Source organism: Halomonas sp. DP5Y7-2 (genome assembly GCF_019802025.1).
GTDB classification, from domain to species: Bacteria; Pseudomonadota; Gammaproteobacteria; order Pseudomonadales; family Halomonadaceae; genus Halomonas; species Halomonas litopenaei_A.
The window spans coordinates 170,659-280,803 of the sequence record NZ_JAHVHY010000008.1 but is presented as its reverse complement, the minus strand read 5'-3'; the positions used below and the strand labels follow the sequence as shown (position 1 = coordinate 280,803).

Annotated in this window: 117 protein-coding genes and 3 tRNA genes (2 of these 120 cut by a window edge); 51 read left to right on the top strand and 69 right to left on the bottom strand. The window is 62.2% G+C overall.

Annotated features, from left to right (window positions below):
• The 6 genes from KUW18_RS16825 to KUW18_RS16800 form a co-directional block, all read left to right on the top strand.
• A protein-coding gene (locus KUW18_RS16825) for an AsmA family protein (protein WP_222561947.1) crosses the window boundary here: on the top strand, positions 1-692 show its 3' end. It extends 1,657 nt beyond the left edge of the window; only the last 692 of its 2,349 coding nucleotides appear in the window; its start codon lies beyond the left edge, outside the window; the stop codon is at positions 690-692.
• 90 nt (positions 693-782) lie between these two features.
• Positions 783-1,934 carry an A/G-specific adenine glycosylase gene (mutY, locus tag KUW18_RS16820; RefSeq protein WP_222163907.1) on the top strand — a complete coding sequence of 384 codons (1,152 nt, stop codon included), beginning with the start codon at positions 783-785 and terminating at the stop codon, positions 1,932-1,934.
• A gap of 93 nt (positions 1,935-2,027) precedes the next feature.
• On the top strand, positions 2,028-2,300 hold the full coding sequence (locus KUW18_RS16815) for an oxidative damage protection protein (RefSeq protein WP_206940742.1): 273 nt from the start codon (positions 2,028-2,030) through the stop codon (positions 2,298-2,300).
• Between the two features lie 95 nt (positions 2,301-2,395).
• Positions 2,396-2,471, top strand: a tRNA-Phe gene (locus tag KUW18_RS16810).
• A gap of 7 nt (positions 2,472-2,478) precedes the next feature.
• Positions 2,479-2,553 (top strand) — tRNA-Gln (locus KUW18_RS16805).
• Positions 2,554-2,626: 73 nt separating this feature from the next.
• Positions 2,627-2,702: transfer RNA gene (locus KUW18_RS16800), tRNA-Thr, on the top strand.
• Between the two features lie 101 nt (positions 2,703-2,803).
• Here the strand turns inward: KUW18_RS16800 and xerC are convergent.
• The 15 genes from xerC to KUW18_RS16725 form a co-directional block, all read right to left on the bottom strand.
• On the bottom strand, positions 2,804-3,970 hold the full coding sequence (gene xerC / locus KUW18_RS19825) for a tyrosine recombinase XerC (protein WP_261396751.1): 1,167 nt from the start codon (positions 3,968-3,970) through the stop codon (positions 2,804-2,806).
• Positions 3,967-4,179: a DUF4224 domain-containing protein gene (locus KUW18_RS16790; protein WP_222561946.1), complete on the bottom strand. Its 213-nt coding sequence runs from the start codon at positions 4,177-4,179 to the stop codon at positions 3,967-3,969. The genes xerC and KUW18_RS16790 overlap by 4 nt, the downstream gene beginning before the upstream one ends.
• Before the next feature lie 271 nt (positions 4,180-4,450).
• Positions 4,451-4,603, bottom strand: coding sequence for a hypothetical protein (locus KUW18_RS16785; RefSeq protein ID WP_222561945.1), 153 nt, complete (start codon positions 4,601-4,603; stop codon positions 4,451-4,453).
• Positions 4,600-4,830, bottom strand: a complete 231-nt coding sequence (locus KUW18_RS16780) for a hypothetical protein (RefSeq protein ID WP_222561944.1) — start codon at positions 4,828-4,830, stop codon at positions 4,600-4,602. The genes KUW18_RS16785 and KUW18_RS16780 overlap by 4 nt, the downstream gene beginning before the upstream one ends.
• The gene (locus tag KUW18_RS16775; RefSeq protein ID WP_222561943.1) at positions 4,820-5,041 is read right to left on the bottom strand and encodes a TraR/DksA family transcriptional regulator; all 222 of its coding nucleotides are present in this window, start codon (positions 5,039-5,041) and stop codon (positions 4,820-4,822) included. The genes KUW18_RS16780 and KUW18_RS16775 overlap by 11 nt, the downstream gene beginning before the upstream one ends.
• A complete protein-coding gene (locus tag KUW18_RS16770; RefSeq protein ID WP_222561942.1) occupies positions 5,034-5,255 on the bottom strand; it encodes a hypothetical protein in 222 nt (73 codons plus the stop codon). The genes KUW18_RS16775 and KUW18_RS16770 overlap by 8 nt, the downstream gene beginning before the upstream one ends.
• Positions 5,248-5,460, bottom strand: coding sequence for a hypothetical protein (locus tag KUW18_RS16765; RefSeq protein ID WP_222561941.1), 213 nt, complete (start codon positions 5,458-5,460; stop codon positions 5,248-5,250). Before KUW18_RS16765 ends, KUW18_RS16770 begins: the two co-directional genes overlap by 8 nt.
• A gap of 23 nt (positions 5,461-5,483) precedes the next feature.
• Positions 5,484-7,805, bottom strand: a complete 2,322-nt coding sequence (locus tag KUW18_RS16760) for a replication endonuclease (RefSeq protein WP_222561940.1) — start codon at positions 7,803-7,805, stop codon at positions 5,484-5,486.
• On the bottom strand, positions 7,802-8,008 hold the full coding sequence (locus KUW18_RS16755) for a hypothetical protein (protein WP_222561939.1): 207 nt from the start codon (positions 8,006-8,008) through the stop codon (positions 7,802-7,804). The genes KUW18_RS16760 and KUW18_RS16755 overlap by 4 nt, the downstream gene beginning before the upstream one ends.
• Positions 8,008-8,430, bottom strand: a complete 423-nt coding sequence (locus KUW18_RS16750) for a hypothetical protein (protein WP_222561938.1) — start codon at positions 8,428-8,430, stop codon at positions 8,008-8,010. Before KUW18_RS16750 ends, KUW18_RS16755 begins: the two co-directional genes overlap by 1 nt.
• Before the next feature lie 32 nt (positions 8,431-8,462).
• Complete coding sequence (locus KUW18_RS16745; protein WP_222561937.1) at positions 8,463-8,858, bottom strand: hypothetical protein; 396 nt, start codon at positions 8,856-8,858, stop codon at positions 8,463-8,465.
• 41 nt (positions 8,859-8,899) lie between these two features.
• The gene (locus tag KUW18_RS16740) at positions 8,900-9,145 is read right to left on the bottom strand and encodes an ogr/Delta-like zinc finger family protein (RefSeq protein WP_222561936.1); all 246 of its coding nucleotides are present in this window, start codon (positions 9,143-9,145) and stop codon (positions 8,900-8,902) included.
• Positions 9,142-9,330, bottom strand: coding sequence for a hypothetical protein (locus tag KUW18_RS16735; protein WP_222561935.1), 189 nt, complete (start codon positions 9,328-9,330; stop codon positions 9,142-9,144). Before KUW18_RS16735 ends, KUW18_RS16740 begins: the two co-directional genes overlap by 4 nt.
• 40 nt (positions 9,331-9,370) lie before the next feature.
• Complete coding sequence (locus KUW18_RS16730) at positions 9,371-9,574, bottom strand: hypothetical protein (protein ID WP_222561934.1); 204 nt, start codon at positions 9,572-9,574, stop codon at positions 9,371-9,373.
• Positions 9,575-9,594: 20 nt separating this feature from the next.
• On the bottom strand, positions 9,595-9,801 hold the full coding sequence (locus KUW18_RS16725) for a hypothetical protein (protein ID WP_222561933.1): 207 nt from the start codon (positions 9,799-9,801) through the stop codon (positions 9,595-9,597).
• A 135-nt stretch (positions 9,802-9,936) separates the two neighbouring features.
• On the opposite strand from KUW18_RS16725, the gene KUW18_RS16720 reads away from it, so the two are divergent.
• From KUW18_RS16720 to KUW18_RS16700, 5 genes are all read left to right on the top strand, one after another.
• Positions 9,937-10,650 carry an XRE family transcriptional regulator gene (locus tag KUW18_RS16720; RefSeq protein ID WP_222561932.1) on the top strand — a complete coding sequence of 238 codons (714 nt, stop codon included), beginning with the start codon at positions 9,937-9,939 and terminating at the stop codon, positions 10,648-10,650.
• Between the two features lie 66 nt (positions 10,651-10,716).
• A complete protein-coding gene (locus KUW18_RS16715; protein ID WP_222561931.1) occupies positions 10,717-11,094 on the top strand; it encodes a hypothetical protein in 378 nt (125 codons plus the stop codon).
• A gap of 18 nt (positions 11,095-11,112) precedes the next feature.
• On the top strand, positions 11,113-11,430 hold the full coding sequence (locus KUW18_RS16710) for a hypothetical protein (protein ID WP_222561930.1): 318 nt from the start codon (positions 11,113-11,115) through the stop codon (positions 11,428-11,430).
• A 9-nt stretch (positions 11,431-11,439) separates the two neighbouring features.
• Positions 11,440-11,796 carry a hypothetical protein gene (locus KUW18_RS16705; RefSeq protein WP_222561929.1) on the top strand — a complete coding sequence of 119 codons (357 nt, stop codon included), beginning with the start codon at positions 11,440-11,442 and terminating at the stop codon, positions 11,794-11,796.
• 31 nt (positions 11,797-11,827) lie between these two features.
• Entirely contained in the window at positions 11,828-12,820 is a 993-nt protein-coding gene (locus KUW18_RS16700; protein WP_222561928.1) for a hypothetical protein, read from the top strand.
• Between the two features lie 504 nt (positions 12,821-13,324).
• On the opposite strand, the gene KUW18_RS16695 is transcribed toward KUW18_RS16700, so the two are convergent.
• From KUW18_RS16695 to KUW18_RS16580, 24 genes are all read right to left on the bottom strand, one after another.
• A complete protein-coding gene (locus tag KUW18_RS16695; RefSeq protein ID WP_222561927.1) occupies positions 13,325-14,353 on the bottom strand; it encodes a phage late control D family protein in 1,029 nt (342 codons plus the stop codon).
• On the bottom strand, positions 14,350-14,799 hold the full coding sequence (locus KUW18_RS16690; protein WP_222561926.1) for a phage tail protein: 450 nt from the start codon (positions 14,797-14,799) through the stop codon (positions 14,350-14,352). The genes KUW18_RS16695 and KUW18_RS16690 overlap by 4 nt, the downstream gene beginning before the upstream one ends.
• Positions 14,800-14,832: 33 nt before the next feature.
• Positions 14,833-17,574 carry a phage tail tape measure protein gene (locus tag KUW18_RS16685; RefSeq protein WP_222561925.1) on the bottom strand — a complete coding sequence of 914 codons (2,742 nt, stop codon included), beginning with the start codon at positions 17,572-17,574 and terminating at the stop codon, positions 14,833-14,835.
• 53 nt (positions 17,575-17,627) lie between these two features.
• Positions 17,628-17,747 (bottom strand): GpE family phage tail protein, encoded by a 120-nt coding sequence (locus KUW18_RS16680; RefSeq protein ID WP_222561924.1) that lies wholly within the window; start codon positions 17,745-17,747, stop codon positions 17,628-17,630.
• A 26-nt stretch (positions 17,748-17,773) separates the two neighbouring features.
• Entirely contained in the window at positions 17,774-18,094 is a 321-nt protein-coding gene (locus KUW18_RS16675) for a phage tail assembly protein (RefSeq protein ID WP_222561923.1), read from the bottom strand.
• Positions 18,095-18,153: 59 nt separating this feature from the next.
• Complete coding sequence (locus KUW18_RS16670) at positions 18,154-18,663, bottom strand: phage major tail tube protein (RefSeq protein ID WP_108449103.1); 510 nt, start codon at positions 18,661-18,663, stop codon at positions 18,154-18,156.
• A gap of 38 nt (positions 18,664-18,701) precedes the next feature.
• Positions 18,702-19,844, bottom strand: a complete 1,143-nt coding sequence (locus tag KUW18_RS16665; RefSeq protein WP_222561966.1) for a phage tail sheath protein — start codon at positions 19,842-19,844, stop codon at positions 18,702-18,704.
• A gap of 544 nt (positions 19,845-20,388) precedes the next feature.
• Complete coding sequence (locus KUW18_RS16660; RefSeq protein WP_222561922.1) at positions 20,389-20,682, bottom strand: hypothetical protein; 294 nt, start codon at positions 20,680-20,682, stop codon at positions 20,389-20,391.
• Between the two features lie 278 nt (positions 20,683-20,960).
• Positions 20,961-22,052, bottom strand: a complete 1,092-nt coding sequence (locus KUW18_RS16655) for a phage tail protein (RefSeq protein WP_222561921.1) — start codon at positions 22,050-22,052, stop codon at positions 20,961-20,963.
• Between the two features lie 24 nt (positions 22,053-22,076).
• Positions 22,077-22,709 carry a phage tail protein I gene (locus KUW18_RS16650; RefSeq protein ID WP_222561920.1) on the bottom strand — a complete coding sequence of 211 codons (633 nt, stop codon included), beginning with the start codon at positions 22,707-22,709 and terminating at the stop codon, positions 22,077-22,079.
• Positions 22,702-23,610, bottom strand: a complete 909-nt coding sequence (locus KUW18_RS16645; protein WP_222561919.1) for a baseplate assembly protein — start codon at positions 23,608-23,610, stop codon at positions 22,702-22,704. Before KUW18_RS16645 ends, KUW18_RS16650 begins: the two co-directional genes overlap by 8 nt.
• Positions 23,607-23,945 (bottom strand): GPW/gp25 family protein, encoded by a 339-nt coding sequence (locus KUW18_RS16640; RefSeq protein ID WP_222561918.1) that lies wholly within the window; start codon positions 23,943-23,945, stop codon positions 23,607-23,609. The genes KUW18_RS16645 and KUW18_RS16640 overlap by 4 nt, the downstream gene beginning before the upstream one ends.
• Positions 23,942-24,514: a phage baseplate assembly protein V gene (locus KUW18_RS16635; RefSeq protein WP_222561917.1), complete on the bottom strand. Its 573-nt coding sequence runs from the start codon at positions 24,512-24,514 to the stop codon at positions 23,942-23,944. The genes KUW18_RS16640 and KUW18_RS16635 overlap by 4 nt, the downstream gene beginning before the upstream one ends.
• 68 nt (positions 24,515-24,582) lie before the next feature.
• On the bottom strand, positions 24,583-25,038 hold the full coding sequence (locus KUW18_RS16630) for a phage virion morphogenesis protein (RefSeq protein WP_222561916.1): 456 nt from the start codon (positions 25,036-25,038) through the stop codon (positions 24,583-24,585).
• 11 nt (positions 25,039-25,049) lie between these two features.
• Entirely contained in the window at positions 25,050-25,532 is a 483-nt protein-coding gene (locus tag KUW18_RS16625) for a phage tail protein (RefSeq protein WP_222561915.1), read from the bottom strand.
• Entirely contained in the window at positions 25,529-25,966 is a 438-nt protein-coding gene (locus tag KUW18_RS16620; protein ID WP_222561914.1) for a 3TM-type holin, read from the bottom strand. Before KUW18_RS16620 ends, KUW18_RS16625 begins: the two co-directional genes overlap by 4 nt.
• The gene (locus KUW18_RS16615) at positions 25,963-26,763 is read right to left on the bottom strand and encodes an N-acetylmuramidase domain-containing protein (protein ID WP_222561913.1); all 801 of its coding nucleotides are present in this window, start codon (positions 26,761-26,763) and stop codon (positions 25,963-25,965) included. The genes KUW18_RS16620 and KUW18_RS16615 overlap by 4 nt, the downstream gene beginning before the upstream one ends.
• Entirely contained in the window at positions 26,763-27,035 is a 273-nt protein-coding gene (locus KUW18_RS16610; RefSeq protein ID WP_222561912.1) for a phage holin family protein, read from the bottom strand. The genes KUW18_RS16615 and KUW18_RS16610 overlap by 1 nt, the downstream gene beginning before the upstream one ends.
• The gene (locus KUW18_RS16605) at positions 27,032-27,376 is read right to left on the bottom strand and encodes a putative holin (RefSeq protein WP_222561911.1); all 345 of its coding nucleotides are present in this window, start codon (positions 27,374-27,376) and stop codon (positions 27,032-27,034) included. Before KUW18_RS16605 ends, KUW18_RS16610 begins: the two co-directional genes overlap by 4 nt.
• A 16-nt stretch (positions 27,377-27,392) precedes the next feature.
• A complete protein-coding gene (locus tag KUW18_RS16600; RefSeq protein WP_222561910.1) occupies positions 27,393-27,605 on the bottom strand; it encodes a tail protein X in 213 nt (70 codons plus the stop codon).
• Positions 27,605-28,075 (bottom strand): head completion/stabilization protein, encoded by a 471-nt coding sequence (locus tag KUW18_RS16595; RefSeq protein WP_222561909.1) that lies wholly within the window; start codon positions 28,073-28,075, stop codon positions 27,605-27,607. Before KUW18_RS16595 ends, KUW18_RS16600 begins: the two co-directional genes overlap by 1 nt.
• Before the next feature lie 111 nt (positions 28,076-28,186).
• Positions 28,187-28,960 (bottom strand): phage terminase small subunit, encoded by a 774-nt coding sequence (gene gpM / locus KUW18_RS16590; protein ID WP_222561908.1) that lies wholly within the window; start codon positions 28,958-28,960, stop codon positions 28,187-28,189.
• A 10-nt stretch (positions 28,961-28,970) separates the two neighbouring features.
• Positions 28,971-29,981, bottom strand: coding sequence for a phage major capsid protein, P2 family (locus KUW18_RS16585; protein WP_222561907.1), 1,011 nt, complete (start codon positions 29,979-29,981; stop codon positions 28,971-28,973).
• 15 nt (positions 29,982-29,996) lie between these two features.
• On the bottom strand, positions 29,997-30,818 hold the full coding sequence (locus KUW18_RS16580; RefSeq protein ID WP_222561906.1) for a GPO family capsid scaffolding protein: 822 nt from the start codon (positions 30,816-30,818) through the stop codon (positions 29,997-29,999).
• 140 nt (positions 30,819-30,958) lie between these two features.
• On the opposite strand from KUW18_RS16580, the gene KUW18_RS16575 reads away from it, so the two are divergent.
• The 5 genes from KUW18_RS16575 to KUW18_RS16555 all read left to right on the top strand — a co-directional run bounded on the left by KUW18_RS16575 (position 30,959) and on the right by KUW18_RS16555 (position 38,027).
• Entirely contained in the window at positions 30,959-32,731 is a 1,773-nt protein-coding gene (locus tag KUW18_RS16575; protein WP_222561905.1) for a terminase large subunit domain-containing protein, read from the top strand.
• Positions 32,728-33,807: a phage portal protein gene (locus tag KUW18_RS16570; protein WP_222561904.1), complete on the top strand. Its 1,080-nt coding sequence runs from the start codon at positions 32,728-32,730 to the stop codon at positions 33,805-33,807. The genes KUW18_RS16575 and KUW18_RS16570 overlap by 4 nt, the downstream gene beginning before the upstream one ends.
• 630 nt (positions 33,808-34,437) lie before the next feature.
• The gene (locus KUW18_RS16565) at positions 34,438-35,418 is read left to right on the top strand and encodes a DUF4747 family protein (protein ID WP_222561903.1); all 981 of its coding nucleotides are present in this window, start codon (positions 34,438-34,440) and stop codon (positions 35,416-35,418) included.
• Positions 35,408-35,956: a hypothetical protein gene (locus tag KUW18_RS16560; RefSeq protein WP_222561902.1), complete on the top strand. Its 549-nt coding sequence runs from the start codon at positions 35,408-35,410 to the stop codon at positions 35,954-35,956. The genes KUW18_RS16565 and KUW18_RS16560 overlap by 11 nt, the downstream gene beginning before the upstream one ends.
• Before the next feature lie 1,012 nt (positions 35,957-36,968).
• Positions 36,969-38,027: a hypothetical protein gene (locus KUW18_RS16555; RefSeq protein WP_222561901.1), complete on the top strand. Its 1,059-nt coding sequence runs from the start codon at positions 36,969-36,971 to the stop codon at positions 38,025-38,027.
• Between the two features lie 299 nt (positions 38,028-38,326).
• On the opposite strand, the gene KUW18_RS16550 is transcribed toward KUW18_RS16555, so the two are convergent.
• The 5 genes from KUW18_RS16550 to KUW18_RS16530 form a co-directional block, all read right to left on the bottom strand.
• Positions 38,327-39,307 carry an MDR family oxidoreductase gene (locus KUW18_RS16550; RefSeq protein ID WP_222561900.1) on the bottom strand — a complete coding sequence of 327 codons (981 nt, stop codon included), beginning with the start codon at positions 39,305-39,307 and terminating at the stop codon, positions 38,327-38,329.
• Between the two features lie 93 nt (positions 39,308-39,400).
• Positions 39,401-40,057, bottom strand: a complete 657-nt coding sequence (locus KUW18_RS16545; RefSeq protein ID WP_222561899.1) for a TetR/AcrR family transcriptional regulator — start codon at positions 40,055-40,057, stop codon at positions 39,401-39,403.
• Positions 40,058-40,280: 223 nt separating this feature from the next.
• Complete coding sequence (locus KUW18_RS16540; RefSeq protein ID WP_242520714.1) at positions 40,281-41,756, bottom strand: sodium:solute symporter; 1,476 nt, start codon at positions 41,754-41,756, stop codon at positions 40,281-40,283.
• Positions 41,749-41,973: a DUF3311 domain-containing protein gene (locus KUW18_RS16535; protein ID WP_222561898.1), complete on the bottom strand. Its 225-nt coding sequence runs from the start codon at positions 41,971-41,973 to the stop codon at positions 41,749-41,751. Before KUW18_RS16535 ends, KUW18_RS16540 begins: the two co-directional genes overlap by 8 nt.
• 106 nt (positions 41,974-42,079) lie before the next feature.
• Positions 42,080-43,276, bottom strand: coding sequence for a M20 aminoacylase family protein (locus KUW18_RS16530; RefSeq protein WP_222561897.1), 1,197 nt, complete (start codon positions 43,274-43,276; stop codon positions 42,080-42,082).
• A 165-nt stretch (positions 43,277-43,441) separates the two neighbouring features.
• Here KUW18_RS16530 and KUW18_RS16525 point away from each other — a divergent pair, with 165 nt between their 5' ends.
• Positions 43,442-44,335: a LysR family transcriptional regulator gene (locus KUW18_RS16525; RefSeq protein ID WP_206940734.1), complete on the top strand. Its 894-nt coding sequence runs from the start codon at positions 43,442-43,444 to the stop codon at positions 44,333-44,335.
• Between the two features lie 127 nt (positions 44,336-44,462).
• On the opposite strand, the gene KUW18_RS16520 is transcribed toward KUW18_RS16525, so the two are convergent.
• The 3 genes from KUW18_RS16520 to KUW18_RS16510 form a co-directional block, all read right to left on the bottom strand.
• Positions 44,463-45,923, bottom strand: coding sequence for a Na+/H+ antiporter family protein (locus tag KUW18_RS16520; protein WP_261396747.1), 1,461 nt, complete (start codon positions 45,921-45,923; stop codon positions 44,463-44,465).
• 293 nt (positions 45,924-46,216) lie between these two features.
• Positions 46,217-46,423 (bottom strand): hypothetical protein, encoded by a 207-nt coding sequence (locus tag KUW18_RS16515; protein ID WP_206940733.1) that lies wholly within the window; start codon positions 46,421-46,423, stop codon positions 46,217-46,219.
• Complete coding sequence (locus KUW18_RS16510) at positions 46,420-46,704, bottom strand: hypothetical protein (protein ID WP_206940731.1); 285 nt, start codon at positions 46,702-46,704, stop codon at positions 46,420-46,422. The genes KUW18_RS16515 and KUW18_RS16510 overlap by 4 nt, the downstream gene beginning before the upstream one ends.
• Positions 46,705-47,213: 509 nt before the next feature.
• Here KUW18_RS16510 and KUW18_RS16505 point away from each other — a divergent pair.
• Positions 47,214-47,699 (top strand): fasciclin domain-containing protein, encoded by a 486-nt coding sequence (locus KUW18_RS16505; protein WP_222561896.1) that lies wholly within the window; start codon positions 47,214-47,216, stop codon positions 47,697-47,699.
• A 218-nt stretch (positions 47,700-47,917) separates the two neighbouring features.
• On the opposite strand, the gene KUW18_RS16500 is transcribed toward KUW18_RS16505, so the two are convergent.
• Positions 47,918-48,400, bottom strand: coding sequence for a phosphatidylglycerophosphatase A (locus tag KUW18_RS16500; protein WP_206940727.1), 483 nt, complete (start codon positions 48,398-48,400; stop codon positions 47,918-47,920).
• 144 nt (positions 48,401-48,544) lie between these two features.
• A complete protein-coding gene (locus tag KUW18_RS16495; RefSeq protein ID WP_206940725.1) occupies positions 48,545-49,486 on the bottom strand; it encodes a transglutaminase domain-containing protein in 942 nt (313 codons plus the stop codon).
• A 724-nt stretch (positions 49,487-50,210) separates the two neighbouring features.
• Here KUW18_RS16495 and KUW18_RS16490 point away from each other — a divergent pair.
• Both KUW18_RS16490 and KUW18_RS16485 read left to right on the top strand, forming a co-directional pair.
• Positions 50,211-51,668: a circularly permuted type 2 ATP-grasp protein gene (locus tag KUW18_RS16490; protein WP_206940723.1), complete on the top strand. Its 1,458-nt coding sequence runs from the start codon at positions 50,211-50,213 to the stop codon at positions 51,666-51,668.
• A 4-nt stretch (positions 51,669-51,672) separates the two neighbouring features.
• Positions 51,673-52,659 carry an alpha-E domain-containing protein gene (locus KUW18_RS16485; RefSeq protein ID WP_242520712.1) on the top strand — a complete coding sequence of 329 codons (987 nt, stop codon included), beginning with the start codon at positions 51,673-51,675 and terminating at the stop codon, positions 52,657-52,659.
• Between the two features lie 141 nt (positions 52,660-52,800).
• Here KUW18_RS16485 and KUW18_RS16480 read toward each other — a convergent pair whose 3' ends face one another.
• From KUW18_RS16480 to KUW18_RS16470, 3 genes are all read right to left on the bottom strand, one after another.
• Positions 52,801-53,883 (bottom strand): putative zinc-binding metallopeptidase, encoded by a 1,083-nt coding sequence (locus KUW18_RS16480; protein WP_222561895.1) that lies wholly within the window; start codon positions 53,881-53,883, stop codon positions 52,801-52,803.
• A gap of 132 nt (positions 53,884-54,015) precedes the next feature.
• Positions 54,016-54,951 carry an alpha/beta hydrolase gene (locus KUW18_RS16475; protein ID WP_222561894.1) on the bottom strand — a complete coding sequence of 312 codons (936 nt, stop codon included), beginning with the start codon at positions 54,949-54,951 and terminating at the stop codon, positions 54,016-54,018.
• A complete protein-coding gene (locus KUW18_RS16470) occupies positions 54,948-55,469 on the bottom strand; it encodes a GNAT family N-acetyltransferase (protein WP_222561893.1) in 522 nt (173 codons plus the stop codon). The genes KUW18_RS16475 and KUW18_RS16470 overlap by 4 nt, the downstream gene beginning before the upstream one ends.
• 356 nt (positions 55,470-55,825) lie before the next feature.
• Here KUW18_RS16470 and KUW18_RS16465 point away from each other — a divergent pair, with 356 nt between their 5' ends.
• The 5 genes from KUW18_RS16465 to KUW18_RS16445 all read left to right on the top strand — a co-directional run bounded on the left by KUW18_RS16465 (position 55,826) and on the right by KUW18_RS16445 (position 60,951).
• Positions 55,826-56,662, top strand: a complete 837-nt coding sequence (locus KUW18_RS16465; RefSeq protein ID WP_222163928.1) for a glycosyltransferase family 2 protein — start codon at positions 55,826-55,828, stop codon at positions 56,660-56,662.
• Positions 56,659-56,946, top strand: coding sequence for a lipid-A-disaccharide synthase N-terminal domain-containing protein (locus KUW18_RS16460; RefSeq protein WP_222485089.1), 288 nt, complete (start codon positions 56,659-56,661; stop codon positions 56,944-56,946). Before KUW18_RS16465 ends, KUW18_RS16460 begins: the two co-directional genes overlap by 4 nt.
• Before the next feature lie 81 nt (positions 56,947-57,027).
• Positions 57,028-58,788 (top strand): ArnT family glycosyltransferase, encoded by a 1,761-nt coding sequence (locus KUW18_RS16455; RefSeq protein ID WP_222561892.1) that lies wholly within the window; start codon positions 57,028-57,030, stop codon positions 58,786-58,788.
• Between the two features lie 459 nt (positions 58,789-59,247).
• Positions 59,248-60,099 carry an ectoine hydroxylase gene (gene thpD, locus KUW18_RS16450; RefSeq protein ID WP_222561964.1) on the top strand — a complete coding sequence of 284 codons (852 nt, stop codon included), beginning with the start codon at positions 59,248-59,250 and terminating at the stop codon, positions 60,097-60,099.
• Between the two features lie 174 nt (positions 60,100-60,273).
• Positions 60,274-60,951, top strand: coding sequence for a fumarylacetoacetate hydrolase family protein (locus KUW18_RS16445; RefSeq protein ID WP_222238799.1), 678 nt, complete (start codon positions 60,274-60,276; stop codon positions 60,949-60,951).
• A gap of 137 nt (positions 60,952-61,088) precedes the next feature.
• Here the strand turns inward: KUW18_RS16445 and KUW18_RS16440 are convergent, their stop codons facing one another.
• The 4 genes from KUW18_RS16440 to KUW18_RS16425 all read right to left on the bottom strand — a co-directional run bounded on the left by KUW18_RS16440 (position 61,089) and on the right by KUW18_RS16425 (position 65,836).
• The gene (locus tag KUW18_RS16440; protein WP_261396745.1) at positions 61,089-62,303 is read right to left on the bottom strand and encodes an alcohol dehydrogenase family protein; all 1,215 of its coding nucleotides are present in this window, start codon (positions 62,301-62,303) and stop codon (positions 61,089-61,091) included.
• Between the two features lie 136 nt (positions 62,304-62,439).
• Complete coding sequence (gene speA / locus KUW18_RS16435; protein ID WP_222561891.1) at positions 62,440-64,359, bottom strand: biosynthetic arginine decarboxylase; 1,920 nt, start codon at positions 64,357-64,359, stop codon at positions 62,440-62,442.
• Entirely contained in the window at positions 64,356-65,324 is a 969-nt protein-coding gene (locus tag KUW18_RS16430) for a homoserine kinase (protein WP_206940706.1), read from the bottom strand. Before KUW18_RS16430 ends, speA begins: the two co-directional genes overlap by 4 nt.
• A 242-nt stretch (positions 65,325-65,566) precedes the next feature.
• Complete coding sequence (locus tag KUW18_RS16425) at positions 65,567-65,836, bottom strand: DUF2782 domain-containing protein (RefSeq protein ID WP_222163933.1); 270 nt, start codon at positions 65,834-65,836, stop codon at positions 65,567-65,569.
• A 244-nt stretch (positions 65,837-66,080) separates the two neighbouring features.
• Between KUW18_RS16425 and polA the strand changes: the two genes are divergently transcribed.
• Positions 66,081-68,867 (top strand): DNA polymerase I, encoded by a 2,787-nt coding sequence (polA, locus tag KUW18_RS16420; RefSeq protein ID WP_222561890.1) that lies wholly within the window; start codon positions 66,081-66,083, stop codon positions 68,865-68,867.
• A gap of 36 nt (positions 68,868-68,903) precedes the next feature.
• Here polA and KUW18_RS16415 read toward each other — a convergent pair whose 3' ends face one another.
• A complete protein-coding gene (locus KUW18_RS16415; protein ID WP_222561889.1) occupies positions 68,904-69,650 on the bottom strand; it encodes an NAD(P)H-dependent oxidoreductase in 747 nt (248 codons plus the stop codon).
• A gap of 89 nt (positions 69,651-69,739) precedes the next feature.
• On the opposite strand from KUW18_RS16415, the gene KUW18_RS16410 reads away from it, so the two are divergent.
• The 3 genes from KUW18_RS16410 (at position 69,740) to KUW18_RS16400 (ending at position 72,290) form a co-directional block, all read left to right on the top strand.
• Positions 69,740-70,621, top strand: coding sequence for a LysR family transcriptional regulator (locus tag KUW18_RS16410; protein WP_222561888.1), 882 nt, complete (start codon positions 69,740-69,742; stop codon positions 70,619-70,621).
• Positions 70,622-70,858: 237 nt separating this feature from the next.
• Positions 70,859-71,581, top strand: coding sequence for a haloacid dehalogenase type II (locus tag KUW18_RS16405; protein ID WP_222561887.1), 723 nt, complete (start codon positions 70,859-70,861; stop codon positions 71,579-71,581).
• A 196-nt stretch (positions 71,582-71,777) separates the two neighbouring features.
• Complete coding sequence (locus tag KUW18_RS16400) at positions 71,778-72,290, top strand: hypothetical protein (protein ID WP_222163936.1); 513 nt, start codon at positions 71,778-71,780, stop codon at positions 72,288-72,290.
• 135 nt (positions 72,291-72,425) lie between these two features.
• Here KUW18_RS16400 and KUW18_RS16395 read toward each other — a convergent pair whose 3' ends face one another.
• Positions 72,426-73,445 (bottom strand): Fe(3+) ABC transporter substrate-binding protein, encoded by a 1,020-nt coding sequence (locus tag KUW18_RS16395; RefSeq protein ID WP_206940683.1) that lies wholly within the window; start codon positions 73,443-73,445, stop codon positions 72,426-72,428.
• Between the two features lie 423 nt (positions 73,446-73,868).
• On the opposite strand from KUW18_RS16395, the gene KUW18_RS16390 reads away from it, so the two are divergent.
• Positions 73,869-74,984, top strand: a complete 1,116-nt coding sequence (locus KUW18_RS16390; RefSeq protein ID WP_206940681.1) for an ABC transporter ATP-binding protein — start codon at positions 73,869-73,871, stop codon at positions 74,982-74,984.
• A 71-nt stretch (positions 74,985-75,055) separates the two neighbouring features.
• Here KUW18_RS16390 and KUW18_RS16385 read toward each other — a convergent pair whose 3' ends face one another.
• Positions 75,056-76,711 (bottom strand): ABC transporter permease, encoded by a 1,656-nt coding sequence (locus tag KUW18_RS16385; protein ID WP_206940870.1) that lies wholly within the window; start codon positions 76,709-76,711, stop codon positions 75,056-75,058.
• A 218-nt stretch (positions 76,712-76,929) separates the two neighbouring features.
• Here KUW18_RS16385 and KUW18_RS16380 point away from each other — a divergent pair, with 218 nt between their 5' ends.
• The 3 genes from KUW18_RS16380 (at position 76,930) to KUW18_RS16370 (ending at position 81,850) form a co-directional block, all read left to right on the top strand.
• Positions 76,930-77,532 (top strand): TetR/AcrR family transcriptional regulator, encoded by a 603-nt coding sequence (locus KUW18_RS16380; protein ID WP_315900685.1) that lies wholly within the window; start codon positions 76,930-76,932, stop codon positions 77,530-77,532.
• A gap of 118 nt (positions 77,533-77,650) precedes the next feature.
• Positions 77,651-78,799: an efflux RND transporter periplasmic adaptor subunit gene (locus KUW18_RS16375; protein ID WP_206940677.1), complete on the top strand. Its 1,149-nt coding sequence runs from the start codon at positions 77,651-77,653 to the stop codon at positions 78,797-78,799.
• 3 nt (positions 78,800-78,802) lie between these two features.
• Entirely contained in the window at positions 78,803-81,850 is a 3,048-nt protein-coding gene (locus KUW18_RS16370; RefSeq protein WP_222561885.1) for an efflux RND transporter permease subunit, read from the top strand.
• Between the two features lie 28 nt (positions 81,851-81,878).
• Here KUW18_RS16370 and KUW18_RS16365 read toward each other — a convergent pair whose 3' ends face one another.
• The 4 genes from KUW18_RS16365 to dctP all read right to left on the bottom strand — a co-directional run bounded on the left by KUW18_RS16365 (position 81,879) and on the right by dctP (position 86,061).
• The gene (locus KUW18_RS16365; RefSeq protein ID WP_222163939.1) at positions 81,879-82,823 is read right to left on the bottom strand and encodes an alpha/beta fold hydrolase; all 945 of its coding nucleotides are present in this window, start codon (positions 82,821-82,823) and stop codon (positions 81,879-81,881) included.
• A 219-nt stretch (positions 82,824-83,042) separates the two neighbouring features.
• Positions 83,043-84,368 (bottom strand): TRAP transporter large permease subunit, encoded by a 1,326-nt coding sequence (locus KUW18_RS16360; protein ID WP_222561884.1) that lies wholly within the window; start codon positions 84,366-84,368, stop codon positions 83,043-83,045.
• On the bottom strand, positions 84,365-84,877 hold the full coding sequence (locus tag KUW18_RS16355; protein WP_206940667.1) for a TRAP transporter small permease subunit: 513 nt from the start codon (positions 84,875-84,877) through the stop codon (positions 84,365-84,367). The genes KUW18_RS16360 and KUW18_RS16355 overlap by 4 nt, the downstream gene beginning before the upstream one ends.
• 77 nt (positions 84,878-84,954) lie before the next feature.
• Entirely contained in the window at positions 84,955-86,061 is a 1,107-nt protein-coding gene (gene dctP, locus KUW18_RS16350; protein ID WP_206940665.1) for a TRAP transporter substrate-binding protein DctP, read from the bottom strand.
• Between the two features lie 358 nt (positions 86,062-86,419).
• Here dctP and KUW18_RS16345 point away from each other — a divergent pair, with 358 nt between their 5' ends.
• From KUW18_RS16345 to rmuC, 3 genes are read left to right on the top strand one after another with little or no spacing between them, the layout of a single operon-like run.
• Positions 86,420-88,714: a tRNA(Met) cytidine acetyltransferase TmcA gene (locus KUW18_RS16345; RefSeq protein WP_222561883.1), complete on the top strand. Its 2,295-nt coding sequence runs from the start codon at positions 86,420-86,422 to the stop codon at positions 88,712-88,714.
• Between the two features lie 35 nt (positions 88,715-88,749).
• Positions 88,750-90,216, top strand: a complete 1,467-nt coding sequence (locus KUW18_RS16340) for an aminoacyl-histidine dipeptidase (RefSeq protein ID WP_222561882.1) — start codon at positions 88,750-88,752, stop codon at positions 90,214-90,216.
• A gap of 1 nt (position 90,217) precedes the next feature.
• On the top strand, positions 90,218-91,657 hold the full coding sequence (rmuC, locus tag KUW18_RS16335) for a DNA recombination protein RmuC (protein WP_242520709.1): 1,440 nt from the start codon (positions 90,218-90,220) through the stop codon (positions 91,655-91,657).
• A gap of 167 nt (positions 91,658-91,824) precedes the next feature.
• Here rmuC and KUW18_RS16330 read toward each other — a convergent pair whose 3' ends face one another.
• Together KUW18_RS16330 and KUW18_RS16325 are read right to left on the bottom strand one after the other, a co-directional pair.
• Positions 91,825-92,298 carry a Dps family protein gene (locus KUW18_RS16330; RefSeq protein WP_222163943.1) on the bottom strand — a complete coding sequence of 158 codons (474 nt, stop codon included), beginning with the start codon at positions 92,296-92,298 and terminating at the stop codon, positions 91,825-91,827.
• Between the two features lie 208 nt (positions 92,299-92,506).
• A complete protein-coding gene (locus KUW18_RS16325; RefSeq protein WP_222561881.1) occupies positions 92,507-93,646 on the bottom strand; it encodes a glycerate kinase in 1,140 nt (379 codons plus the stop codon).
• A gap of 167 nt (positions 93,647-93,813) precedes the next feature.
• Here KUW18_RS16325 and KUW18_RS16320 point away from each other — a divergent pair, with 167 nt between their 5' ends.
• From KUW18_RS16320 to KUW18_RS16305, 4 genes are all read left to right on the top strand, one after another.
• Positions 93,814-94,407 (top strand): hypothetical protein, encoded by a 594-nt coding sequence (locus tag KUW18_RS16320; protein ID WP_222561880.1) that lies wholly within the window; start codon positions 93,814-93,816, stop codon positions 94,405-94,407.
• Positions 94,404-94,760: a hypothetical protein gene (locus KUW18_RS16315; protein ID WP_222561879.1), complete on the top strand. Its 357-nt coding sequence runs from the start codon at positions 94,404-94,406 to the stop codon at positions 94,758-94,760. Before KUW18_RS16320 ends, KUW18_RS16315 begins: the two co-directional genes overlap by 4 nt.
• 98 nt (positions 94,761-94,858) lie before the next feature.
• A complete protein-coding gene (locus tag KUW18_RS16310; RefSeq protein WP_222561878.1) occupies positions 94,859-95,494 on the top strand; it encodes a DUF1007 family protein in 636 nt (211 codons plus the stop codon).
• Positions 95,488-96,555: a nickel/cobalt transporter gene (locus KUW18_RS16305; RefSeq protein ID WP_222561877.1), complete on the top strand. Its 1,068-nt coding sequence runs from the start codon at positions 95,488-95,490 to the stop codon at positions 96,553-96,555. Before KUW18_RS16310 ends, KUW18_RS16305 begins: the two co-directional genes overlap by 7 nt.
• Before the next feature lie 7 nt (positions 96,556-96,562).
• Here the strand turns inward: KUW18_RS16305 and KUW18_RS16300 are convergent, their stop codons facing one another.
• Positions 96,563-96,988: an HIT domain-containing protein gene (locus KUW18_RS16300; protein ID WP_222163947.1), complete on the bottom strand. Its 426-nt coding sequence runs from the start codon at positions 96,986-96,988 to the stop codon at positions 96,563-96,565.
• Between the two features lie 136 nt (positions 96,989-97,124).
• Between KUW18_RS16300 and KUW18_RS16295 the strand changes: the two genes are divergently transcribed.
• The 3 genes from KUW18_RS16295 (at position 97,125) to KUW18_RS16285 (ending at position 98,814) form a co-directional block, all read left to right on the top strand.
• Positions 97,125-97,871, top strand: a complete 747-nt coding sequence (locus tag KUW18_RS16295; RefSeq protein WP_206940646.1) for a sulfite exporter TauE/SafE family protein — start codon at positions 97,125-97,127, stop codon at positions 97,869-97,871.
• 117 nt (positions 97,872-97,988) lie between these two features.
• Entirely contained in the window at positions 97,989-98,120 is a 132-nt protein-coding gene (locus KUW18_RS16290; protein ID WP_222561876.1) for an entericidin A/B family lipoprotein, read from the top strand.
• A gap of 379 nt (positions 98,121-98,499) precedes the next feature.
• Positions 98,500-98,814, top strand: coding sequence for an I78 family peptidase inhibitor (locus KUW18_RS16285; protein WP_224852130.1), 315 nt, complete (start codon positions 98,500-98,502; stop codon positions 98,812-98,814).
• A gap of 149 nt (positions 98,815-98,963) precedes the next feature.
• Here the strand turns inward: KUW18_RS16285 and KUW18_RS16280 are convergent, their stop codons facing one another.
• From KUW18_RS16280 to KUW18_RS16270, 3 genes are all read right to left on the bottom strand, one after another.
• The gene (locus tag KUW18_RS16280) at positions 98,964-99,467 is read right to left on the bottom strand and encodes an acyl-CoA thioesterase (protein WP_206940639.1); all 504 of its coding nucleotides are present in this window, start codon (positions 99,465-99,467) and stop codon (positions 98,964-98,966) included.
• A gap of 168 nt (positions 99,468-99,635) precedes the next feature.
• Entirely contained in the window at positions 99,636-100,943 is a 1,308-nt protein-coding gene (locus tag KUW18_RS16275) for a short-chain fatty acid transporter (RefSeq protein ID WP_206940637.1), read from the bottom strand.
• A gap of 163 nt (positions 100,944-101,106) precedes the next feature.
• A complete protein-coding gene (locus KUW18_RS16270) occupies positions 101,107-102,462 on the bottom strand; it encodes an MATE family efflux transporter (protein ID WP_315900683.1) in 1,356 nt (451 codons plus the stop codon).
• Positions 102,463-103,268: 806 nt separating this feature from the next.
• On the opposite strand from KUW18_RS16270, the gene cpaB reads away from it, so the two are divergent.
• The 8 genes from cpaB to KUW18_RS16225 all read left to right on the top strand — a co-directional run.
• On the top strand, positions 103,269-104,183 hold the full coding sequence (cpaB, locus tag KUW18_RS16260; RefSeq protein WP_222561874.1) for a Flp pilus assembly protein CpaB: 915 nt from the start codon (positions 103,269-103,271) through the stop codon (positions 104,181-104,183).
• A gap of 128 nt (positions 104,184-104,311) precedes the next feature.
• Positions 104,312-105,688 carry a type II and III secretion system protein family protein gene (locus KUW18_RS16255; RefSeq protein WP_222561873.1) on the top strand — a complete coding sequence of 459 codons (1,377 nt, stop codon included), beginning with the start codon at positions 104,312-104,314 and terminating at the stop codon, positions 105,686-105,688.
• Positions 105,689-105,722: 34 nt separating this feature from the next.
• Complete coding sequence (locus tag KUW18_RS16250; protein ID WP_222561872.1) at positions 105,723-107,018, top strand: CpaF family protein; 1,296 nt, start codon at positions 105,723-105,725, stop codon at positions 107,016-107,018.
• Positions 107,015-107,896 (top strand): type II secretion system F family protein, encoded by an 882-nt coding sequence (locus KUW18_RS16245; protein WP_222561871.1) that lies wholly within the window; start codon positions 107,015-107,017, stop codon positions 107,894-107,896. Before KUW18_RS16250 ends, KUW18_RS16245 begins: the two co-directional genes overlap by 4 nt.
• 70 nt (positions 107,897-107,966) lie before the next feature.
• Positions 107,967-108,845 carry a type II secretion system F family protein gene (locus KUW18_RS16240; protein WP_222485115.1) on the top strand — a complete coding sequence of 293 codons (879 nt, stop codon included), beginning with the start codon at positions 107,967-107,969 and terminating at the stop codon, positions 108,843-108,845.
• Between the two features lie 38 nt (positions 108,846-108,883).
• Positions 108,884-109,690 (top strand): tetratricopeptide repeat protein, encoded by an 807-nt coding sequence (locus tag KUW18_RS16235; protein ID WP_222561870.1) that lies wholly within the window; start codon positions 108,884-108,886, stop codon positions 109,688-109,690.
• Between the two features lie 44 nt (positions 109,691-109,734).
• Positions 109,735-110,070: a DUF3613 domain-containing protein gene (locus tag KUW18_RS16230; RefSeq protein ID WP_222561869.1), complete on the top strand. Its 336-nt coding sequence runs from the start codon at positions 109,735-109,737 to the stop codon at positions 110,068-110,070.
• 25 nt (positions 110,071-110,095) lie between these two features.
• Positions 110,096-110,145, top strand: partial view of a pilus assembly protein TadG-related protein gene (locus tag KUW18_RS16225; protein WP_222561868.1) — the 5' portion only. It continues 1,618 nt past the right edge of the window; 50 of the gene's 1,668 nt are visible here — the first part of the coding sequence; it begins with the start codon at positions 110,096-110,098; the stop codon falls past the right edge of the window.

Below are 110,145 nucleotides of genomic sequence, written 5' to 3'. Positions count from 1 at the left end.
AGAGCGTGCGTCTGGAATCGTTGTTGACCTCGCTCGGCCAGCAGCCGGCGCCGGTCAGTGGCTCCCTGGTCGCCAGCGGTGAGCTGACCACCCGGGGGAATGCGCGCCATGAGCTGACCCGCCACCTCAACGGCACGCTGGATACGCGGATCAACGACGGCAGCATTCCACGCGCCAATGTGTCGCGTCAGCTGTGTACCGCAGTGGCCCGTCTCGAAGGTGAGCAGACCACCCGTGAATGGAGTGAAAACACCCGCTTCGACAACATCAGCGCGCGCTTTGTCATTCGTGATGGCGTCGCCCACAACGATGACCTGCTGATTACCCTGCCGGGCATCGAAGTCGCGGGTGGCGGACGCCTGGACCTTGGCGCGCAAACTTTTGACGCCGACGGCGCGGCACGTTTCGTAGATACCGCTGACGCCGCCTGCAGCGTGAATCGGCGTCTCGAGAAGGTTCCCTTTCCGGTGCACTGTGAAGGCTCACTGGAAGGCGACAGCAGCCAATGGTGCCGCTTTGACATGGCGGCATTCCAGAGCAACCTGGGCAACCTGGTCGCTGACGAAGCCAAGGCTCGCCTGAATGAAGAAGTCGAGGATCGGGTGGGCAAGGAGCTCGAGCGACTCGATGAGCGCATCGGTGAAAAAGCTGGCCAGGAACTTCGTGACGCAGTCCGTGGTCTATTTAATTGAGCATCAAGCAAGCCAGTCTCTGCGCCGACCACCGTGTCGGCGCTTTTTTTCGTGTGTATCCTGGTTTGTGATCACTAACTATCTGGTTTTATGAAATATTATACAGAAGCCCCCGGGCGCCCCGATGATCGACAGCAGCATCAGGAGGCCGCGGTGGCGCAACCAGTGCTGACCGGAACGGCCTTTGCTGAACGCCTGCTGGCATGGTTTGACCGGCATGGACGGCATGATCTGCCATGGCAGGAGAATCGCACGGCATATTCCGTGTGGGTCTCGGAAATCATGCTGCAGCAGACTCAGGTGGCCACTGTTATTCCCTATTTCGAGCGCTTCATGCAGCGGTTTCCTGATGTGCAGTCGTTGGCAGAGGCCTCTCAGGATGAGGTGCTCCACCTATGGACCGGGCTTGGGTATTACGCAAGAGGCCGGAATCTGCATAAAGCTGCCAGAGAGGTGGTGGAACAGCATGGCGGAGAGTTTCCGGTCGACAGCGTCGACGCCATGGCAGCACTGCCCGGCATAGGGCGGTCGACGGCTGGCGCGGTCATCGCCCAGAGCACCGGACGGCGTGCGGTCATTCTGGACGGTAACGTCAAACGCGTGCTGACCCGCCTGCATGCGGTGGAAGGTTGGCCTGGTCGACCTGCCGTGGAGCGACAGCTGTGGACGCTGGCCGACCACTACACACCAACCAAGCGGGTGGTGGACTTTACCCAGGGCATGATGGACCTGGGCGCGACGCTGTGTCGTCGTGGCCAACCTGAGTGTGAGCGTTGCCCCTTCAACGATGTCTGTGTGGCGCGAGCGCGCAACGAGCAAAAGCGTTTCCCCGAGTCCAAGCCGAAGAAGCGTGTTCCGCTGCGTCAGACCCGAATGCTGGTATTGCGTGACCGGCGTGGTCGTATTCTGTTGGAGCAGCGACCTTCCCAGGGGCTGTGGGGCGGGCTGTGGAGCTTGCCGCAGTTCGACAGCGATGACGAGATCGATACATGGCTCGCCCTGCAGATGGGGCATGCACAAAGGCAGGCGCCGTGGCAGAGCTTTGTACATGTGTTTAGCCACTTCCGGCTCGAGATCACGCCTGTACCAGCGCAAGTAGAGGCGGCGGATCAGGTCGCCGAGGGGCGCATGTGGTACGACCCGGAGGCGCCGGAGTCAGTTGGACTGGCGGCGCCGGTGAAAAAGCTGCTGGAAACGCTGGCGCCCTTTACTCTGCGCCCACCAGGGCCGGAGAGGGCTTAAGCGAGGCCGGCCTGGGCTGCTATGCTCGGGCCAGCTAGCGACCGCTTCATCTATTTGGCGCTTCAGCAGACGCTGCACCCACAGGAGAGAGTCATGAGCCAGACCGTATTCTGCCGCAAGTATCAGAAAGAACTCGACGCCCTGCCGTTTCCGCCCCTGCCGGGCAAGAAGGGCCAGGAGATCCAGGCCAGCATTTCGCGTCAGGCCTGGGAGGAGTGGCAGGCGCTGCAGACCCGCCTGATCAACGAGAAGCACCTCAACATGATGGAGCCCAGCAGCCGCGAGTACCTGATGGAGCAGATGGAACGCTTCTTCGACAATCAGGAAACCGACCGCGCAGAGGGCTACGTCCCGCGTGATATCTAGGCTTCAGCCTGCTTCGGTCGTGGTCGCCATCATTTTGAAAGAAAAGGGGTTGACGGAAAACGGAGGAATTGGTTTAATACGTCGCGTTGGCAAGGGGCCAGATAGCTCAGTTGGTAGAGCAGGGGATTGAAAATCCCCGTGTCGGCGGTTCGATTCCGTCTCTGGCCACCAACTCTGCTGGGGTATCGCCAAGTGGTAAGGCACCGGTTTTTGGTATCGGCATGCGCAGGTTCGAATCCTGCTACCCCAGCCACGCCAACCCCGTTTCGGGTGAAGCGCTGAAAGGCGAATCATCAGAGCAGCAAGCGACCGTTAGGTCGACCCGAGCCGGCATAGCTCAGTTGGTAGAGCAACTGACTTGTAATCAGTAGGTCCCGGGTTCGACTCCTGGTGCCGGCACCATCTAAAAGATGGTTGGAAATCAAAAGCTTGCTGCAACATCAAAACCGCCCCTCGAGGCGGTTTTTTTGTGCTTGCGTAGATTTTTTGCGTAGATTCATGCCCTATTCTTTCGAGCCTGGCCAGTGCACCAGCGGAACGCTGAGGTCGTAAACATCGAGCATGGCGGCTGAGCGGTGGCCGCTGGCCTCTTGCTTGTCGTGACGGGTGCCCTGGGTGTCGGTGATGCCGCGACGCTTCAGGTCGTGTAGACCGAATCGCTCTTCTGTTGTGATCACCTCTTCCTCGATGGCCATCTTGATGAGCCGCTGCCAGGCGGTGTCCAGGCTCGACTTCCGCAACTCTCCACCATCGGCGGCCACAATGAGAGGGCGTCGGGTTGGGGTAACGGGTACTGCGGTGTTGCGGGCTCGCCAGATTCTGGCCCGTAAGTCTGTTGCGGCCTGCCATGCTGTGCGCAGCCTTGGATACCAGCGCACGATATTGTCTCGGGAGCCCTTTCGCCGATTGGTCATGACCCCTTCGGTGATGGCGTTGGCGTCGGTCAGGGTGACGATCTCGATACCGCGCAGCCGGCAGATGTACGCCAGCTCCATGACGATCCACAGGTAGGGCGCGCAGGCGCCTTTCTCACCTCGGCTACGCTGGCCGCGCTCCCGTGCAAAATCCGTCAGTCGGGCGATGGTGTCGAGTTCCGGCAGGCGGCGCAGGCGGCGCTCTTTCGCCGCTTCCACGCCCTGAGCGGGATTGCTTTCGCAGTACCCGCGGTTGATGCCCCAGCGGAACAGGCGGCGTAAGTAGCGCAGAAGGTGGTTAGCCTTGGCCGGCGTGCCTTCGGCGGCGATCTTGTCGACGATGCGCTGGACCAGGGCCGGTTTGAAATGGCGAGTGGCCACGTCGCCCAGTGGCTTGCCCAGTTTGGTCGGCAAGGTCAGCGCTAGGTCTCGGCAGTAGTCGTAGTCCTTGCGTGTCTTGGGCTCGAGGTTCTTGTACTGGGCCGACTGATGAAACTGGTCCGCCAGATAGCGCAGCGTGTCCCGGTCGATGCCCTGTCGCTGCTCCATGATGCGATGGAGCTCTGACAGGGTCGCTTGGGAGTCCGCAACGTTGTTCCGTCGTAGTTTTCCCGCTTCATCACGGTATTGGATGTACCATCTGCCTCTTCCACGAGCATCGAAGTAGATTCCGACAGGAAGTCTGGCTTGATCGATATGGGACGGAATCGCCGCATTGTAGCGGCGCTTCGGGCCCGGCTTGATGCTCTTGTTCATATGATCTGCCTGGGATCGATGTCGTCATCGTTGGCCTGCTGCACGAATCCTCCGGCCTGGTTGATCAGGTCGATGGTGGTCCAGGGGCCAGAGCGCCCATTGAATACCCTTACCCCTTGCTCACGCAGGCAGCGCGCCACATCGCCGGGGCGCTGGTAGCCGGTGATCTGTTTCAGGTCCTCGCAGGACAGCACAGCCTGGTGACTCATGACGTCCTCCTGTTTCTGCCACGCCAGTGATTGAAACGGTTACGGATGATGCGGAACTGACGCGCCGCCTGAGGGCGGTGGTCCAGCATGGCACGGCTGTCGATCTGGCAGGCTCGGCACAGCCAATCCCTCGCGTCCTGTTCAGTGTGGGTGCCGTCTGGTACATCGGCACCGAACCGAGCCCGGGCGCGGCGATCTAGGTAGAGGCGAAAGGCTGTGTCCTGGCAAAGCATCGCCGCAGCTTTGGCCATTGGGCCGCCTCTGTTTGTGCTCATGATTCGTCCTTATCCGCTTGATCTGCGTTCCGCTCAGGATCGAAGAGCTCACGGGCGTCTCGGCTGAGTTTCCTCGCCTCCCAGGCCAGTATCAGAGTCATGACGACGGCGATCACGGCGATGATGATCAGGATGGTGTCCGGGTTCATGAATCGCTTTCCCCGTTCTCAAAAATCTTGAGCCCCTTGCGAACGACAGAGGCAGCCATTTTCCGTCTACTTTGCTGATCTTCCTGACCTTTAAGCGCTTCGAGTAGAGCAATGGCAAGCCGAGCGGTGTCACCCGGCTTGCGGTCGATACCGCACTCGAGCGAGATCTTTGCATCGCTGACGCTGGTGTTGAGGAGGCTACTTATGGAGTCTCTTTCAGCGGACATGACGGCTCTTCCTCTCGTTGATCTGCTGGCACTCGATGCAGGTGGTGGCCCAGGGAGCGGCCTTCCGTCGGGCTTCGGGGATCTCGCCCCCGCATTCGTGGCATTCGAGGGGGGTGGCCCAGTCGATGCCGATCCAGGTATGGCGGTTGGCCAGGGCGCCCTCGAGGTGGCGCTCCTGGATCTCGGTAGCGATGTCGGCGTTGTCAGCCATTGGCAAGTTCCTTCTCGGGGATGGCGGGGGTGAAACCGAGGCGATAGCCCCGGCGCCAAAGGTTGAACCAAAGCAGCCAGGCCACTGCCGCGCTCACAGGCCGGCCGGCTCGCCGTGAGGCAAAGAGCTGCATGGCCCTGCGCTGGCTGGTGGCGGTGCTGTAGGGATCAGCGCGACCGAGCGGGTCGAGCACCATGTAGAGGCGATCATTCATGGATGCGCTCCTGGATGGCCTGGCTATCACGGTAAGAGCACCGATGCTTCTTGAGGGCGCGGCGCAGCTCTTCTTCGCTGTCGAAGCTGACGACCATGGCGAAGCGGTGACGGACCCGACCGCTGCCTTCGGTGAGTACCGCTAGTTCGCCGGCGTCCTGCAGGATCCCGCGAGGGGCCTTGTGATCCACTTGATGGGTGCGCATGTTGTTCTCCTCGTGACAGCGGCTCATTGCAGTTCCGGCGGGAAATACTCTTCCCACTCAGGTTCAGGAGCCGGGATGTATTGCCCGCGCTCGGCGAGGACTCGCCGTGCTGTCGGGTCGTGCTGGGCAAGCCGCAGGGCCGCAGCTCTGGCATATCTTGCTTCGATGTCGGCGGACTCCATCTCCGCGCGCTGGACTTCACTGGCTCGCCACTTCTTAAAGCGCTCGAGTTGCTCGGCCAGGACCTCCGGAGGGGGAGTGCGGGGGGTGACATCCACCCCCGTACAGTTATTGACACAAGTCCAAGCGTCGTCGGCTTCGCCGCCTCCGAACCGCCCCGCCGCACGCTGGTTGCGAGAGCGAATCTCCCACCGGTACAGGCGAGTGAGGTATTCCGAGGCATCGCCCCGGTCATCCTTGACGACCAAACCAACGGTGGCCTTGACCGTCTCGCCATAGCGACCGCGCATCTCGATGCCGGTGTTGACCTCGCCGGTGGAGTGGCTGAATTCTTCCCGACCGGTATCCATGCGGGTGACGATCCAGGGCTTGATGGGCTGGTCAATGCGGGGGCAGTTGGGACCGCCCATCAGTCGCAGGAAAAGGTCCCACTGGCCTGCGTTGGCTGCCTTGCGGATCTCGTGCAGACGCCTGGCGGCCTTCGGTATCGGACGGGTAGCCTCTTCCCACAATCGGAGCTGCTCGGCTTGGCGTTCGTTGAGGCGGCGAACTTCTCGCCAGACGGTGACGGAGGGCAGGCCAACGAACTGGAACTGTCGAATGCCCCAGACGGCGGCCCAGGCTTCGATACGTGGTGCGCTGGAGGTCATCTCCTGGCCGTAGCAGTCGGCGTCCATGAACTGCTGACCGTTGATGTTCTTACTGATGTACTTGGCGACGTAGCCGGCGGCGGTGCCCCGGCTGTGGTCGATCTTGACCGCCTTGAAGCGGGCACTTGTCTTCTGGCCACGGCGGTCGATGAGTTCCTCAGGGGACTCGGCTTCGGCGTACTCCCTGAGCACCTCGGTAACCCGGCGTTCCGCCTCTGGTTTCATCCACAGCAGCAGATGCCAATGCGGTGTGCCGTCGTGATGGGGCTCGACCACGCGAATGCCGTAGACCGCCAGCTTCTCCCTGGCGAGTTTCGCCCGTGCCTTGGCCCATACCTGCTGCAGGTGCTGTTGTGCTTCACGCGGTGTGCTGCCGTCGTAACGGCGATTGCGGCGGCAGTGGCGAGAATGCACCGGGTGAAAGCGCGACGGCGTGGTCAGGGTGTAGAACATTCCCAGGTGGCCCAAGCGGCGCGATTCGACCTCGGTATCGCGGATACGCAGCATCAGCTCTGCACGACGGTGGTCGGCGTTGGCCAGTCCTAACTCGGCCAATTCGGCCAGGGTGTAGGTCTGGCCGTCCTGATTGATGGCCTCAAGGGTTTCCAGCAGCGCCCGGTTGCGGGTCTTCTGCTGGTCGCGGCGCTCTAAGGTCAGGTTGCTGCAGTAGATGCCGGCCCGTTTGTGGACTCGGTGGGCTTCGCGCTGGACCTGCTCGAGGCGGCGCCCGCAGATCCGCCGGAGTTGGCGACGCCACCACAGGCCGTCGCACAGCCTGGCCATCTGGCGCTCTCCACTCCAGCTCAGAGGAGGTGGCGCGATGCCGTGCAGGCGGGCACGCTTGCGCGCACTGACGAGTGCCATCTCTGTGGCCACGCCCAGGCTCATAGGCGGCTGGTAGGTAAAGCGGAACACGGCCATCAACGGCACGCAGCGGTCCGGAGCGGTCAGCGGATTGCGGGAGTCGGCGACATGGTCCTGCCACTGGCGCATGCGCTTGGACAGTGGCCCTCGCAGCTCACAAGACGGCACGGGCACCGGCAGCAGTCCGTTATGCCGACGGCGGTTGTAGATGGAGATGTTGCCGATGAACTGGTCGCGGTCCTTTTCGATGGCTCGAGCTTGAGTCTCGGCGTAGGTCACCAGGACGTCATCGTCGTGGGTGGCGTTGAGCGAGCCCACGACCAGGCGCCGCTCAACCTCTATCAGCCAGGCGTTGGCCGAACGGATGCCCTCTATGGTGGTTTTCTCACGCTGTTTGATCGCGGCGGCGCCGCGCTCAAGGTCCGAGGCGATGGGGCGAAAGCGCTCCAGAATACGAGAGGGCTCTATCAGGTCGCCGGCCTGGCGACGTAGCCAGCGGTTGCCCGCGGCGTTGCCGTGACGTTTGGCAACGTGCAGGAACCCACGCGCCAGATCCTCGGCCAGGCTGGGCAAACGGCCAAAGAACTCAGCGTTCCGCCAGCGCTGGCAATCCGCCGTGCCGTACTCCAGGGTTTGCTCGACAGCGCTCATTGCGTGTCGGCCCCGTTGTTTTCGGCGGCCATCTCGCCCTCAATTTCGTTGATGAGCGCCCAGACTCGATAGCGAGCATCACGGCACCAGCGCTCACTTTCGGTGTCCCCCATCCCTTCAAAATCACGCATGCCCCGGTACAGATGCGCTGTGACGGACTGCAACGACTCGATGGTCTTCTCCTTGTGGTTAATCGCCGTCATCACATCACCCCTCGCTCAATCATCGACACCCAGTGCATGGCGGCTTTGATATCGCCATCCGTTAATGCCTCTCTGGCGTGGCTGGCCAGCTCCTGGCTGGGGTGGGGGCGTTCGCCCTGCAGACGGTCGCGCAGCTGGTTGGCGTAGCGACTCATGCGGTGAATGGCTGCGCGGATGGCGTCACGGCTGGCCTTTGGCATGTCCGCCACGTGCCTGCGGCTATCCCGCTCTCGGTGCGGGAAGTTGGCGCTGGCCATCAGTGCCTTGCGCTCTGGGTGCGTGAGCTCATCCCACAGCACGACCAGGTCGTGGTCGGCGCAGCGCTGGTGCAGCTCGGCGCGCAGCGCGCCCCAGTTACCACGGTCGGGAGCGACTGGGGAGGGCTGGCGGGACGTCGGTAACGGATGAACGGAGGCGGACATAGCGGCGACCTCTGGTGGCTCAGGGGAAGGTGTCAGTGCTCGAGGACGACGGGCTGCCGCGAGCTGTGCTCGATGACGGCTGCGCCACCTTCCTGGCGTGCCCGGTCGAGCAGACGCAACAGATCGCTGACGGTGAAGGCAGTAGAGCGGCCATCGCCGGAACGAAGCACGACCAGGTGCGAGGTGGTGGCGTCCACATCGATACGCGCTTTCTGGTTGACGCTTTCGATCTCGGCATAGGCCTGCAGAGCGGCGGTCTCGGCAGCGTGCTCGGGCATACCGTGATCGTTGACCAGGTGATCGATGCAGTTGCCGAGTGCGGTGACGCGGTTGTGCCAGCGGTCCCTGAACAGTTGAGCGGTGGCGATATTGGTGGCATCCAGTTGGGGAATGCTGAATTTCGGGCGCAGTTGGCTAACGGTGGCCACGGCGAGCCTCCTTGAATCGGTGATTTTCGTGGGGTTTGTGGTCAGCTGATCTCTGGCATCAACTGGGCTAGTAGCCCTGGCGAGATCGGTATTCTTACGCCGGGGGCCGGCTGACTGCTGGGAGACAGGGTGTAGGTGATTTCCAGTCCCGCCTTGCCTCGCCAGCCACACTCGTCATTGGTACAGACGAGGTACAGCTCGCGGCAGACCGGACTGATCTGACTCGACGTCCGGATGCGCGCATAGCTCTGGCAATGCGGGCAGACCACACGCATGAATCCGCTCACCGCCGCCCTCCTTTCACGTCGTAGAGCGCTCGTCCGCGCCCTGTCAGGCTCTGGGTGCCCTTGCGCAGACGACGGCGCAGCAGCCACTCGGCGGCTTGGTCGAGGGTTTCCAGTCCCTCTCGCTCGCGAACCGCGGCGATGGCTTCTTCGAGTTCCTCGTCGAGGCTCAGGCGAAGTTTCGTCATGGGGCGGGGGCTCCTTGAGGACCTTTTGTGCACCTATCGCTTACTGCGTGCGATGGGCGACATTGGGCGTGAGGATGTCGCTGACGCCGAGTGTTTCCAGCGCTTCCTTGAGGACCAGCTGCCGGAGCAGAGTGGCTTTGGAAATGCCGGTGTAGTCGACAAGGGCGTCAATCACCTTGGCTTCGTACTCATCGAGGTTGATGGCGGCGTAGCGGGAGCGAATCCGACGTGTGTCCTGGTGCATGGCAGCGATTCCTTGGCGGCTTAGGCGTTAACGGGGTGTCCACCGCCAGAAGCGGCAATGCCCCGCAGGTAGAACAGACGAAGGGTGGCGGACTTGGTGCGAGACTCCTGGCGTGCAAGTGTTTCCAGCTGCTCACGCTCGTCTTCAGTGAGTAGTGCCGTAACGGGTTGTGAGCACCCTGAAGGTGACCGATTCACGGTAGCTGCGGTGTTCAAGGAGGTGTTCATGCGCTAATGTTCCTATCAACAGTTCTGAACAGTTACGAACGTGCGGGTTGTAACGAATGTTCATGCTCGTTTGTTCCTATGTGCTCAAAACATATTGCACGTTTGTGCATGTGTCAAAACTTTTTTGGGGTCCTCGTGACGTTTCATGAACGATTGAGAGCAGAGCGACTGAGGCTAAAGCTGTCCCAAGAGCGCTTTGCTCAGCTGGCCGGCGTGTCCAATCGCTCACAGGCCAACTACGAAAATGGTGATCGAAAGCCCCAGGTCGACTATCTGGAGGCTCTTGAAGCGGCGGGGGTCGATACCTTTTTTGTCGTCACTGGTCGGCGCCAGGCCGAGGCAAGCGATGAAGCAGGCAGTGGCACGGTGCAGGATCCCCAAGGTCCGGATACCTGTCGTTTAGTCTCAGGTATCAGCACTGCTGATACTTCTGGCCTCTGTGCCCTGCCGATGTATGACATCGAGGCGGCGGCGGGCGATGGCCGGGCGTTGGAAGCTGAAGAGATCGAGACCACTCTGTACTTCCCCAGCGAGCAGCTGGCCGCCCAGGGGCTGGATCCCGATCACGTGGTCGGCGTGAAGGTGCGCGGCGACAGTATGGAAACCACGCTGACCGATGGTGACTGGGTCCTGGTCGACCGAAAGGATCGACCTGATCGTCCAGAAGGGGTGTTTCTGCTACTGGTAGAAGGCGAACGCCGCATCAAGCGGGTGCAGCGTGTCGCAGGCGGCGCCTGGGTGTTGATCAGTGACAACAGTCATTACCAGGCCGAGATGATTCCGCCCGAGAAGGTCGGCAATGTTGTGGTGTTGGGGCGGTGCGTGGTTAGGATCGGAAGAATTTCTTGAAAAATGCGGCTGAGGCTGCTCAACAAAGCTGCTCGAGAAAGGGTGGCGCGTAAGGAGATCAGGGGAATGAAAGCGCTATTTTTTGCTGTGTTGTTATCACTGGCCACAGTGCCAGCGATTGCTGCTGAATGGTATGAAAACGGCTCGCTTCATGGGGAGTCTGCTTTGGTATGGCAGGAGGCTAGCGATGCCAATAAGCTCGCAACAGCTGGTGACCTCATAGCTTCATCCTTTCAGAATGACATGCTCATCCCCGAGATCTCATCCCGTATCCGTAGCGTCGATGACATTCGCCCACTGGCGGAGGAGTTGGTCAATCAACTGGATGCAGCGTTCGAGCCTGAAGATGATCCTTCCCAGAATCGCCAGATTTACGCGAATCAGAAGGTTAACGAGACAGCGGCGATGTTGCTGATCATGATGGGTTGGGTTGACTTAGGCTGAAGGATAGAAGAGGCCGTCATGAGAGCGCTGTTATTGGTTTTTTGTCTGTTTATTACCCCTCTGGCCTTAGGGAAAAATCTACCTCGGTACGATCCTGAAGCGTATTGCCAAGCGGATACTGATAGTCCTTCACTCTACAACCTTTGCATAGAGGATGAGCAAGGTTATTACAACGATCTACGCCAGAGTTGGAACGATGTTCCTGACGATATCAAGAGCTACTGTATTGAAGATAACCGCGACGGCATAGGCTTGCCCAGCTACTCAATGCTGGAGTTGTGTGTCTCTGATGAAGTTGAGGCGGCCAACAACGTAAGTACTTTCAGCTTCGACTGAGCATTTTTTATGCGAGTGAACTACCTTGGCCCGGCGATTCCGGGCCTTACAAATCCCTGCGTTTCTACTTTGGGAATCAAGGATATATCGCCCCGGTGCTACCTGGTCGAGGTGTCGGATGAGGCCGGTATTGATGGTGAGATCATGGAGGGGGATGTGCTGGTGGTGGATGAGTCCGCACCGCTTTGCCATGGAGATCTGGCTGTCCTTGAGGTGGAACGCCAGTTGCGCCTTTTCTATAGCCATCGCATTGGTGGTTCGCATTACGTGATGGAAGTGGGTGGGGGTGACGAGATGTTTGCGAAGGTGAAGGATTTTCGCGGTGTGGTGGTGCGCCATTTTTCGTTGTCGGCGGTGGTGGGATAGGTTTTTCTATATTTAAAGGTGCTGTTAAGTCATGGATTTAAGAGAAGAAATTCAGAGAAATGCTGTCGCTGACGAAGTGCAAGCTCTTATTGCAGTAGTGATACCTGTGCTAAAAGGCACTCTTTTTGCAATTAAGAGGGAAGCTGTTGAGGACGCTGGTGGTATCGAAAGATTGTTGTTGCGCCAATTGCCTCGTACGTACCGAGCCGGCGACGGTGATTGTGGAATATCGTTCGAGTACGCAGTGCATGATGCCGTGGTACATGGCAATGCTGATGTGGTCAATCGCATTCAAGACGCTCTTCAAAGGCACTGCAGGATACGTCAAGGTGACCCATCGTCATTGCTTTTTGGCGTAGAGAAGACTGGTGCGCTCCAGTTGATTGACTCTGTTAAAGAGAACCTCACTAGTGAGTCAAGACTGCTGTCCGGAAGTAAGGGGCAGCCGGTTAAGTTGAAGAAGCATATTGACTCAGTGGCTGCTGCTTTCAGACGACGTTCTGTCAGAGAGACACTTCCAAGCTGCATTAGTGGGCTTTGGAAAGCAGACCTGTTTCTTGGTTCAACTGAAACTGATCAGTGGGTTGGCACGACTGTCAAGATTAATCCTAGAAGTTTAGAAGGAGCTCCAGGACTACGGGTCGCGGTTGTTCCTTCTCAGGAAGGTCGGAGTGATCAAATTCGTCGCGATAATGGGAAGAATCTTGTAGTAGTTCCTCTTCCTTACGACGGGGCTTTTATGGAAGTTTTTTACCAAGGTTGGCAGATTGTTCAGCAATTTATTGCTGCTGATGCACAACTTCCTAAAGAGGTTGCGCTGCCGAGGGCTGCAGATAGGCAAGTATGCAGGATGCTTGTTGAACGTCGAGACTTCCCGGTTGTAGACGTGTTAGCAGCACTGGCACCTCTTGCTCAGCCGGAGTTGCTTGAGACCCAAGAAGAGGAGGCTTCGGTGGATTACCGTCGAGGCGAATCTAGTCAGACTAATATCTTGGTTGCACCTCAAGCTTCTTCGCAATTTTAACAGTCTTCTGGCGATGGTAGACTGGCTTTCCGAAAAATTAGGTGGGTACAGGGGAGCTAACTTTCGATAACTATTGTGTAGTTATCGACGAGATTAATAGTGAACCTGAAAGCATGGCCGGGCTTATTTTGCTCGGCTATTTTGGTCTCATGTTTCAGTGTTTTTGGTATGAATAAACTCTCCAGCATGGCTGAGTAGCGTATTTGGTGAACTGAAAGCACGAGCTAGCTTTCTCTCAACTTCTTGCCAGTGTTCTCTCGAGCATGTATTAATAGGCTAATCAACTCCGCTGAGAACTGCATAGAACGGCAAAGAGATTTATGTTCTATTTTTTCGGTGAATCCATAGAAATTATCTTCGGTTGACGCCAGCGACGTGACGGTTCAGTGCATTCGCATCGTCAGTTTCTATCGTGATGGTGACGAGTCGCACGTAATTTGCGTACTCTCTCGCCCTAGAAAATCAACCTCAGGATCGTCAACCTGCCTTTATACTTTATTGTTATTAAGAACCTTTTCTCAACTCGATTTTGAGCTGGCTATTGAAAGCACTAGATGCCAGTCGATGCCTTATCTCACTGAGTACCCAGTTCTTTTTTTCAATCTCTCGCTTCCAGCCAATCAATCGCACCGGAGTCTCTGGGTAGAGGTCGGGGCGGCCTTCGGCCAGATCAAGCGTGAACTCGGCGCCACCCCGCTCAAGCCGCTGCATCTCGCTTTGGGCAGCGGCGAGGGCGTCGTCTTCGCTGGCGTAGGTGGGGCGAAGGCGCTTCAGGTTGTCGGTGTCGCCGACGATAACTTCCTTTCGTTCGGCGTGCGCAGTGTCGTTCCAGTAGGCCAGCACGCCGGTGAAGGCGTCGCGGTCGGTGACCACGTAGCGGTGGCGGTCGCCTACTTGGCGATACAGGTCGATAGGCGGAATCTCGGTGCCACCGGCGGTGGTGGCCTGGCCAGCGTGGATGAACAGTAGATTGCCGGCTTTCACGGTGGCGATGGCGTCGTAGCGCTCGGCGAGGCGGGTCAGGAAGTGCAGGTCGCTTTCGTCGGTCTGATCGATGTGACCGACGCGGATCCCACTGAGGCCGTCGCTGATTCTCGGCTCCAGTTCGTGGCGCTTAGCGATGGTTGTAATGATGTCGCGCAGCACCAAGTTATCCCAGCTCTGGGAGCGCTTGCCCGGTAGACCCTGGCGCATGTCGGCGGAGCGTGCGCGGATGGTCATCAGGTCCGGGGCGCCGCTGTGTTCCACCTCATCGACGATGTAGATGCCTCGGTCGATCAGCGGCTCGCCTTTCCAACCCATGGCCAGGTGCAGCTCCGCGCCACGTGGCGGCAGGGCGAGGCGCCCATCGTGGTCGTTGAGGGTAATGTCGAGCTGGTCGGCTTCGAGTCCGCGGCGGTCGGTGAGCGACAATCGCTGTAGGCGTGCGTCCAACTCCGGACTGATCACCTGCCCCTGGAGCGTCAGGCGGTAGTCTGGTGTCCGCGCCGGGCGCCCGGGCTGTAGCAGCGAAGAGCCAAGAAGTTGGATCATGCCAGGACCCCGTTGAGTCCGGTCACCAGCGCTCGGGTGAGTGCGTTGCTGGCTAGTTGGTCGGTGGCATCTTCATCGATGCGCTGGAGGGTCAGGTCAAAGTCGATCTTTTGGGCGGCGCCATCGCGAAAGAAGGCGCTCTTGCGCTCGTTGAGGCTCTCGATCACGAACAGACCGTAGACGCTGCCGCTACCCTCTATCAGCGGCCAGGCGCCGCCGGCATTGGCCATCTGGCGTAGCTGGTCGAGACTCTGCTGGCCACCGGTGAACTGAGGCAGCAGGGTGCCGGTCAGTGTGATGCTATCGCCGTCAGGCCCCAGAAACTGACGAGAGGGCCGGCGTCCGACTCGGCCCTGAGGCACATGACGCCAGGCCGTCTGGCGTTGCAGTTCCTGGTAGGCGGCGGTGGAAAGGCCAAAGACGAAGAGACCGTAGGCCATCATCATGCGGGTGTTCCTCCCTGGTGGGCTGGCTGGGCGTCAGTCGATGTCATGGAAGGCGGAGCGCTGGCGGACGCTGGCATCACGGCTGGCCTCGTCCAGGGCGCGGCGGACTTCGCTGGCCACGTAGCGGGCCAGGGTCTGCTCATCCATGCCCGGTGCCGGCTGCACGTTGATGTTGATGCCTCCCTGGATGACCACGCCGCCACCAGCGCTGGTGGCTGACAGCGGTGGCCGGGTGTCGATGGGAATATCGGCTGTGGCCACGGTCGGCAGCGTGGCCGCGCCCAGTGCCAGGCCGGTACCGGCCTGACGCAGGCGCTGGCTGAAGGCAGTCACCCGAGACAACGGTGCTTGCTCGCTGCTCCGGATACCCTGGGCGAGCCCCGCCATCACATCTCCGCCGATGCTCTTGAACACTCGTGATGGTGAGTGGGTGTCGAGCTCATAGCGGGCACGATGCTCGGTGCCTCTGGCGGCGTCACTGACGGCGTCCCAGGCGGATACGGCACCGTTCTTGATGCCTTCCCCGAGTCCTCGGGCAACGTCCATCCCAGCGTCTCGCATGCGCCCCGGCAGGCTTTTCAAGTAGTCCATAGCGGCGGTCCATTTCTCCTCGAGCAGACCTTTCAGGTCCCAGTCGCTGAGCATGGTAGCCACCGCCTCGATGGCGTTGCCGGGGGCGTCCTGAAACCACTGCCACAGTTCGGCGCCGCTGGCCCTGATGGCGTCCCAGTGCTGGAGGATCAGGCCGGGCAGCGTCCAGTTGTTGAAGCCGGCGATGATCAGGTCGCGTGCGGAGGCAGCCGTCGCTTTCAGCCACTCCCAGAAGTCGCCGGCGGTGGCCTTGATACCTTCCCAGAGCACGGCGAACTTGGGGCCGAGGGTGTCCCAGTTCTGCCAGATCAGCAGGGCGCCGGCGGCGATTAGACCGATGATGGCGAGGATCGGGTTGGCCATGGCGGCGGCACCGAGCAGGCGCAGGGCGCCAATCAGGGTGGGAATGGCGTGGGCCGCAAGGGCGCCCAGCACACGGGTGAAGGCGCCGCCTTTCAGTCCCAGCATCTGCAGGCCGTAGCGGGTCAGTACCATGGGGCCGAGCAGGGCGCCCAGGGCAAGGGTCAGGGCACCACCCACGGCGACCAGGCTGGCGACAGCGGCAGCGGCGGTGGCGAGCTGAGCGGTCAGCTCGGGGTTGGCCTTCATCCAGTCGCCCACGGCCCGGGTGATACGGGTGACGTTCTGGATCAGATCTCGTAGCGGTCCCTCGTTGGTGTCGGTGAGGGTGATGCCGACCTCTTCCCAGGCGCTGTTGAGGCCCTGCAGGTTGCCTTTGATGTTGTCAGCCATGACCTTAGCCACCCGGGCGTTCTCGCCGGCGGCCTGTTCCAGGGTGGCCACGAATGCCTCGATGCCGGCAGCGCCTTGCTGGTTGATCAGCTCCGCCATGCCGGCGGCGGGTTCCTCGCCGAAGATGTCTTTGAGGTAGGCCAGCCGGTCAGCGCTGCCGAGTGTCTCGGTGGCCTTGGCCACGTCGGCGAGGATCTCGGGCACGTTGCGCAGGTTGCCCTCTGCGTCCTTGGCATTGATGCCGAGTGTCGCCAAGGCGTCGGAGGCCGCGCCGGTGGGGGCCGACAGGCGCAGCATCATGGCGCGAAGTGTGGTGCCGGCCTGGCTGCCCTGAATGCCGACGTTGCCGAGCAGGCCGGCCATGGCGGCGGACTCTTCCAGCGACAACCCCATCTCCCGCGCCACCGGCGCCACGTATTTCATCGACTCGCCCAGCATCTCCAGGTCGACGTTGGCCCGGGTGGTGGTGGCGGTGATGACATCCGCCAGGCGCGTCATCTCGGCAGGGTCGAGCCCGAAGCCGGACAACAGGTTGGAACTGATATCTGCGGTGCGCCCGAGATCCGCGCCCTGGGCCTTGGCGAGATCCAGCATTGAGGGCATGGCGGCGATGATGGCGTCGGGATCGAAGCCCGCCATGCCAAGAAAGCCCTGGGCCTCGGCGGCCTGGGTAGCACTGAAGGAGGTCGATGAACCGAGCTCGCGGGCCTGGTCCTGGAGCGCCTGAAAGCGCGGGTCATTCTTGTCGAGGCGCGTCAGGGCCTGGACGCGGGACATGGCGGCGCCGTAGTCGACACCAGGTGCCAGCAGCCGGGCGCCGCCGTAGAGTGATGCGCCGCCTGTGGCCAGGCCGCCGGCACCGGTACCCATCAGGCGACCGGCACGGCCCATGCCCCGGTGAAACTGACGGGCCGCGTCGGCGGCCTGGCGTTGCTTGCGGGCAACCTCGCCCAGTTCCTGCTGTTGTCGCTGCAACTGCTCGTTGGCGTCACGAATGCGCCGACTCAGCGCCTGCTGTTGGTCGCCCAGTTTGCCGGTCACGCCGTCGACGCGGGTCATGTGGGTACGCAGGTACTGAAGCTGCTGTTGCTCCGCCTGATACTGCTCCTTGAGGCGTTGGGCCTGGCGGATAGCCTGTGCACGACGGCGGGTGAGGTCGCCGGTGGCACCGTCTGCCTGCTCTAGCTGGCGAGTCAGCTCCTGGACTTCACGCTGCTGGTCGGTGAGGGCGCGGGCGCTGTCCTCGCTTTGGCGCTTGAGGTCGCGAAAGCCGCGCAGCTCGCGTTGGGCGCGTTCCAGCGTCTTGAGTTGGTCGCGGCTGGCCTTGAGGGCCTCGGCGGTGGCGCCGCTGCCCTGGGTGATCTTCTTCAGCGGGCCGGTGGCCCGATCCACTGCGTCGAGGATGACTTGCAGCTTGAGGTCTCGGGCCATCAGAGTTCCTTGCGGTGTAGCAGTGCGGGTGAGTCAGGTGTTGGTGGGCGGGCTCAACCTTTCCTTGGCTCGACGCGCCTGCGGGCCTGTTCCCGCCAGGACATGAGCTCTGCCAGGCTCATGGTCTCCATCTCCGGCGGGCCCCAGTGGAACACCATGGCGAGGTCCGCCATGGCGTCGTCCACGCGCTCGGGCAGGGCTAGGCGCTCGCCTCGCGCGTCTTCCTCGGCACCAAAAAACCGGCCACTGTGCCTCCCAGCTGGACCAGGTCAGCGGGATCGAGATCGCGCACCTCGGCCTCGGTCAGCGCCGGTTCGGTGATGCGGGGCAGCACAGTGGTCAGGGCGGCGACCTGCATCTGCAGCAGGTCGGTGAGCGAGACGCCGCGCAGGGCGCCGGACTTGGGCTTGCGCACCTGGATCTCGGTGACGATGGTCTTGCCGCGCGTGATCGGGGTGTCGAGCTCGACGGTCTCGGTGATCGGCTTGGGCAGCTCGGCGACGTTGGGGGTATCGGTCATGGTGAGTCCTTTGGGTCTGAGTCAGGTGAAGGCCTACGCCGCCCGGGGGCGGCGCTGGGTTACAGGTTGAGGTTGGCGCGGCGCTGGGCGAGGCGGTCTTCGCCACGCACGGTGAAGACGTAGCCCGGCACGTCGCGCTCGATGACGGTCTCGCCATCGATGACGAGCTTGTAGTAGGTGAGGGTGGTGGTGATCTCCCAGTCGGACTTGTCACCCTTCTGGGCCTCGCCCATGGCGATGGTCTTGTGGCGGCCCCGAGCAACGATCTCTACCGGCACGGTTTCGCCGGTCTCGTCGCTCTCGTAGCTACCGGTGAAGCGCAGCAGGGCGGCGTCATGTACCGGGGAGCCGAAGCTGTCGAACAGGCCATCGACCACCAGGCCACCGGTGGTCCAGGTCATCGTCATCAGCTCCTGGCCCATGTCGACCTCGACCGGGCCATCCATGCCGCCGCCCTCGTACTCGATCATGCGGCGGGCGAGCTCGGGGATGGTGACGGTGGGCACCTGGCCCTGCCAGTTGTGGCCGTCGCCGAACAGGTTGTAGTCCTTGAGGATCTTGGGAAGCATGGGGTTCTCCTAACTGGGCGTTTCGCTGAGCCCGGCGATCAGGCGGCGGCGACGCGGTCGGCGAAGTCGATCAGGTAGCGGTCGGTGATGCGCTGCTGGAACATCAGGTTCTCCAGCGGCGGCACCGGGGTGTAGTCGTAGTCGATATAGAGCTTGCCGGCCTTGAGCACCTCGGGGGTGTTGATCTCGGGGTCGAACCAGGCGACGCCATCGATCAGGTAGCCCAGGCGCTTCCACTCGCGGAACTTGGCGTTGATGCCCTCGATGATGTCCTTCACTAGGCTAGGGTGCATCGGCAGGTCCACCGCCCAGAGGTGGGCCTCGGCGATGGTGTCGGCGATGATCTGGGCGGTACGGGTGTAGTTCTCGAAGGCGAACAGGGGATCCACTGAGCAGGTGCGCGAGCCCCAGAAGCGGTAGCCGCCGCGATTGATCAGGGTGGTGACCTCGTGGCTGTTCAGATAGCCGGCGTCGGTGGCTGGGTCCTGCAGATCCCAGAACACATCACGGCTGATGCCGGTGACACCATTGACCGGGATGTTCGAGAGCGTCTTGTGCCAGCCGAATTCGTTGTCCAGGCGTGCGCGCATGCCCAGCGCCCGGGCTACGGCGGGGTGGTTGCGGGTGCTCTGGGTGGCGGTGTCCCAGCCGGTGAAGTCGGGCCAGATCACCATCACCTCGCGGGCACCGAAGTTCTCCCGGTACATGGCCGCCTCTTCCTTGGTGGTGCAGCCAAAGGCGGAGGCGTAGACGAAGGCGCGCAGCTTCTGGGCGACGCCGATCAGCTCGCTGACGACGTCGGCGTCGTCCAACTCCGGCACTCCGAGCACCCGGGGCTTGACGCCAAAGCGCTGTTCGGCGGCGAGCAGGGCCTGCAGACCGAGCTTCTTGCCGCTGGCGTTCACCCCGCCGATGACGTTGCTCTTGGTCTCGTCGGCATCGCTGCCTTCGGCCACCCGCACAACCACCACCAGGGTCTTGGCCTGGTCGGCGATGGCATCGAGGGAGCGGGCGAGGGTGCCCTCGGAGCCGGCCTTGCCCTGGGCCGCGAGGATGTCGGTGATCAGCACCGGTGTGTTGAGCGGGAATGGCTCATCCTGGCCGCCGGTCAGCTTGGTGAAGGACACCGCTGACACCACGCCGGTACCGCCAGATCCGGCTGTGTTGGCAGCGGTAATCAGGGCGCTGGCGGCGGCATCGCCGTTGAACGCCGTGACCACTTCGCTGGCGGTGCTGACCAGGTCGCCCTCGGCATCGGTGGCGAGGCTGACGGTGATGTCACTGCCGGAGACGCTGACGGCCAGCGCAGCTGAGGCGGTGCCTGGGTCGAGGTAGCGCACGCGGATAGCGTTGCCGTCGGTACCGGCATTGGCGGCGGTGTAGATGATGCTGGTATTTGCGGCGGCAAAATCGACGGTGGCGCTTGCGGCGACGCCGGGGGCGGCATCCGGTGCGGTGGCCACCAGGCCGATCACCGCTGTTGCAACGGTGCGAATCGGTCGGGTGCCCTCGTTGATCTCGACGACACGAATGCCGTGATGGTAGTCCTGGGCCATGGGTGGCGCTCCTGGCAAGTGAAAGCGGTTGGCAGTGCTGCGTGCCATCACTGTGCGTGGCGCACCCTAAAGGGTGAAGACGTGGCTGTTGTACCGGCCCACCGGTACAAGAAAGCCCGCCGATGGGCGGGCTTAAGCGGGGCCTCTGGTGCTGTCGGTGGCGATCAGGTCACCAGGTGATGGCTTCCAGGGCGTCGCGGTCCTCGGCTTCCAGTGCGGCCTTTACATCATCCTCAAGGCGCTGGCGTTTTCCGGTAGCCATGCCGCTGGCCTGGGTGAACGCATCAGCCTTGGCCAGGATGCGCCCCACCAACTCGGCCTTGTCCAGGGGGCGTTCGACCAGCATGGCGTCGATATAGGGCGTGGCCACGCGGTTGTCCGCCTGCCACTGGCGTGCCTCGCGCTCTTGCTTGTCAAAGGTCAGTGTTTCCGCGTGGGGATAGTCGTTGAGGATCTGGCCCATCTCGGCCTGGTAGCCGGAGTTGATACGGATCTTCGCAGCTACTGCAAGCTCATTAAGCGTGTAGTCTAACGGGCGAATCTCGACCCAAGTTGGTCGACCTTCTATAGTAGCTCCACGTTGTTTTCCTGGCGGAGGGGAACTAGCTCCGTAAGTTCGCCACTCATCTCGTGAGACTTCTATTGCGTCGCTTGGCCATGCTCCACCAGCCTTATACCTAGAAAGAAAGGATGGGTCATAAAACCGGTTTTGAGAGGGGCTGTAATACATAAAATCCTCCTTCATTTACCAATTCCGAAATAAACTACACCGGCAGATTCCCCGCTCGTATTACTCCCTCCCATACGATATACGCGACCAACAAGATCATGTGTACCAACGCCAGCCAGGGTTGAGACTAGCTCACCACCCTCTGCCCCATCGCCTTGCGTACTAGAAAAAGCACAAAACACGCTATTCGGGAATGGTATTGGCCACGATGCGTTGTATGTAACTACACCGTGAAAATGACCTGAACTGCTCGCAGGGCTAGAGCTTCCTGTGCTATCAGGACCAGTGAATGAAACATAACCCCATTGAAAAATAACGCCACCTAGCCAGGTGGGTAATCCCACATAGCCATTTGTTCCAAAGCTACTTGAAAACCCGCTGCGTAATTTTTTCGGTGTCACTGCCGTTGCGTCGTCACTTCCCTTATCTACTTGTGCCTGAGTTGCTACCTTGAGCATCCCAACAACAGTCTCCGTCGCGGATTTGACCCACTGCACTCCCCAGTTCTTAAGCTTCTTAGCGGTAATAAATTTGCCGTCATCTTCTCCGGAATTTACTTCTATTTGAGTGGCTTTGATCGCCATTCCTTTTTCGGATTCGGTAGCCAGAGGATGATTCCGGCTCTGCTCATGGGCCAGGCGCTGCTGGTCCACATACTCCCGCGTCGCCAGCACCACGCTAGGATCCACTTTCAGCGTCACGGCGGCGGTGTCGCTGACTTCCATCACCACACGGATGGTCTGGGTACGGCTGGAGCCTTCGGCCAGCACCGGTTTGTAGGTCTCGGGTAGGTTGCCGGTGGCGATCAGGTCGCCGGCTGCGTCGAACACGCCGACTTCTCGGATGGTCCAGCCGCCGACGTCGGGCGGCAGCACCTGCTCAATGACGATCCAGGTGGGGTTGTCGTCATCGGTTTGGACGGCGTTGATCGGGGCGCGGCGGACTTCATTGACCAGGTTGGTGGAACTGGAGTTCGGCGTAACCGGGTTGCCGCCACCGTCGCCCACGGCCATCTGGGTGATCTCGATCTGGGTACCGAGGGCCACGGCGTTGGCGATCTTGGCCTGGCCGGTATCGGTGAGCAGGGTGTAGAACTGGGGCATAGGTCTGGCTCCTGATGTTCGGCCTTAGAGAGGAAAGACGGTGGCGCTGTCGATGGTGTGGACGGCGGCACCGACGAAGAAGGGGCTGGTGGTCTCAATGTCGCCAGGGGCGAACGGATATACCTCGGTCACGTCGCCGTCGTAGATGGCCGCGCCCACGTGGATAAGGCCACGGCTCTCGCCGGCGATATCCAGGCCGATGACGTGACGCGTCAGTGGCTTGGCGTCGTCGATCAGCCGCTCGAGCTCCTGGTACATGCCGTCGGTGATGCCGGTGTCGAGCACGCCGATACGTAGGGCGAAGGTGCCGGGGATTCCCTCGGGGCTGGTCTCCCACCACTCCACGACCTCCAGCAGGTAGCCCAGCGGTTCGACGACACGACGAAGGGCCGAGATGGTGCCCTTCTTACGGTGGACGTAGAACGCCTGAGCGATGACGCCGCGCTTGGTGGCCACCGTCCAGGTCGGGTCCCAGCGGTCGACGCTGAAGGCCCAGGCCAGGTAGGGCAGCAGGTGGGCGGGGCAGGTCTCGGGTCGCCATAGATCGCGTAAGGGCACCGGCACACGCTGGATTTCAGCGAGCGCTTCGGCGGCGGCACGCTCCAGGGCTGTGCCGTTGGAAGGCAGCAGGTGGCGGATACGCTCGGCGCTACTCATCGCTGCCCCCGATGGTCACGCTTGTCCCGGTGCAGTGGGCGGCCTCGGTGACGTCGAGTACCACGTCGGTCGCCGGCGCGGTGAGTTCCACCCGCTGCACACCCTCGACGTGAAGCGTCGCATGCAGCGCGGAACGGCGAATGTCACGGCCCAGGCGACGCTGTTCGCCGATGTAGCGAGCCAGGGCGGCCTCGGCGGCGGCCAGAATGGGCTCCTGCTCGGGGCCGGGGTAGACGTAGAGGGTGGCATCGACGCTGTAGTCGACGATGGTGGCCGACTGTACCGTGAGGCGGTCACCCACGGGCCGGATGTCCTCGGCGGACAGGGCGGCGTCGACCAGGTCGATCAGTTCCTGGCTGGCGGTGCCATCGCCCTCGGACGACAGCAGGGTGACGATAGCCACCGCCGGGCTTGGGCTGGTGGCCCTGGCATCCATCACCCGGCCATCGGCGGACAGGGCGTGGAACTCGTAGGCGCCGCGGGGCCCGGCGACGCTGAGCCCTTCGTAAGCCCGCTGGGCGCGCAGGCGTAGTTGATCGTCGCTTTCCAGTACGGCAGCGACCGGTGGCGTGGCATTCGGATCACCGGGGCTGACCACCAGGCGCTCCACCTCGAAGTTGGCGGCGATCTGCTCGAGGTCGTTGCCTCTGGCGTAGGCGAGCATCACCGCCTTGGCCGCTTCATTGACTCGCTGTCGCCAGATCATCTCGCGGTAGGCGTTTTCCTCAAGCAGCTTGGTCAGCGGCTCGCTTTCGAGTGCCAGGGTGGCCTCCACCTCGGCACGGCGCTCGTCGCCGACCAGCTCGAGCAGGGCAGCGGTTCGCTCGGCCAGGATGGCCTCGAAGTCCAGCGCCTCGATGACCTGGGGTGCGGGTAGCTGGGACAGATCGATGGTGCTCATGCCAGCGGCACCTCCAGGCTGACGGTCTCGCCTTCACGGGTCTGGGCCTCGAGGTCTAGCACGACCCGCCCTGGACTGGTGGTGCTGAGGCTCGTGCGTACCGCCGTGACGCGCAGTCGCGGCTCCCAGCGCAGCAGCGCCATCACCGTGGCGGCGTAGACCTGGAGCAGGGTGGCATCGGTCAACGGGCGGTCGATCATCTCTGGCAGCAGCGAGCCGTAGTCGCGGCGCATGACTCGGGTGCCCAGCGGAGTGGTCAGGATATCGGTGACGCTCTGGCCCAGATGGTCGACGTAGTCGAGCCGGCGCCCGGTGGCCGCGTTCATGCCAGTCATTGGACGGGTCCTCCGCTTTGTCCGCTGCCGGGCACGACACCATCGTGGGGGTGGTTGTGGCCGATGTTCACTTCGTTGTGGGTCAGTGAACCGCCGTCCTGGGAATAGCTGCCGGCTCGGGCCATGTCGCCCTGGTGATCGATGTTTCCGAGCCAGACCGTGCCGCCCGGAGCCTCGATCTCCACGCGTCCGGGCAGCTTGATGCGCAGCACACTGTTCTTGTGGTCGTACTCGAACAGCCCGCCGTCCGGAAACAGTCGGCGGCAGAGCTCGGGCAGGTCGGTCGGAGCGGGGTGGGCGTCAGAGAACAGACCAACCAACACCACACCGCCAGACGGATCACCTCCGGGGGAGAACAGCACCACCTGCTCGCCGGTGGTGGGCGGGTCCCAGTCCCGGGTGGTGCCGGCGCGGCCTTCGATCCAGGGCAGCCAGGCGGTGAGCAGCTCGCCGCTCTTCACCCGGACCCGGGCACGCGAGTGATCCACCTCGGCGATGGTGCCAAAGCGGATCAGGTTATGGATCAGGCGCAGCAGCTCGGCGGCACCGTGCAGGGGTTGATGTCTCATGCGGCCATTCTCGGCAGGGGGCTTGTGGCGAGACCAGCGGCGGGCGTTGTCCCGGGGGCCCGGGACAATCATTCGCGGGTGAGGTGCTCGAGTACCGTGTCCTGAATCAGACCCCGATCTGCGTCGCTGAAGCCGATCAGGCGCCGCTGGGTGTAGGTCACGCGGGGGCCGTCACGGTCTACATTGGCGCGAAGCCCGTCCTGATGGACCCTAGCGATACGGGCCACGCGACCGACGAAACTCACCTCGGCGGTGTCACCTTGGGCACGGGCCTTGAGGTACTTGGCGGTGCGTATCTTGGCGAACATGGTGCGGCGACGGATGGCGCCCTGTTGGGCGCGCCGCTGTGGCTTGCGTGGCGCGTAGGGGGAGCCGTCGGGATTCTGCTGGGCCTTGATGCGTTCGCGTTGGGAACGCCTCAGCGCCTGGGCCACTCGACGCGCCAGGGCGCGGCGCTCCTTCGAGCTGAGGTTATCGAGCAGTGGAGTGACCCAGTCTTCGAGCGCCTGGAGGTCGTCGGTCATACCGTTCGTCCTCAGTCCGATGACCACTCGGCGGCCAGCTTGTAGTCCTGGTCGCTTGGCCCCTTGATGCTCATCTGCCAGGCGTTCGCCGGGCAGGGATCAATCGGGTATTCGGGCATGCGGTGCTCGACGTTGATATGGCCCGCGTCGCAGTCCACCAGGGCCACCACCCGCTCGGTGAGCTGGACGGTCAAGGCCAGATCCCAGCGCTTGTTGTCGAGAATCTCTGCCTCGATGGTGACGGCCTCGTCAGGGTCGAGGTCCGGCTGGTAGCGGGACAGCCACTGGAGCAGGGGGATCATGACGGTGTCCAGGGTGCCGCTGTAGTCGGTGATGACCAGCTGGGCAGGAACCCGGTACTCGTGACTAAGGTGCTGGCCACGATGAAAAGCGACCCTGCCGTCTTGGATGAAGGTCAGCAGCTTGTCGGGATTGCGCTTGAGCTCGGCGACGGCGCCGATCAGGTGGTCGCGTAGCGAGATGAGCTTGTTCATCGTGTGGCGATCTCGTCGAGCAGGCGACCGCGTGGGCCGCGCAGGGTGCCGATGATCTTCTCGCCGCTGCGCCCGGCGATGTAGCCGCCGACCCCCAGGGTCATCAGATTCCACAGGGCGTCGGGCAGCTCGAGCTGAAGGCCGACGCCGAACATAGCGCCGAGGTAGGGCGCGATCAGGTAGTTGTTGCCGACGATGGCCACGATGACCGTCATCAAGAGGGGACGCCAGTTGCGTTGCAGCCAGCTTTCCCCGGTGGCTTCGGCCAGGATGACCTTCATGCTAGCCTGCAGCGCGGCGTCCTGTTGGTCGATCAGACGGCGCTGGATCTCCGCCTTCAAGCGGTTGGCCTGGTCCTTGTCCTCCACGGCCTGATCGATGACGTCGAAGATGGGGCCGGCCACGGTAGTGAGGATGTTGCCGATCAGGTTCATGCGGCGGTCTCCAGTTGCTGGTTGTAACGCCGATAGGAGGCGGCGAGCCGGGTGTCGTAGTCGTTGCGCTCGAAGGCGGGGCCGTTATAGCGGCGGGCGAAGTCGCGCCAGTCGAGCCACTTCAGTGCTCGGTGCAGGCCCGGGTCCACCTCGATAAAGCGCACAAAAGCATCGAGCTGCGCCGCCTCGTCACGTTGCATGGCGAGGGCGAAGGCCTCGATGCTCTCGTAGCCCAACACCTGCCAGTGGAAGCCCATGATCTGGAACAGTCCCCAGGAGGCGGCCTCCCAGGCGCTGGCGACGTGGATGGCGTGGGCGCGGTCGAGGCGCTTGTGCTCGCGAATACCGCCGACATAGCCGCCGGCCTTGTCGTTGACGATGTCGGGCTGGCTTTCCTGGTAGGGCACCGGGTTGATGCCATGGTGGATCAGTCGTCGGCGCATGATGTGCCGCTCGAACAGGATTACCGGTTCGCCGGTGGGGTGGAATCCGCGGCCCCGGGATTCGACCTCGTTGACGGCCATGACGGCGGCGAGATCTACGCCGAGCCGGTTGGCGGCTGTCACCAGATCGCTTTGTGTCAGGGCAAGTGGGTCCGGTCGCCCCTTGAGCGCTTGAACGGTCTTGGGGCCGGCGATGCCGTCGACGACCAGACTGCGCTGTCGCTGGAAGGTTCGCACAGCGGCCTCGGTGTCGTCACCGAACCAGCCATCCACGTCGATGTCCTGCCCGGCACGCCGCAGGTCCTGTTGCAGGGCTTCAACCCGGTAGCCGGTGTCCCCTAGCCGAAGAAGCATTACAGTCTCCTCAGTTTGATGACCTGGGCGACGTTGCCTCGGGCACGCGATACCAGCCATGCCAACACCGCCATGACGAGAGCAATGCCCCATCCAGCGGGGTAGCCACTTTGGGTCAGAATGCGAATGGCCACCGTTCCGGTGCCAGCGATCAGAAGCCAAGCAGTGCAGGAGTAGCCCAGCCGGTAGCGAGCACCACGCCGACGGAAGGTGAGTAATCTGGTGCAGATCAACAGAGCGCAGAGCAGGGTGATGAGCGTGGAGGTGGTCACTTTCGGCCTCCCAGTAGCGACTTGATGTCGAGTGTCTTGACCCCTTCGATAGCACGCAGGCCTGCGGTCACCGCTGTCGCACTGGCGATGAATGCAGACACTGCGCTGTGTGGCACCCACTGGCCCAGTACCGGGGGCCCGCCGAGATAGCCGATCAGCAAGCTGATCATCAGATAAGTCAGGCGAATGATGATCGGGAGATCTTTGGCGCTGATCACGAATAGTGTGGCGCCGCAGAAGGCACCGATGACGGCATTGGCGTCGACGCCGGGTAACCATCCGATCAGGGCGGCAAGTCCTGTAGCGGTGGCGACGGCGGTGGCAGTGCTTGGTTCGGCCATGGGTTCCTCGTGAGTGTCATCGCCAGAGCTGCAGGGTGTCGGCCCGAAGCGGGGCGGCCTGCCGTTCGTTGGGCAGGGTGATCAATAAGCCCTGAGGCAGCAGGGGGCCGAGTTCCGCTAGCCCCGGGTTGAGCTCCAGGGCCTGCTCGGTGACGCTGCCGGTGCGTCCGAGTACGCGATAGCACAGGCCATCCAGCGTTTCGTCCTGCTGGGTGCGCACCTTGGGCATCAGATCAGCTCCACCGTGGTGTGCGCCTTGCCGAGGATCTCGCTGACCGCCCAGCGCGCATCGCGGCGGTAGTCGTCGGCGGCCAGGTCCTTCGCCTCGCCGCGCTCGTCGCCTTCGCCGGTGGCGCTATGGTCGCGATAGCGCTCCATCAGTGAGGCCGTGGCGGTGGCATAGACCGCTCGGCGGTAGAGAAGGGGGTAGCTGTCTGGCGGCATCCAGCCAGGTGCTTCGACGTCAGTGATGGTGCTGCTACCACTGGCCTGTCGATCCTGCTGCCAGTCCGCCAACTGGCGGTTGATGTCGGCCATGGCCACGCGAAGCGCCATGGCCACCCGAGCATCGGTGATACTTCCGTCGACGCGTTCGGCGGCGCGGTAGTCCTGGGGATCGAGCGACGGCCAGAAGCCGTTGTTCTCGATGGACTCCGCCGGTGTTTCGCGGGTCGGGACGTTGTAGGCGATCAGTGACATGGCGTGGTGTTCTCAATTGCCGTTGAAGAAGGGGGTGGGCCGGGATCGACGAGATGGGGGCCTCGGCCCGCTCTCCCCCGGCGCCCCCTTGGCGTCGGCGTGCGACTCGGTTCAGGCCTGGTTGGTCTCACCCTGGCCGTCGTTGGTGGTTTCCGCCTTGGCGAGGGTTCGCTCGAGGCGTTCGATCTCCTTCTTGACGCCGGCGCGCTCATTGAGCGACAGGGCCCGCTTCAGGTGACCGAGGGCATCTGCATCGTGACCGCCCCGAGCGCGCTGGGCATAGCCAATGGCCTTGTGGAGCTTGGCGCGGATCTGGTCATGCATGTCCGCATCACGGGTCAGGGCCTCGACACGAGTCAGGTGCATGGCCAGCTCCGCCGCGTGGTTTGCCGCTTCGACCTCGGCACTCTCTTGATCGCCTTCCTGGTCTCCCTGCTGTTGGAGGGCTTCGAGTCGTCGCATGGCTTCTTCGGCGACCTGCTCGACCACCAGGCTGGCGGTATCACGCTCGAAACGGTCAGGTGTGTCGAGGCCATGGCGCATGGCGTATTCGGCAATAGCGATGCCGCCAGCGAGATCGCCGACGTCGAGGCGCCAGAGCATCACGGTCATCAGCACGTCGTCCTGGGCACCTGTGCCACCGGCCAGGACGCCGGCAACGTAGGCGTCGAAGTCGGCCAGCATCTCGCGCTTCTTGGTGATCTTGGCCTCGAGGCTCTTGATACCCTTGAGCGTGCGGCGGTGCTCCCAGAGCGCGGCGGCATGCAGCTCGTACTGATCCCCGGTCTGGGGGCGGTTGGGGTCTGCGGTCCCCGCCGCAATGGCGGCGGAGACTTGGGCGTAGTGCTTGCGGGCGGGACTGAGGCGCCCGTTCTGTTCAGCCATGGGGCACTCCTCAGACGAAGGTGATGTTCTCGACCAGACAGCCAAACCCGTAGTCCTCGACCACGTAGGCGTCGTTCGAGGATTCGTAGTTCTCCACTCGCTTCCGCTCGGGCTTGTCCTTCAGATAGCGGCGACGGCTGCCGCGCTGCCAGTAGAGGGACAGGTTTTCGAGGCTGGTGATCAGGATGGCGTCATCCGGCACGAAGGGAGCCCGCATGGCCTGCTGGCCGCCGACACGCTTCTGGCTTACCAGCATGTCGAGGGCCCGGGCTTCGGTGGGTGTCTCGGCGTGTTGCTGGATCAGCGGGAAGTACTTATCAGCAAGCAGCTTGCGCCCCATGATCGCGACCAGGCCGGTGTCCTCGCGGTACCAGGGTTCGATCATCTCGTTGACAGCATCGAAGACCAGGGCATCGAGGTTGGCATAGTCACCGTTATTGCCGACCGTGACTTGCCCTGAGGATGCAACCACCTCGGAGAGCACACGCTCAGGAGCATCGTTACGGTACTTCTGCAGCCAGCCGATGTTGACGTCTTGCAACATCGGATTGGCGACGCGGTTGGTCTCGGCGGCTGCACTGGTACCGTTGAAGCCGATCATGATGCGGTCGAGCGCCTGGCGGCGAACGATGGCATTGCGCACGCGGGCCTGAAAGTCGGGGAACTTGGCCCAGGCGTCCAGCTTGCTCCACGGCAAGAAGGTATCGAACTCGGTACTGACGCACTCGTAACCGTTGGCGTCGAGCGTCGAGATATCGCGCGGTGTCCGGTCCTTGTCCGAGACGTTGGTTCGTGCCGCGATGGGACCAGCGACGCCGAGGCCGAGCTTCTCACCCTTGAGCTCATCGACGCCGATGATGTTGATCCGACTGAGGAACTCGCTGGTCTCCTGCAGCTTGTCTTCCAGCTTCTGCTGAACACTGGGCTCAACGGCGAAGCTTTCAGTGGCATTGGGTACACCGGAGAGCTGGGCCAGGCGCTCCAAGTACTTGTTGTAGGCGATACGTGTGTCGTTGCGCATTGGCGGCGGTCCTTATCAGCAGTCGGTCAGTACGGCGTCACCGCCGCCAGTGGCGGGGGCGCGATTCGGGGTGTCGGGGGTGTGGTCGAGTCGGCGATACAGCTCGTCGAACTGCGTTTTTAACTCGTCATGGGCGCCCTTGAGTTCCTGGAACGCCTCGGCGGATGGGCGACCTTGCAGATCGTCGGACAGCGCCTGATGTCTCTCGACGAACAAGCCAAGCGTCTGCTCGAGGTCCTGGCGGAAGTCCGCGAAGCCCTTGTCGGTCTTGGCGTCGTGCTTCTTGAACAGCGCCTTGACGGTGGCCAATAGACCGGGCTTGTCGGAATCACCACCCGGCTCTTCCGAGAAGTCCAGCTCGGTTTCCACCGCAGCGGTGAAGACGTTGCCCGGCTTCTGCTTTCTCCCGTGCAGCGGAGAGGCTTCGCCCTGATTGGCGCTGAACTGCAGCATGTCGGTGCCCAGGCTCGCCGGGGAGTCGGTCACCGCCAGCCCTACCAGGTAGGCTTCACCGGTATCGGAGAACTCGGGATCGACCTCGATGCTGGTGTAGATCTTTTGCCGCTCGGCATTGATCTGCTTCAGCCGGTCGGTGGGGTCGATGGTCGCGAAGAGCGCCATCTTGCCGTCCTCGACCTCTTCGGCTTTGACGGCGGTGACGTCGCCCAGGGCGGCGAATGGGCCGTCATGGAACATGCCGCGCATATGCTCGAGCCAGACTCGGGCGCCGTACTTGGCGGGATCGAAGTTGGCGGCCATTTGCTCGATCCACTGGCGTGAGATCTTGCGGCCGTCTGTGGTTGCGCCTTCGGTGGCGATTCGGAACCAGCGTGCCATGGGCTTCCTCGGGGTGCGGTGTCGGTGTTGCCGTCAGGGTCGCACCCCACGCGAGCGACTCAACCGAACCGCGTTGTACCGGCCCTCTGGTACAAGAATCAGCAACATGCGGCAGCCTTCCTCACGGTTAGGCTGGCGGCATGACGACTATGCCCCCAGACCCCAACTCTCCGCGCCTCACGGCCCGTCACCTGTACTGGCAGGGATGGCGAGTGGCGCGTATCGCCGAGTTCATCGGACAAAAGCCCTCCACCGTGCACAGTTGGAAGAATCGCGGCGGCTGGGAACAGGCTTCACCTACCGAGCGCGTCGAGGGTGCGCTCGAGGCTCGCCTAGTGCAGTTGATTGGCAAGGAAGTGAAGGAGGGCCGTGACTTCAAGGAGATCGACTTGCTGGGCCGCCAGATCGAGCGACTGGCTCGGGTGCACCGCTACCAGGAGACCGGCAAGGAAAGCGACCTCAATCCCAATATTACGGCGCGCAACGAGGCCCCGCGGCGCAAGCAGAAACGCAACGCCCTGGATGACGAGCAGGTCGAGGCGCTCGAAGCGGCGTTTCTCGAATCGCTTTTCGAGTACCAGCACCAGTGGCTCGACGCGGGACACAAGCACCGTATCCGCAACATTCTGAAGTCACGCCAGATCGGGGCCACTTGGTACTTCGCCAGGGAAGCCATCGTCGATGCGTTCAAGACAGGGCGAAACAAGATATTTCTGTCGGCGAGCAAGGCCCAGGCTCACATCTTCCGCAACTACATCGTCCAGTTCGTGAAGGAGGTCGCCGACGTTGAGCTCAAGGGCTCGCCGCTGGTCCTCGACAACGGGGCCGAGCTGCACTTTCTCGGCACCAACTCGAAAACGGCCCAGGGCTATCACGGTGACGTCTACCTCGACGAGTACTTCTGGATCCACCGCTTCCAGGAGTTCCGCAAGGTCACCTCTGGCATGGCCATGCACAAGAAATGGCGCCAGACCTACTTTTCGACGCCCTCGAGCCTGGGGCATCAAGCCTACCCATTCTGGTCCGGTGAGCTGTTCAACAAGCGACGGCCAAAGAAGGACCGGGCCGAGTTCGATGTCTCCCATTCCGCCTGTGCTGGGGGGCAACTGTGTGCCGATGGTCAATGGCGCCAGATCGTCACGGTGGAAGACGCCATCGCTGGCGGGTGCGATTTGTTCGACCTCGACCAGCTGCGCCTCGAGTATTCCGACGAGGAATTCGCCAACCTGCTGATGTGCCAGTTCGTTGACGACAGCCAGTCGGCGTTCCCACTGGCCATGGTGCACCCCTGCATGGTGGATAGCTGGGAAGTCTGGGACGACTTCAGACCGTTCGCTCCTCGTCCGGTGGGGGATCGCGGCGTGTGGGTCGGCTATGACCCCACCGGCACGGGTGAGGATGGCGACGGTGCAGGCCTAGTGGTGGTGTTGCCGGCGCGAAGTGCCGATGAGCGCCATCGCATTCTTGAGCGCCACCGGCTCAAAGGGCAGGACTACGAGAAGCAGGCGGCGGAGATCCGCAAGCTCACCAGCCGTTATCGCATCGAGCACATCGGCATCGACGTGACCGGGATCGGCGAGGCGGTAGCCGAGCACGTGGCCAAGTGGTTCCCGACCCTGGTGCGATTCCGCTACGACCCCGCCGTCAAGGCGCGCCTGGTGATGCAGGCACAGCAGATCATGCGCAAAAGTCGCCTGGAGTTCGATGCGGGTTGGTCGGACCTGGCGCAGTCCTTCATGGCCATCAAGCGTGAGCTGACCGCTTCCGGCCGGCAGTTCACCTATGTCAGCGGCCGCACCCAGGCGACCGGTCATGCCGATCTGGCCTGGGCGACGATGCACGCCCTCTCTCACGAACCTATCGATGGCCCCGCCGACGGGGCCGGCCAACCCCTGATGGAGATCTTCGAATGACAGCTTCCGCCAGCAAGCCCCGGGTCCGCCTGCCGGCGGGCTACTCCGCCACCAACTCGGCACCGGCGGCACCGCGCGCCCGGACCGAGGCGTTCAGCTTCGGTGATCCCGAGCCCGTCACCAGCATGCGTGACTTCTTCTACGAGGGGCTCTGGCTTTCCTCGGATGAGTGGTACGAGCCACCGGTACCGCTGGATATCCTGGCCAAGTCCTACCGGGCAACGGCTCACCATGGCAGCGCGCTGCAGGTGAAGCGAAATATCCTGCTGCGCACCTTCAAGCCTCACCCACTGTTGGGGCGGCAGGCGTTCAGCGGCCTGGCGCTCGACTACCTGGTGTTTGGCAACGCCTACCTGGAGGAAGTTGTCGGACGCCTGGGGCGCCGCCTTCCGTTTCGCCACTTACGCGCTCGCTACGTGCGTCGTGGTGGCCTCAACGGCGAGCGCTACTGGTGGGTCCCCAACTTCATCGATCGAACCGAACTGCCGAAGGGGCGGGTGGTCCACCTGCTCGAGCCGGACATTGACCAGGGCATCTATGGCGTGCCGGATTACCTGGGCAGCCTGCAATCCGCGTGGCTCAACGAGAACGCCACCCTGTTCAGGCGTCGTTACTTCCTGAACGGCTCACACGCCGGCTTCATCATGTACGTCAGCGACCCCGCCCATGACCAGAAGGACATAGACGCCATGCGCCAGGCCCTGAAGGACTCCAAGGGGCCCGGCAACTTCCGCAATCTCTTCCTGTACTCGCCCAATGGCAAGAAGGACGGCGTCCAGGTCATCCCGGTATCGGAGGTCGCAGCCAAGGACGACTTCTGGAACATCAAGAACATCACCCGGGATGATCAGCTTGCCGGTCACCGCATTCCACCGCAGCTGATGGGGATCATCCCGCAGAACACCGGTGGATTCGGTGACGTCGAGAAGGCCGCCAGGGTATTTGTGGCCAACGAGCTCGAGCCCCTTCAGGCGGCCATGCGCGAGGTCAACGAGTGGGCCGGTGAAGAGATCGTTAGCTTCCGAAGCTACTCGCTGGATGGTGCCGAAGACGCGGGGCTTGATCCGTCTCGGTAGCACTCGATCCCTTCAACAACCTCGTCCTTCAGATACCGCCACCCTCTGACCAGGGTGGCTTTCTTCATCTCGTTTTGAATGCTTGATTCGAGACGTTCCTGCCCTTGGCCACGCAGGGCATATCACAGCTTGGTGTGGGCGTCTGGTGGTCAGCTCGTCATCACCGTTGAGTGAATTCGAGATGGCGAACAGCTGGTGGTTATAGGCGGCCTACGAGCCTTCTGACCACACTGCAGCGCCCCCTGGCGCGCCGTCGACACCCCGCCCCGCCCGCGCTCTAATTTGGGCATTTTTTATGCATGCATGCATCCCGGTCTCAGGTCCCGCCATTGCTGGACTTCTTGGCGGTTAGACGGAAGTGGTTGCTCATGCACATCTCCGCAGTTTTGCCCACATACGACTTTGGTGCCAGCCCTCACCCATAGAGATAGCCGGGGTCTTCGCCGAGGGCTTGCGCCGGATATTGCTAAGCATTTGAAAAATTTAAAGTTAGTGGTTTTTTGATGTTTTCTTGAGCCTGAAGTCATTTTGAAATGATGCACGGGAAGTGTATTATATAAGAGGTTGAAGGCAGTGCCGTATAAAAATTTAGAATCGCAATTCTTTATATTTATTTTCGCAGGGATAAAAATGCAATTTTGTTACTTTAATGTTCAGCTTCTGCCTGTGGTTGGGGATGGGGAATTCGTTGGAAAAGAAGGATATAAAAAAGTATTTGAAGGATGCAATGAAATCGTTGGGCATTATTGGGAAAAACGCGAAATTGAAAAAATTGCGCTTGAGTCAAGAAATAATTTTCACACATTTAAGCCATTTAAAATAACAGAAGACTATGCAAGTGGATACTTGAAGAAATTCAACCAAGTTGACAAGCTGGTACAAACTTATACTGACCAGACGCTATTTTCAGCAGATAGCTTACCTGCTTCCAGTGAGGCATACGATTTCTATTTCTTCTACTCATTCGAACATCATATACTAGCCTTGCAAGTTGGAAAAAGGCTGCCTGCAGTATCTGTGATTAAAAAAATAATTTCCCATATGCTTCATGATGTGAGCGAATTGTTATATCCAGATCATGCGCTTTCAGTGTCACTCCTTAGTGATCACGGACTGATAGCAGATTTGAATAGTAAAGCTTCTGGATTCTATAATGCGAATATAACTGCTACATTTAACAACTCTTTTGACAGCTTTTCCCAAGATCAAAAAGAACTTCACGACGAGCTGAAAGAAAAGGGGATAAATAAGGTCCAGCATCAGGAAAAGTCTGCTCGTGGTGGAATGATGTCTGGCTTGTCAAGTTTTGCCATGGCGCTTTTGATCCTGTCCATTCCATCAGGACAAGCCACTATTCGATATTTGGATAGTGATACTGGAAAGCGTGAAAGCTTCAATACAGATGATAGGCCGGTACAAATTGACGTTGACGTAACTGAAGACGATGGAAAAACATACGTATCGGAAGAGGAACTGAACAGTAGGATAAATGTCTCAATACCTAGAGCAATTCAAAAGTCAATGGTGTCCGGTGAAAATGTGAACAAGAATATGGCTTTGACTGAACAGGAAAATGTTCAAGACGCTCAAGGTGATATGGATGAAAGCTAGGATAGAACTGATATGTAGGTACATTTTTAGAATATTTGCCCCTATCTACTATTTTTTTGTTATTTTAAATAAATATGCATGGGGAGAGGAGCTGGGTAAAAGTGAAAGAGTTATCGCGCCGTTTTGTTTATGGGGGAGGAGGCTTCTCCTTCCTTTGTTTGGGTCATTTGTTTTCTATTTGTTAGGGTCTTTTTTTCTTTCTGACTTTGACAGCAATCTGTCTAGAATGATTGAAAATGCATACCCCAGCATTCTGGGGTTTGCAATAGGACTCTATGCGATCGTTTTTTCCTCAGAAAAGTTCGAGATGCTAAATGATGATGTTGAAACAAGAGGAAAAGCATTTTTGATTTCGGTGGATATGGCATTTCCTTTGATGGTAATGCTGACCGCTTTTATAATTAATTATTTAGTTGTTTCTGGTGATGGTGCTGGGCTTTGGTACTTTGGTGTTTTCAATGTGTATTCGTTTTTTGTGTTATACGATATGCTCGCTGCGGTTTATTCAGGCTCACTTCGCCGGAGAAAAAAACGCTAGGGTGCTTTGGCATCCCGCTGTGAGCTTGGAATAGTCAGAAATGAAAAATTGTCTTTCTACAACTTGATTTGTGGAAATGTTGAAATCCATGGTTCTTGCCATCCCGAGGTTGCGTATTTCGGTTCGTTAAGTTGTTGATTTTTTTGTATGGTATGAGGGCTTATACGTAGTCAGAATGATCTCAACTATTTGAAAATACTCATTAATTGATTTTACTTGTAATCAGTAGGTCCCGGGTTCGACTCCTGGTGCCGGCACCATCTAAAAGATGGTTGGAAATCAAAAGCTTGTTGCAACATCAAAACCGCCCCTCGAGGCGGTTTTTTTGTGTCCAGGTTTAGCGCTTAACCATCTTCCTATCCAGAATCAGAAGATCGCTAGTCAATAGTGACATTTCCCCAGCTAACCAGCCGAGGGGCAGTGCCCCTCGGCTTCAGCACCAACCTTTTCGCACGACTCAGCAAGTACACCAGCTCCCTTCAGGCGGCTATGCGCGAGGTTGACGAGTGGGCAGGTGAAGAGATCGTGAGCTTCCGAAGCTACTCGCTGGATGGTGCCGAAGATGGGTGCCTTGATCCGTCACGGTAGTATTCGTCCCTTTCAACAATCTCGTCCTTCAGATACCTCCACCCTCTGACCAGGGCGGCTTTTTTCATCGCTTGATTCGAGACGTTCTTGCCCTTCGCCACGCAGGGCATATCACAGCTTGGAGTGGGCGTCTGGTGGCCAGCGCGTCATCACCATTGAGTGAAGAACAGCTGGTGGTTACAGGCGGCCTTTGAGCCTTCTGACCACCCTGCAGCGCCCCCTGGCGCGCCGTCGACACCCCGCCCCGCCCGCGCTCTAAACGTGCGGGTTTCTACGCACCCATTCAGATGTGCTGCAGTCACACCACTCCTGGTTGCAGCTAAGACATAGTAAGAGTAGTTTTTTTGCAAAATCCTGCAGAGTTACGCGAATTTTTCACTTTATTTTGTACCCGTGTTTTGCATGCTTTGAAAAAATGTTATATATGCTCTTTCCTTATTTCTTTTTAAAAATTGGATATTGGTCTTTTATGAATAAAAGTGAAATATGCAGTGTTTTCAGGCTGATGAAAAGGAAGAAGTTATTAGATAAAGATGCGGAAGATATTCAGTTTGAGATTAGAAAAGAATACGCTAGAGCAAATGTTGAAAAAGTCTTTGTTCAATCATTTGGAAGAATATATGGGTATCGGGTCTCTATAGAAGATGAAATTTGCTTTTTTCCAGCGAAAAATGCATTCAGTGCTCAGTCATCGAGTGCAAGAAAACTGAGGGATAGTTTTTACGAGGCAGGTCTTATCGTTCCGCCATTTTTTAATGCTCACTATCTTTCCCAACAAGGTGAAAAGCTGAGCGCATGTGAGGATAAAGAATTTATGGCGAGCAAGGTGCTTGCCGAATTGTACACTCCCGAAAATGTTGCTAAATTTTTCACTGAAAGGTGGTCGATCCTGCCTCCGTTTAATAAATATATAGGCGCCATCAAGCAGTCTATTGGATGTTATTACGCTGGCTTGTTATATGCCGCCGTTATGACAATCATTCCCTGTATTGAAGGTGTTATCAGAGAAATAGGATTGGTCAAAGGTGGGGATGAAGGAGAAGTTGGAGGACGTAATCTTATTAAGGTGGTCGAAACAATATGTAAAGACATCAGAGACAGAATTTTCAAGGAATACACATGGTTTCCGGAACATGTGATTACAATCGATTTCCTTGAAAATGAAAATGAAAATGAACAGATTCAGATGCTCAAGAATTTTAAGCTTTTCTTTGAAAGGCAGCTATATGAGCATACCGATAGGATCGAAAGTGATATCCTTCTGAATAGACACTCTATTTTACATGGCCTTAGTTTTGATAGCATTAATGAGTCCTCATACTTGAGACTCCTTAACATGCTTAACAGTTTGTATTTTATTGCTATCTTGTCAGGTTTCAGAGGACCTAGTTTTTTTCCTGCTCACTCCGAACAATCAATATCATTTCTTGTCGATATTCAAAGAGCTATTTCTAATAACGAAATGCGAAATTTTCAAAACTGATTAACGACCATTGTTTTCCCTATAAGCTCTAAGGCTATGTCTTGGTGTAGGGTGCGTTTCTGCTGTTCTTGAGTGTTTGAGTGCAGAAACCAGGGGGTCATTACAATCTCCGGTTAACCTTGAGCGCGTTGTCGTGTAGTTCCCACAACGTGGCGACTGCTGCGGGTAGCGCGATTGGTAAGTGCACTGGGAGACGGCTTGTCGACCCTGCATACCCGTCGCTGACGCCACCGGCATGCAGGGTGCTGTGACCCGTCCACTGCGCACATTCAGTGCCGTGTCAGTGGGTGGTGGGGGCGTCAGCGGGTGGCGACCACGACTCTGCCTTTGATTTGGCCGTCGATCAGCCGTTCTGCCGCGCCAACCGCCTGTGACAGGGGGATTTCGGTGGCGATCTGCTCCAGGCTGTCATTGGACAGCAGTTCGGCGAGACGCTGCCAGGCGGCCATGCGTACCGCCTTGGGCTGCATCACGCTGTCGATGCCCGCCAGGGTGACGCCGCGCAGAATGAAGGGCATGACCGTACCAGGCAGGTCCATGCCCTGGGCCAGGCCGCAGCAGGTGACGGTGCCGCCATAGCGGGTGGAGGCCACAACATTGCTCAGGGTGTGGCTGCCAACGCTATCGATGGCGCCCGCCCAGCGTTCCTTCTGCAAGGGCTTGCCTGGTTGCGTGAGCTCCTGGCGATCGATAATCGTACGGGCCCCGAGGGACGTCAGGTACTCTGCCTCGTGGGGTTTGCCGGTGGCGGCGGTTACCTGGTAGCCCAGCTTGGCCAGCAGAGACACCGCAAAACTGCCGACGCCACCGCTGGCGCCCGTCACCAGGACCTCGCCCTGGTCGGGGGTGACGCCATGACGCTCCAGCGCCATGACCGACAACATGGCGGTGTAACCCGCGGTGCCGATCGCCATCGCACTCTTGGTCGAGAAGGCCGTGGGTAGTGGAATCAGCCAGTCACCGTTCAGACGAGCCTTCTCCGCCAGCCCGCCCCAGTGAGTTTCGCCGACTCCCCAGCCGTTCAGCACTACCTGGTCCCCCACCGCAAACTCCCCATGGGAGGATGATGTCACCGTGCCGGCCAGGTCGATCCCCGGCACCATGGGAAAGATGCGCACGACCGGGCCCTTGCCGGTAATGGCCAGGCCGTCCTTGTAGTTCAGCGTGCTGTAGTCCACCGCGACGGTAACATCGCCTTCAGGCAGGTCCTGTTCGTGGATGGATTCGATGGCAACCTGCTGGTGGTCGTCTTCCTTGCGGATCACGATGGCCTTGAACATGGCTGGCTCCTTTTTAGACTGAGTGTCTATGAGGTGTCGCGGGAAGGTCCCGCAGGATGCATGGCAGCGGCTTCAGGATGCCGCTCATGAGCGTCAGGGTGCTGGCGAAGTGGGCTGCAGCCCGGCGAGGAAGTGTGACGTGAAGACGTCGATGGGGCGTGGGCCGCGCTCGAGTCTTGCGCGCATGATGGCACCCTCCCACCCAATCCAGAAAGCTTCGGCGAGCAGCATGCAGTCGCTGTCGCCGGCGATATCACCGCGTTGGCGGGCCTCTTCCAGGCACGCGGCAAGGCGCTGCTGCCAGTCTGCCAGGGTCTCGATCAGCCACTCGCGATAGTGGCTGGGCAGCCCGGCCGCCTCCTGGCCGAGGTTGCCGACCAGGCAGCCGCGACGATACCCATGGCGCGCCATGCCGGCCTTGGCGTCCTCGGCAAAGGCCAGCAGTCGGGCAAGGGGCGGCTGGGAAGTATCCATCAGGTGGCGCTCGAGCTTGCCCGCAAAGTAGCTGGCATAGCGCTCCATGACCTCCTGGCCGAAGGCTTCCTTGCTGGCGAAGTAGTGGTAGAAGGACCCCTTCGGCACGCCGGCGCGCTTGAGTATTCCCTCCAGGCCAGCCCCCAGGTAGCCATGTTCCGTCAGCGTCTCGAGGCCGCTGGCGATCAGGGCGGCCCGGGCATCGCCTTCCTGGGTGCCGATGCGGTAGTCGGTCTTGGGGGGACGCCCTCGGCGCTTGGTGTTTGCGTGAGTCATGGAGAGATTTTAGACCAGGCGTCTATAAAATCAATTGCCACCAAGGTCGAGACCTCCCTGACGGCATGTCTGACGTCGGCAGGCGATGCAGGTCGACAGCGTTGGATACGGGGGGCAGCAGGACGCCTAGAGACGTGATGCGTGGGGGATAGCGCAACATACGAATGGCCAGCGCCCGGAGGGGACGCTGGCCATGGGGATATCGCCTATGTCAGGCGTTGGTTCAGGCCTGGGCTGACAGACTCTCCACGGGGGCACGAGACTCGCTGGATTTACGCATCAAGCTGATGACCACGAAGATGGCCGAGTTGATGACCAACCCACAGAATCCCGGATGCCAGCCGAATGGCGCGTCCACGCCAAATTGCAGCAGCAGGGTGATCACTGCGCCGACACTGAGCCCGATAAAGGCCGCCGTCTGGGACGCACGCCGCCAGAAAAGAGCCCCCAGCAGCATCGGCAGTAGCTGCACAATGATGCCGTAGGCGCCAAGCAGCAGGCTCACCAGTGAGCCAGGATTGGCCAGCGCCAGGAGATAGGCCAGCAGTGAGATCACGATGACGCCATAGCGGGTCATCGACAGCGCCTGTTGCTCGGGCAGGGCACGCATGCGTGGTGCGAACTGGACGACGTCTCTGACCAGTATGGTGGCGGAGGTATGCGCCAGGTTGGCCGCCGTGGACATGGCGGCGGCCAGCGCGCCGGACAGCGCCAGTCCGATGACCCAGGCCGGCAGGTCAGCCAGCTCCACGACGATGGTCAACAGCACCTGGTCTGGGGATTCCAGCGGCGTATCCGCCAGCAGCACGATACCGGCAAAGCCAATGATCAGCAGCGGCACCAGCAGATAGCTGTAAAGCGGATACAGCACGAACACCCGCTTGAGCGTCCTGACGTCCCGCGCGCTGTAAAACTTCATGAAGATGTGTGGCCACATCACGCAGCCCAGCGCGCTGACCAGTACAGCGGTCGAGAAGGCACCCCAGCCCATTCCGGTAGCGCCCGGCATGGTCAGATACTCCGGTGCCTGATCCTTGATCTGCTGGAACATCTCGCCGACGCCGCCGAAGAACTGCTCGGCTGTCGTCAGTCCGAGGGCCCAGGCGATGACGACCATCATCAAGCCCTGCATCAGGTTGGTCCAGCCGATGCCCTGAAGGCCGCTGGCGTAGACATAGGCGGCCACCACCCCGCATGCCAGCAGGCTGCCGAGCCAGAAGGGGATGGTGCCCGAGGTCGCGGCCTCGAACAGCAGGCCAGCACCGGCAATTTGAATCGTCAGATAGGGAATCATCGCCAGCACACTGACCACACCAATGACCAGTCCCAGCAGGTTTTTCGGTGTGGGGTAGCAGGCTGACAGGAACTCGGCCTGAGTCAGGAACCCGTGGCGCCGACCCAGTCGAGAGATGTGCGGTGCAATCAGCCACCAGACGATGACCGCCAGGGTCAGGTAGGCGATGATATAGAACGCCGGAGCGCCCTTGCTGTAGGCCCAGCCGGGAGCACCGAGAAAGGCAAAGGCAGAGAAGATCTCTGCGCCGAGGATGAAGAACAGCACCAGCAGGCCCATATGGCGGCCGCCCGCCACATATCCTTCCAGCGATGAGGTCTGACCGCGACGAGCGCGCAGGCCGACCAGCAGGACCACCACCAGGTAGCCCACCGTCATCGCGGTGATCAGCATCGAATCACTCATGATCCACCTCCTTCTCGGCGTCCTTGCGATAGGCGATCACCAGGCCGACGAAGAGGGCGAAGACCCAGGCGACGTACCAGAACATGAAAAAGGGCATGCCAAGGATGATGGGGTCGATGCGATTGGCGATAAGAGCCCCTGGCCAGACCATGGCCAGGGGGCAAAGCACGAAGTAGAGCAGCAGGCCTTTCGACGGCATGCCAGTGGAGTGTTTCATGAGAGACCTCTTGTTGTGGATTGTGGTCGTGGAAGCTTTTGCCAGCTGATATCCCTGCGGGCGTCAGCTGTGATCGGCCAGCTGTGACCGGCCAGCGGCGATCGGGTCAGGAGGCCTTGGCCAGTCCTTCGAGCGCGATGGCGACCAGCAGTTGGCTGCCGGTAGGAATGATGGCGTCGTTGAAGTCGTAGCGAGCGTTGTGCAACGGCGGAGTGTCCGGCGTGTCGGCGCTGCCCAGGAAGAAGTAGGCACCAGGGCACTGCTCCAGCATGAAGGCGAAATCCTCACCCCCCAGGCTTGGGGCTACCTCTTGCTCCAGCGCCGATTCACCGAGCACCTCGCGGGCCGTATCGATGACATGCTGAGTGGCCTCGGGGTGATTGATGGTGGCGGGGAAAATGCGCTGATGGTCGACCTCGATCTGGCCCCCGTAGGTGGCTGCGACACCGTCGCAGGTACGGGCGATGGCGTCGGCAATGCGGTCCTGTGTGGCCAGGTCGAGGGTGCGGACGGTGCCGCTCAGGCGGACCTCATCGGGAATGATGGCGAAGCCATCGAGTTCTCCGCCCTTGATCCCGCACAGGCTAAGGGCGGCAGGCGACAGCGGGTCGGCATCTCGCGATACCACACTGTGCAATGCCTGAATGAGGGCACCGGCCATGCGCACCGGGTCGATGGAGAGATGAGGGTTCACGCCACCATGGCCGCCCTTGCCACGGACGCAAATGTCGAGGCGGTCGGTCGCAGCCATGATCGGGCCGGGGCGGATCGCGACTTGGCCTCTGGGCAGGGCGGGCCAGTTGTGCAGGCCGTAGATCGCGTCCATGGGGTAGCGCTCGAACAGGCCGTCCTTGACCATTTCGCGTCCGCCACCCAGGCCCTCTTCTGCCGGCTGGAAGACCAGGTAGACGATGCCGGAAAAGTCGCGGTGGCGAGCCAGGTAACGCGCGGCACCAATCAGCATGGTGGTATGACCATCATGCCCACAGGCGTGCATGATGCCGGGGACTTCGGAGGCATGAGCGTGGTCGCTGGCCTCCTGGATCGGCAGCGCATCCATGTCCGCACGCAGTCCGATGCGACGCCCGTTGTCCGCCGCCAGGCCCTTGATGGTGGCGACCACACCCGTACCGCCCAGTCCCTGTTCGTAGGGAATATCCAGGCGTTCAAGCTCTTCACAGACCCGCGCCGAGGTGGCGTGCTCCTTGAACCCGAGCTCGGGGTGGCGGTGAAAATGATGGCGTAGTTCCGTCAGGCTTTGCAGTTGATCGTCGAAGAACGAGGTGTCGATAGTCAGGGTCATGGGATGCCGCAGATGTGTGAATGATGTTCACCATCATGGTCGGCGGCTTTTTATAGATAAAATATTATTATTTTTCTATTACCATGCTTTTATTGTATGGATGTCGGGTGTCTGGCATGCCCCTGGGGGCGTCGGCGCCGGTGGCTGGGCCACGAGGAGGCGAGCATGGACTTCAAGCAATTGCGCTATTTCCTGGCGGTGGTCGAGGAGGGCTCGATCTCCCGCGCTGCCCGGGAGATTCCGCTGGCCCAGCCCGCCCTGACGCGGCAACTCAGGCTGCTGGAGGAGTCGGTAGGGGCAACGTTGCTGGAGCGTTCGCGTCACGGTGTCAGCCTCACGGCGGCCGGCAGTGCGTTTCACCGAGAGGCGAGGCGGCTACTACGGGAGTTCGAGACGGCCAAGCACGATGCGCGGCGTATCGCCGATGGCCAGCTTGGTCAGCTGCGCTTGGGCGTGACGGTCATGCACCTGTGGGTGCCGCAGATTGTCAGGCTGCTCAATCAGTTTCGTCAGAGCTACCCAGATGTCAGCCTGAAGGTGCAGTCACTGCTGTCTGCCCCACAGGTGGAGGCGCTTCGGCATCATCAGCTGGATGCAGGCATGCTGTTCTTCCCCCCACAGGACGATGATCAGCTCGACAGCCACTGCCTGTATGAAGATCGACTGGTGCTGGTCGTGAGCAAAGGTTCCCGGCTGGCGCGGCACCCGCCGAAGACACTGGCTGAACTGACCGGCGAGGATTTCATCTGGTTCGAGCGAAGCGCGACGCCGGTCTACCACGACAAACTCATCCATGCGTTTCAGCGGCGCGGCTTTACCCCGCATGTGGTTCAGGAAGGGACCGACAATGCGACCATGCTATGCCTGGTGGCGGCTGGTATGGGCTGTACCATCATGCCGGAGATGACCATGACGGGGGCGCCGGAGGGCGTCGTCAGCATCGCGCTGGATGACCTCGACATGGTCTTGCCGTTGATGCTGGTGTGGCGGCGAGACGCCAGCCTGCCGGCGGTGCGTCGGCTGATCGACGTTGCCGAATCCCTGGCACTGAGTCGTTGATTACCGCTCAGCTCCTCCCTCTGCCGGCGGGAACCTTGGTGACAACAGCAGGCCTGGGATCTGCAGCAGACGGCGTCCGCGTCACGGGGACGCCGTCCTATCCAGCTGGGTCGCTGCCCAGTGAGCGTCAGAGCACCATCGCCGCGACCCAGGCAAAGACCAGCATACCGAGGTTGCAGTGCAGGAAGGTGGGGATGACGCTGTCCCGAATATGGTCGTGCTGGCCGTCGGCGTTCAAGCCGGCCGTGGCCCCAAGGGTAATGGTGGACGCAGGCGAGCCGGCATCGCCGAGGGCGGCAGAAGCGCCCAGCAGGGCAATGGCCGCCAGCGGGTCAAAGCCCAGCGTCAGCGCCAGCGGCAGATAGATCGGGGCCAGGATGGGCACGCTGGCAAAGGAATCGCCAAAGCCGATGGTAATGAACAGACCGACGATCAGCATGACCGCTGCGCCCACCGCCATGTTGCCGCCAATCAACGCTGCCGAGGCGCTGACCAGGGCGTCGATTTCCCCCGTCGCGGTCAGTACGCCGGCGAAGCCTGAGGCGATGGTGATGATGACGGCGATCTGAGCCATCATTCGCAGCCCATCGGTGAACACGTCGTCCTGCTCCTGCCAGCGGAAGATGCCGCCAAGGGTCAGAATCAGGAAGCCCACCATGGCTCCGATCAGCAGTGAATCAAAGCTAAGCTGAAAGACCAGTGCCACGGCCAGCGCCGCCAGCGTGATTATGAGCTGAAGGGGCTTCAGCCGCGAGGGGGCGGTCGGCCGGGTGATCGCGACGGAGGCGTCAGGAGTGGCGTAGTCCCGCGGCCTGCGGTAGCTGATGAAGACTGCCACCAGCAGCCCTGCGACCAGTCCCAGCACGGGTAAGGCCATGGCCTTGGGCGCCATGTCGGCAGTCGCTGTCAGGCCGTGTGCAGCGCCCACGCTGTTGACGTTGGCCAGCAGGATCTCGTTGAGGAAAATGGCGCCAAATCCGGTGGGTAGCAGCAGGTAGCTGGCGCTGATAGAGCACGCCAGAATGCAGGCTACGGCGCGGCGGTCGACCTTGAGACGGTCCAGCACACCAAGCAGCGGTGGGATCAAGATCGGGATAAAGGCGATATGCACCGGCACCAGATTCTGGGACATCAGCGAGGCCACGATGAATAGCCCGAACAGCGTCCATTTGACGCCGCGCCGAGTGCCTTCCTCGTGACTGCCAAGTCGCGATGAAATGGCATCGGCCAGCAGCTCCAGCAGGCCACTGCGGGACAGCGCAACGGCGAAGGCGCCGATCATCACATAGGTCAGACCGACCTGAGCGCCTACCAGCAGATTGTCGTTGAACGCGCCGATGGCGTCGGTCATCGGCATCCCCGCATGCAGTGCGCCGAGCATGGCCGCACTGATCAAGGCAATGGCCACGGGAATCCTCAGCAGGCAAAGGATGATCATGCTGAGAATGGTCAGCACTACCGCGTTGATGTGATAGCCGGCTGCCAGGCTGATGCCGTACAGCGCGGCGCACACCACGAGGATAGGAAGCGCCTGGGCGCGGCTGTCTTGACGGCGCGCTGAGGCCGCCGGAATTGCGTTGTCGGGCATGGTGTCTCCGGCTCAGTCTGAGCCATGTGTCCAGGTGGTTTCGGGGCGGCCAGTGAGGGATGCGACGCGGGTTTGACGCTGCTCACCTCTCAGTGTGCTGGCAGCGGCAAACGTCACTGGCGCCAAGATCATACCTCAAGACACCGCTCGCCAGGCGTCTAACCCTGCAAGCCTCCTGTCATGTCAGGTGCTATTTCAGGTACTTGCCAGACCGGTGATTCACCATGCCAATAAAAAGCGCCGCCCTGATGGGGCGGCGCAACATCGCCAGGACGCGGTGGCGTGTCAATGTCTCAGGCCATGGCCGCCGCTGGGCTGGGCATGGGCTGAGGGGGAGGTGGTGTCGTCGCCATGAGCGCCCGTTCCAGGTCCATGGCCTTGCACTTGTAGGCGGTACAGTTGGCGCAGTGCACGCTGTCACCGTCGTCGCGACCAACAGGAAGAGTGAAGCGGCTGTGACCGCAGATGCTGCAGTTGAGGTCTAGAGCAACGGTAATCATGCGCTGCACTCCTGTGCGACAGCACTGCGGTGTTGGCCATGTTGCTCTCTGCGGATGGCCATCATCAGGCTGCGAGACTTGTTGAGAAATCGCAGATAGTCCGGTGTCTGACGCTGCTCCCAATCGGCAACGGTGGCGTGGAACTCGTCACACTCGACGCAGCGGAGTTCATCCCAGTCATTGCGCTGCGAAACGGATGCCGGAATAAGGGTGGCCTGGTCATGGCCGCACAGTGTGCATGTGATGGGGTAGTACATCTGGCGCCCTCCTTGGCGCGTCATCTTTCATCGCTCCTTGCGAGGTTACGCTGCAAGCGGTGGCTCGCTGCCTTGCTGGCCTACCCCTTGCAGCGTCATGTACAAGGTTGTCATGTATTTCTATTTTGTGCAAGTTGTGTATAGCTTATACGGGGTGCGCTTGCGCTGTGGCGTCGCCGACGTTTCTTTCGACGCAGCATGATGACGCCTCTTTGTGACGTTTTGATGGATAGGGTGAGGGGAAAGCGTCGGGTAGAAAAATACTTGTACGATATATTTATCTGGTCTAGTTTTTGTACATGGTGTTGTTACATACCGCCTCGGTGTTCTGAGTGGTGCAGATGGCCTTGGTTTACAGGGCTCTGGTTTACGGGGACTTGGTTTACGGGTCCTTGGTTTAAGGAGCCAGGTTTCAGGAGCTCCGGTTTAAGGAGCCAGGTTTACGGAACGCAGGTTGAGAAGCCCTGGTGGGAAGGGCTCCGGTGCCACGAGCCGACAGGTCCACCGAAGGCATGATGTCAGGAGGAAGGAGCATGAAGGCAAAGGGACTTTTGGCCGCCGGGTTGCTGTTCAGCGCCTCGGCAGTGTGCACCAGCGCAGCAGCGGCTGAGGGCGACACGCTGTGGCAGGTGATTCAGGACGATGAGCGCCTGACGACATTTGCTACTGCGGTGGAGGCGTCCGACCTGGACGAGCGCATGAGCGAGGAAGGGGAGATGACGGTCTTCGCGGCGACACAGGAAGCCTTCGACGCGCTGCCCGAGGGCCGCCTCGACGATTGGCTAAGCGACGACAAGACTCAGCATCGTCGCCTGGTCGAAGTTGTTTCCTATCATCTTGTGGATGGCGCGTGGCAGCCAGGCGACAGCAATGTTGTCACCACCCTGCAGGGCACCGAAATGTCGGTCGAGGAGCAGGATGGTGATTGGCAGGTAGGCAACGCGACGCTGGTAGAGCGTGACATTCAGGCAAGCAATGGTGTCATCCACATCATTGATGCCGTGCTGATTCCGGAGTGAGTTCTGGACTGACTAATAGGTTTCGATCGAATCCTGTCCCGTCTTGCCGCCCTTCAGGGCGGCTTTTTTTTGTCATGAACAGGCGTAGGGAAACACTGCATGAATTCCGCCGCTTCGCTGCGTTACGCGCTGCTCGATCTCCTCACCTATACCGCATAGGCTCCGGGATCAGCGCTGCGTGGGCCTTGCGCCGCTAGGCTGATGACTTCAGCGCTTCCTTAGCGAGGGCTGTCGGTGCGCCAGTAACGGCGTGTCAGTCGTACCAGCAGGGCCAGAGTCAGGGCCGCATAGACGGCGGCCATGACATCATCCGCGACAATGCCCAGGCCGCCGCCGATGCCTTCGATCTCCCGCACGGGGGATAGCTTGGAAATATCGAACAGACGAAACAGCAGGTATCCGAGCGGCAGCATGATCCGGCGGCGGTGGCGCGAGAAGGCCAGAACTACCAGCGGTAGGGCTACCCACTCATCCAGTACGATCTGGGAGAGATCGCCGCCTCCCAGCCACAGCGAGGCAAAGTGGCAGATGGGAACGGCGGTCAGGATCAGCAACAGCGCGATCGCAAGCCGTCGTGCCGGCGGCAGCCGCAGCAAGTACCAGGCCACGGGAATGCCGATCAAGGTTCCGACGGTTCCGGGGGCCCAGGGCGAGTGGCCTAGCCCGAAGCCTGTGGCGATCCAGATCAGCAGGTCCTGCATGACACCTCTCCAGCAGTGCGCCCCAGGGAATCGTCAGGCGCCAAGACGCCGATAGTGGCGATTGGCGAGCAGGAACGCAATGCGAACATCCCAGTGTGGTGTAACGCTCAGGCTCCAAGTGCTAGCGGCTCGGGCCGTGCCGTTTCAGCTGGCCAGCGGCTCGTCCATGCTGTCGCTATTGTCCCCATGACCCCCGGCGCTGGCGTCCGGGTCGCTGGCGATGGGCAGGACATCGACTTCGACCTCAAGCTGTTGCCGGCCGCCACCGGTCACGACGCCCTTGATCGGCGCTACGTCGTCATAGTCTCGGCCCCAACCCAGCAGCAAGTGACGCTCGCCAACGCGCACACCGTTGGTGGGGTCGAGGTCCAGCCAGCCCCACCCCGGTATCAGCACCGCGAACCAGGCATGTGAGGCGTCTGCCCCTAGCAGGCGGGGCTGCCCAGGAGGCGGACTGGTCTCCAGGTAGCCGCTGACGTAACGAGCGGCCAGGCCGATGGAGCGCAAGGCGGCGATCGCAAGATGGGCAAAATCCTGGCAGACCCCGCGACGCTCTACCAATACCTGCGACGGCGTGGTTTCCAGGTTGCTGAACTGACTGTCGTAGTAGAACTCGTCATAGATACGGCGATTAAGGGCATCCACACACTCCACCAGGTCGCCGCCAGGGGGAAAGCAGGCCTCCACCCACGCCGCCAGCAGTGGACGACGCTCGATATAGGCCGAGTTTTCGAGAAATGGCTGAGCTTCCCAGTAGCTTGTGGTGCCAGGTGTTGCCAGCAGGTCGCGGCAGGTTTCCCAGGACATGGCATTGGCAGGGGGCTGGGGCCGTGGGGAGGTGGTGATCCGCGCTTCCAGAGTTACTTCCAGCACCTGGTGCGGCGTGTCGATGGCAAACAGGTTGATACGGTTGCCAAAGGCATCGCAGCGTTGCTGGTGCAGCGGAGTCAGGGGCGATGTGGACAGGCGCGCGAAGGCCACCTGTTGCCAGCCCAGCACCCGAGGGGACAGACAGGCTTCGTTCTCGCTGAGCGTCACGATCTCGCTATAGCGATAGCGGGTGGTATGGCGCAGGTAATAGTTCATCTTGCAGTGCCCGAGCGAGGGCCTGATACCCGCATGACGCAGCGCCGGCTGGCAGGCACGTCATGGCCAAGGATGGACCGTCCTGCGGTCCCGGCATACGAGGACATGATGAGTGCGATGTGTCTCCTGATGACGAAGGGATACAGCACCTGTGGCGCTGTGATCAAGATGTACCCCAGGCTGGGCATCGGCTCAAGTCCGCCGTATGCCCGTTGGGCTGCACTGTAACCTTATACCCTCAGAACCTCACCCCTCAGGACTCCCGGCAAATATCTGCAGGTGGGTCCATGAGCTTGGCTCGCTTTCCTGACCAAGCTCTCCAGACCAAACTCTCGTGGCCAAACCATCCACACCCCTTTGGCGGCGACAAAGCATCCACATCCTGTTGAGGTTGGAGAGGCCGGCGTCAGCCCGTCGTGACGCACTGTCCTGGTGCGCGCGTCGGCAGAAGTGCCCCGAGGACGAGCCAGCAGCCTGCCAGGGGCGTGACGCATGCGTCGCCATGTGTCCGTTGCGGTGCCGATTGTCCCGGCGGCTAACTTACCTGTGTCCGATACGGCAGATTTTCTGTGTTCTGGTACAGACCTTGCTATACAGCAGGTAGGGGACCCCGATATGTCGATGGGATGTACGCCAGTCTGGTGCATCACGATCCGGTGCAGGATGCCCCGGTGGACGAAGGCATAGCAGGGTAGACCGCTGTTGATAACAAGAGGGTGTGCCGATGAGCCATGTGGATTGGCAGCAGTACAACTGCGCTGGGTTCTACGATGAACTGGTGGCCATGCCCGGGATGCCGCGGGACGCGGCCAAGATGCTGTGCGACGTGCTGGAGGGATTTGCGCCGGATGAGCTGGCTGAGCGCAAGACGGCGGCAGAGATTGCCATCAGAACCATGGGCATCACCTTCACGGTGTACTCGGAAGGCAGCATGATCGATCGGGCCTGGCCCTTCGATATCGTACCCAGGATCATTCCCGCCGATGAATGGCGGCGTACCGAAGCCGGCCTGAAGCAGCGCGTCGAGGCGCTCAACCTGTTTATCGACGACCTCTACCATGACCAGAAGGTCATCAAGGATGGGGTCTTGCCCGCCGATGTGCTGGCGCAGTCGGTCAACTTTCGTCCCCAGTGTGTCGGTATCGACCCGCCCCACGGCGTCTGGGCACACATTTGTGGGTCCGACCTGGTGCGCGGTGGGGACGGCACGATCTACGTGCTGGAAGATAACCTGCGAATCCCCTCCGGCGTCTCGTACATGCTCGAGAACCGCAACGTGACCAAGCGCGTGCTGCCGGAGCTGTTTGCCTCGGGCAAGATTCTTCCCGTGGACGATTATGTGCCCCAGCTTTACGACATGCTGGCCGGCATGTCGCCTCGTCCCTGGGACGACCCGCAAGTGGTGGTGCTGACGCCGGGGATCTACAACTCTGCCTACTACGAGCATGCCTATCTGGCGCAGCAGATGGGGGTGCAGCTGGTCCAGGGCTCTGACCTTGTCGTCGATGATGACGATGTGGTCTACATGCGCACGGTACAGGGGCTAACCCGGGTAGACGTCATCTATCGGCGTATCGATGATGCCTTCCTCGACCCGGAGGCCTTCCGTGCCGACTCTGTATTGGGGGTGCCGGGACTGATGCGGGCCTGGCGCAGCGGCAAGGTGGCACTGGCCAATGCCCCCGGGGCCGGGGTGGCCGATGACAAGGTCGTCTATGCCTTCGTGCCGCAGCTGATCAAGTACTACCTGGACCAGGATGCCTTGCTGCCGAACGTACCGAGCTACCTCTGCATGCTTGAGGAGGATCGGCGCTACGTGCTGGAGCACCTGCATGAACTGGTGGTAAAGCCGGCCAACGAGTCAGGCGGCTACGGCATGCTGATGGGCCCTCAGGCCTCCCAGGCGGAACGCGACGCCTTCGCCAAGTTGATCCAGCAGGACCCGCGCAACTACATGGCCCAGCCCATGCTCAACCTGTCGACCACGCCGACCCTGTTCGACGGTCGGCCTGAGCCTCGCCACGTCGATCTTCGGCCCTTCATCCTGTCTGGCCAGGATGGTGCCTATGTCACCACCGGCGGCTTGACCCGTGTTGCGCTGGTAAAGGGGTCGCTGGTGGTCAACTCGTCCCAGGGCGGGGGTAGCAAGGACACCTGGATCGTCGAGACGGGGGAGGACTGAGACCATGCTGATGCTTTCAAGAGTCGCCGAGAACCTGTATTGGATGGCCCGCTATATCGAACGGGCCGAGGACACCGCGCGCCTGATCAATGTCTCCAGCCACCTGATGCTCGACATGCCCTATCGACAGCCGCTGGGATGGGCGGCGATGGTCGATATCACCGGAGGCGGGGAGCTTTTTTCCACCCTTTACGATGAGCCCAATGACCGCAACGTCATCCAGTTTCTGTGTGCTGACCGGCGCTACTCCGGGTCGATTCTGTCCGCCCTGGCTCAGGCCCGGGAAAACCTGAGGACTACCCGGGACGTGGTGCCCCGGGAAGTCTGGGAAGAGATCAACCAGCTCTACATGAATGCCAGCGCCCAGGCTGATGCCGGGTTGGGGCCTGGCCGTCGCGAGGTCTTTCTCAAGCTGGTGATTCGTGGCTGCCAGACATTGATTGGCCTGATCGAAGGGACCCTGAGCTACGGCGGTCCGCGGACCTTCATGATGTTGGGTCGCCAGCTGGAGCGTGCCGACATGATCACCCGCATCATTGATGTGCGTTCGGCCAACCTGCTGCAGCGAGACAGTGATGAGATTCGGCCCTTCGAGCACCTGCAGTGGATGAGTGTGCTGAAGTCACTGACCGCCTACCAGATGTATCGCCAGCACGTGCGCTGTCGGGTAAGAGCAACCGACGTACTGCGTTTTCTGGTGCAGGACGGCAAGTTTCCACGCTCGGTGTCGCGCAGTCTGAAGGACAGCATGCGTGCGCTGCGCTCGCTGCCGCGGCATGACAGGGCATTGGCCACCGCGACGCTGGTTCATGCCGATGTGGCCGAGGCCGACGTGCTGGCGCTGGTTCGTTCTCCCGAGGCGCTGCACGAGTTCATCGACACCCTGCAGCAGGGCGTTGCAGAGCTGCATGCCGCCATTGCCCGCACGTACTTTCCGACGCTGGATGACCTGGAAGAAGTGGCGCTGGCGACGGTGGCCAACGAGGAATAGCGGGACGTCGCGAACGGTAGCTACGCCATGCGCCGACCCGCTGTCGGCGCCATGGCGGAATCCTGAGCGGTCGAGTCGTTGACGTCCGCCATCACCCGTATGGCCTTCCATGCCTGCTGTCGCTTGCTGACGGTAAAGGGGTCAGGCAAGCGTTTGCTGCGACGCGGCGTCTGCATGGCGGGCAGACAGTACCATCTCGTGGACGTAGCGCAGCTTGGCGGCAATGGTCGGCGTAATCACTTCCGGGACCAGATCGAGCAGCCCCATCTCGCGGTTCATTTCATTGAAGCCCAGGCTCAAGCGGCCAAAGGTGTAGAGCATGGCGTCCAGGTCCTCGTCAAAGCCGGTGGGGGTGATGCCGAAGTGTCCGGCGGTATCGAGGATCGCCACCATGTCGAGGTAGAAGCCGAAGGTCTCGGCGAAATCCTCCCAGGGGTGCATGGTGGCGTAGGCGGACAGATGGTGCTCTCGCCAGTCTGCAGGTGGGCCCTGCTGGTAGTGGCGCTCGAGGGCGTCGCTGTAGCTGGGGTGGCGATGGTCACCAAAGACGGCGATGCAGGCGTCTTCGACTCTCCCCTTGATCAGCAGCTCCCAATAGTAGTGACCGATCTCGTGTCGGAAATGCCCGATCAGCGTCCGATGAGCCTCATTGAAGTCGGTGCGCAGGCGTTCGCGTTCGACATCATCGGCCTCCTTGACGTTGATGGTGATGTGACCGCCGGCGTGCCCGGTAAACACCGGCATGCCTTCTTCGCTGCTGTGCCATCCTCCCTCCACCGGTAGTTCGTCCGCCAGGAACGAAAAGGATAATGGCGGGTCTGCCTTGTCTGGGCTGACCTCATGGGGAAGCCCCAGCAGATCAAGGGTATAGAACAGGCGTCGCTTGGCACTCTCGAGCTTGGCCCAGCGCTCGCGATGGCCTTCGATGGACAGGTCCGGAATGGCCCGGTTGTGGCGGCAGCAGTCACACAGGGTTATCCCCTGGTCGGCCTCCTGGGCCGTGAGCATGCGATTGCACACCCCTTCCACTGCATAGTTATGACACTTGACCAGCAGGGTGCCACAGCCGTCGTCGACACAGCGGTAGCGCCCGTTAGCTTGCCGCTCCATGGCGACCAGGGCATTGCATCCCGGACACCAGCCCACCTCCGTCGCGCAGACCAGGCATTGGGTGTTATCGAAGAACAGCCGATTGTCGCAGCGGTGACAGGGGTAGTGGCGCATTGAGGCGTCCTCGATCAACGGCAATACATCAGTTGCCGCTAGTATAGCCAGCCTAGTGGTCAGCGCTGTGTTGAGTGTGCTCAACGGATGGTCAGACCTGTCCCCTGCGCCAGGCTGGCTCGCTCACCGGCATCAGCCGAAGCGTTGAGACGGCCCTTGGCATAAACGCGCCAGAAAGTTCGCCTGGTCCTCGGCGAGGCGGGGTTGCCAGGGGGCCTCGTAGATCGCGAAGTGGCCGGTGTCGTAGGTCTTGAGGGTGACCCGGTCCTTGAGGCTGTCGGCCAGTCGGTAGCCGGGGGCAATCGGCGTCACGCTATCGCGGAGGCAAAGTTGCAGCAGCAGCGGACAGGACAGCCGGTGGGCGACCTTGACGGGCCGATAGAGTCCCAGCGCCAGCAGCGCACGCGGGGCAATGCGGTTGTCGAAATCGTCACCGGCAAAGCGCTGAATGCCTTCCAGCGCATCGGGTGCGGTGAGTGCGGCCAGCGTGCCCGACTCACCTGCCAGCGGGATATAGTGTGGGGACCGCCCGAGGCTGCCGCGTATCAAGTCGGCAAGGCCCGCGCCGGTCATGCGCAGGAAGGTCCCTATCCCTTCGTCCTTCAGCTTCACCAGTGATGAGGCCTGGCCGTCCAGCATGGGATTCATGGCGATGACGGCGGCGATATCCCGACGCCGTGCCGCCAGCTGGAGGACGTGGGCGGAGGAAAATGACGTCCCCCATAGCACCAGCGGACGGAGCGGTTCGAGGCTGCGCGCATGATCGATGGCCGCGAGGTAGTCCTGCTGCTGACGGCGAATGCCGAGCAGCTGGCGCGGTTCCCCAGCGGAGCGTCCGAAATGGCGATAGTCGAAGGCGAGCACGCTGTGGTCCGCCTGCTGGAGCGCCATGGCGTAGGGCATCAAGCCGCCCTCGACGGTGCCGCCAAGGCCATGGGCCATGACCACCAGGGCACCGCTGTCCGGCGTCGCTGACGCCGACGGTAGCCACCAGCCGTGGCAACGGGTGCCTTGGCTAGGAAATTCCACCTGGCGAATGGGCTCTGGGTGTCTGTTGCTATCGCTCATGGCGTGGCCTTGTCTCTCACCGCTTGGCCCGGTATCCCGGGGTGGTGGGGAGCGAGCTCCAGGGTCATGTAGACGCTGTTAGGATCGACGACATAGTCGGCGAAGGGCGCGCAGGTGACGAAGCCATGCTGTGCATAGAAGCGCCGGGCCGGGGCAAACCCAGGCTGGGAGCCCGTCTCAAGGCTCAAGCGTCGGTAGCCGCGCTCACAAGCAGCCGCTATCAGGTGCTCAAGCATCCGCGTGGCGACACCGCGTCTCAGCTGGTCCGCAGCGGTGCGCATTGACTTGATCTCGCCATGATCGTGGCCAATGGCCTTCAGCGCCACGCAGCCGACAAGTCGATCCTGCTCCCACAGCCCCCACAGGGTGACGTCATCGCCCTTCAATTCGTCCAGGCTAAGTGCGTGCCGGCTCTCCGGAGGAGAGTCTGGCGCCAGGCGCTTCAGGTCTCGGCGGTGGGCGCGAATCATGGCCACCATGTCGGGGTGAGTCAGATCATCTTGCTTGAACTGAAACATAAGGATCCTCGAGAACGCTGGCGCCTGGCTGGGCCAGCCACAGGGGCATGGACCGCAGTCTACAGGGCTGGCCACTGTCCGGCGAGACGGACACCTCTGTTGGTGCGAGTGGGCAATCGAGTCAAGCGTGTCAGGGCATCGTGGCAGGAGACGTCCACTGGCATGACGACCTTTTTTTCGCCAGGTTATGTGCCATAACGTCGTCGTTTTGAAGGGCGGCGTTCCCGGTCAATGACGTCGATCGACGAAGCATAGATATATGCGCGTTATGTAATCTTATGTTGCGGTGAATTAAGGCCCGCTTAAGGTTGGCGGTCCATGCTGTCCCTCCTGCACTTGCTGATGGAGAGGCCAAGATGGCGCCCGTTACCTTGTCGGTACTGATCCCCGCCCACAATGAGTCGGCCAATCTGCCCGGCCTGCTCGACGAAATTGCCCAAGCCCTGGCGGACCATGACCACGAAGTGATTGTGGTGGACGATGGTTCGGATGATGACAGTTGGACGGTACTGGTCAGCCGGGCTAACCGACAGCCGACGCTTAGACCGCTGCGTCATCACAGTAGTGCGGGCCAGAGCACGGCGCTGTGGCAGGCCGCCCGACATGCGCGGGGGGAGTGGTTGGCCACGCTGGATGGCGATGGTCAGAACGATCCCGCCGATATTCCTGCGTTGTTGCAGGTCGCCATTGCCGAACGAGCCGACCTTGTCGGCGGCCATCGAGTCCGTCGCCAGGATAGCTCCCTGAAGCTGTTTTCCTCGAAGGTGGCCAACGCGGTTCGCGCTCGTTTGCTGGGCGACGGCTATCCCGATAGCGGCTGTGGCATCAAGGTCATCCGTCGAGCAGCATTCGCCTCCTTGCCCTACTTCGATCATATGCACCGCTTCCTTCCTGCCCTGATCACCAGCCAGGGAGGTCGTTGCCTGGCTCGGCCAGTCCATCACCGGCCCCGTGGTCAGGGAGCTTCCCACTACGGTCTCGGCAATCGGCTATGGGTAGGCATCGTCGACATGCTCGGGGTCATGTGGCTTCAGCGACGCAGTCGCCTGCCGGTGGACTGCCGCTGCGTGGACAATGCCCTGGACCTGCCTCGGGTCAGCGATAGCACAGCGCTTCCATCTCACTTCATCGCGACTCAAGCGACCAATGACCAATCAGTGCCTGCTGTGCCGACGCTGGAGCCGATGCGATGACCTGGAACCTATGGTTGCTGATCGGCTTTCTTGGCCAGGCGCTGTTCTCCGCTCGGTTTATCGTGCAGTGGATTGCCAGCGAGAAGGCGCGGCGCAGTGTCGTGCCTGTGGCTTTCTGGTTCTTAAGCCTGGGGGGCGGGGCCACGTTGCTTGCCTATGCAATCCACCGTCGTGACCCGGTGTTCATCATGGGGCAGGGCGCGGGCCTGTTCATCTATTTGCGCAATCTAATGCTGATGCGCAAGGCGTCCCAGCGTGACCGTAACGTTCGCCAGGCGGCGTAGTCGCCGAGCGGGCCTTGGTGGTGTGTCTGTGCTCTGCTCAAGGCCAGCGTGCCTGATCAGAACCCTGTTGAGGAAAGCAGCATGTTCGTAGTGGGATTACCCCGTCGCCCCGGCTGGGGCTGGTGGCTGGGCCTTGTCGTCTTTGCCGTGGCGCTGTTGGCCCTGGGCCTTGGCTGGCGGGATCCGTGGCCCGCCGATGAACCACGTTTTGCGCTCAACGCGGTGGAAATGCTGGTCACCGGTGAGTTCTGGATTCCTCATCGGGGCGGAGAGCTGTATGCCGACAAACCCCCGATCTTCATGTGGGCCAGTGCCTTCTTCATCTGGCTGACCGGATCCATGCGTATCGGCTTCATGCTGCCCTCGCTGTTGGCGGGGCTCGGCACCCTGGGTCTGATCGTGGATCTGTGTCGTCGCCTGCATGGCCCCCGGGTGGGTCTGCTGGCGGGTATCGCGACGCTGGCCACGTTGCAGTTCGTGCTGCAAGCCAAGACCGCTCAGATCGACATGCTGCTGACATTTTTCACCACGCTGGGTACCTACGGCGTGTTGCGTCACGCCTTGCTCGGACCCGCCCGGGGCTGGTGGCGGGCAGGCTTCGTCGCCATGGGGGCTGGCATCCTGACCAAAGGCGTGGGCTTTCTGCCGCTGGCGCTGTTGCCCGTCTGGGGCGTGATCAGTTGGCGCGGTCGTCACCAGGGACAGGCCAGGGTCACGCCACTGCGCCTGCGCGACCTGGTGGAAGGCCTGGCGTGCCTGCTGGCGGTGGTGCTCGCCTGGGGGCTGCCGATGATCCTTATCACGTCGTTGTCCGATGATCCGGCGCTGGCGGCCTACCGCGACAATATTCTGTTCAAGCAGACCGGCGAGCGCTATGCCGATGCCTGGGCTCACCTGCGGCCCTGGTACTACTACATCGTGCAGGTGCTGCCCTGGGCCTGGATGCCATTGGTGCTGACCTTGCCCTGGGTGCTGCCGAACTGGTGGCGCCGGGTGAAGCGCGGCGATGCCAAGGTACTGCTGCCACTGACCGCCGTCATCCTGATCGTGGTGTTCTTCTCGCTTTCACCGGGCAAGCGAGGCGTCTACATGCTACCGACGCTGCCGTTGATGGTCATGGCATTGGCCCCGTTGCTGCCGGCCCTGGTCCGGAGAAAGGGACCTAATCGAGCCGGCTTCGGTGGCCTGGTGTTTTTCGCCCTCTTGCTGGCGACGGCGGGCGTCCTGGGATTGGTGGGCTTCGCTCCGCTGGAGCGCCTGGCCCATCGCTACGGTGTGACACCGTGGTGGGAGTGGCTGGCGCTGGGCGCTATCGCCCTTGCTCTGGCGCTGGCCCTCAAGCCACGCCGTGGAATGACGGCCATCACGCTGTTCTTCTTCTGCCTGTGGTGGTGGTGGAGCACCTTTGGCTATGCCTGGATGGATCCGGAGCGCTCTCCCCGTGACATGATGGCTCGCGTCTCTCAGGAGGTGGGGCCCAACGGTGAGGTCGCGCTGTTGAACTTCGATGAAGAAATCCTGCTGCATGCGCGGTCTCGCAGCGTGCATTTCGGTGACATGACGCCGCTGGAGAAAGAAGTGCCGACAGCCATGGCCTGGTTGGCCGAGGCCCCCGAACAACGCTGGATGCTGGTGGTGGACAAGGATCTGGAGGCGCTGAGCTGTGGAGATCTTGGCCAGGCCGTCGAACTGGGCCACCAGAATCGTCATGACTGGCTGCTGTTGCCGGGGACAGCCTTTGCTGGCTGCCCAGCGGATCGCTTCGCTGCTCCCATCTACCTGGCGCCGACCTCGGTGCCTGCCAATGGCGCCGGCAGATATTTCGGTGACGCCAGCCGCTAGGCAAGCACTGTGCGGGTGACTGCGCGGACGAGCTAGGGTAGCGAACAATACTTAAACCAACCTTGTGCAAAAGTTGCATTTAGAGGGTTGCATGGAGAGCGATGGGTGGGTAGTTTGTGGCAGGGGGCAGACGGCCCCCTGCAAGCGGCGCAGACCCGATGAGGTGGGCTTCTCATTGTCATGCCTCGCTGGCTGCGTCGCTGGTACGAGTTCGAATCTGAAAGCTGATCAATACCAATGGAGGGTGATCGGATGGAAGTGCAGACGTCGTCCAATCCGCAAACAGTCAACCGTCGTGGCGGCATGGCGCATCGCGCGCGTCAGAGCCAACATGACGGACAGCGTCACGCTCGCCGTGGCGCCCATCTCAAGCAGCAGCAGACACAGAGCGCCAACCAGGCCTCTTATCAGGCGCTCGACCGTAGTGGTGAAGGCTATCCGACCCGGCTCCCTCAGCCGATGCAGAGTCTCTGGGTGGACCGTCGCGGCCCTGTGATCAAGGGAAGCGCCGAACAAGGGCCTCTGAGCCAGCAGCAGTTGGATGAGTTCGAGAACAAGGGATTTCTGTTCGAGCCGAACTTCATTTCCGGTGATGAGCTCGCCTTGCTGCGCGAGGAGTTGAAGGCGCTGCTCGAAAACGATGCGTTCCGTGGCAAGGATTACAGCGTCGTGGAACCGAGCGGCAAGGAAATCCGCTCGCTGTTTGCCGTGCATTACCTGTCCAAGGTGTTTGCGCGGCTGGCCAACAATGAACGCCTGGTCGGCCGGGCTCGTCAGATTCTGGGTGGCGAGACCTATGTGCACCAGTCGCGGATCAACTACAAGCCAGGGTTTGAAGGCAAGGGCTTCAACTGGCACTCGGACTTCGAGACCTGGCACGCCGAGGACGGCATGCCCGATATGAATGCGGTCAGCGCCTCGATCGTGTTGACCGACAATCACGAGTTCAACGGGCCCTTGATGCTGATCCCCGGCTCGCATCGTGTGTTTGTTCCGTGCATCGGCGAGACGCCGGACAACAACCACGAGACGTCGTTGAAGAAGCAGGAGGTGGGTGTCCCCAGCCAGGAGGCGTTGCGGCAGCTGATCGAGCGCAACGGCATCGAGGCACCCAAGGGCAGCGCCGGCGGCCTGTTGCTGTTCGATTGCAATACCCTGCACGGATCCAACGCCAATATGTCGCCGGATCCCCGCAGCAACGCGTTCTTCGTCTACAACCGAGTGGACAATCGCTGCGGCGAGCCCTTTGCCGCCAAAGGCCGTCGTCCTGACTTCCTGGCCCACGAGCCGGAGGGTCGATTCGAGCCCTGAGGTTCTGCCGCCTCAGCCACCTTGGCATCCTTGAGGGAGACGGGTGACAGTGGTCGCGGGAGCAGCAAAAGCTGGGATAGACTCGAGAGGCGCGCCAATGGCGCGCCTTTTTTGCGAGTGTCGCGGCAGGTTGCCGCCTGCTCGTGACCTCTCTACTGATCTCAGGAGCCTGTCATGTCTCTCGTCCCGAGCTTTGTCGATGGCGACACCTTTTCACAGCCGCTTGGCAAGGTGGTTTGCGTCGGTCGTAACTACGCAGAACACGCCAGGGAGCTCGATAATCCTGTGCCCGACGCCCCGATATTGTTCATCAAGCCGGCGACCAGTGTCGTGCCGCTTGAGGATGACGTGAAGGGTCCGTTCGAGCGCAGCGATGTGCACTTCGAGACGGAGCTGGCGCTGCTGATTGGCGAGACGCTGCGTGACGCCACCCCGGAGCAGGCGGAAGCTGCGGTAGTGGGCGTGGGCCTGGCGTTGGACCTGACGCTGCGTGACGTGCAGTCCGCACTGAAGAAAAAGGGGCATCCATGGGAGATCGCCAAGGGCTTTGACGGCGCTTGCCCGCTGTCACGCTTTATTCCGGTCGAGGCGCCGATGGATTGGTCTGCCATCGAATTCAGCCTGGACATGAACGGCGAACGTCGCCAGCACGGCATGGCGAGCCAGATGCTGTTCCCGATTCCCGCGCTATTGGCCGAAATGAGCCAGCACTTTACCCTGGCCCCCGGTGACGTGGTGCTGACCGGCACCCCCGCTGGCGTCGGCAAGCTGGAAAAGGGGGCCTCTCTGGCCTTTGAACTGTCTCTGCCCAACGGCCAGAGCCACCAGCTCCAGACCAAGGTGGTGGGCTAGGCGGCACAGGCTCGCCCAAGGCTGATAAGAGCTAAAGAGCGCTGATCAGTGCTAAGTAGCGCTGGTCAGCGCGAGCTCAGGCCGGCGACGCCCAGCCCTACAGACCCGACGGTGGGCCTTGTCCGCAGGTAGCGGGTTCAATCCAGCGGGGGTGGTATCAGGACCAGGTTGCCGACGTGGTGTTTTTCGAGGAAGCTCTTCTGGGCCTCGACGATGTCCTGCAAAGGAAAGATACCGGCCAGCAGCGGACGAATCTCGCCGCGCTCGATGTAGCCGATCAGGTTGGGGAAGACGGGCTCATCCCAGGCGGTGGAACCGATCAAGCGGATATCCTTGAGATACAGCTTGCGCATGTCGAGTTCCACCACTGGCCCGGCGATGGCCCCGGAAGACACGTAGCGCCCACCTCGATCAAGCACCTCCAGAACGCCGCCAAAGCCTTGGCCCGCCACATTGTCCACCGCCACGTCGATGGCGGATTCTCCCAGCACCGATACCAGATCATCATGACGATCAAGCAGGCGATCGGCCCCCAAGGCCTGGATCGCCGGATGCTTGGCCTGGCTGGCTACCGCAGTGACGTGGGCGCCACGACGCTTGGCCAACTGCACGACCGCTGAGCCGACGCCTCCGGAGGCACCGGTCACCAGCAGCCTGTCGCCTGCCGTGACCCCTGCACGATGCAGCATGTTTTCGGCGGTGCCATAGGCACAGGGGATGGTGGCAAGCTCTGCATCGCGCCAATCGCAGTCGACGGCAAACACCTCACTGGCGGGCACCTTGACGAACTGTGCAAACGCGCCATCGAAGTCCGATGCCATCCACACCGAATCCCAGTGCTCGAAGCCCTTGGTGCGCATGCAGGCTCGCACCAGCACGCGCCTGCCGATCAGCTCGGTGGCGTCGACGTCTTCTCCCAGGGCGACCACCTCGCCGCAGCAATCGGTACCCTGAATCAGTGGGAAGGGCGTTGCCCCATTCCAGCCACCGTCGTCGCTATTGCCTGAATCGTCGTCCTGGGCGCTGTCCGATGACGCCTGGGTATCGCTCGTGACGCTGGACGAATACCAACCCAGGCGGGTATTGATCTCTGTATTGTTGATGCCGGCGGCCAGGACCCGCAGCAGCACCTCTCCAGGCCCCGGCTCCGGGGTGGCCACGCGCTGGTAGCTCAGCTTGTCGTAGCCGCCATTGCCCAGGGTGACGACGGCCAGCATGGTCGGCGGTGGAGTGAAGGAAGAGGAAGGGGAGCTGGAATCGGTAGGGCGTGAGGTATCGATGACGGCATCCTCCTGGAGGCTTGTGGTGCGACGAATACGACTTATCTCGCCATGGCTGACGGCTGGGTGCAAGTGCTACGCAAGGCAGCGCGCCCGCAGACACGAGGAGTGTCGGCGGGCGCGGCAACAGACAGTGGGAGCGGGGCTCGTCTGGTCTGGGATGGCTGGGCTTGGCTGGGATGGCTGGCACCCAGCGGCAAGGGAAGGCTTACTCCAGATAGGTGTAGCCGTCGAGCCCCTCGGACAGGTCATCCAGGAAGTGACGCTGCTCGCGAGGATCCAGATTGCTGCGGGTGAGCTGCACGCGCAGACGTTCGCGCAGCACGTCAGCATTGAAGTTGACGTAGCCCAGCACGTCGGACACCCGGTCACCCCACTGCAGGTTGGTCAAGCGCCAGCCGCCGTCGCGATCCAGTGAGGCATCCACCGCATCGGTATCACCGAACAGGTTATGCAGATCGCCCAGAATTTCCTGGTAGGCGCCCACCATGAAGAAGCCGAGCAAGCGCTCATCCCCCTCATGCCACTCGGGCAAGGGCAGGGTGGTCTCTACCCCCTGGCCATCCACGTAGCTGTCGATACGTCCGTCACTGTCACAGGTGATGTCCTGAATGACGCCGCGACGGCTGGGTTCGCGGTCCAGTCCGCACAGCGGCAGCACCGGGAAGATCTGCTTGATGCCCCAGACATCGGGCATCGACTGAAACAGCGAGAAGTTGACAAACAGCTTGTCCGCGAGCTTCTCGGCGAGTTCATCAAGGATCTCGCGATGGGCGCGATTGCGGGGGTCCAGCTGTGAGCGAAGGGCGGCACAGGCGGCAAAGTAGACGCCCTCGCCTTCGGCCCGTGCTGCCAGGTCGGCGGCTCCCAGCACGAAACGATCATGCAGATCGCCCATGTCCTGAATCAGGTCATGCCAGGCTTCCATCAGGCCGCGCGGCTCGGGCTCACGCTGCAGAAAGTCCAGCGTACGCCAGAGCGCTTCCACTTCGGGGTCGTCGCTCCGGCGCTCGCTGGGCGGCTGGGTGTCCACGCTCTCTTCGCCGATTACGTTGGTGATCAGGACGGCGTGGTGCGCGGTCAGCGCTCGGCCCGACTCGCTGATCAGGTGCGGCTGAGGCAGGTCCTCTGCGCTACATACCTGATTGAAGGCATAGACCACGTTGCGGGCGTACTCGAGCATGGAGTAGTTGATCGAGCAGAAATTGCGCGAGTGGGTGCCTTCGTAGTCGACACCCAGTCCGCCGCCCACGTCCACCGTGTCTACCGGGGCACCCAGCTGGTGCAGGTACTGATAGAAACGGGCACATTCGCGCAGGCCGCGCTGAATATCACCGATATTGGCGATCTGGGACCCCAGGTGGAAGTGAACCAGCTGCAGGCTGTCGAGGCGGCCTGCCTCGCTCAGGCGCTCGACCACCGCCAGGATCTGGCCAGCGGTCAGGCCGAACTTGGACTTCTCTCCGCCGGTATCCTGCCACTTGCCACGTCCCACGGATGACAGCCGAGCACGCAGCCCGATGCGTGGCGTCACGCCCAGGCGTTCGGCCTCTTCCAGAATCATCGGTAGCTCGGACAGCTTTTCCACGACCAGGTAGACCCGGTGGCCGAGCTTCTCGCCCATCAACGCCAGACGAATGTACTCGCGGTCCTTGTAGCCGTTGCACACGATCAGCGACGGGCCATCCCCTGACAGGGCCAGCACCGCCAAGAGCTCTGGCTTGCTGCCTGCTTCCAGACCCACGCGATCGCGCCCGCGCTCGTTGGTGGCGAGAATTTCCTCGACCACGCGACGCTGCTGATTGACCTTGATCGGGTAGACCGCGGTGTAGCCGCTGGTGAAGCTTTCCTCTGCCATGGCCTGATCAAAGGCCGCGCACAGCTGCTCGACCCGGTCATGCAGAATATCGGTAAAGCGGATCAGCACCGGCAGGCGCAGACCGGCCTTGCGTACCTGCTCGACCAGGCCGATCAGGGGCAGGCTGGGGCCCGGTTCGACCTCGCCGAGGGGCCGCACCAGCGCTTGTCCGGCTTCATCCACGTCGAAGTAGCCACTGCCCCACTGGTCAATGTTCCAGGTACGGCGGGCGCGTTGCACGGCTGCATCAGGTTGCGGCTTCTGGCTCACAAGCGAACCTCGGTGTCGGGCAGGGGAAGAGCGCCATGCTCCAGGCGCGAGCGCAGGATGCGCCGGAACTGCTCTGGGTCATGGGGCGTCAGGTCATGGGCCGGCGGGTCCACATACACCACCAGCAGGCGCGACAGCCAATAGCGCAACGCCGTCAGGCGCAGCATCAGCGGCCAGAGCGCGCGCTCCTGGGCGGTCAAGGGGCGCTCGGCGAGGTAGGCCTCCAGCAGCGCATCGTGGCGCTGCTGGTCGAGATGGCCATCGCCATCGGTGGCCCAGTCATTGATGACAATGGCCAGGTCGAACAGCAGGTCACCGGTGCAACCATTGTAGAAGTCGATGATGCCGCCCAGCTGCTCGCCGTCGAACAGCGTGTTGTCGCGGAACAGGTCACCGTGCAGCGCGCCCTGGGGCAAAGGCTGCTCGAGGGTTTCCAGGGCCGCCTGGTAGGCATCCACTTCATCCTGCATCAGCGCCTGGTCTGCGGGTGACAGATAGACCAGCACCTTGTGATGCATGGCGCTCAGCCAGTGAATGTCACGAGGGTTGGGGCGGTGTCCGCTGAAATGACGCGAGACGCGGTGCATTTCGCCCAGGGCCTGTCCCAGCGCCCGGCATTGAGCGGTATTGGGGGCCTTGGGGTGGCTGCCCGGCAGGCGCGGGAAAAGCAGCGCAGGGCGACCCGCCAACTCGTGCAATGCGACGCCGTCGCGGTCGTGAATAGGGCCAGCGACGGGGATGCGATGCTCGTCGAGGAAGTCCAGCAGCTCGACGAAGAATGGCAGTTCTTCGTGTTCACCCTGCTCGAACAGAGTTAGCACCAGTTCTCGCCTGTCGGTGGTGACAAAGAAGGTGCTGTTTTCGGTGCCTGCGGGCACCCCTTGCAGCCTTGTCAGTTCGCCGACGTCAAAACGGCTGAGAAAGCCTGAGACCTGTGAGTCTTCAAGCGGAGTGAATACGGCCATGGATCGTCTCGCCCGGGGTTGCCAAGGCGCCTATTGTAGCGACTTGGCAACGAGTTGCACGTGATCGAGAAACGTAATCTCAGCGGAATGACAGTGCCCCTTGGGGCAAGTGCCCGGCAGCGGGCCTGGGGCGCGCAGGGCGCGGACAGCAAACGTGCAAGGTGAGCACAACGGGCGGGTAGCGAAGGCGGAGCGACGACGCTCGTCGATTGGCCCCGGCCAGGCTATTGGACCCTGCTTGGCTATTGGACCCAGCTGGGCACGTCGACGCTATCGCTGGTCTGGCGCTGGAAGTTGCCGTCGCCATTGCGGTCCACCAGGAAGTAGGTGCTGCCACCCTTGGGCTCCACCTTGATGGCATACAGCTTGCCGTTGACTCGGTACTCGCTCAGGGTCTGGCCGGCTTCCTGGCGTACGCTGACATCCGGTTGCACCTGCGCCACAGCGGGTGCCGCTGTCGCCAGTAGCGTCAGGGCCAGCAGGCTAGCGCTGGTGAGGCGTTGAATCATCATGGTAAGCCTCCTGATGACAGTTCATCGTCAAACGGTTTGGTAGAACGGTGTTCGATAAGACCATGATACGTGTCGCGGGGTTCCCCGGCAAAGGCGTTGTGGTCGCGCCGCAGCGGGCTGACGCTGGTGCCAGGGTGGAGCGACGCTCTGGGCTTCACTCGGCGAAAAGCGACCGGCAAAAGACGCACGGGATGCGTATCATGTGTGGCAACGTAGACATTCTTTCTTACAGGGACGCCGATCCATGGCCTCTAGCCCCATCGTTCTCGTCGACGGTTCCTCCTATCTTTACCGTGCCTTTCACGCCCTGCCGCCGCTGACCACCTCCGAAGGTCAGCCTACCGGTGCCATCAAGGGCGTGATCAACATGCTCAAGCGCCTGATCAAGGACTATCCGGACAGTCCCATGGCGGTGGTCTTCGATGCGCCCGGCAAGACCTTTCGTGATGAGCTGTACGATCAGTACAAGGCGCAGCGGCCGCCGATGCCGGATGACCTGCGCGCTCAGGTCGAGCCGCTGCACGACTGCGTCAGGGCGCTGGGCTTGCCGCTGCTGTGCATCAAGGGGGTCGAGGCAGATGATGTCATTGGCACCCTGGCCCGGATGGCGACGGACGCCGGCCGCGACGCCGTGATCTCTACCGGCGACAAGGACATGGCGCAGCTGGTCAATGGCCATATCACCCTGGTCAACACCATGAAGGACGAAACCCTGGATGTGGCCGGGGTGAGGGACAAGTTTGGTCTGCCGCCGGAGTTGATCATCGACTACCTGGCATTGATGGGCGACAAGGTCGACAACATCCCCGGAGTGCCGGGGGTTGGCGAAAAGACCGCTATCGGCCTGCTGCAGGGCATGGAAGGCGGGCTGGATGTGATCTATGGCGACCTCGACAAGGTCAAGACCCTGTCATTTCGTGGCGCCAAGACGTTGCCCAAGAAGCTCGAGGAACATCGCGATCAGGCCTACCTGTCGTACACGCTGGCCACGATCAAGACCGACTGCGAGCTGGAGCTCGGCCTCGATGACCTGGCCATCGCTGCGCCGGACCGTGAGGCGCTGAAGACGCTTTACCAGCGCCTGGAGTTCAAGAACTGGCTGTCGGAGTTGCTGGCCGGTCAGGACGAGGGCGTCGATGATGTGGCGGGTGGCACGGCCACCCCGGCGGGGAGCGATGACGCCGAGGATGGCAAGGTCGCCGCGGGGGATACGCGGGAGGACCACGTGATTCTCGAGCAGGCCGAGCTGGACGCCTGGCTCCAGCGGCTGGCCGACGCCGAGGCCTTCTGTTTCGATCTGGAAACCACCAGCCTCAACTATATGGAGGCCGAGATCGTCGGTATTGGCCTTGCCCTGGCCCCGGGCGAGGCCGCCTACATCCCGCTGGCCCATGACTACCTGGATGCCCCTGCCCAGCTCGATCGCAAGCAGGTGTTGGCGTCGCTTGCTCCGATACTGGCCGATGAGCGCATCGCCAAGATTGGCCAGAACCTGAAATACGACATCTCGGTACTGGCACGCTACGAGATGGCGGTCGCCGGGCCTCTGATCGATACCATGCTCGAGTCCTACGTGCTGGATTCCACCGCCACCCGGCATGACATGGACTCCCTGGCGCTGAAGTACCTGGGCGAGGGCACGGTCAAGTTCGAGGATATTGCCGGCAAGGGTGCCAAGCAGCTGACGTTCAACCAGATTGCCCTGGAACAGGCGGCTCCCTACGCCTGCGAGGACGTCAATATCACCCTGCGCCTTCACCACGAATTGCGCCCTCGCCTCGAGCAGACGGGGCGATTGGCCGAGGTGCTCGACAGGCTTGAACGGCCGCTGGTTCGGGTGCTGTCGCGGATGGAGCGCAACGGGGTAGCGTTGAACGTCGAACTACTGCACACCCAGAGCCAGGAGCTGGCCGAGCGCATCCGTGAGCTCGAGGCCAGGGCGTTCGAGCTGGCCGGACGAGAGTTCAACCTGGGTTCGCCCAAGCAGCTGGGACAGATCCTGTTCGAAGAGCAGGGCATTCCCGTGATCAAGAAGACCCCCAAGGGCGCGCCGTCCACCGCCGAGGCGGTGCTTGAAGAGCTTGCACTGGATTATCCGCTGCCCAAGCTGATCATGGAGCATCGCGGCCTTTCGAAGCTGCGCTCCACCTATACCGACAAGCTGCCCAGGCTGGTCAACCCGTCCACCGGTCGTCTGCACACCAGCTATCACCAGGCGGTGACGGCCACCGGTCGGCTGTCGTCGTCAGATCCCAATCTGCAGAATATCCCGATTCGTACCGACGAAGGACGCCGCATCCGTCAGGCCTTTGTGGCACGGCCTGGCTATCGCATCGTGGCAGCGGACTATTCTCAGATCGAGCTGCGCATCATGGCGCACCTGTCCGGTGACAAGGGCCTGCTGTCGGCCTTTGCCGATGACAAGGACATTCACGCCGCCACGGCGGCTGAGGTGTTCGGTGTCGGCCTGGACAAGGTGTCCAGTGATCAGCGCCGCAGTGCCAAGGCGATCAACTTCGGGCTGATCTACGGCATGAGCGCCTGGGGGCTGGGTCGCCAGCTTCACATCGAGCAGAGCCAGGCCAAGACCTACATCGATCGCTACTTCGATCGCTATCCCGGGGTAGCCCGCTATATGGAGCGTATCCGTGCTCAGGCGGCCGAGGATGGCTACGTCGAGACAGTGGCCGGGCGCAGGCTCTATCTGCCGGAAATTCACTCTCAGAACCGCGCTCGTCGCCAGGGTGCCGAGCGCACCGCCATCAACGCGCCCATGCAGGGGACGGCGGCAGACATCATCAAGCAGGCCATGATCGACATGGACGATTGGCTGACCGAGCAGGCGGGCAGCAATGGCTTCGATGCCTGGATGGTGATGCAGGTCCACGATGAGCTGGTGTTCGAGGTCAAGGAAGACCAGGTGGACGCCTTCATGGCCGAGGTCAAGACGCGCATGCAGAATGCTGCCAGCCTCGATGTGCCCCTGATTGTCGAAGCCGAGAGCGGTGCCAACTGGGACGAGGCGCATTGAGGCCAGGGGGAGTGCTGGACCACCGCTGCGCGCCTTTCAGCGCCAGCGCAGGGGGTGACGCAGGCCAAGGCGGCCGTGTTCATCCCAGTCGTCCCAGCCGGAGAAGGGGATCGTCGACTCCCCTTCCAGGCTATCAAGCCTGGCTCGCCAGTCGGCCTTGGTGCTTTCGAGGTGGCTGCGGAATGCGGCCTCCTCCTGGTAGGCAAGGCCGCCGCCCTGGATGCCGAAGGCGAGCTGGGGCGGCAGCACCTCAAGGCCGAGGTAGTACAGGGAGCAGTGGAGGGGGTACATCAGCTTAACGATGTCTCCCGCCCGTCCTGTTGGCTCGAAGGCTTCCGCCGGCGACCCGGTCGTTACTGCACAGATGGCGCGCTTGCCCTTGAGCCGCCCGCGATCATAGCGGCGACTGCCGGAATACAAGCCTCCGTATACCATCACGCGATCGAACCAACCCTTGAGCATGGCCGGCGGACCATGCCACCACAGTGGAAACTGAAACATCACCAGGTCCGCCTGTTGCAGCCGTTGGATTTCTCTTGCCACATCCTCGGGAAGTTGTTCGCCTTCGAAGGCATGGCGTTGTTCCGTCAGTGCATTGAAGACCTGTGAATCCTGACGATGGCGATAGTGGCGTGGGTGTTCAATGGCATCGAAGCCTTCAGCGTACAGGTCGCTGATCTCCACCCTGTGTCCCTGGGTGGTCAGGATGTCGACGGCGATGGCAGACAAGGCGCCGTTCAAGGATTGGGGCTCGGGGTGACAGTGAACAATCAGCACATTCATGGTCGACTCCATTGCGGTGGGTGGGGTTCAGGCTATGCCTTACACTTGTGCAACGAAATTCCCTATTCTTGTCGGCAGGCTTTGCAAAAATGAACAGTTGGGACGACTTGAGGACGGTGCTCGAGATTTCGCGCTCGGGCTCACTCTCAGGGGCGGCGCGCCAGCTTGGCGTCAGCCACGCCACCGTGTTTCGGCGCCTGAAGAACATCGAGCGGCGTCTGGGTGTGCTGTTGTTCGAACGCTCACCTGGTGGTTACCAGGCCACCTTGGCGGGGGAAGAGATGGCACAGGCGGCAGCGCGCGTGCACCAGGAGGTAGAAGGAGTGACGCGCCGCATCCAGGGGCGGGATCAACGGCTGGAGGGCGTCATTCGCGTCACCCTGACAGACTCCTTGCTGCAGGGGCTGCTGATGCCAGTATTCGAGGCGTTCCAGCGATGCCACCCCGCCATCGTGCTTGATGTCTCAGTGTCAAATGCCCTCTATGATCTAGCCGCACGTGACGCCGAGGTGGCAATTCGTCCCTCCAATCAGCCGCCGGAGACGTTGGTCGGTCGGCGAGTCGGCTCGATTCGCCAGGCGATCTACGTGGCTCGCGACGGCGACATCTCCGAGCCGGGCGACATCACCGCCTGGATCGATCAGGGACAGCGCCCCGACGATGCGGCGCTGGCGGCCTGGATGGAAGACAAGGTCGAACGAGACATGGTTCGCTTCCGTTGCGATAGCCTGCTGGGGCGGCAGCAGGCCGCCAGACGTGGCCTGGGGGCGGTAGTGCTTCCTTGTTATCTGGGCGATGTGGATGCCGACTTGAAACAGGTAGGAGATGAGCAGGAGGCGTTGACGGTGGACCTGTGGCTGCTGGCCCACCAGGACATGCGTCAGGTTGTGCGGCTACGCCTGTTTATCGACTTTCTTGCCGAGTCACTCAGGGCGAGGTTGGCGCCCGAGGCGGCGGGCGCAAAACACTAGGCTCTGTCCGAAAAGTCGACGAGCGAAGGTTAGACAAGGCAAAAATCGGTGAGAAAGCGCAGTTTACGGGGTGTAAATGAGCATTTTGACCGGGCTGGCGCACCAGCCGATTTTTAACGCTGTATTACCGAGCGCAGGCACTTTTCAGACAAGCCCTAGGCCAAGTCCTTGTCCTGACGTCTGCTAGCGCTACGACTTCGGACAAGATCCACCGGCAGCGAAACAAGGAGAGCGACGATGACGACAGCACCTGTACGCCCGAAGATACTGGCCTTCGATATCTTTGGCACCGTGGTGGATTGGCACGGCAGTATCGTGCGCGAGGTCGAGGCCCTGGGCCTGCTTGACGGTCCCGGCTGTGCGCTGACGCCAGCTGACTTTGCCCGAGCCTGGCGGGCGGGCTACAAGCCTGCGATGGCTCGGGTGATGTCAGGCGAGCTGGGCTGGACGCGCATCGACGACTTGCACCGGATGATTCTGGACGAGCTGCTCGATCAGTATCACCTGGCGCTGGACGAGCCGGGGCGGAGGCAGCTCAACCTTGCCTGGCACCGGTTGGCGCCTTGGCCCGACAGCGTCGAGGGGCTTACGCGACTCAAGCAACGCCATGTGATCTGCACCCTGTCCAACGGCAATCTGGGGCTGCTGGCCGATATGGCCAAGCTAGGAGGACTGCCCTGGGACCTGATTCTGTCAGCAGAGGTCTTCCGCGCTTACAAGCCCCATCCGGACACCTACCTAGGCGTCGCCGAGGTGTTCGAGGTGGACCCATCGGAGGTCATGCTGGTGGCCGCCCACCAGGATGATCTCGACGCCGCTCGCGGCTGTGGCCTCAAGACCGCTTACATCGAGCGCCCCCACGAGTTTGGCGCCGACGCCCCCAAGTCGGTGGAGGGATCCTCCGCCAACGACCTTCACGCCAGCTCGCTGACGGACCTGGCCCGCGCACTGCAGTGCTAGTGGGCCAGTCGCTGGAGGCTAAGGATAATGACCATCGAACCTGGTGATGCCTGGGGACTGGCTTTGCCCGCCAGGTAGTCCGCCTCGACAAGTGGTCATTCACCACTGCCGAGATCGTGTTGCGGGTGCTATGGTGTCGGTCATGGAATGCCAACTTGGTCGTGGATGCCACGGCCCCATTGCCGGAGACAAGGATATGACACGGGTAAAGATGGGATGGGCAGCGCTTGCCATGGTGACGCTGGCAGGCTGTGCGTCGACCTCGCAGCCACAGACCGCCGCGGAAATGTTTGACTGTAGTGCGCTCAATCAGGCGGTGGCGAGTGCCGAAGGAGGCTTTGCTGGCATCAAGGGGCGCTTCGAAGACAACCGTCTGACCCGCACCTGGGAAACCGACGTTCAGGCGTTTCATGAGTCCTGCCTGATCACCTCATCCCAGCGTCCCGATCATTATTCCTGTTTCGGCCGCATGGACAGCAATGATCCGCGCGGGGCGCTCGCGGTCGGCGGTGAAGCGCTGGGGCAATGTCTCGGTGCGGACTGGTCCTCGACCCGTGAGGAAGGCAGCGACCGCTTGATCTTCTCCAAGGCAGGCACCGACACCACCGTGTCACTGGAAACCTTCCTGAATGATCGCGGGCGTCGCATGGCCAGCCTGGATGTCTGGCAGCATCCGGATGATCTGCGACTGGAGTCCACCGGCCGCTGAGCGCCATCTCGACGTTGCGGACGAACACGCCGCGATCCAAGACGCTGCGAACGAAAAAGCCCCGAGCCATTGACTGGCTCGGGGCTTTTTTTGCGTCAGGCCTGCAACTTGGCAGTCGCTGGCCTCAGCGACGGATCAACGCCAGCCAACGCGGTCGAAGATCTTGATCGCTTCCGGGTTGTTTTCACCCAGCACGCTGACGTTGACGTCGTCCTTCTTGAACTCGCCCCAGGAAGACAGCACCTCATCGAGGGCGACGCCTTCCACCACCGGGAACTCGTGATTGCCCACCGCAAACAGCTCCTGGGCCTTGTCGGATGCCAGGAACTCAAGGAAGGCCACCGCGTTATCGTGGTTCGGCGCACCCTTGACCAGGCCAGCGCCGCCGACGTTGACGTGGGCACCACGGTCATCCTGATTGGGGAACAGGATCTGAACGCTCTCGGCGGCTTCGCGCTCGTCGTCGTTGTCGGATGTCAGCAGGCGCACGTAGTAGTAGTGGTTGGCGACGGCCACATCGCACTCACCGCTGGCCACGCCCTTGATCTGGTCACGATCACCGCCTTCCGGGTCCCGCGCCATGTTATCGACGACGCCCTGGGCCCACTCCTCAGCCCCTTCCTCGCCGTGGTGCTCGATCATCGATGCCAGCAGTGACTGGTTGTAGATGTTGTTGGACGAGCGAATGCAGATCTTGCCCTTGAGGCTCGGGTCAGCAAGCTTCTCGTAGGTGTCGACCTGTTCAGGATCGATGGTCTCCGGGTTGTAGAAGATCGCACGCACACGCTGGCTGAAGCCGAACCAGTCACCTTCAGGGTGGCGCATGCTGGCGGGCAGGCGCTCATTGAGCACCTCGGAGTCCACCGCCGCGAAGATGCCTTCTTCCTCGGCACGCCACAGACGGCCAGCGTCCACGGTCATCATGATGTCTGCCGGGCTGGCTTCGCCTTCGCGCTTGATGCGCTGAATCAACTGATCGGAATCGCCCTGCAGCACATTGACCTCGATGCCGGTCTCCTCGGTAAAGGCATCGTACATGGCCTGGTCTGAGTCATAGTGACGAGCGGAGTACACGTTGACGCTGCCGTCGGCGTAGGCAAGGCCGGAAGCGCTTGCCAGGGCAATGGCGGCGGCGAGGCGAGTGGCGTTTGACATCGGAGACCTCTTGTAGTGGGGAATGATAATACGTGTCATTCTGCGATGATATTGAACGGCTTGTTGCCGGTGGCGTCAATCATTGTGCCTCCACGGAGCGATGGCGATGGCTTCACTCGGCATAGTCGGCACGGCTCATCCGAGGTAAGCCCGCTACCATAGGGGCAGTTACCTCAATAGAGGCAGTAGCCTCGACGAGGGGTGCGCCTGCCAGGGGTGTGACAGGCGGTGCGGGGCACGCACCGGCGCTTGCCAGCGTCTGGTGAAGGGAGCTGGCCGGCGTCTGGTAACGGAAAAGGGGGAAGGCGTGTTGGAAGGATTCGCGTTACCATGGCCTGCCCAGCGGCGCTGGTGGGCGTCCCGAGGCCGCAGGGCCTGACACCCGCCACTCTTGTTTTCGGCTCTTCAGGTGCGATGACCGTCATGCCCCCACACTCTGCCTCCGCTGCTGCCGAGCAGCTAGCACTCGAACAGACACCGTTGATGACCATGCACAAGGTCCAGCATCGCTACGCTGATGCGCTGGCGGTGCGTGATGTGTCCTTTTCGATAGCGCCAGGGGAAGTGGTGTGCCTGCTCGGGCCCTCCGGCTGTGGCAAGACGACCTTGCTGCGCATTGTGGCGGGGCTTGAGGCGCTGCAAAGCGGGGAGCTGGTGTTCGATGGGGAGCGCCTTGCGGCCCCCGGGCTGGCCCATGTCCCCCCCGAAAAGCGCAGCGTCGGCCTGGCATTTCAGGAGTCGGCGCTGTTTCCTCACCTTAGCGTGCTCGACAACGTCAGTTTCGGGCTTAAGGGACTGCCGTCAGCCAAGCGCCGACAGCGGGCGCTGGAACTGCTTGCCCAGCTTGGCATGGACGGTTATGCCGAGGCATTTCCTCATACCCTGTCGGGAGGTCAGCAGCAGCGCGTGGCCCTGGCCCGAGCCCTGGCGCCTTCGCCCAAGTTGATGTTGCTTGATGAGCCCTTTTCCAGCCTCGACGCACGACTGCGGGACCGGATTCGGGACGATACCCTGCACGTGCTGAAGCAGCTGGGCGCTGGCACCCTGCTGGTGACCCATGACCCGGAAGAGGCCATGTTCATGGCCGATCGTATCGTCTTGATGCGAGAAGGCAGGGTGGTGCAGGCAGGCACCCCGGAAGAGCTCTACTGTGCGCCCGCGACGCCCTTCGTGGTGACCTTCTTTGGGGACGTCAATCGTCTCGAAGGGACGGTGCAGCGGGGCTATGTGCGCACGGCCGTGGGACCGGTGGCAAGTGACCTGGCCGAGGGTTCGCGTGCGCAGGTGCTGGTGCGACCGGAAGCGCTGCGGGTGGTGGAGATCGACAGTCCCAAGGCGCACGAACATCACAGCCACGTGCTGATGGCACGCCTACTGGGACGCAGCAGCCTGTTGCACCTCTGCGTGCATGGCAGTGATGGCCAGGAAGCCCACATGCACGCCCGCGTACCCGGCGTCTTTCTTCCCCGCGAAGGCCAGGCCGTTCAGGTCAGTCTCGATCCGGCCCAGGCCTTTGTCTATCCCGCCGACATGGTGTGATATCAGGTGATATCAGCTGAGATCGGATGATCTCAGCTGACATGAGCTGGCCCGGCTGACGCTCAGTCTGATCAGGCGCCTCTGTGGCCAGGGCGCGAGCGGCGCATGGCCAGGCTCAGCAGGACCACCGGAATGATCCCTACCGCCACGATCGCCAGCGAGGACGTGGACGCCTCGGCGAGCCGCTCGTCGGCGGCCAGGTTGTGGGCCCTGACCGCCAGGGTGTCGAAGTTGAACGGACGCAAAATGATCGTGGCCGGCAATTCCTTCATGACATCCACAAAGACCAGGATACCGGCGGCCAGCAGACTGCCTCGCATGATTGGGGTGTGCACCTTGCGCAGCGTGCCGGTAGCGGTCTCCCCCAGGGTGCGTGCAGCGGCATCCATCGACGGTGTGACCTTGCCCAGGCTGGCTTCCACCGCGTTGAAGGACACCGCCAGGAAGCGCACTACGTAGGCGTAGATAAGGATAAAGGCGGTGCCGCTGAGAATGAGCCCGATCACCTCCCCGGTGGCGGCCTTGTAGAGCTGATTGACATGGTCGTCGACCCAGGCAAAGGGAATCAGGATGCCGACGGCCACGACGGACCCCGGGATGGCGTAGCCAAGGGAGGCAATTCGCGTTGCCGTGCGGGTCACCGCGCTGGCTTCCAGTCTGGCGCCGTAGCTCAGGATGACCGCCAGTCCCACCGCCACCAGCGAGGCGCTGATGGCCAGCAGCAGGCTATTGCCGGCGTACTCCAGAAAGGCGCCTCCCAGCACGCTGTCGCCAGCCTTCAGGGCCATGCTGCCCAGCAACAGGCAGGGCAACACGAAGCCCACGGTCACCGGCACGGCGCAAGCCAGTGTCGCCCCCCAGGCACGGGCACCTCTAAGTCGATACTCCGGCAGCTGCTGATAGCGGTGCGAGGTGTGATGAAAGCGGCGCTTGCCCCGTGACCAGCGCTCGAGCAGCACGAACAGGATGACGAAGGCCAGCAGGCAGGCGGCCAGCTGGGCGGCGGCGACCTGCTCGCCCAGGCCGAACCAGGTGCGGTAGATGCCCGTGGTGAAGGTATCGACCCCGAAGTACTGCACCGCGCCAAACTCATTGAGGGTCTCCATCAGCGCCAGCGATACCCCGCCCACCAGAGCCGGACGCGCCAACGGCATCGCTACCTGGGTGAACATCTGCCAGGGCGTGCGTCCCAGCGTTCGTCCCACATCCAGCATGCACACCGACTGCTCCAGAAAGGCGGCTCGCGCCAGCATGTAGACGTAGGGGTAGAGCACCAGGGTGATCAGGGTGGCCGCCCCAGGCAGGGAGCGAATGTCGGGGAACCAGTAGTCACCGCGCGACCACTCGAAGGTCTCCCGCAGCAGGCTCTGCAGTGGGCCTGCGTACTGCAGAAAGTCCGTATAGGCATAGGCGATGACATAGGTAGGCACCGCCAGTGGCAGCAGCATGGCCCACTCGAACAGGCGCTTGCCCGGGAAGCGGCACATGACCACCAGCCAGGCGCAGCCGGTACCGATCGCCAGCGTGCCAAGGCCGACGCTCAGGACCAGCAGCAGGGTGTTGACCAGGTAGCGACTCAGCACAGTGTCGGCAAGGTGGCGCCAGATATCGCCAGCAGGCACAAGAATGTGGCCAAGAATGACCAGCACCGGCAAGGCGACCACGGCGGCAACACCCAGAGTGAGCCAGCCCCAGCGAGATAGCCGTCGTGATGGAGCGTTGGCCATTGAGGAAGAACTGCTGGACAAGGGGATACTCCTGGTCGGACACCGCAGGTCGGGCGGGACGCAAGATGATACCAGCCCGTCGCCGATGCTGCAGTCAGTGGAAAGGGACAGGGGCGCGGTATCGCTCAGGTATTCCTGCCAGGCAGCCACAGGATGGCTTTGAAAGTGAATGAGTATTCATTTATTTTAAAAGGCATCTGACAGGAGGCTTTTTGATCGTGCGACCCCGTGATGACAGCAAGCGAGTGGGACTGCTCGAAGCCACTCTGGTCGAAGTGACAGAGCACGGCTTTCAGGTCGCCTCGGTCGCGCGTATTGCGCGTCGCGCCAAGGTCTCGCCGGCGACGGTCTACATCCACTTCACCGACAAGACCGCGCTGCTCGAAGCGACCTTTGTGCACGTGTGTGACCGCTTGATCGATACCGCGCTGGAAGCCTTCGATGACGAAGTCGACTTGCGTGCAGGGCTCAAGGCGATCTGGCGGGCGTTGTTCGGCTTGGCGCTGGAGCAGCCGCGGCTGTTTCGCTTTCACGATGCCTTTAGTCACTCGGTATGGATGACCGACGCACTGCGTGAGCGCAACGACCGCCGACTGTCGCCGCTGCTTGACGTGGTGGACCAGGGCCAGCGCAGCGGTGTGCTCAAGCCCGCCGGTCGCGCCCTGGTGCACTGCTTTCTGTTTTTGCCGATCTATCAGCTGGTACACGGCCAGCAGTGCCACCCCTTCGACCCCAGTGACGCCAATATCGAGCTGGCCTTTGCCATGGCCTGGGATGCGATAGCCGCCGGTCCGGAGACGGCTACACAAGGCTGTCGCTGAATACGTCCTGTTGGCGCAACAGCCTGAACCAAGATCCTGGCGCAAGGCATTGAAACAAAACTGAATATTGACCCCCTGTAGCCCCTGACCCAAGACCCCTGGATGCATTGGAGCCCCCATGATCCCTTTCCGCCAGCGCCTGATTCTTCGTCGACGAAGCCTCGTCGCCACGCTGCTTGCCGTCGTTGTGATAGCCGGCTGTGAGGCCGACCAGCCGCCACTGACGCAGCAACAGGTGCATCCGGTGAAGCTGGTAGCGCTGGATGCCAAGCGCCAAGGCATGCTGATGCGCTATCCCGGTCAGGTTCAGGCATCTGAGCGTTCGGAGCTCTCCTTTCGCGTTGGCGGAGAGCTGCGCGAGCTTGCCGTACAGCCAGGCGATGAGGTTGAAGCCGGCGACTTGATCGCTCGGCTGGACGACCGCGACGCCGAGAGTCAGCTGGCCAGCGCTCGCTCCAGTTACAGCCTGGCGGAGGCGACCTACGAGCGCATGCGTATCTCGCTGGAGCGCGGCGCCATCAGCCGCTCACGCTTCGACGAGGCCAGGGCCGAATACCTCTCGGCCCAGGCCCAGCTCAAGCAAGCACAGGATCAGGTCAGCTACACCGAGCTGACGGCGCCGTTCAGCGGTGTGATTGCCTCGGTGCCTGTCGATAACTACCAAGTGGTCACCGCCCAGCAGACCATCGCCGAGCTGCAGCAGCCAGGTTCCATCGATGTCACCTTCCAGCTGCCGGAACAGCAGGTGCGCCGGATCAACGACGAGCGAGCTCAGGCGGTGCAGGACGGTGATGAGGCCGTGGTGTGGGTCACCTTCGCCGAAAATCAGCAGCAGCGGTACCCGGCCCGCTACAAGGAGCACGACAGCAGCGTGAGCCAGGGCTCGCTGAGCTATGAGGTGACCCTGACCCTGCCTGAGCCGGAGGACATCACCGTGCTGTCAGGCATGAGTGCGACCGTGCTGCTCGACATGAGTGCGCTCACCGGTGACAGCCGAGACCCCTGGCGCGTGCCGGTGGCCGCGGTGACCACTCGCGAGTCAGCCCCTGAGCAGCCAGTGGTGTGGCGCTTTGTGCCGGATGATCCCGCCGCCGCTGAAGGCCCCGGCAAGGTCGAGGCCGTGCCGGTGACGCCGGGGCCGATTACCACCCGCGGGATGTTGATCGAAGGCGAGCTTGAGGCCGGTGATCGGCTGGTGGCTGCCGGTGCAGAGCGGATGCAGGAAGGGCGACAGGTGCGCCCGTGGATCAAGGAAGAGGGGCTCTGATCAATGGTCGATTTTTTCCTGCGCCAGAAGGTGATCAGCTGGATGATCACCCTGCTGCTGGCCATCGGCGGCGTCGTGTCCTTCTTCGGCCTGGGCCAGCTCGAGTTCCCCGAATTCACCATTCGTAACGCCATCATTTCGACCCAGTACCCTGGCGCGACGCCTGAGCAGGTCGAAGAAGAAGTCACGCTGCGCCTGGAGAAGGCCATCCAGCAGATGCCTGACCTCAAGCGTGTCAGCTCGGTCAATGCCGACGGCCTATCGCAGATCACCGTGGAGCTGGAGAACACGGTGCGCGAGAACGAGCTGGATCAGTACTGGGACCTGCTGCGCCGCAAGATCAATGATGCCCAAGTTCAGCTGCCTCCTGGCGCGGGCACGTCGATCGTCAATGACGACTTCGGTGACGTTTTCGGCTTGCTGCTGACCTTGACGGGCGCGGACTACGGCCAGCAGGACCTGGAAGATCATGCCGACCTGCTGCAACGCGAACTGCGCCTGGTCGAGGGGGTCAAGAAGGTGGCCATCGCCGGCACGGTGCAGGAGCAGGTGGTAGTGTCCCTCGATCGTGACCGCATGAAGGCGCTGGGAATTTCGCCGCAACAGCTCAGCGACCTGCTCAATGCGCAGAACGTGGTCGGTGATTCCGGTCACATCAAGCTGGACGGCCTGTCCCTGTCGCTGCAGCCGACCGGCGAGTTCGACAGCGTCGAAGCGCTTGAGCAGCTGGTGGTAGGGCGGCCGGGTAACGGCCTGATTCGGCTGGGGGATATCGCCGAGGTGTCGCGTGAGCTCAGCGACACGCCCCAGTTGTTGTATCACGCGGGCGGCCAGCCGGCGCTGTCCATCGGGATTTCCTTCGCCTCCGGGGTCAATGTGGTGGAGGTCGGCGAGCGGGTAGAGGCTCGACTCGCTGAGCTTTCCCAGCGCATGCCGCTAGGGATGGAGCTGGAGACCGTGTATCACCAGCCCCACGTCGTGGAAGACGCGGTCAACGGGTTTTTGATCAACCTGGCGGAAGCCGTTGGCATCGTCATCCTGGTACTGCTGCTGTTCATGGGCGTGCGCAGCGGACTGCTGATGGGCTTGATTCTGCTGCTGACCATTCTCGGCACCTTCATCATGATGTCGATCCATGGGATTCAGCTGCAGAAGATATCGCTGGGCGCCTTGATCATCGCCCTGGGCATGCTGGTGGACAACGCTATCGTTGTCACCGAAGGCATGCTGATCGGCATGGCCAGAGGCAAGACCAAGCGCCAGGCAGCGCTCGAAGTGGTCGGACAGAACCGGCTGCCCTTGCTGGGGGCCACGGTGATCGCCATCACCGCCTTTGCCCCGATAGGGCTGTCTCCTGACGCCACCGGTGAGTTCGTCGGGTCGCTGTTCTGGGTGCTGTGCTATTCGCTGTTTCTCAGTTGGATCACCGCCCTGACCCTGACACCGTTCTTCTTTGATCTGTTCTTCAAGGACCGCGTCGCGGGCGATGACCAGAGTGACGACGTGGACCCCTACCGCGGGCTTTTGTTTCGGGTCTTCCGGCGCATGCTTGTCCTGGGTATACGGTTTCGCTACCTGACGCTGTTGCTGGCGGTCGCCCTGCTGGCCGGCGCTCTGTCGGTGTCCGGTCAGGTCAAGAACGCCTTTTTTCCGGATGCCACCACCCCGCTGTTCTTCGCCGATGTGTGGCTGCCGGAAGGGACCGATATTCTCGATACCGAGCGCACCGTCGAGCGGCTGGAGCAGAAGGTCCTCGAGATGGAGGGCGTGACCCAGGTGACCAGTGTGATCGGTGGCGGCGCCCAGCGCTTTACCCTGACCTATGCCCCGGAAGACCGCTACGCGAGCTTTGGCCAGTTGATCGTCGAGACTCGTGATCGCGACAGCCGAGAGGCGCGCATGCGCGACGTGATCGAGACGCTGCGACAAGACTTCCCGCGGGTTCAGTACAAGGTGCAGGCGCTGCAGGTAGGCCCATCGGCCAAGGCCAGCATCGAGGCGCGTATCTACGGTGATGACCCCGAGACCCTGCGTGAACTGGGGGCACAGGTGCGCGGCATCTTTCAGGATGAACCCATGGCGGACAGCATTCGCCTGTCATGGAGCAACCGCGAGAGCGTCATTGTCCCCGAGTTCCTGGATGAGCAGGCACGCCGGGTGGGGGTGACCCGCGATGGTCTGCAGCAGGCCTTCCGTCTCAACAACGATGGCGAGCAGGTCGGCGTCTATCGGGAAGGCAGTGAGCTGATCCCGATCGTGATGCGCTCCCAGGAGGGGCAGCGCCACGACATCGATAACCTGGGCGCCATCAACGTCTGGAGTGAAGAGCAAGGGCGCTACCTGAGTGCGGGCAACGTGCTGGGTGAGCTGCGTACCGAGCTGCGGGACCCCTTGATCAAGCGCCGCGACAGGCGGCGGATGTTGGCCGTCTACGCAGAGCCCATGCCGCTCTCCGGTGAGACCGCTGCCAGCGTGCTGGGACGGCTGCGGCCCCAGGTGGAGGCCATCGAGCTGCCGCCAGGCTACGCCATCGAGTGGGGCGGTGAGTACGAGACCGCCAGCGAAGCTCAGCAGGCGCTGCTGTCGTCGCTGCCGATGGGCTTGCTTGGCATGTTCATCATCACGGTGCTGCTGTTCGGGCGCCTGCGACAGTCGCTGGCCATCTGGTCCATCGTGCCATTGATGATGATCGGCATCATTGGGGGCCTGGCCCTGTTGGGAGCCCCCTTCACCTTCATGGCGCTGCTCGGCACCCTGAGCCTGATCGGCATGGTGCTGAAAAATGCCATCGTCCTCATGGAAGAGATCAACGTCCAGCGCAAGCTCCAGGACGATGCCCATGATGCGGTGGTCCAGGCCGCCGTCAGTCGTGTACGCCCGGTCACCATGGCGGCGATCACCACCATGTTGGGCATGTTGCCCCTGTTCACCGATGCGTTTTTTGCCTCCATGGCCGTGGTGATCGTGTTCGGCCTGGGGGTGGCGACGCTGCTGACGCTGGTGATGGTGCCGGTGGTGTACTGCACGCTGATGCGCATTCGCGCGAGCTGAGGTTGGGCCGTGATAGCTCCCGGCGACGTCAGCCGCCGGGGGCATAGAGTTCGCGATTCGGTGTGACGGCAGAGGCGTCCTGCGTGCTCTGTGCCTGCGGGTCAGTGGACGCCAAGTGCTGCTCCAGCCACCCCGTCAGCAGGGGCCACAAGGTCTCCCGGTGGCGTCGGCGGAAGCCGTCCAGGTGTCCCAGTGCGCCACTGCCCAGCGTCTCAGGAGTGAGCTGCAGACGCGTCACCGGGGCCTGGGTGAAATAGGACGTCAGCAGGTCAATGCTGTCGCGGCTGGCGTAGGGGTCGTCATCGAAACCGACCACCAGCAGCGGTATGGTCAGCCTGGCGAAACGGGCCTCTGCGGCAAGCTCAGGATCATCGAAGAAATAGCGCGGCAGACTGATCCAGTGGCTGCACTGGCGGGCAACGCCGCAGGGAACGTCTTCACTGACCCCCAAGCGCCGACAGGGGACATAGCCGGCGACGCGGGACAGCAGAGGAAACAGGATCTTCAGCAGCACATAGGCCCGCAGGCGAAGCCACGGTGACGTGATGAAGCGCAGGCAACTGGCGTTGCAGGCGATCAACACCGCGGCGCTCAGCAGTCGACTGGCCTCGCCCAAGCCAATGGCATGCCCGCCAAAGCTGTGTCCCACCGCCAGCATCGGGAGCGTCGGCCAGCGCTGGTGCGCCCAGCGCGTCACGCTGTCGGCGTCCAGTTCTGCCCAATCCTGCATGCTCACCTGTAGCTGGTCGAGGTGTTCCGGTCGCGACCGGCCTATCCCGCGGTAGTCATAGCAGATCACCGTCAGCCCTCGTTCACACAGGGCATTGGCAAACCCCTGATAGAGACGCTGGGAGACAGCGGAAGCGGGATGGATGATCACCACTCCTCGCGGGTCCTGGTCGGGTTCGAAGAGGCTGGCGCCGAGCGGATAGGCGTCGGCGGCAGGTAGGGTAAAGCGAGAGACATTGGCCATCGGTTGGGCCCTGCACGGTAGGTTGATCGAGAGGTCGGGATCTCTCGATAAGTAATACGGCGCAGGAACTAGGTCGAGGCTTTACCAAAACGGTAGCGCGGGAGGGTGAAAAGCCGAAGAGTATGCTCTCTCGGTACTGGAAATCTCGTCGCTGCAAAGTAAAAAAGCCCCCGCCGAAGCGGAGGCTCACTCGTACCGTCGCGGTGATCTTGCGTGTACTTATCCGAGCAGCTTGGAGGGCAGGCCGGTGACCAGCCAGGGGAAGTACGACATCAGCACGCAGGCCAGCAGGATCAGCGCGCAGAAGGGAATGACCGCCTTGTACAGATCCAGCGTCTCGACCTCGGGCGGGGCCACGCCCTTGAGGTAGAACAGCGCGTAGCCGAAGGGCGGGGTCAGGAAGGAGGTCTGCAGCACCACGGCGACCATGACCACGAACCACAGCATGTCGACACCCATGGTCTCCACGATGGGGAGCATGATCGGGAAGCTCAACAGTACGATGCCGGTCCAGTCGAGGAACATCCCCAGGACGAATACCAGCAGGAACATCAGGATCAGCGCACCTGTAGTGCCGCCCGGCATGGCCAGAACCAGCTCGCTGATCACATCCATGCCCCCGCCAATCGAGAACACTCCGGTGAAGGCGGTGGCGCCGACCAGCACGAACATCACCATAGTCGTCGTCTTGCCGGCCTCGATGAAGGTGGTATAGCAGGTCGACAGCTTGCGGTCGCCGAAGATCAAGAACAGGCAGAACGCCAGCGTCACGCCAATGGCAGAGGCTTCCGTGGCCGTGGCAATACCGGTGAACAGGGCTCCCAGCACGCCAAGGATCAGGCTCATGGGCGGCAGCACATACTTGCACAAGCGTACGATCAGCTCGCCGGTACTGGTTTCGGCGCGTTCCTCGACACCTACCGGGGGACCGAAGTCAGGTTTGATCAGGCAGACGATGAGCACGTACAGCGCGTACATGCCCCCCAGCAGCAGGCCAGGCACCAGCGCGCCGGCAAACAGTGCGCCGACCGACACGGGAGAGTAGCTGGCCATCAGGATCAGCATGATGCTCGGCGGGATCAGAATGCCGAGACAGCCGCTTGCCATGATCACCCCGGCGGACAGCCCCTTGTGGTAGCCGTACTTGAGCATCGGCGCCAGAGCGATCAGTCCCATGACGGCGATGGAGGCACCAACGATGCCGGTAGTGGCCGCCAGCAGTACCGAGACGATGACCACCGTCAGTGCCAGGCCGCCGCGCACACGTCCGAGCAACAGTCGCATGCTCTCGAACATCTTCTCGGTGACGCCGGAGTCGTTGAGAAAGCGTGCCATCAGAATAAACAGCGGGATCGCCACCAGAACATAGTTGTCCATGGCGCGCCCGTAGATGTTGTTGATGATGATGCCCAGCACCTGTGGGCCGGGGCCAAACCAGGCACCCAGCACCGCCACGCCACCCAGCACAAAGGCCAGCGGGTGGCCCATGAAGAGCCCCAGCATCAGTCCGGAGAACATGAAGATGGTAAGAAGTTCGGCACTCATCGGGCCTCCTCCCTGTCGTGGGTAGTCAGCTCCGTGATAGCGCGGATGACGATGGCGACGGCCTGCAGCAGGATCAGGACACCGGCGATGACCAACACGGCCTTCACCGGGTACACCGGAATGGAGACGATGCCGTAGGTAGATTCGGCGCGGCTCCATGAGCGTTCGAAGAAGCGCCAGCTATAAGTGATGAACATGATGATGAAGGGGGTGAAGAACAGCAGGTAACCCAGCAGGTCGATCAGCGCCCGGCCACGGCGGGACAACAGCTGCTTGACGATATCCACTTCCACGTGGGCGTGATGACGCAGCCCATAGGCGGCCATCAGCATGAAGTGGGTACCGAACAGCATGGTGGTGATGTCGAAGGCCCAGTCACTGGGGCGTCCGAAAAAGAAGCGCATCGCGATGTCGTAGACCACCACGAGGGTGATGATCGCGATCAGCGGAGCGATCAAACGGCCGAACCACTCGTTCAAGCAGTCAATGGCTTTGGCAATGGCGTTCATGGTGGAAGTCTCGTCGATATCCAACGATGACCGGCGGCCTGATCAAGGCCGCCGGCCGGTGAAGGCAAGCGTGTTGCCTAGTTCATGCAGGCTTCGATGTCGTCGAGCGACGGGATGTTGTCGGTGACGCGGCTCATGTTGAAGGGTACTGAGACGTCACGCCACTGGGCGTAGTCCTGCAGGTAGCTGATCATCGACTGATAGACCTTGGCATGCATCGGGTCCTCGCAGGCACCCTGCACGATCACCTCGTTGGTGATGTCCTGGATCTTGGCCAGATCCTCTTCGGACAGCTGGTTGATGGTGGTGCCATCCTCGATGAACTTGGCGGTGCCTTCTGTCGACTGCTTCTCGGACCAGGCCAGTGACCAGGCCATGGTGGCTTCAGAGGCGATCTTCAGCTTGGCCTGAGTTTCCTCGGACAGTGCGTCCCAGGCATCCTTGTTGATCATGACGCCGAACACACTGGCGGACTGGTGCCAGCCAGGGGTCATCCAGTAGTCAGCCACCTCGGAGAAGCCCGCCTTGTAGTCCACCCCAGGGGTGGAGAATTCGGCGCCATCCACCACGCCACGTTCGATGGCCTGATAGATTTCACCGCCAGCCAGAGTGACCTGAGAGCCGCCGAGTTGCTCGAGGACGCGGCCTTGGTCGCGACCGGACAGGCGCAGGCGCTTGCCTTCGATATCGGCGATGGACTCGATTGGCGTGCCACCACGGAAACCCGATTCATTGTTGGTGATACCGTAGGGCAGGTAGACCATGTTGTACTGGCCGTAGATCTCCTGGTAGAGCTCGAAGCCCCCCCATTGGGTAATCCAGTTCAGGTAGTCGACGCCGTTGAACAGGCTGGTGGTCGTTGCCAGCGGCGAAAATGCCGGGCTGCGACCGGCCCAGTAGCCAGGCCAGTCGCCGGCGGCCTGGATGCTGCCGGTTTCGGTGGCATCGAAGACTTCGGTGCCAGGCATCAGGGTGCCGCCGGCGTAGAACTCGATCTGGACTTCGTCACCGGCCAGCTGGTTGACCAGCTCAGCCCAATGCTTGTCGATGGCGATCAGGTCGAGGTTCTCTGGCCAGGTGGTGGTCATGGTCCACTTTTCCTGGGCCATTGCCGAGCTGGACATGGTGGCCAGGGCGATACCAGCCACCAGGCCGGTAAGCGTGAATGTGGTGGTGTGCTTCATGCAGGTGCTCCCCGTGGGTTGTTGTGATTCTGCAAAGGAGGCGGTCGCTGCCTCTCCAGGTTGGCGTTTGGCATCCATGGTGGCGGTGCCTGGGAGTAGTGGCCGAACAGCGGGGGGACCCTCGCTGTCGCCTCGGCTTCATCAAGCTAGCACGGTCCACAAGCGTTGTTCGATGCGACACATGTCGATGAATCACCACGCTTTTTTGGCATATGCACAGCTCTTGAAGCGATAAAAAGTATCGACAATTCAAGAAAATGAATAAGTTAGAAGCGGATCTATGCTGCACCGCCATAGATCGCACGAGCGTTTAATCGGTGCTTTCATTAGACCAAAGTTGATTTATCCTGGAGCCGCCATGCATAGCCTCGTCACCCATGCCGATCTCGAGCGCCTACGCGACTATCGTGCGCGTCTGGCCCAGCAGCGTCAGCGCGGGATGGTGTGGATGACGGGGTCGCCGGAACAGGTCCGTCGTCGAGCCCTGGAGTGTCTCGCACAAGGGGGCTGGGAGGCGCCGCTGTGGGCGGGCATGGACCTCGAGGTCGTGGCAGAACCCGCACGGGACGAGGTGGAGATGGCGGCGCTCGGCAAGGCCAGGATGCGCCTGGGGCATGAACACGATCTGCTGATCGTCGATGCCCTGTCACCCGCCTCGGGGCTCGACCCCGATGCGCTGGGCGCGCTTTCCGGCACCCTGGTCGCCGGCGGTCTGCTATTGCTGCTGATGCCAGACGACGGCGGCCGTCAGCCTGATCGGGACTACCGGCGTATCGCCGCTCATCCCTGGGCGCCGGCGTCGCTGACCAGTCACTATCTTCAGCGCCTGCACCGCTTGCTGGGCGAGCTGGATGGCGTCATGCATTGGCATGGCGATGCCGGCCTGTCGCCAGCACGCTCTTTAGATGGGGCCCCGGCCCAGGCTCCGGCGTCCTTATCGCCGACTCAATCCGAAACGGTGTCACCGTCCCCGGATGCTGACTGCCTCACCGCGGACCAGGCCGAGGCGGTGCGCCGGTTGTCTCGCCTCAAGCGCCGCCGTCCGCTGGTGATCACCGCAGACCGTGGTCGCGGCAAGTCCGCGGCGCTGGGCATCGCCTGCGCGCGAATGCTGGAACACGCCTCCGCCGATTCGCCGGTGGAGATCCTGCTGACCGCTCCCAGGGTGTCATCCGTGGAGGCGGTGTTCGCCCGTCTGGCGGCGCTGTTGCCGGAGGGCGTGCGTGACGGCAATGACTACTGCCTGGCCGCCGGGCGGCTGCGCTTCATGGCCCCAGATGGGCTTTCCGATGCCGTGACCACGGGCGAAGCCGGCGGCGCCGGCAGCGTCCTGCTGGTGGATGAGGCTGCGGCGATTCCGGCAGCGCTGCTGGGTCAGTGGCTGAAGGCATTTCCGCGTGTCGCCTTCGCTACCACCGTGCACGGCTATGAAGGCTCTGGTCGAGGCTTTGCGCTGCGCTTCAGGCGTCAGCTTGACGCTATCACACCTCAGTGGCAGGCCATGGAGCTGACCGCGCCGATACGCTGGGCGGCCGGTGATTCCCTGGAAGCGGCGATATCGGCTCTGCTGTGTCTGGACGCGGAGATGCCCGACGTACCGGTGGCAGCTGGCGACCTGGCGTCCCAGGTCGCGGCGCTGCCGTCGTCAGTCCTCGATCGGGCGGACCTGGCGCAAGATGAGGATGCCCTGCGCGGGATGTTCGGGCTGCTGGTGCAGGCCCATTATCGCACCACCCCGAGTGACCTACGGGCGCTGCTGGATGGTCCTGACACCCGCCTGTGGGTGCTGGGCCCGCCGGCCCATCCGGTGGCGGTCTGCGTGACCATCGATGAAGGCCGCTTTGACGACGACCTGGCAGAGCAGGTGCTGCTGGGGCAGCGGCGTCCACGGGGACACTTGATGGCCCAGTCCCTGGCCGCACACGCCGGCGAGCGAGGTGCCTTGACCGGGTCGTTGCGCCGGGTGTCCAGAATTGCCGTGCATCCTGACTGGCGACGTTGCGGATGCGGGGCGCGCCTGCTCGATGATGTCGCCGATCAAGCGTCGCTAGATGGCTGCATGCTGCTGGGGACCAGCTTCGGTGCAGATCCCGAGTTGCTGAGCTTCTGGTACAGCCGGGACTATCGTCCGGTGCGCCTCGGCCTGACCCGGGAAGCGGCCACCGGCGAGCACGCGGTCATGCTGGCCCGGAGCCTGACAGATGACGGGCAGCGGATCCTTGAGCGCCTGACCCGGCGCTTCCAGCGACAGCTGCCGGGGCTTCTGGCGTTCGAGCTGCCGCTGCTGCCGCCGCAGGTGGTGATGGCGTTATTGGCCCATTCCACGCTGGCGCCGCCGGATGATCATGACCTGGGAGAGCTGACGGATCTGGCGCGGGGCCTGCGTGAACCCGCCTTGTCGCGACCGGCGATCCAGGCCCTGATCGTTGCCCTGGCCCGGCTGTCTCACCAGGCCATCACCTGTGGCGATCAGGGGGGGAATGGCGACCTGGCGTGGCTCGCGGCCTGGGCGTTTCAAGGCCGCTCGGAAAGTTCCCTGGCCGCGGCGCTTTCGCTCAGCGGCAAGGCACAGGTCAAACAATGGCTTCGGGACGCAGTGGGACATGGCCTGGACGTGATCGGTCACCTTTCCAAGCCGGCGGAGCAGGGGTAGAGTGCCTGCATCTGCAAAACCTGGGCATCACCTGCATGAACCAACATCTCGACACCCTCGCGCCTGCCATTGTCTGGCGCCACTTCCGTACCTTGTGCAACACACCACGCCCGTCGGGCCATGAAGCCGCCCTGGTGGCCGCTATCGAGGCCTGGGCCGAGCAGCAAGGGATCGCTCACGACCGTGATGCCTACGGCAACCTGCGCCTGTCCAAGGCCGCAAGCCCAGGCCACGAACAGGCCCCCGGCGTCATTCTCCAGGGCCATCTCGACATGGTGGCCCAGGCCAATGCCGACATGCCCCACGACTTCACTCGTGACCCCATCGTGACCCGGGTCGAAGAGGGCTGGCTCAAGGCCGATCGCACTACCCTGGGAGCCGATAATGGACTGGGCGTTGCCGCTGCGCTGGCCATTCTCGAGGAGCCGGAGCTGGTCCACGGACCCCTTGAGGCCATCTTTACCCTGGAAGAAGAGACCTCCATGGGGGGCGCTCTCAACCTGGCCGAGGACTGGCTGGCGGGGAGCATACTGCTCAACTTGGACTCCGAGGAGCCCGGTCAGGTCTACATCGGCTGTGCCGGCGGTGCTGATGTGGTGGTCGAGGCCCAGCTGCCGATGGAGTCGACCAGCGAGGAAGAGCAGGCGCTGACGCTCAGCCTCAAAGGCCTGCGGGGTGGGCATTCCGGGATCGACATCGACAAGGGGCTGGGCAACGCCAACCGGCTGCTGGTGCGGGTGCTGCGTGCCCTTGATGGCGGAGAAGTGCGCCTGGTGGAATACCAGGGCGGCACCCTGCGCAATGCCATCCCGCGGGAGGCACAGGCGGTAATCATGGTGCCCCGGGATGAGGTCGAGCACGTGCGCGGTCGTGTCACCCAGCTGGAGGAGGAGCTGCGTCAGGAGCTGAGCGGCGTGGATGAGGGCCTGCGCCTGACCCTGGAGCCCTGCCCAGAGCCTCGTCAGGAGGCGCTGACCTGTCACGCCAGCCGGCTGCTGGTGGCGGCCTTGCATGCTGCCCCCTGCGGCGTCGAGCGCATGAGCGTCGATGTTCCGGGCGTGGTCGAGACCTCCAACAATCTTGGCGTGATCCGCCTGGAAGAAGGCCGCTTTCACCTGTGTGCGTTGGTGCGCTCGCTGCGTGACAGTGCCACCGCCGACCTGGCCGAACGCTTCAGCGCCCTGTTTGAGCTGATCGGGGCTCGGACCCGCATTGAGAACGGCTATCCTGGTTGGACGCCACAGCCTGACAGCAGCGTGCTCGAGCGCTTCTGCACGCTGCATCGGGAGCAGTTGGGTGTGGCGCCGGAGATCAAGGTCATCCACGCCGGGCTCGAGTGCGGTATTCTCGGTGGCAAGTATCCACACCTGGAGATGATTTCCTTCGGCCCGCTGATTCGTGGTGCTCACTCCCCCGATGAGCGTGTCGAGATCTCCACGGTGGAAGCATTCTATGACCTGCTGAAGGCCGTGATCAGTGACCTGGCAAGGACCCCTGACTGAGATGAAAGAGGCGTTGCTTACGACCCCGATGACGCCGGCCTTTGCCGGCGTCTCGCTGTTGGCCCTGGTGGCGCTGTGGCTGGTCTGGCGTGGTCGCCAGCACCGCCGTCGCCAGGATCAAGCGCTGGAGCAGCTGACACAGCGTCTGGAAGAGCGTCAGCAGGCCTCTCGTCAGCTGGAGCAGGAGCTGGCGATCAGCGATGCCCAGCTGGATGCCAGTCGAGAGCAACTGGAGACCCTGCGGCGCGAACGGGATAGCCTGCGTGAGCATATGGCCGAGGTGCGCGAGCACAATGCCCGGCTGGAAACCGAACGAGAGCAGATGACAGCACGCCACCGTGAGCAGATGGCGCTGGTGGAGCAGGCGCGGGACAACCTCAAGCAGGAGTTCCACCAGCTGGCCGGCCAGGTCTTCGAGGAGCGCCAGCAAGCGTATCAGGCACAGAGTCGAGAAGGCATGGAGTCATTGCTCAAGCCTTTCCGTGAGCAGGTCGATCAGTTCCGGCGACGGGTCGAGGAACTGACGGGACAGCACAGTCGTGAAGCGGTGTCGCTGAAGTCCCAGATCGAGCAACTGGCCAGCTTGAACGCGCGACTGGGAGAAGAAGCCGCTGGCCTGGCCCGGGCGCTCAAGGGTGATCAGAAGGCCCAGGGTGGCTGGGGCGAGCTGATGCTCGAAACGGTGCTGGAACGCAGCGGCTTGAGGCGCGACATCGAGTACCGGCGAGAGGTCTCGATGAATGGTGAACAGGGGCGCCAGCGGCCCGACGCCATCATCTATCTCCCCGAGGATCGCCACCTGATCATCGATGCCAAGGTCTCGCTGACCGCCTGGACGAGGGTGGTCAATGCTGACGATGAGGCAGAGCGAGAAGCGGCCATGAGTGCTCACCTGACCTCCCTGCGTAGCCACATACGTGGGCTCGCCGCCAAGGATTACCCGGCGTTGCCGGGGCTGCATTCACCGGATTTCGTGTTTCTGTTCGTGCCGGTGGAACCGGCCTTCGCCGCAGCCTTTGAGCGGGACCCTTCGCTGTTTCAGGAAGCCTTCGATCGCCAGGTGGTGGTGGTCACGCCGACCACCTTGCTGGCCAGTCTCCGCACCGTGGCGGGACTGTGGAGCATGGAGCGCCAGAATGAGAACGCGCGCATCATCGTGTCCCGGGCGGAGCGTCTGCTGGGCAAGTTCTCTGGCTTCGTCGAGAGTCTCGACGATGTGGGCAAGCACCTGGAACGGGCCAGTAACAGCCATCAGCAAGCGATGAACCGGCTGTCTCGCGGGCAGGGTAGCCTGGTGGCCCAGGCCGTGGAGCTTGAGCGTCTTGGCGCGCGCATGAAAAAGCCACTGCCTCAGGAGTTGAAGCGTGCGGCGGAGGCTTCCAGCACGCTGACCGGCACTGATGAGGCCAGCAGCCATGAAGGCCACGGCAGGTCGTCCTGACGGCTGCCCCGGAATCCGCCTTGAACGTCGCCCTGGAACCCGCTCCGACGTCAGAGGACTCGCGCAGGCAGCGCGGTGGTGACGGTCGGGTGGTTGGAAGCAAAACGCCCCGCGCGCCAGTGGCTGGCGCGCGGGGCGAGATCATTCAGGCCGGTGTGGCGGTGTGGTCAGCCCAGGTAGGCGCCCAGCATCCACACGGTCTTCTCCTGCTCACGGATGTAGTCCCCGACCTGAGAGGCGGTGCCCTCATCGTCGGCATCCGAGGCCACCGACAGGATTTCGCGCTGTAGTTCGATCAGCTGCTGATATCCTTGGAGCACGCCGCGCACGCAGGCCTCACCGTCGTGCACGTCCTTGTCTTCGCCGATCCGCGACAGGGTGGTGTAGTCACTGTAAGCGTGGACGGGCTTGTGCCCCAGCGTAAGGATGCGTTCTGCGACCTCATCTACCTTGACCAGCAGGTCGGTGTAGAACTCCTCGAATTTTTCGTGCAGCTCAAAGAAGTTGGGGCCCTTCACGTTCCAGTGATAGCCACGCACGTTCATGTAGAAGATCTGGTAGTTGGCCAGCAGTTCGTTGAGCTTGTTAGCCAGGTCGCTGGCGCTGCCTTGGTGCAGGCCGATGGCGTTGGTGTCGCTCATGCAATACCTCCTTGATCGCTGTGGTCCTGTATATCCCGACAGGATATCGATACCGGTGGGCGGGAGTGAAACCAATTACCTCCATCGCCGCGATAGGGCCCATTGATGACCGCTCCTAATGACATAGTGATGAACCCCTGCATTTTCAAGGGGCGTGTCCAAGGCGGCGTGTTCCATCAGGCTCAGCAAGAGCGCTTGTCGACAGATATTAGCGGCCTGACGTAGCGAGCATGGCACGCAGCAGATTTTCCGTGCGATCAGACAGTAGCTCGGCACAGCGAGCCAAGGCTTCATCGAGGTCCATGGGCCCATCTGCCAGTGCAAAGGCGGCGCTGACGCCCTCGTCCAGAGCGGCCTGCCAGCCGGGTGCCATGCGTCCTGCCAGCACGATGACCGGTATGCCTCTGGCCCGTGCCGCACGGGAAATACCTATCGGCGTCTTGCCCGACAGGCTCTGGCCATCGAGCTGGCCCTCGCCGGTGATCACCAGGTCGGCATTGGCCAGCCGCTGCTCCATCCCGGCCTGCTCCATGATCATCTCGATACCCGGGCGCAGCTGCCCCCCGAGGAAGGCCTTTACCGCGAAGCCCATGCCACCAGCGGCGCCGGTGCCTGGCGCATCTCTCCAATCCTGGCCCAGCTGCTCCGCGGCCTTGTCGGCCCAGCGCGATAGCGCAGCATCCAGGCGCTCGACGTCCTCCGGGGAGGCGCCCTTCTGAGGGCCAAAGATGGCACTGGCGCCACGCTCGCCCAGCAGCGGATTGTCCACATCCACGGCGGCCTCGACCACGACCGAGTCGAGGCGCCGGTCTAACCCGGAAAGGTCGACCCTGGCCAAGTGCTCGAGGCCGGCGCCAGTGGGGGAAATCGGCTGATCATCGGCATCCAGCAGCCGTGCCCCCAGCGCTGCCAGCATGCCGGCTCCGCCATCATTGGTGGCACTCCCGCCCAGAGTGATCAGCATGCGCTGGGCGCCGGCGTCGAGGGCCGCCAGGACCAGCTCCCCGACGCCGTGGGTAGTGCTGTGAAGCGCCGTACGCTCTTCGGGGCTCAGTGCCTGCAGTCCGCTGGCCTCTGCCAGTTCGATATAGGCCGTCTGGCTGGCGGCATGCCATCCCCAGGCAGCCTCGCCTGGTCTGCCCAGAGCATCCTGCACGGTGGCGGTACGGCGCTCGGCGCCGGTGGCGCTGAGCAGGGCCTCAAGGCTGCCTTCTCCCCCGTCTGCCATCGGACATTCATCCATGGTCAGGGTGGGGTCGGCGCGTCGCGCACCCTCGGCGATGGCGCGGGCAGCATCGGTGGCGCTCAGCGCATCCTTGTAGCTGTCGGGGCAGATCAACACATTCATGGGTGGCCTCTCCGGTTCGAAGAAATGAGCTGGTGACATGAACTGGTGATAGGGGGGACGACATGGACAGCCCCCTGGTCGGAATGTCCTGCTGGACCAGCGTTTGCCCCTGACTCGGGACAGCGTAGACTCTCGGAAGTATTTCACGTCATCGGCAGGAGGTCCTGATGCAAGTGTCCAAAAAATGGCGTCCTTTAAGCCGCCCCGATTGGGCGAAATGCTCAGGCGTGGCGGCGTTGTGTCTGTTGCCGTGGCTCAGCGCCTGTCAGACCACACCTCAGCAGATGCCGGTGGCGGAGCCAGCCCCGTCGCAAGCCTGCCAGTGGCCCGTCGTCGATGGGGCAGTGAGTCTTGCGGATGTGGTGGCCGTGCTCGAAGGCCGTGACTTTCTGGTGCGCGATACCGATACCGCGCTGGGGGTGGTCAGTGCCGAGAAGACCGAGCGCACGACCTACCATAATGCCGATGCGGTCAGGCCACGCCTTGGTGGCTTCGTGCTGGGGGGTAGCGGTGGGCATGTCGGCGCCGGAGTTGGCGTAGGGTTCGGTTCCTGGGGCTGGGGCGGCAGCGATGATGCCACCCGAGTGGAGCGCGTGTCCGTGGCGCTGACCGACCAGCAGGTTCAGCTGACGCGGGACATTCGTCTGTTTGACTGGACCGGCCAGCTACGGGAGTCGCGTACCGCCAGCGATGCCTCGTTCTGCACCTCGATTCGCCAGCAGCTGGCATCCCAGGCGGGTGTCTCGGGAGGCATCGAATGAGCCGTTGCTGGGGAATACTCGTGCTGCTGTTGCTCAGCGGCTGTGCCGGCCCATCGATCACCACGGAAGCGCCGCGGCAGATGCAGGTGGCCGTGAGCGCAGAGCAGACCCTGGACGAGGCGCTTGCCCTGTTGATGGAGCAAGGCTACGTCATCACCCAGGCAGATGGTGCACTTGGACGCATCGATGCCTCCTTGGCGCGGCCGCCTGGCTATCGTCTCGAGGTGCGGGTCGAGGACGTTGGAGACACCCAGGCCAGTGTCAGCCTGCAGGGATTTCGTGGCGGTCGCACGCTGCCCGCTGACGTCGTAGAACCGCTGTTTGTTCAACTACAGGGAAGACTTGCCCATTGATGTACGCTCTACAATCCGTCCTGGCCGCGGCTGTCTCGCCGAAGCGGCGTGCCACCTGTGGGGATCGCCATTCGCTGTGGCCACGTGTTCGCCGCTTGATGACGATGACCAGTCTCGTGCTTGTCCTGGTGGGGCCCTGGGCAAGCCAGGTGGCGCTGTCACACCCCCATAGCTGGGTCGATCTGTCGGTCCAGCTCGAGACCGATAGCGAAGGCCGGGTGGTGGCATTACGCCAGATCTGGCGTCTTGATCCGTTCTACAGTCTGGTGCTGCTGGAAGAGATCGATGCCGACGAGGAAGGGCGCGATGCGGCCCTCGACCGCCTGGGAGGGGACATGCTGACCAGTCTGGCTCCCCGGGACTTTTTCACCGAAGCCGAGATCGACGGCGAAAAAGTGGTCTTTCAGGGCGTCAGCGATGCCACGGTGATGGAGCGCGATGAGCGTATCGTGCTGCACTTTCGCCTGCCCCTGGCCGAACCCATGGAGCTTGCCGGCAGCACCCTCGAGTACCGGGTATATGACCCCTCCTACTACGTGGAGGTGGTCCACGAGGCCGATGCGGATGGTCCGTTGGACCAAGCGCTGACAGCGCCCGACGGCTGTCAGGCATCGGTCATCATTGCCGAACCCGATCCGGACAAGGTGATGGCGGCTGCCCAGCTGGATGTCGACGACAGCGCGCCGGAAGGGTTAGGACGCTTCTTTGCCGAGACGGGGCGTGTAGCGTGCTGAAGCTTCAACAACCTTGGGTTCAGGTGTCTCTCGCGGTGGGCGCCGTCGTGGGCGTCTTGCTGTTGCTGGCGGTGACCGGCGCGCTGGATATGCTCGGCCACTGGGTGCTCGCCATGCAGGCCGACCTGCATCGTCGCTTGACTCAGGCGGTCACACTAATCGACCAGACGCCGTCCGCTGCAGCCTGGGCCACCTTGATAGGCCTGAGCCTGTTTTACGGCGTTTTCCACGCGGCAGGACCAGGACATGGCAAGGCTGTGATCAGCGCCTACCTGGTCTCCCAGGGAGGCGCCTGGCGTCGCGCCCTGGCTCTGTCGGTGGGAGCCGCGCTGATGCAGGGAGCGGTCGCCATCCTGCTGATACTGGCGCTGGTGCAGGGGCTGGGCTGGCTGACCCGCGAGGCACTGGGCAGTGTGGTGTGGGTCGAGCGGTTGAGCTTCGCCCTGGTCGCACTGCTGGGGCTGTGGCTGAGCGGACGCGCGCTGAAGCGGCTGGTGTCGCTGTCGCGCCCAGCGCAGCAGTCTGCTGGGTCTGAGCACCATGGGGCACACCATCACGAGCCGCACCATCACGAGGCGCACCACCACGAACATCCGTCCCACGGGCATCATGCTCATGGTGCGCATCATGATCATCACGAGTGTTGTGGCGGTCATCACCATGTGTCGCCGGATGGCAGTGGTCGCGAGGCCTGGCTGGCCGTGCTGGCGATCGGTGCCAGGCCATGTTCGGGAGCCGTGCTGTTGATGGGCGTGACCAGCCTGCTGGGCCAGCCATGGATGGGGGTGGCAGCGGTGCTGGCGATGTCGCTGGGTACCGCCATGACGGTCTCCACCCTGGGCATCGCCAGCGTGCTGGCACGGGACTGGGTGGCTGCTCGCGTGGCGCGGACATCCGCCAGGCGAAGTCGCGCCGTGGCACGCCTGGCCGCCATGGTGGCACTGACCGGTGGCGTGCTGATCATCGGACTGGGCGTTCTGCTGATGCTGCAGGTTGGCGCATCGGATCCTGGCTTGCCACTGATGGCGCCAGGTAGTCGCAGTAGTGGCCTCGGCGTGTGACAGCCCGTCAGGCGCGCAAGGACAGCCCGCCGGCCAGCGCCAGCACACGGTCCTTGGTGGCGGCCAAGCTGTCCTTGTCGTAGGCGATGGCCTGGCTGTGGCCCCACACCGGCCCTGGCCAGGCCGCGTCGCCTTCTCGCCGCACGATCACATGCACGTGCAGCTGCGCCACCATGTTGCCGAGGCTGGCAATATTGAGCTTGTCACCCCCGGCGTGGGTCTTCAGCGCCTGGCCCAGGCGAGTGGCTTCTCGCCACAGCTGTTGCTGGTCGGCTTCCGACAGGTCGAACACCTCGATGGCGTTGGCCCGCCTGGGAATCAGTACCAGCCAGGGATAGCGGGCATCATCCATCAGGCGCAGCTGACACAACGGTAGTTCGGTGACGGGATAGGTGTCGGCGACAAGGCGTGGGTCGATGACGAAATCGCTCATGGCGGGCTCCTGAATGGCGTTTCAGGCAGGGTACATCAGGCGGCCACGACAGGGGCATCTATTCGACAAAGTTCCTGTTCGACGTCACCCCTGCTCGATACACCCCCAGTTCGATACAAGCGAGAGAGGAAAGACGATGACCCTGGTCGAGGGAGCGGCCCTGCTGACGGCAGGTATCGTGGCAGGTTTTATCAATGTGCTGGCGGCGGGCGGTTCGATGCTGACGCTGCCGCTGTTGATGTTTCTCGGACTTCCCCCTCAGGTGGCCAACGGCACCAATCGGGTGTCGATCACGCTGCAGAGCGTGTCAGCGGTGGCCAACTTCTTTCGTGCAGGAGCCCGTCATATCGGGCTCAGCCTGCGCCTGTCGGTGCCTGCTGTACTGGGCTCGATGCTGGGCGTGTGGCTGGCGCTCCAGGTCAGCGATGCGTTGTTCGAGACGATCCTGATGGTGGTGATGGTCGCCGCGGCAGTGATCATGCTGCTGCCACAACCGAAGATCGACACTCGGCCCCTGACGGTGGAGCGGCTGACCCCTGGCATCTATCTGGCGATGTTCGTGATCGGTGTCTACGGCGGCTTCCTGCAGGTCGGGGTCGGGATTCTGTTCATGATCGTGCTGTATCGCATGCTCAAGATCGATCTTGGCCAGGTCAATGCCTTCAAGGTGCTGATCATCCTTGTCTACACCCTGCCTGCCCTGGGCATCTTTCTGTGGCATGACCAGGTGCGCTGGAGCTACGGCCTGGTGCTGGCCGCCGGCAGCATGACCGGTGCCTGGCTGGCGGTGAAGGTCAACATGAGTTCCCGGGGCGCCATGGTGGTCAAATGGCTGACGGTGGCGGTGATTGCCGTGATCATTTTGCGCCTGGCCCTCTACTGAGTGCTGTGCAGACCCTCGAAAAGCGCGACACAAAGCCTAGCGAATGAACGTCATCGTGCTAGATTATCTGAGGATGATGTATTTTGCTTACCCACCTGGCTGCAAGGAGAAGGGACAATGAAAAGGACGCTGGCATTGATTCTGGTATCGATGTTTACCCTGGTGCTGTTGAGTGGCTGCAACACGGTGCGGGGTGTCGGCCAGGACATCGAGAAGGGTGGTGAAGCCATCCAGAACAGCACCGCCTGATCGCTGGCCACAAACCTGCACTCCGCCAGGCTTTCTCCAAGGCCTTGGCAGCAAGGCCCTGGCAGAGAGCCACGGCAACGCAGGGATGCTGATCCAGCGACAGGAATAGGAATACGCAAAGTAAAAGAAACAGAAACACAAACGGCGGTGATGTCACTCAGGTGCATCACCGCTTTTTTGTGGACAGGGCAGGCGCCTAGCCAGTGATGAAAAAATAAGGAACATGAGGCAAGTCAGGAGGGGATGCCAAGCATGGCGCAAGGCATCTGCTATGCTGGCCCCTTGTCATGTGCAGGGCCGCCTGGCGCCAGCGTTCAGGCAGCAAGTGGCCCCTTGCCATGGGCCAGACGAAAGGACATTCAGGCACTGGAGGCCGATGATGAAAGCACTTCTTCCGTTATTCATGGTTGCTGCGCTGGCAGGGTGCAGCGCGTCGTCGGGCGGGACCGGTGAGCCCGCTCCGTTGCCACCCAAGCGGGCTCCCTTGGCCGAAGCCTGTGACGCGGCGGCTGTTCAGAACTGGGTGGGGCAGCATTACCAGGAGGCTCAGGACGAACGCCTGAAAGCCGAAAGTGGTGCCAAGACCCTGCGCGTGCTGAGACCGGGCGGAGTGGCGACCATGGACCTGCGCCTGGACCGCTTGAACGTGCGCCTGGATGACGCCGATACGATTGTCGAGCTGGGCTGCGGTTAATCCCTCGTGCTGGCCGGCATTGTGATGGTGCGGGCCAGCAACCAGGAACCGTAACAGGAACCAGCACCGTAACCGCAGGCTGCGACAGGCCGCCTAGCGGCTGGCCTGTCGGGTCATCGCCGACCTCGTCGGATACGGCTTCGGGTGCCTCAGCGTTGGCCCAGCTCCTGCTGGGTGCGCTGCTCCTCTTCTTCCGCCTGCTTGCGCAGCTTCTTGCGCAGGGTGGCCTTTTCATAGCGCAGCTTGCGTATCGGCGTGTCCAGCGTCAGCGGCGGTACCGTGGCGGGGCGTCCGTCCGAGTCCACCGCGACCATGGTCAGGTAGCAGCTGTTGGTATGGCGAATGATCTTCTGGCGAATGTCTTCCGCCACCACCTTGATGCCAATTTCCATTGACGAGCGGCCGACGTGATTGACGCTGGCCAGGAAGGTCACTAGCTCACCCACATGGATGGGCTGCTTGAAGCGCACCTGGTCGACCGACAGGGTGACCACATAGTGACCTGAGTAGCGACTGGCGCAGGCATAGGCCACCTCATCGAGTTTCTTGAGGATGGCGCCACCGTGCACCTTGCCACTGAAATTGGCCATGTCGGGTGTCATCAGCACGGTCATGGTCAGTTCGTGCTGACCCGGGAGGCTCTGTTCTAGCATGGATGGCTCCTCAAGCATGCAGTTCGGTCTGTGATGCACATAGCATAACGCCTTGCCTCCGCGAGCGGAGACAAGGCGCACGTTGAAACTCAGTTGTTGCCGGCACTGTACAGCGAGGCGGTGACCGATCGGCCCGCCTTTGCCATCATCTCGCCCGGCTCGGGCGGCTCATAGCCAGGTCAGACACACCGAGATGATGATGCCGGTGATAAACAGCTGAACCAGGCAGAAGCCCATGATGTCCTTGGCCTTCAGTCCTGCAATTCCCAGCACCGGCAGCGCCCAGAAAGGCTGCAGCAGGTTGGTCCAGGCATCGCCCCAGGCGACCGCCATGGCGGCACGCGGGATGTCCACGCCAAGCGCCTGAGCGGCGGGAATGACGACAGGTGCCTGGACGGCCCACTGGCCTCCGCCCGAAGGCACGAACATGTTGACGATGCCGGCGCTGATGAAGGTCCAGAACGGCAGGGTGGTCTCGGTAGCGAAGGACACCATGGCCTGCGACATGGTCTCGGCGAGTCCTGACTGCACCATGATGGCCATGATACCGGCGTAGAAGGGGAACTGAATGACGATGCCGGCCCCGCCCTTGATCCCCTCGTTCAGGCTGTTCAGCAGGCTCTGAGGGGTGCGATGCAGCACGATGGCCAGAAACAGGAACATGAAGTTGACCACGTTCAGGTTCAGGCCACCGCCACCGACGAAGTAGCTGATCAGGTAGATCAGACCTGGCATACCCACCAGCAGCGCCAGCGTCATGCTGTTTTCCAGGCGCTCGGCCGGGCGGCTGATGCGCACGCGGCGGTCTTCTTCCTCACCCAGCAGGGCCGGATCGACGTACACGCTTTCCTTTTCCCCCGGCAGCATCATGCGGTTGACCAGCGGCACCGCGATGAACAGAGCCAGCACAATCAGCAGATTGAAATAGGAAAAGATGGTTTCGCCGGTGCCGATGACGCCGATCTGCTCTGCCCAGGGGTTCCCTTCCGTGGCAATCGTCAGGGGGACCGAGCCGGCCAGGCCGCCATGCCAGACCACGAAGCCGGAGTAGGCACTGGCGACCAGCAGGCGATAGTCGACGCGCACGACGCGGGCCAGCTCCTTGGCGAACAGCGCGCCCACCACCAGGCCGAAGCCCCAATTGATCCAACTGGCGGCCAGCGACACCAGGGTGACCAGCAGGATGGCGGCACCCGCGTTATTGGCGATGCGGGCCAGACTTGCCAGCAGGCGCTTGACCGGTGGCGAGCTGGCCAGCATGAAGCCGGTGACCAGTACCAGCAGCATCTGCATGGAGAAGGACAGCAGGTTCCAGAAACCGTCGCCCCAGTACGTCAGCACCGCCATGGGCGACTGACGCTCCACCGCGATGGCCGCTGCCGCAGCGATGATGGTCAGGAGCAGGACGAAGACATAGGGATCTGGTAGATAGCGCTCCACCAGTTTCACGGCGGGTCGTGACAGAGCTCTCAACATGGCGTATTTCGCTTCTTCTGGTTGTGAAAATGGCCTTCCCGGCCACCTGGCGTCAACGGTGCCGCAGTCCGCCGCCGGGCGTCAAAGTCACCTTTCAAGCGATGACGTTTGGGCATACACCGGCATCTGTGCTGACAGCAGGGGCATCGACCGGGAGAAGGCCTTAACCCGTGCTGCTCCAGCGCGTGCTGCGATAGCGAAGATAGTAGGCCACAAGGACCCCGGAACGCACTGCGGTAAAAGTCGTAAAGGCTAACCAAAGTCCATGATTTCCCATGCCTTGGGTCAGCCACCACAGGGGCAGATAGGCGGCCAGTGCAATAAAGATCGAGTTGCGCATTTCGGCAATGGCGGTGGCGCCGATGAAGACCCCGTCTAGCAGGTAGCTCCATACCGCCACCAAGGGCATCAGGATCACCCAGGGCATGAAATCCGCGGCGGTGGCGCGTACCTCGGGAAGCCCGGTGAGCAGGGCGATCAAGGCGTTACCGGCGAGGGCAAAGGCGAGGCTTGCCAGGGCGGCTGTCGCCAGCGAACACAGGGCAGCCGCTCGCACCGACAGGGCGAAGTCATCGAAGCGCCGGCGGCCGATGGCATGGCCGGTCAGTGCCTCTGCGGCATTGGCGAATCCGTCCAGGCCATAGGAGGTGAGCATGATGAACTGCAGCAGCACCGCATTTGCCGCCAGCACCGTATCTCCCTGGGCGGCCCCCTGGGCGGTGAAGAATGCCTGGGCAAACAGCAGCCCCAGCGTGCGCACGAACAGGTTGGCATTGACCGAGAACAGCTCGCGATAGGCGCCCACGGTAAGCAGCCGGGCCCGCTCGAAGTGGCCTCCCAAGCGGCCGAGGCGGTGCCGGCACCACCACAGCCCCAGCGCCACCGTGCAGTAGTCCGCGATCACCGTGGCCCAGGCGACGCCGTCACTGGTCATGTCCAGGCCCACCACGAACAGCAGGTCGAGGACGATGTTGACGCCGTTATTGGTCAGCAGCAGTGCCAGCGTCACACGACTGTTCTGTTGCCCCAGGAACCAGCCAAGGATGGCGTAGTTGGCCAGGACCGCAGGGGCCGACAGCAGCCTGATCTCGGCGTAGCTGGCGGCCAGTTCACTGGCTTGCGGGCTGCCATCGAGCAGCCATAGCCCCAGCGCAATCAGCGGGCGCCCCAGCAGGATCAACAGCACGCCGATGGCCCCGGCCAGCAGCAGTGACTGGCCGAGCAGATGACGGACCTGGTCATCCCGACTGCGCCCCATGGCCTGGGAAGTGAGGCCGGTGGTGCCCATGCGCAGAAAGCCGAAACCCCAGTAGAGAAAGCCGAACAGCGTGGCCCCCAGGGTCACACCGGCCAGGTAGCGTGAGTCCGGCAGGTGGCCGACCACGGCAGTATCCACGAGCCCCAGCAGGGGCACGGTGATGTTGGACAGGATGATCGGCCAGGCCAGCGCAGCGATGCGCGGCAGTCGACCAAGGGTGTCGGCTAGGCCGCTGGAGGAAGAGGGTGGAAGACTGGCCACGGTTGCACGTCTGCTTGGCTGATGAAGATTCGGGTGAGGAGCGCAGTGTCCCGGCGCCGACCTCACGGGTCAAGCGGGACGCCTTGGCGGTCATGACGCAATGGCGTCATCCGGATCGTCATGGTGCGATGGATGGCCACGGAATGGCCGCTGGTCCGTTGGTTGCGTCTTTTACAACGGCACAGCGTGTGCAATGTCAGACATATTGAATGCTGGTTCATTGATATCCGAATGAAATGTTTAGTATCAGTTACTACCAAAAAATTACATTCCGTTGCCATCTCTAAGGTGACAGAAATACCTCTTCTGGCTACTAATAAGATAATCCCATGAATTAATAAAAAAGGACTAGCAAGAAGGAGTAAGAAGGAGCAAGAAGCAGCAAGAAGGAACCAGTAGACATCACGGGTGAGAAGGAACATCCCCATAAAGGCTGGCGACCTTGGTGACAGTGTGACGAACAATGATGAATCGGTAATTAAGATATAACGTATATAAAAATATCGATTTTACGCAGGAGTATCCACAATGAAAAAGTCCCCTCTCTTTTTCGCGAACCCTCTTTGCCCTAAGGCAGTCAAGGTCGCTGCCAGGCAGCCTCAGTGCCCCCAGCACCGACGTCAGCGCGGGGCAAGTGCGATTGAGTATGCGGTAATTCTCGGGGTTGTCACCGCCGTTATCATTGGTGCTTTTCAAGTTACTGCATTTTCAGAAGGCATCGCGGACCTCAAGTCATCCATAGAAAGTATGTTTTAGCCTGAAGGGCTGATGGATGATCAACTTCAGCTGATGGCAAGGCTTTGGTGATGTCAGTAAAACTGTTGCGATTGCTTGCGGGCTTGCTGGTGTTCATCGCGCTAGTAATGGCCTTTGTAGGTTGGTCATTGAGCCGCCAGGCACTCCCCCCTGAGAGCGCAGAAGTGGCTGCGCCAGAGGCGCCCGAACCCCTGGGCTATCCGGTGCTGGTGGCCGCTCGGGAGCTGAGTGCGGGGGAGCGCCCCTCTGACCTGCCCGATGCACTGCGGCTGGCCTATTTTCCTACCCCGCTGGATGGCAGCTTTGCTGAGCTGGCCCAGGTGCCGGATGCGCGCCTGGCGCGGCCCCTCGGTGAGGGCGATGTACTGAGGCCGGGTGGATTCGTCGGCGGTGGTGCCCTGGCCGATGTGGTGCCCCCAGGCTTTCGTGCCGTCGGGGTGGGTATCGACGCGGTCATCGGCGGCGGTGGTTTCGTGGCGCCGGGGGACCGGGTCGACGTGTTGTTCTTTGCCGAGACGGATGACGGCAACGGTCAGCGCCATCGGCTGGCACGGCGGTTGTTTTCCGATGTCAGCGTGCTGGGGGTAGGCGAGCGCCTGGTAGGTGGCGACCGCCAGGAGGACAGTGGCTCTGAGCGCACGGCCGTGCTGGCCATGCCGGAAACCCAGACCGCGCGGCTGCTGCTGGCCGAGGCGACGGGGCGGCTGCGACTGGCAGTGGTGGGCAACCAGGAAGCGGCTCTGGGCGAATCCTTCGATGACGGTCTGCGCTTCGCGCTGGGCCAGAGCGTCCTGCCGGTATCGCTGGGCCAGAGCCTGAGCCAGCCCGGCAATAGCGTCAGCTTCGATGAGCTTACCGGTATCGAGCGAGAACCGCCCAGACCGGCGGCGCAGGCGTCACGCGCCCAGGGATACCAGGTGGTGCAACACGTAGGAGCCAGCAGTCGAGTGGTCTCACTGCCGTGATCGCGGGCAGCCAGCGGTAGGAAGGCTGGAAACGGGCGGTCAACAGACTGACATCATAATGAGAGGTTCGGCAGCGGTGGCGGCAGTCGCCATGGCTAGCGGAACCCGCGCAGGGAACAGGACCAAGCATGCAGCTAGATGGCAAGATCGCCCGACCGAGGTCGGTGTGCTGGAGAGTGTGTGCCCGCGGGACATGGCGCGGACTGGTGCCAGGCAAACGCCTGGTAGCCGCGCTGCTGCTGGGAGTAGCGTTGATCCCCGCTGTGGGGCTGGCGCAGTCACCCGAGTCACGGCTGAGCCTGGCCGTCGGTGACCAGCAGTGGCTGGGCCAGCCAGGACGTATCACCCGCACCGCGGTGGGGCGGGGTGACATCATTGACGCCCAGGTGCTGGACCCGCGGTCGCTGCTGGTGACCGCCGTCGGCCCCGGAAGCACCAGCCTCAAGGTATGGATCGACGGTGCCAGCCAACCCCGGGAAACGTTAATACAGGTGCGCCCTGCCGGTGGCGAGGGGCTCGAGTCGGAGTACTCACTGGCCCCCGGCACCTCGCGTCCTGACGTGCGTGGCGTGACGCGCTCCCTCGAACGCCATGATCAGGCGATCTCTCGCTTTGCCAGCGATCCCATCGATGGGACCACCCAGGCCGGGCCGGTGCAGGTCCAGACCGACATCCGCGTGGTAGAGGTCAACCGCAGCCGCATGGCCTCCGCGGGCTTCTTCATCGGGCGCAACCAGGCAGGCTCGACCCGCTTTGCCCTGGGCCGCAGCGATGAGACGCTCGATTTCCTGGCGGGCGGTGCGGTGGCCCCCAATGCGGGTGACGGTGGCTTCTCGATCATTCAGGTCAATACCAGTGGCGTGCTCTCGGCACTCAGCGCCCTGAGCGCCAATGGTTTCGCCTATACCCTGGCAGAGCCCAGCCTGGTCAGCCTGTCTGGCCAGAGCGCCAGCTTTCTTGCCGGTGGCGAATTTCCCTTTCCCGTGCAAAGCGGTGACGACCAGATCAGCGTCGACTTCAAGGAGTTCGGTATCCGTCTGCAGTTGACGCCGACGGTGCTGGACGAGCGGCGCATCATGCTCAAGGTGGCGCCCGAAGTGTCCGAGCTGGACTTTTCCCGCGGGGTGCAGACAGCCGGTATCGCGGTGCCGGCGCTGAATGTGCGCCGCACCGATACCACGGTGCAGCTGGGCAACGGCGAGAGCTTCATCATCAGTGGTCTGGTCAGCCGCAACATCATTCAAAGCGTCGACAAGATCCCTGGGCTTGGTGATATCCCGGTCATCGGCGCGTTCTTCCGCTCGACACGCCTGGATCGTGACGAGAAGGAACTGGTCATGATCGTGACACCGCACCTCGTCAGGCCGCTGGCCGCCGGGGTGGATCTGGGGCCGATGCCTGGCGCCGCGTTCGAGAGCTATGACCCGAACTTCCTGGAACTGATGTTCGATCCACAGGATGCACAAGCCATAGAGCGCGTGTCCGAGGTGGGCTTCAGTCGCTGATCGGTGGTTGTGGGTGGGGTGAGAGGAGAGCGCCATGCCATTTCGTCAAAAGCGTGCCGAGGTCAGTCCGCGGAAGGCGGCGCCGGGGGCAGAGCCTGCCTTGATCAGCGAGCTTCACCAGCTGGTGGTCGAGCGCCTGGAGGATGACGTCAGGGGCATCGCCGATGAGCCCATGCAGCTGCGTCAGCAGGTGCGCGAGCTGGTGACAGAGGCGCTTAGCCTGAGGGGCTACGCCACGCCGACCGACAGTGTCGACGCTGTGGTCGAGGATGTCTGTCGCGAGCTCAATGGCTTCGGTCCCCTGGAGCCATTGCTGGCCGATGACACCATCTCCGACATCCTGATCAATGGTCATCGCCAGGTCTACGTCGAACGCCGTGGCCGGCTGGAGCCGTGTCAGCTCGCCTTCCTCGATGATGATCACATTCTCAGGGTCGTGCGGCGCATGCTGGCGCCCCTTGGCAAGCGTCTGGATGAATCCAGCCCGATGGTGGATGCCCGCCTGGCCGATGGCTCCCGGGTCAACGCCATCATTGCGCCGCTGTCACTGAACGGGCCCAGCGTCTCGATCCGCAAGTTTCGGCGGGAGGCGCTGACCGGGCAGGACCTGGTGGCCATGGGCAGCGTGCCGGCCAACCTCATGACCTTTTTGCGCCGAGCGGTGGAAGAGCGCTGCAATCTGCTGGTCAGCGGTGGCACCGGAGCCGGCAAGACGACGCTGCTGAACGTGCTGAGCGCAGCGATTCCACCTCAGCAGAGGGTGGTCACCATCGAGGACAGTGCCGAGCTGCAGCTGGCCAGCCACCACGTGGTGCGGCTGGAAACCCGAGCGCCCAACATCGAAGGAGAAGGCGAGGTCGGCGCCAGTGCACTGGTCAAGAATGCCCTGCGCATGCGCCCCGACAGGATCCTGCTGGGGGAAAGTCGGGGCGACGAAGTGCTGGACATGCTGCAGGCGATGAACACGGGACATCAGGGCTCGATGAGTACCGTTCACGCCAATTCGGCCGCCGATGCCGTGGTACGGCTGGAGATGATGGTGCGCATGTCGCGCTTTCAGGGGACCGATGCGCTGGTGCGTCAAATCATCACCACTGCGCTCGACCTGATCGTACACGTCGCTCGCGACAGCAGCGGTCAGCGTCGGGTAGCAGAGGTGCTGCGTGTGGTCGGGTTACGCCAGGGCGAGGTGGTCCTGGAGCCGCTCTACCGAGAGGGGCAACCGGTGACTGACCACCTCACGGCCCGGCCAGCAGACCAGGCGTCTGCGGTCTGCTGGCCGCGGCTGCTGGCGGCGCTGGTAGATGGCGCTGAGGAGGCGCACTCATGAATGTCTGGGTGGTCTTTTCGCTGGTGGCGGCATGCCTTGCCACGGCTGCATGGCTGCTGATGAAGAGCGCGCGTGCCCACACCGAGCGCGCGGCTGGCGGTCAGCGCACCGCGCGACGCCGCTCGCTGGTTGCCCATGACTCGCTGATGGAATGGCTTGTCGAGCGCCTGACGGCGGCAGGGTTGCCCGCCTCGCCACTGAGTGTCGCTGTGGCCGGTGGCAGTCTGCTGGTGCTGGCGATGTTGCTGCTGTCACGCCTGGGGGCCGTCTGGGGCCCGGCGACCGTGGTGCTGGTAGTGGTGCTGGCCAATGCGCTGATTCGTGTGCGTGCCGCGCGCACCCGGCGCCGTGCACGCCGCCAGCTGGCGCCATTTCTCAGTCAGGTCAGCCGTGGCCTGATGGCCGGTCAAGGGCTGGAAACCGCCTTCGTGCACGCGACACGGCGGGTACGTCCTCCACTGTCGGATGCACTGTCTCGCGTCATGTTGAGGCGTCAGCTCGGTCAGGAACTGGACGAAGGGTTGGCCCGTGAGGGGCAGATACTGCGGCTCGACGAGTTGGGGCTGCTGGCTACCGCCATGCGCATCAACCAACGCCATGGCGGCAGTCTGTCCGACATGCTCGATGCCTTTGCCGCCGCCTTGCACCAGCGCGAGCAAAGCGGTCGTGAGTTGGCGGCCATGACCGGAGAAACCCGCATCAGTGCTCTGGTACTGGGCCTGTCCCCCCTGCTGTTGACGCTGTTTATCCAGCTGACGCAGCCGGCATTTCTGCTGCCCATGCTGGAGAGCAGCGGAGGTCGCCAGGCCCTGGCGCTGGCCGTGGTCCTGCAGCTGAGCGGGGGATGGTTGCTGTGGCGCATGCTCAAGTCGGTATGACCCCCTCACTGCAACGAACGTCTGCCGGCGCTGCAACGCGGGTAGGTTAGACAAGGAGAACAGGCGGCTGATGTGGAATCTTTGGTGGAGCGGGTCCGTCGTGGCCTTGGCCCTGGCGGCAGCAGCCTTGCTGATCAGTACGCGGCTGCCCGTGGGCGAGGAAGGACAGCGCCGGCGGGAGGAGTCGCGGCTACTGCGGGAAGGGCGCGGACTATGGCGTAGTCGCGCCAGCCGCCCTGGTCTGGCGGGACGGCTGTCCTTGCGTCTTCGGCAGTCCGGGCATGTGGGGGCCAAGGCTCAGCTGGCGGTGCTGCTGGCGTGGGCCGTGGTCATGGTCGGCGCCGCCATGCTGGGCGGGCTGCTGGCGATCATGGGCGGCAGGCCTGTGGCGGGTATCGTGGTCATGTCTGCCCTGTGGGGGGGCTTCGCAGCGGGACTGGGGTGGCTCGCGCTGGAGCGCAAGCGTCGTCGTCGAACGCTGCGGCTCGATGAAGATATCGAACTGGTGCTGCAGGTGACGCGGATGCTGTGGGACACCGGCATGACCCTGGAAAGCCTGCTGCATCGACTGATTCAACAGCTGGGTGCGACGACCCCGGATATGGTGCTGGAACTGCGGATCGCCGCCAACCGCATCGACAGCGGCCAGGACCGCGAGAAGGTGCTGGAAGAGCTGGCCGCGGTGCAGGCCAGCGAAGGCGTCGAGCAGTTCTTCCTGATGTTTGCCCAGATCGCCAGAACGGGAGGCCGCGCCAGGGATAGCCTGACCACCCTGGTGGAACGCCTTGGGGCCCAGCGCCGCACACGCCTGCAACAGCGTGTCAGTCAGCTGTCCGGAACCATGTCGCTGGTGATGATGCTGTGTCTGTTCCCCGCCCTGTTGATCGTCATGGCCGGTCCCGCCTTGGTCAACCTGAGTGGACTGATGGGATCCCTGGGAGGGCCGTGATGCCGAGTCCTTTGCTTCACTACCGGTGGGAGACGCCGATGACATCGAGAGATCGCCACTCCACCCTCGCCGCTTCCGGCCAACCACCAGCTGGCATGCCACGACAGCCCGGAATGGGGGGCACGTGGTGCGTCCTGGCCGCGCTGCTGGGAGTCTCGCTGCTGAGTGGATGTACCAGCGCGTCTTCACAGCCCATGCCCATGACGGCGTTCGCGCCGGCCGTCGAGGTGGTGGGCGACGCCCAGCAGCAGAGCAGCGGGCCCTGTGGACGCCGCTATGCTGCCGATATCGGTGTCGAGCTGTCGTTGATCGAGCGCATGCTGGACGACGGCAAGCCGCGCTCCGCCGCCGCTCACCTGGAGGCAGGTGACTATGGGCTGCCGCTTGCCTGGCGTCTTGAAGGCGATGCACGACGCGCCATCGGCGATGTCGAGGGCAGTAACCGCGCCTACGAGGCCCTGCTGGGCACCTGCCTGGTGGCAGATGGCTATCGCGGGCTGGCACGCAATGCCTTTCGCGCTGGCCGTCACGACCAGGCCATGACCCTGATGCGGCAGGCCCGGGAGTCCCGGCCGATCGACCCACGCATCCGCAATGATCTCGGCTACCTGCTGTTGCTGGCAGGCGAATCGCAGCAGGCGGCGGAGGAATTTCGCACCGCGCTGGAGCTCGACCCCAGCCACCAGCAGGCGGCCGCCAACCTGGTGCTGGCCCTGCGGCTGAGCGGGCAAGCCGCTCAGGCCGAACGCACCGCACGACGCCTGGGAGTCGACGCCCGACTGCTGGCGGCGCCGCCGCGTACGATCTCCCCGGCGGCATCTCCCGGTGAGAGGACGGAATCATGATGAGCCGACGCAGGATGCGCTCCTGCAAGGAGCGATGGACCGTGATGTGCAAGGACATTGTCACCCAGCCCAAGACCCTCATCGTGGCGGCGATGGTCTGCCTGCTGCTGAGCCTGGCGCTGATGCTATGGCCGGATCGCGCGGAAGCGCAGCAGACCGCTACCAGCCATCCCGGCATCGTGCGACTTCCCGCCAGTCGCGACCCCTTCGGCGAACGTACCCGAGCAATGCTGGCCGCACAGCGTGAGGGACGCGTGGCATCGCCCTCCGTCCAGGTGCTGTCGGGCAAGGTCCAGAGCCAGATCTATCAGCGCTATGTGGACAGCTTCGGCCACCCGATTCCAGAGCGCTATATCGAGACCGGCTTTGGCGAGGATTGAGGCTGGCACTCCGCGATGGCGACCGATGACATCGGCTGGCAGGCTGCAGCGACAGCGAGGCGCCATCGGCGTGAT

Bases quoted from the DNA above. Each gene is read 5' to 3' on its own strand.
- mutY (WP_222163907.1), top strand. From the start codon at position 783: ATGAAATATTATACAGAAGCCCCCGGGCGCCCCGATGATCGACAGCAG.
- KUW18_RS16815 (WP_206940742.1), top strand. From the start codon at position 2,028: ATGAGCCAGACCGTATTCTGCCGCAAGTATCAGAAAGAACTCGACGCC.
- xerC (WP_261396751.1), bottom strand. From the start codon at position 3,970: ATGAACAAGAGCATCAAGCCGGGCCCGAAGCGCCGCTACAATGCGGCG.
- KUW18_RS16790 (WP_222561946.1), bottom strand. From the start codon at position 4,179: ATGAGTCACCAGGCTGTGCTGTCCTGCGAGGACCTGAAACAGATCACC.
- KUW18_RS16785 (WP_222561945.1), bottom strand. From the start codon at position 4,603: ATGAACCCGGACACCATCCTGATCATCATCGCCGTGATCGCCGTCGTC.
- KUW18_RS16780 (WP_222561944.1), bottom strand. From the start codon at position 4,830: ATGTCCGCTGAAAGAGACTCCATAAGTAGCCTCCTCAACACCAGCGTC.
- KUW18_RS16775 (WP_222561943.1), bottom strand. From the start codon at position 5,041: ATGGCTGACAACGCCGACATCGCTACCGAGATCCAGGAGCGCCACCTC.
- KUW18_RS16770 (WP_222561942.1), bottom strand. From the start codon at position 5,255: ATGAATGATCGCCTCTACATGGTGCTCGACCCGCTCGGTCGCGCTGAT.
- KUW18_RS16765 (WP_222561941.1), bottom strand. From the start codon at position 5,460: ATGCGCACCCATCAAGTGGATCACAAGGCCCCTCGCGGGATCCTGCAG.
- KUW18_RS16760 (WP_222561940.1), bottom strand. From the start codon at position 7,805: ATGAGCGCTGTCGAGCAAACCCTGGAGTACGGCACGGCGGATTGCCAG.
- KUW18_RS16755 (WP_222561939.1), bottom strand. From the start codon at position 8,008: ATGACGGCGATTAACCACAAGGAGAAGACCATCGAGTCGTTGCAGTCC.
- KUW18_RS16750 (WP_222561938.1), bottom strand. From the start codon at position 8,430: ATGTCCGCCTCCGTTCATCCGTTACCGACGTCCCGCCAGCCCTCCCCA.
- KUW18_RS16735 (WP_222561935.1), bottom strand. From the start codon at position 9,330: ATGACGAAACTTCGCCTGAGCCTCGACGAGGAACTCGAAGAAGCCATC.
- KUW18_RS16730 (WP_222561934.1), bottom strand. From the start codon at position 9,574: ATGCACCAGGACACACGTCGGATTCGCTCCCGCTACGCCGCCATCAAC.
- KUW18_RS16725 (WP_222561933.1), bottom strand. From the start codon at position 9,801: ATGAACACCTCCTTGAACACCGCAGCTACCGTGAATCGGTCACCTTCA.
- KUW18_RS16715 (WP_222561931.1), top strand. From the start codon at position 10,717: ATGAAAGCGCTATTTTTTGCTGTGTTGTTATCACTGGCCACAGTGCCA.
- KUW18_RS16710 (WP_222561930.1), top strand. From the start codon at position 11,113: ATGAGAGCGCTGTTATTGGTTTTTTGTCTGTTTATTACCCCTCTGGCC.
- KUW18_RS16705 (WP_222561929.1), top strand. From the start codon at position 11,440: ATGCGAGTGAACTACCTTGGCCCGGCGATTCCGGGCCTTACAAATCCC.
- KUW18_RS16700 (WP_222561928.1), top strand. From the start codon at position 11,828: ATGGATTTAAGAGAAGAAATTCAGAGAAATGCTGTCGCTGACGAAGTG.
- KUW18_RS16695 (WP_222561927.1), bottom strand. From the start codon at position 14,353: ATGATCCAACTTCTTGGCTCTTCGCTGCTACAGCCCGGGCGCCCGGCG.
- KUW18_RS16690 (WP_222561926.1), bottom strand. From the start codon at position 14,799: ATGATGATGGCCTACGGTCTCTTCGTCTTTGGCCTTTCCACCGCCGCC.
- KUW18_RS16685 (WP_222561925.1), bottom strand. From the start codon at position 17,574: ATGGCCCGAGACCTCAAGCTGCAAGTCATCCTCGACGCAGTGGATCGG.
- KUW18_RS16680 (WP_222561924.1), bottom strand. From the start codon at position 17,747: ATGGCGGACCTCGCCATGGTGTTCCACTGGGGCCCGCCGGAGATGGAG.
- KUW18_RS16675 (WP_222561923.1), bottom strand. From the start codon at position 18,094: ATGACCGATACCCCCAACGTCGCCGAGCTGCCCAAGCCGATCACCGAG.
- KUW18_RS16670 (WP_108449103.1), bottom strand. From the start codon at position 18,663: ATGCTTCCCAAGATCCTCAAGGACTACAACCTGTTCGGCGACGGCCAC.
- KUW18_RS16660 (WP_222561922.1), bottom strand. From the start codon at position 20,682: ATGGGCCAGATCCTCAACGACTATCCCCACGCGGAAACACTGACCTTT.
- KUW18_RS16655 (WP_222561921.1), bottom strand. From the start codon at position 22,052: ATGCCCCAGTTCTACACCCTGCTCACCGATACCGGCCAGGCCAAGATC.
- KUW18_RS16650 (WP_222561920.1), bottom strand. From the start codon at position 22,709: ATGAGTAGCGCCGAGCGTATCCGCCACCTGCTGCCTTCCAACGGCACA.
- KUW18_RS16645 (WP_222561919.1), bottom strand. From the start codon at position 23,610: ATGAGCACCATCGATCTGTCCCAGCTACCCGCACCCCAGGTCATCGAG.
- KUW18_RS16640 (WP_222561918.1), bottom strand. From the start codon at position 23,945: ATGACTGGCATGAACGCGGCCACCGGGCGCCGGCTCGACTACGTCGAC.
- KUW18_RS16635 (WP_222561917.1), bottom strand. From the start codon at position 24,514: ATGAGACATCAACCCCTGCACGGTGCCGCCGAGCTGCTGCGCCTGATC.
- KUW18_RS16630 (WP_222561916.1), bottom strand. From the start codon at position 25,038: ATGACCGACGACCTCCAGGCGCTCGAAGACTGGGTCACTCCACTGCTC.
- KUW18_RS16625 (WP_222561915.1), bottom strand. From the start codon at position 25,532: ATGAACAAGCTCATCTCGCTACGCGACCACCTGATCGGCGCCGTCGCC.
- KUW18_RS16620 (WP_222561914.1), bottom strand. From the start codon at position 25,966: ATGAACCTGATCGGCAACATCCTCACTACCGTGGCCGGCCCCATCTTC.
- KUW18_RS16615 (WP_222561913.1), bottom strand. From the start codon at position 26,763: ATGCTTCTTCGGCTAGGGGACACCGGCTACCGGGTTGAAGCCCTGCAA.
- KUW18_RS16605 (WP_222561911.1), bottom strand. From the start codon at position 27,376: ATGGCCGAACCAAGCACTGCCACCGCCGTCGCCACCGCTACAGGACTT.
- KUW18_RS16600 (WP_222561910.1), bottom strand. From the start codon at position 27,605: ATGCCCAAGGTGCGCACCCAGCAGGACGAAACGCTGGATGGCCTGTGC.
- KUW18_RS16595 (WP_222561909.1), bottom strand. From the start codon at position 28,075: ATGTCACTGATCGCCTACAACGTCCCGACCCGCGAAACACCGGCGGAG.
- gpM (WP_222561908.1), bottom strand. From the start codon at position 28,960: ATGGCTGAACAGAACGGGCGCCTCAGTCCCGCCCGCAAGCACTACGCC.
- KUW18_RS16585 (WP_222561907.1), bottom strand. From the start codon at position 29,981: ATGCGCAACGACACACGTATCGCCTACAACAAGTACTTGGAGCGCCTG.
- KUW18_RS16580 (WP_222561906.1), bottom strand. From the start codon at position 30,818: ATGGCACGCTGGTTCCGAATCGCCACCGAAGGCGCAACCACAGACGGC.
- KUW18_RS16575 (WP_222561905.1), top strand. From the start codon at position 30,959: ATGACGACTATGCCCCCAGACCCCAACTCTCCGCGCCTCACGGCCCGT.
- KUW18_RS16570 (WP_222561904.1), top strand. From the start codon at position 32,728: ATGACAGCTTCCGCCAGCAAGCCCCGGGTCCGCCTGCCGGCGGGCTAC.
- KUW18_RS16565 (WP_222561903.1), top strand. From the start codon at position 34,438: ATGCAATTTTGTTACTTTAATGTTCAGCTTCTGCCTGTGGTTGGGGAT.
- KUW18_RS16560 (WP_222561902.1), top strand. From the start codon at position 35,408: ATGAAAGCTAGGATAGAACTGATATGTAGGTACATTTTTAGAATATTT.
- KUW18_RS16555 (WP_222561901.1), top strand. From the start codon at position 36,969: ATGCTCTTTCCTTATTTCTTTTTAAAAATTGGATATTGGTCTTTTATG.
- KUW18_RS16550 (WP_222561900.1), bottom strand. From the start codon at position 39,307: ATGTTCAAGGCCATCGTGATCCGCAAGGAAGACGACCACCAGCAGGTT.
- KUW18_RS16545 (WP_222561899.1), bottom strand. From the start codon at position 40,057: ATGACTCACGCAAACACCAAGCGCCGAGGGCGTCCCCCCAAGACCGAC.
- KUW18_RS16540 (WP_242520714.1), bottom strand. From the start codon at position 41,756: ATGAGTGATTCGATGCTGATCACCGCGATGACGGTGGGCTACCTGGTG.
- KUW18_RS16535 (WP_222561898.1), bottom strand. From the start codon at position 41,973: ATGAAACACTCCACTGGCATGCCGTCGAAAGGCCTGCTGCTCTACTTC.
- KUW18_RS16530 (WP_222561897.1), bottom strand. From the start codon at position 43,276: ATGACCCTGACTATCGACACCTCGTTCTTCGACGATCAACTGCAAAGC.
- KUW18_RS16525 (WP_206940734.1), top strand. From the start codon at position 43,442: ATGGACTTCAAGCAATTGCGCTATTTCCTGGCGGTGGTCGAGGAGGGC.
- KUW18_RS16520 (WP_261396747.1), bottom strand. From the start codon at position 45,923: ATGCCCGACAACGCAATTCCGGCGGCCTCAGCGCGCCGTCAAGACAGC.
- KUW18_RS16515 (WP_206940733.1), bottom strand. From the start codon at position 46,423: ATGATTACCGTTGCTCTAGACCTCAACTGCAGCATCTGCGGTCACAGC.
- KUW18_RS16510 (WP_206940731.1), bottom strand. From the start codon at position 46,704: ATGACGCGCCAAGGAGGGCGCCAGATGTACTACCCCATCACATGCACA.
- KUW18_RS16505 (WP_222561896.1), top strand. From the start codon at position 47,214: ATGAAGGCAAAGGGACTTTTGGCCGCCGGGTTGCTGTTCAGCGCCTCG.
- KUW18_RS16500 (WP_206940727.1), bottom strand. From the start codon at position 48,400: ATGCAGGACCTGCTGATCTGGATCGCCACAGGCTTCGGGCTAGGCCAC.
- KUW18_RS16495 (WP_206940725.1), bottom strand. From the start codon at position 49,486: ATGAACTATTACCTGCGCCATACCACCCGCTATCGCTATAGCGAGATC.
- KUW18_RS16490 (WP_206940723.1), top strand. From the start codon at position 50,211: ATGAGCCATGTGGATTGGCAGCAGTACAACTGCGCTGGGTTCTACGAT.
- KUW18_RS16485 (WP_242520712.1), top strand. From the start codon at position 51,673: ATGCTGATGCTTTCAAGAGTCGCCGAGAACCTGTATTGGATGGCCCGC.
- KUW18_RS16480 (WP_222561895.1), bottom strand. From the start codon at position 53,883: ATGCGCCACTACCCCTGTCACCGCTGCGACAATCGGCTGTTCTTCGAT.
- KUW18_RS16475 (WP_222561894.1), bottom strand. From the start codon at position 54,951: ATGAGCGATAGCAACAGACACCCAGAGCCCATTCGCCAGGTGGAATTT.
- KUW18_RS16470 (WP_222561893.1), bottom strand. From the start codon at position 55,469: ATGTTTCAGTTCAAGCAAGATGATCTGACTCACCCCGACATGGTGGCC.
- KUW18_RS16465 (WP_222163928.1), top strand. From the start codon at position 55,826: ATGGCGCCCGTTACCTTGTCGGTACTGATCCCCGCCCACAATGAGTCG.
- KUW18_RS16460 (WP_222485089.1), top strand. From the start codon at position 56,659: ATGACCTGGAACCTATGGTTGCTGATCGGCTTTCTTGGCCAGGCGCTG.
- KUW18_RS16455 (WP_222561892.1), top strand. From the start codon at position 57,028: ATGTTCGTAGTGGGATTACCCCGTCGCCCCGGCTGGGGCTGGTGGCTG.
- thpD (WP_222561964.1), top strand. From the start codon at position 59,248: ATGCAGAGTCTCTGGGTGGACCGTCGCGGCCCTGTGATCAAGGGAAGC.
- KUW18_RS16445 (WP_222238799.1), top strand. From the start codon at position 60,274: ATGTCTCTCGTCCCGAGCTTTGTCGATGGCGACACCTTTTCACAGCCG.
- KUW18_RS16430 (WP_206940706.1), bottom strand. From the start codon at position 65,324: ATGGCCGTATTCACTCCGCTTGAAGACTCACAGGTCTCAGGCTTTCTC.
- KUW18_RS16425 (WP_222163933.1), bottom strand. From the start codon at position 65,836: ATGATGATTCAACGCCTCACCAGCGCTAGCCTGCTGGCCCTGACGCTA.
- polA (WP_222561890.1), top strand. From the start codon at position 66,081: ATGGCCTCTAGCCCCATCGTTCTCGTCGACGGTTCCTCCTATCTTTAC.
- KUW18_RS16415 (WP_222561889.1), bottom strand. From the start codon at position 69,650: ATGAATGTGCTGATTGTTCACTGTCACCCCGAGCCCCAATCCTTGAAC.
- KUW18_RS16410 (WP_222561888.1), top strand. From the start codon at position 69,740: ATGAACAGTTGGGACGACTTGAGGACGGTGCTCGAGATTTCGCGCTCG.
- KUW18_RS16405 (WP_222561887.1), top strand. From the start codon at position 70,859: ATGACGACAGCACCTGTACGCCCGAAGATACTGGCCTTCGATATCTTT.
- KUW18_RS16400 (WP_222163936.1), top strand. From the start codon at position 71,778: ATGACACGGGTAAAGATGGGATGGGCAGCGCTTGCCATGGTGACGCTG.
- KUW18_RS16395 (WP_206940683.1), bottom strand. From the start codon at position 73,445: ATGTCAAACGCCACTCGCCTCGCCGCCGCCATTGCCCTGGCAAGCGCT.
- KUW18_RS16390 (WP_206940681.1), top strand. From the start codon at position 73,869: ATGCCCCCACACTCTGCCTCCGCTGCTGCCGAGCAGCTAGCACTCGAA.
- KUW18_RS16385 (WP_206940870.1), bottom strand. From the start codon at position 76,711: ATGGCCAACGCTCCATCACGACGGCTATCTCGCTGGGGCTGGCTCACT.
- KUW18_RS16375 (WP_206940677.1), top strand. From the start codon at position 77,651: ATGATCCCTTTCCGCCAGCGCCTGATTCTTCGTCGACGAAGCCTCGTC.
- KUW18_RS16370 (WP_222561885.1), top strand. From the start codon at position 78,803: ATGGTCGATTTTTTCCTGCGCCAGAAGGTGATCAGCTGGATGATCACC.
- KUW18_RS16365 (WP_222163939.1), bottom strand. From the start codon at position 82,823: ATGGCCAATGTCTCTCGCTTTACCCTACCTGCCGCCGACGCCTATCCG.
- KUW18_RS16360 (WP_222561884.1), bottom strand. From the start codon at position 84,368: ATGAGTGCCGAACTTCTTACCATCTTCATGTTCTCCGGACTGATGCTG.
- KUW18_RS16355 (WP_206940667.1), bottom strand. From the start codon at position 84,877: ATGAACGCCATTGCCAAAGCCATTGACTGCTTGAACGAGTGGTTCGGC.
- dctP (WP_206940665.1), bottom strand. From the start codon at position 86,061: ATGAAGCACACCACCACATTCACGCTTACCGGCCTGGTGGCTGGTATC.
- KUW18_RS16345 (WP_222561883.1), top strand. From the start codon at position 86,420: ATGCATAGCCTCGTCACCCATGCCGATCTCGAGCGCCTACGCGACTAT.
- KUW18_RS16340 (WP_222561882.1), top strand. From the start codon at position 88,750: ATGAACCAACATCTCGACACCCTCGCGCCTGCCATTGTCTGGCGCCAC.
- rmuC (WP_242520709.1), top strand. From the start codon at position 90,218: ATGAAAGAGGCGTTGCTTACGACCCCGATGACGCCGGCCTTTGCCGGC.
- KUW18_RS16330 (WP_222163943.1), bottom strand. From the start codon at position 92,298: ATGAGCGACACCAACGCCATCGGCCTGCACCAAGGCAGCGCCAGCGAC.
- KUW18_RS16325 (WP_222561881.1), bottom strand. From the start codon at position 93,646: ATGAATGTGTTGATCTGCCCCGACAGCTACAAGGATGCGCTGAGCGCC.
- KUW18_RS16320 (WP_222561880.1), top strand. From the start codon at position 93,814: ATGCAAGTGTCCAAAAAATGGCGTCCTTTAAGCCGCCCCGATTGGGCG.
- KUW18_RS16315 (WP_222561879.1), top strand. From the start codon at position 94,404: ATGAGCCGTTGCTGGGGAATACTCGTGCTGCTGTTGCTCAGCGGCTGT.
- KUW18_RS16310 (WP_222561878.1), top strand. From the start codon at position 94,859: ATGACGATGACCAGTCTCGTGCTTGTCCTGGTGGGGCCCTGGGCAAGC.
- KUW18_RS16300 (WP_222163947.1), bottom strand. From the start codon at position 96,988: ATGAGCGATTTCGTCATCGACCCACGCCTTGTCGCCGACACCTATCCC.
- KUW18_RS16295 (WP_206940646.1), top strand. From the start codon at position 97,125: ATGACCCTGGTCGAGGGAGCGGCCCTGCTGACGGCAGGTATCGTGGCA.
- KUW18_RS16290 (WP_222561876.1), top strand. From the start codon at position 97,989: ATGAAAAGGACGCTGGCATTGATTCTGGTATCGATGTTTACCCTGGTG.
- KUW18_RS16285 (WP_224852130.1), top strand. From the start codon at position 98,500: ATGAAAGCACTTCTTCCGTTATTCATGGTTGCTGCGCTGGCAGGGTGC.
- KUW18_RS16280 (WP_206940639.1), bottom strand. From the start codon at position 99,467: ATGCTAGAACAGAGCCTCCCGGGTCAGCACGAACTGACCATGACCGTG.
- KUW18_RS16275 (WP_206940637.1), bottom strand. From the start codon at position 100,943: ATGTTGAGAGCTCTGTCACGACCCGCCGTGAAACTGGTGGAGCGCTAT.
- cpaB (WP_222561874.1), top strand. From the start codon at position 103,269: ATGTCAGTAAAACTGTTGCGATTGCTTGCGGGCTTGCTGGTGTTCATC.
- KUW18_RS16255 (WP_222561873.1), top strand. From the start codon at position 104,312: ATGCAGCTAGATGGCAAGATCGCCCGACCGAGGTCGGTGTGCTGGAGA.
- KUW18_RS16250 (WP_222561872.1), top strand. From the start codon at position 105,723: ATGCCATTTCGTCAAAAGCGTGCCGAGGTCAGTCCGCGGAAGGCGGCG.
- KUW18_RS16245 (WP_222561871.1), top strand. From the start codon at position 107,015: ATGAATGTCTGGGTGGTCTTTTCGCTGGTGGCGGCATGCCTTGCCACG.
- KUW18_RS16240 (WP_222485115.1), top strand. From the start codon at position 107,967: ATGTGGAATCTTTGGTGGAGCGGGTCCGTCGTGGCCTTGGCCCTGGCG.
- KUW18_RS16235 (WP_222561870.1), top strand. From the start codon at position 108,884: ATGACATCGAGAGATCGCCACTCCACCCTCGCCGCTTCCGGCCAACCA.
- KUW18_RS16230 (WP_222561869.1), top strand. From the start codon at position 109,735: ATGTGCAAGGACATTGTCACCCAGCCCAAGACCCTCATCGTGGCGGCG.